Below are 107,880 nucleotides of genomic sequence, written 5' to 3' on the forward strand. Positions count from 1 at the left end.
CTCGTTGTCAGCGGTCATGGCGGCAGGCTAGCTCCAACCCCGCCCGCTTAGAACCCCGTGACATCGGACTGGACAAATTGCTCAACAGACGACGGGAACCAGTGGTCGACAGGCATCAAAATGGCCGGGCCTCCCATCCATTCGTCCAGCAAACAAGCTGAACCATGGGCAGGCGCCCGGCCATCGATCCGGCCGTACCGGACTGCCGTGACTAGCTCGGCAGGACGACCTCGCCACCGGGAACGGCGATGGCACTGAGGTCGAAGTCGAGGGGATTCGTCATGCAGCGGGCCGAGCCGCCGCCCTTGTGGAACTCGGACAGGTCGAGCACGACGACGCGCAGGCCGAGGCCGGTCATGATCTCGCGGAGCCGGGGCGAGCAGGCCGGCATGATGATCGTCTCGTTCACGACCAGGGAGTTGCCGCTGAACGCGAACGCCTCCTCGTCGGTGAGCACGATCGGGTCCGGCACGATGCCGAACAGCTCGGCTTGGCTGACGGCGTCGAGAGCCGGCGGGTAGACCATCGCGTGGGTGCTGTCGACCGGGCAGAACGGCAGGTCGAGGTGGTACATGCCCTCGTGCTGGATACGCAGGCCGCGGACCCGGATGCCCCACTCGGTCGCCAGCTGCTTGAGCGCCCCGGCCTCGGTGCGTGGGCCGTAGCCGACCACCAGGCTGTCGCCGAAGACGAACGCGTCACCGGATTCGAAGTGCGGGCCGATCCCGTCGCTGCCGGTCCGCTTCAGCTCGAAGTCGTGGCCCATGAACCATTCGGCCGCGGTCAGCGATTCCTTGCGGCGCGGCTCGAACCGCATGTGCGACAGCATCGCCTTGCCCTGGGCGGTGGCGAAGCCCAGGTTCATCGCGTAGACCATGTCCGGTGAGTCGTCGCGCTGGGCCAGCACCTCGACCTCACCGCCGGCGTCGACGATCGCCTGCCGCAGTGAGTCCCACTGCTTGAGCGCCAGTTCCGGGTCGGGCTGGTCCTGGGTCGACATGTACGGATTGATCACGTAGTCGATCCGGAAATGATCCGGCCGGACCATCAGATAGCGGCGACCCCACCCCAGCGGCTGACCCATGTATGCACCTCGTTGACTCCGGACCGTCCGATTGACCGATCCCCTGATTGTCCGACAATCAGTCAGTGTGCAGGGCTCTGCGGGATCGCGTCAACATGAGCTGCGCCTCGACCGGGGGCCAGGCGTTCGGCGTACCGGAGAGCTGGCTCAGCTGGTGGTGTAGATCAGGTCCAGCGAGGCGGGATCCCAGCCGTTGCCGGTGATCCACTCGAGCGCTTCCTTCTTGCCGGAGGGGCCGAAGACGAGGATTTTGACCGAGATCGCCTCGGGGTTGGTCGGGTCGGACTTCGACTTCTCGTACGTCGCCTTGAAATCGGGCCCGATGTAGGGCAGCTGGGCCAGGATCGGGTACTTGGCCTCCAGCCGGTCCTGGATCTCGTCGTACCTGCGCCCGGCCTCGGCCTCGGCCTCCAGCTCCTGCTCGGGGTTGTTCTTGCCCCACTCCCGGCCGATCGGGCCGTTGGCGTACAGGTAGACCTTCACCTCGAGCGGGTCCTTGCCGCGCACGGTGATCGTCTGGGTGTAGCTCTGGAAGCCCTTCCGCTCGCCCGTGAGAGTGTGCGTCCCTGGCCGGACGTCGACCTGGCCGTTGGCCGCGATCGGCGCGCCGTCCAGCGTCAGGGTCAGGTCGTTGGGGATCGACTTCACGGTCAGCTCGGCCTTGGGATCGTGCCGCCAGACCAGCACCCCGCCGATCACGATGACGATCACCAGCAGGGCGACCGCGCCCATCACCAGCGTCCGCCGGCCGTCCTCCTCCATCAACTGCTCCTACTCGTCGTCAGCGTCAGGACATCTTCTCGGGCGAGCATCAGGGCTTCTTCGCGGGCGCGGGCTGGTTCTTCAGCCGGGCGACGGCGAAGCCACCGGGCACTCCCACGTCGTAGGCGTAGCCCGCCTCGGGCACATGGTCTCCCAGCGAGCCGGCCGCGGAGTTGTACTTGCCGAACTTCCCGACGAACAGGTACGTGTGGCCGGGGCCGATGAAGATGTCTCCGGGCTGTAGCTGATCCATCGAGATGGTGTCGTAGACGTCGTACTTGCCCGAGGTACGCAGGTAGTGCTCCTGGGTCGGGGTGTAGACCATCGGGTAGTCGGGATCCGCGCCGCTCATCCGCATCACCGTCGCGACGAATCGCCCGCAGTCGCTCCACACCCGGTCGCCGCTGGTGCTGTTGTACTTCGGCAGCGCCGCCTGGTACGCCGGGGTCGCGTCGCCCTGCTCCCGCCCGTGGCCACCCTCGGGCCAGGCCAGCGACATCGCGACCGCGGCGATGTTGCCGCTACCGGCCGCACACGCGGTCGCAGGCCCGGTCCCGGGCTTGCCCGGCTCGGCGGCACCGCCCCCGAAGGTCTTGAGCACCTCCCGGGCAGTGGCCTGGCGCCGTCCGTACTCCGGATCGTTCGGGTTCGTCGTGAAGATCTCGAACTTGGCCGCGAAGGTGTAGGCCGCGTCGTCGACCGTCTTGGTCGCCTTCATCGCGGTCCCGACGGCCGGCAGCGGCACCTTGCCGGTGCCGTCGAGCTGGTGGATCACGAAGTTGAGCTGGAACTCCAGCGTCTCGATCTGGCTGTCGGTGGCGCCCATCGAGCGCCCCGCGTTGATCACCTTGCTGGCCGGATACCACTGGACGATCCCCCAGGCCTTGTTGCCCAGCCCGACGGCCGTCGCGGCCGGCGTTTTCGTGCCCGAGGTGGTGCCGTTGAGTCGTTGGGGCTCGACGCTCGACTCGTGGATCATGTTGCCGACGATGCCGGCCGCCTGCTCCTTGGTGTAGCCGTTCGCGACCAGGAAGTTGAACGCCTTCTCCTGGTTGGTGCCACCGACCAGCGGGCCGCCCGCGCCGCCGCAGCCACAGCCGCCACCCGCGCCGCCTGCGTCCGTCGTGCTGAAGAGGGTCGCCGGGTCGGTCTGCTTGAGGTCGCTGCCGTTCGACTCGGTCGCCGCCCAGACCTCGAAGTGCAGGTGGGCGCCGCTCTTGCCCGGTGCGGACTCACTGCCCTCGCCCACCGTGCCGATCACCTGGCCGCGGGTGACCGTATCGCCCTTCTCGACCGCCTTGGTGTCGAAGAACCGGTACCAGGTCTCCAGCCCCTCGCCGTGGCTGATCTTGATCCAGTCGCCGCCGGTCGAGATCACCTCGCCGGCCTCGACGGCGTACACGTTCTTGCCCTTGTCGACGACGAAGTCGACGCCCTTGTGGGTGTCCGGGCCCTCGTCGTCCCAGCCCTGGTCGGGGGTGTGGTTGTCGGTCGGCCAGGCCATCGAGGTCTCGCTCGTGCCGGCCGACGGAGTACAGGCGGCCGCGCTGTCCATGCTGCTCAGCACGCCGACGATCATCGCGATCACGATGATCAGCGGCAGGAAGAACACGAGCATGACGCCGCCGATGATCGGCAGTGCCTTGCTGTCACCCACGGCGCTCTCCTCGCTGTCCCATCGCTGACCTCACTGGGTCAAAGACTGCCCGAAAACCAGGTCATTATGTCGAGAGTTATCCACAGGTTGACCGCTGACCTGCTCGCGGCCGGGTGCCGAACGCGACAACGGCGGCTGACTGGACGACAATCGCTGCATGTACGAACGGCTGCGGGTGGACCGCTCGACCACGGTGGACCGGGTCGTCGACGCGCTCCGCGCCGCCCTCTTCTCCGGCGACCTCGAGCCCGGTACGCCGCTGCGCGAGCAGCCGCTGGCCGAGGCGCTCGGCGTCGCCCGCAGTACGGTTCGCGAAGCGATGACGATGCTGGTCACCGAGGGCCTCGCGGTCCGCGAGCCGAACAAGGGCGTCAGCGTCGCGATCCTGCACCCGGCCGCCGTGGCGGACATCTGCCGCGCCCGGTTCGTGCTGGAGTCGGCCGGGATCAGGGCCTGGTTCGACGCCGACGAGCCGGCCCGCGAACGGGTCCGCGCCGCGATGCGCACCTTCGCCGCCACCGCCAAGGAAGGCGCCGACCCCGAGGCGATGACCGAGACGCACCTGGCCATCCACCGCAGCCTGGTCGCGCTCACCGGCAGCGAGCGCCTGACGGCCACCGCCGACTCGATCACCGGCGAGGCCAGACTCGCGCTGGCCCGGGTCGACGCGCTGCGCCAGGACGCCAAGCAGCAGGTCGCCTCGCACCGCAAACTCGTCCGGCTGCTCGAGAAGGGCGCGCTCGACGAATGCGTCGAGGAGCTCCGCCGGCACCTGGCCGGCGCCGAGGAGTCCCTGCTCGAAGCCATCGCCACCCCACCCTCCTGAAAGACATCACCGGGTCGGACGCAGCAGTGTTGCGCCCGGATCCGAACACCCAGGTGGCAGGATCGGGATATGAAGAACCTGATCATCAAGTTGCTGGCCAACGCGGTCGCGCTGGCGGTTGCCAGCTGGGTCGTCAGCGGCATCACGCTGGAAGGGTCGACCACCGGGCGCCGGGTGCTGACGCTGCTGATCGTGGCGGCCATCTTCGGGATCGTGAACGCGGTGGTGAAGCCGATCGCCAAGCTGATCTCGCTGCCGTTCATCATCCTGACGCTGGGCCTGCTGATCTTCGTGATCAACGCCCTGATGCTGCTGCTCACCTCGTGGATCACCGGCAAGCTCGACGTCCAGTTCCACGTCACCGGCTTCGGCGCCGCCCTCCTGGGCTCCCTGGTCATCACCCTGGTCGGCATGCTCCTCAACGCCGTCCTCCCCGACGATGCCGAGATCCGCTGACGGCACGCCGACAGCGGTGAGGCACGTCGAGATCGTCTGCACGGGCAACATCTGCCGCTCTCCGATCGGCGAGGTCGTACTGCGCGCGAAGCTCGCGGATGCCGGCCTCGAGAACATCGTCGTGACGAGTTCGGGCACCAGCGGCTGGCACATCGGCGACCCGATGGACGCCCGGGCCCGCGCCGCGCTGGCCCGGCACGGGTACGACGGAAGCGCGCACCGGGCGCAGGAGTTCCGCGGCGCCTGGCTCGCGGATCGCGACCTCGTGCTCGCGATGGACTCCGGGCATCTGTCCGCGTTGCTCCGGCGGGGAGGCGACGACCTCGCCATACCGGTCGAGCTGTTCGCGGACACCGACGTACCGGATCCGTACTACGGCGACGACGCCGGCTTCGATGACGTGCTGGCCCAGATCGAGAAGGCCGCCGACCGCTGGGTCGACCGCCTGTCTCAGTAGGTGAAGAGAAACGGATACGCCCGCGATACGCCTCGGCTGATTTCGTGGCGGGATGAATCTCAGAAAGCTTCCACTGGCCGCGACAGCGGTCGCGATGATGATTTCGACGGTGGCGGTCGGGCCCGCCACCGCACAAGGGTCCGGCGAACGCCTCTACCCCAACCTCGGCAGCAACGACTACGACGTACGGTCGTACGACGTTGCCTACGGCTACAAACCCGGTACGACGCTGATGAACTCGTCGGTGGACATCAAGGCGCTGGCCACCCGGAGCCTGTCGAGTTTCAGCCTCGATGCGGTCGCCAAGCAGGTCAGCGCCGTCAGCGTCAACGGTCTGCCGGCCGAGTACAAGCTGGACAACGGCAAAGAGAAGCTGGACATCACCCCCAAGCTCCCGCTGCTCAGGGGGCTGCCGTTCCGGGTGCGGATCGCCTTCACCGCTGACCGGTCACTGCAGCCGAAGGCGCCGCAGTTCCCCGAGCAGGCGCATTTCGAGCACTGGATCCCCGCGAACGACGGCTTCGCGCTGCTCGGCCAGCCGGACCGCTCGCACCTGTTCTTCCCGATGAACGACATCCCCAGCGACAAGGCCGTCGTCACCTTCCGGGTGACCGTTCCCAGCGATCTGCAGGCGGTCGCCGGCGGCACTTTGCGCTCCAAGAAGACCGTCGGCGGCCGGACGACGTACGTCTACACGACCCGCGACCCGATCCCCACCGACGTCGCACAGCTCGCGGTCGGCCACTTCACCGAGATCAAGGCCCGCGGCCCGCACGGACTCCCGGTACGGAGCTACGTGGACACGCCTCAAGCGAAGGCCGCCAAGACGCGAGTGGACCTGATCCCGGGACAGCTGCGCTGGGTCGAGGAGCAACTCGGTACGCGGTACCCGTTCGAGACGTACGGGGTCCTCGGCATCCGCCCCGAGCTCAACGTCGCACTGGAGAGCGCGACCCTGTCCATGTTCACCGCGGGCTATCTGGCGATCCCCGAAACGACGGGCGTGGCCGTGATGGTGCACGAGCTCGTCCACCAGTACTTCGGCAACGCCGTTTCGGTCCGGAGCTGGGACGACATGTGGCTCAGCGAGGGCCACGCGAGCTACTACGGCGGCCTGTACGCCTCGACGAACGGCGGACCCTCGTTCGAGGACTTCGTCAAGCGGGCCTACGACTTCGACCTCGAGAACCGTCCGGTCTACGGCCCGCCCGGCCGCCCGGCCGACACGATCGACGTGCTCGGCGGTACCAACGCAGGTGGCGCCGTGATGCTCTACGGCCTGAGCAAGCAGGTCGGCCCGAAGACGTTCCGGCAGATCGAGCACACGTTCATCGAGCGCTACCGCAACAAGTCGGCGACCACCCAGGACTACATCGACGTCGCCAACCAGGTGTCCGGCAAGGACCTCACGGCGTACATCACCAGCTGGATCTACGCCAAAACAACCCCCGAACTCCCGTCCTGACAAGCCCACATCATGTGGGCTTGAACAGCAAACGGCGGGCTTGAACACGTTATTACTTGTTCAAGCGCACCGTTGGGTGTCCGAGCCCACATGATGTGGGCTCGGACACCGGTCAGCTGGTTTGGCCGATGTCGGTGAGGAGGGTGGCGAACCAGTCGACGGACGGGTCGAACTCCTTGCCGCCGGCGATCCGCGGGAACTCGATCGCGCGCAACTCGTCACCGCGCTCCTCGTCGTGCCCGACCACACCGCTCTCGCCGCGCAGCGCCGCGTCGACCGCGTAGTCCGTGCACTGCTTGATCAGCGCGAGATCGGCGTCGTTGGCAGCGGCGGACCGGCTGAAGTACCCGCTCTTCTGAACCATCGTCTTCTCCGCGCCGATCCGCTCGGCGAACTGCTTCGCGAACCACGCGCCCGGGTTGACCGCGTCCAGCTTCACGTGCCCGAACGGGTCCCGCGGCACGTCCTCGCCGCGCGCCTCCAGCTCGGCCACGATCGACGGCACGCCGGCGCCCTCGGACAGGAAGATGGTGACGCAGTCGTTCGCGTCCATCACCGCCTTCAGCCGCTCGGCCTCGGCATCCAGGTCGATCGTTGCCTCAGGCACATAAACGGCGTGTACGTCCCAGCCGCCGGCGTCCAGGCCGATGCCCGGGTTCCACTCCTGCGCCTTGACCCACTTGCGGTACTCCGCCGCGGTCGCGGCCGTCAGCCAGCCGCAGTTGCGCCCCATCACCTCGTGGACGACGAGCATCCGCGGGTTGGAACTGTGCTCCGCGATCACGTTCTTGGCGAAGATCGCGCCCTGCTCGGCGGCGGTCCAGGCGCCGAGGCTCTGCTTGATCGGGATGACGTCGTTGTCGATCGTCTTCGGCAGGCCGACCACGGTCAGGTCGTAGTCGTGCTCCTGCAGGTACGCCGCCAGGTCGGCCGCGGTGGTGTTGGTGTCGTCGCCGCCGATCGTGTGCAGCACGTCGACGCCGTCCGCGACCAACCGCTCGGCTGCCACCTGGAGGGCGTTCTGGCCGTCCTGGATCAGGCCACGCTTGACCAGGTCGGCGGTGTTGGTCAGCTTCACCCGGCTGTTGCCGATCGGGCTGCCACCGAACTTGTGCAGCAGACCGGCCTTGGCGCGGACCTCGGGCGTGACGTCGAGGTGCCGGCCGCTGAGCAGACCGTGGTACCCGTTCAGGTAGGCGATGATCTCCACGTCGGGCGCAACCTCGCTGTAGCGCTCGATCAGCCCGCCGACGGCGGACGACAGGCAGGGCGCGAGCCCGCCCGCGGTGAGAAGGGCAACTCTGCGGACAGACTTGTCGGCAGCCATGGTCAGGGTCCTTCCAGAGGTCACTGAAGTCGGCCTCAGCCTAGTGATGCAGACCACTCAGAACGCTGGTTGGGGTGAAAACAAGGAGGAAGGTGGGCGGGGAACGCTGGTTGGGGTGAAAACAAGGAGGAAGGTGGGCGGGGAACGCTGGTTGGGGTGAAAACAAGGAAGGAGGCCGCGGTGTGCGCTGGTTGGGCTCAGTCTTTGGACAGCCGCTTCGGCAGTGGCGCGGGTCTGGGCTCGATGGGGGTGGAGACTATGAAGGAGCTGGTGGTCTGGCCGTGGATCAGGAACTTGTCGAGGACCTCTTCGAGGCCGGCGATGGCGGCCACCTGGACGCGCATCAGGAAGCAGTCCTCGCCGGAGATGCGATGGCACTCGACGACCTCGGGCGTGCGCTGCGCGAGCTCGATGATGCGAGGGATCTGACCAGGCCCCGGGCGAAGGCGAACCCACGCGGCGACCGGTAGGCCGAGCGCGGCCGGGTCGATCTCGAGGCGGTAGCCGCGAATCACGCCGGACTCCTCCAGCCGCGTCACGCGCTCCCGGACCGTCGGCGCCGACACCCCCAGCCGCCGGGCCAACTCGGTCGTCCGCAACCGCGGATCGGCCGACAGCTCGATCAGCAGTCGAACGTTCAGCTCATCCAGAACCGGAAAGTCAACTGCCGACTCTGTGTTCATTTCAGCAACCATGACCGGCCTTCAGATTTCGTTTCTCCATGGGAAAGCACTGACGATCTTCCTAGGGTAGAACCGTGACAACAGTCGTGGAAGCCTCTCCTAAAACCCTGCTGGTAACCGGCGCGGCCACGGTGTCAGTGCTGTTGTGGGGCTCCTCCTTCGTGGCCATCCGCCGCGCCGGTACGGAATTCTCGGCCGGCTCGATGTCGCTGGGCCGTCTCCTGGTCGGCAGCATCCTGCTGGGCGTCTACTTGTACTTCCGTGAGTGTCCGACTCGGGCCAGCTGGCCTACTAGGCGCGACTGGCCGCCGCTGCTTGCCTGCGGGCTGCTCTGGTTCGGTGTCTACAACCTGACCCTCAATGCGGCCGAGCGCCGCCTGGACGCCGGTACCGCGGCCATGCTGGTCCACGTCGCTCCGCTGCTGATCGCCCTGCTGGCCGGGCTGACCCTGGGCGAAGGCTTCCCGCGCCAACTCGTCATCGGCAGCCTGATCGCCTTCGGTGGCGTAGTGCTGATCGGTACTGCGACCTCCACCGGCCGCGCCGAGACCTGGGGAGTAATCCTCTGCTTCATCGCCGCCATCTCGTACGCCGTCGGCGTGGTAGCCCAGAAGCCGCTACTGACTCGACTCCCGGCCGCACTGGTCACCTGGCTGGCCTGCCTGATCGGCACGGTCGCCTGCCTCCCCTACGCCCCCACCCTGGCCACCGAGGTCCGTACTGCGAGCGCAGCCACCATCTGGTGGGTCATCTACCTGGGCGCCTTCCCCACGGCCCTCGGCTTCACCACCTGGGCCTACGCCCTACGCCGCTCGACGGCAGGCCGCATGGGCGTGACGGTCTACGCCGTCCCGGTGGTCGCCATCGGGCTCGCCTGGCTCTTCCTGGGCGAGACCCCGGCCCTGCTAGCCCTCATCGGAGGAGCACTCTGCCTCGCCGGAGTCGCCGTCTCCCGAAGTACCGGAAGGAAGCCCGCATGAAGTTCGGAGTCTTCGTACCACAGGGCTGGCGGATGGACCTGGCCGAGCTCGCCGACCCGGTCGAGCAATGGGAAGCGATGACCGCCGTCGCGCGAGCCGCTGACGCCGGGCCGTGGGACTCGATCTGGCTGTTCGACCACTTCCACACCGTGCCCGAGCCGGTCCGCGAGACGGTCTTCGAGGTCTGGACGGCAACGGCCGCGCTCGCCCGCGACACGAAGCGGATCAAGATAGGCCAGCTGGTCGGCTGCAACGGTTATCGCAACCCGGCCCTCTACGCCAAGATGGCGGCCACCGTCGACGTCGCCAGCCACGGTCGGCTGTTCGCTGGGCTCGGCGCGGGCTGGTCGGAGCATGAGTGGACGGCGTACGGGTATCCGTGGACCAGCCTCAAGGACCGGATGGGGTCGTTCCGGGAGTCGGTCGAGTTGATTCACCGGCTGTGGACCGAGGAGGACGTGGTCTTCCACGGCAAGTACCACTCGGTGGACAAACCGTACGTCGAACCGCGTCGCCAGCCACCGCTGTGGATCGGTGGGGGTGGTGAGCAGGTCACGCTCAAGCTGGTCGCGCAGTATGCCGACGCCTGCAACTTCGGGACCGGCCGCGTCGACGTGATCAAACACAAGCTGTCGGTACTACGGAAGCACTGCGACGCCGTCGGCCGCGACTACGACGAGATCGTGAAGTCGACCAGCCTCAACCTGTTCCCGATCAGCCCGGGCGACGACCCGGTCACCGCCACCGCGAAGGCGCGGGGTCGCTACAGCCTGGACGAATTTCGCGCGCTCGGCTCGGCCGGCAGCGCGATCGCCATGGCCGACATCCTCACCACCAAAGAGATCCGGACCCAGTTGGAGCAGCTTGAAGAGGCCGGCATCCAGTACGTGATCACCTACATCCCGGGCGTCGCCTACGACCACTCCCCGTTGGAGCGGTTCGCGGCGGACGTAGTACCGGCCTTCTCCTAAAGGGTGGCGGCCAGCTCTCGCAGGTGGGTGTGAATGTTGCTGTAGGCATCGGCTTTGGGGAGCAGCTGCTTGGCGACCTTGGTGACGACGCTGTAGTTGGCGTCGACGACGTTGGCCAGCGGGACCTCGCTGATCTGGCTGAGGAGCTGGTAGGCGTCCAGCTTGTCGAGGCCGTAGAGGTCGCCGAGCCAGCCGACCATGTCGACCTGGCCGGCTCGCCAGGCGTCTTCGAGTGGGCGGCTGGAGCCGACGACGGCCAGATGTGTGTCGTTCTCGATCCGGGGCCAGGCCGGGCCGGGAGTCTTGAGGAGCTCGACGATGAGGACGACGTTCATCGAGCCCTCGACCGCCGTACCGCAGGATTCGCCCTCGCCCTGGCGGTAGTGGCCGTCGCCGACGGAGAACAAGGCGCCCTCGACGTTGACGCGCAGGAAGCAGGTCGCTCCGGCCCGCATCTCAGGGGTGTCCATGTTGCCGCCGAACACATCCGGTACCAGCGACGAGCGGACCTCGCCCGCGGCCGGGGCGACCCCGACCGTACCGAGCATGGTCTCGATCGGCAGCGCGAGCTCGAGGTCGCTGCCCTGCGCCTGGAAGCCGACCGTCTGCCGCTCAGTGTCGACCTCGTAGATCCAGGTCCGCTCGGGCAGCGGGTCCTGCAGGGTAGCCGTCCGGTCGGTGCTGGTCAGGCCGCCGAAGAACGGGATCGTGGCCGAGGCGCCCCAACTCCGCGCCGGGGTCAGCTCGACGAAGTGCAGGACGAGCGTGTCGCCCGGCTCCGCGCCCTCGACGTAGAACGGGCCGGTCTGCGGGTTCACGAACGGCATGTTGAGGCTGGCACTGGCCAGATCCGTCGTACTGCGCAGCCGGCCGCAGAACGCGTCCTCGGTCCACAGCCGCATCGCCGTACCGGGTTTGACCCGGCGCAGCGGCGCCGCGCCGCCGAAGGTCCAGGTGAGTTGCTCGTTCGACGGGGTGAATTCGACGATGTCCACGGTGGAAACCTACGTCCGGCCGGCGTCCTTCGCGACTGATCAGCGGGTTCTCAGCCGATTCTCAAACAGACGGCATAACCTCATCAGGCGGGGTTCGGCCGAGCTCTGCCTTCGAGGACAGTGGCGAGCGGGAGCGCGAGATGCGGGTACTGGTGGTGGACGACGACCGGGCGGTCCGGGATTCGCTGCGCCGTTCGCTGGAGTTCAACGACTTCGAGGTGGTGACCGCGTCGGACGGCGCCGAGGCGCTCGCGGTGATCGGCAACGTCGAGCCCGATGTGGTCGTGATGGACGTGATGATGCCGCGGCTGGACGGGCTGGAGACGACCAAGGCGTTGCGGGCCGCGGGCAACAACGTGCCGATCCTGGTACTGACCGCGCGGGACGCGGTGGCCGACCGGGTAGACGGACTGGACGCGGGTGGCGACGACTACCTGACCAAGCCGTTCGCGCTGGAGGAGCTGCTCGCCCGGCTGCGGGCGCTGCTGCGGCGCAGTACGACGCCTGGTGAGGGCGGCACCCGCGGCGAGGTGCTCCAGTACGCCGATCTGGTGGTGGACGTGGACGCGCATGAGGTGCACCGCGGCCAGACCCCGATCCCGCTGACCCGCACCGAGTTCTCGCTGCTGGAGCTACTGATCCGCAACCCGCGCCGGGTGCTCGAGCGCGCGGTGATCCTGGACGCCGTCTGGGGCTACGACTTCCCGACCACGGCGAACTCGCTCGAGGTCTACATCGGCTACCTCCGCCGCAAGACCGAGGTCGACGGCCTGCCCCGCCTGATCCACACGGTCCGCGGCATCGGCTACGTCCTGAGAGACACCCCACCGTGACCACCCAACCCCCACCCGACGACTTCCCGAAGTACGCCGGCAACCCCCCCGACGAGGAAACCCTCGAGTTCGGCCCCAACCACAACCGCCCGGACCGCCGCCCGGCCCCGCTCCAGAACGGCTACACCGCTGGCAACAACGGCACGGCCCCACAGGCGTCGCCACGCCCGGCCAGCCCCGGCCCGGCCCAGCCCGGCTCCGGCCCCGTCGTTCCCGGTGGAACCGGTCCAGGCAGCTCCGGCCCAGATGGGCCAGGCTCCGACGCCGATCCAGATGGGGTTGCCACTGCGGGCAACGCGAACCGGGTGGCCGAAACGGTGGCGCGGACCCAGGGTTGGTGGCAAGAGAAGCTGCACCAGCTGAGCCTGCACGCGCGGGTCACCCTGCTCGCTGCAGTAGCGGTGGGCCTCGCCGTCGCCTTCGTCAGCATCGGCGCCTACATGACGGTCCGGCAGCAGATGTACCGCAACCTGGACGACAGCCTGCAGGATCGCGCGGTCCAGGCGGCCAAGAACGGGGTGCTGACCAACTACCGCAACCTCCAGGTGGCCTCGAACGACGCTCTCGGGCTGAGTGACATCTTGTTCGGCATTTACCTGGACGACGGTGAGAAGGTCGCCCCGAGGCTGAGCAACCTGCCGCCGATGGGGCCCAAGGAACTGGCCGTCGCCAAAGGCACCGCACCCGATGACGGGATCAGCATCGAAACGGTCGGCGTGCCCAACCAGCCGCACTTCCGGGTGATCGCCGTTCCCGCCGAGTTCTGTCCGCGCCCAGACACCAGCCAGTGTCAGGAAGTTGAGAAGATTCCGGCGGCACTGGTCGTCGCTCAGTCACTCCGGCCGATCGACCGGACGCTGCACAACCTGGGGATCGTGCTGTGGGCCGTCGGCCTACTGGGCGTGATCGGTGCGGCGCTGGCCGGGAATGCGATCGCTCAGTCAGGTCTGCGGCCGCTCGCCCGGCTGACCGGCGCCGCGGAGAGCATCGCCCGGACCGAGGACCTACGGCCGATCCCGGTGACCGGTTCGGACGAGATCTCCCGGCTTGCGGTGGCGTTCAATGCGATGTTGGCTGCGCTTGCCCGGTCGCAGGATCGGCAGCGGCGGCTGGTCGGGGATGCCGGGCACGAGTTGCGGACGCCGTTGACGAGCATCCGTACCAACCTCGATCTGCTCGCGCAGGCGGACAAGCGCGGCGGGCTGCGAGCGGAGGACCGGCAGCAGCTCCTCGACGACGTGCGCGCACAGATGGACGAGCTGACCGCGCTGATCGGCGACCTGACCGAGCTGGCCCGCGACACTCCGCAGGTGCGGGACGCCGAGCTGATCGAGATGCAGAACGTCGTCGAGGACGCCCTGATCAAGGTCCGCCGGCGCGCGTCGGGGATCGAGTGGGACGTCAAGCTGTCGCCGTTCCCGGTCTGGGGTGACGAGCGGCTGCTCGGGCGAGCCGTGACCAACCTGCTCGACAACGCAGCGAAGTACAGCATCCCGGACGACTCCGCACCGCGGCCGCCCGACGGCGAGCCACTCGGGCGGGTCAGCGTTCGCCTGCTGGACGGCGTACTGACGATCACCGACAGCGGGCCCGGTATCGCCGAGGCGGACCTGCCGCACGTGTTCGAGCGCTTCTACCGCTCCAGCGAGGCGCGCAGCCGGCCCGGCTCCGGCCTGGGCCTGGCGATCGTCAAGCACGCCGCGGAGCAGCACGGCGGCATGATCTACGCCCGCAACGCGCCGGGCGCCGGAGCGCAGTTCACCCTCTGGCTCCCACACGCCGCCACCCAATCCCGCTGACCGCGGACAGGAGCCCCCGTACTCCGGTACGGGGGCTCCTGTCTGTACCTGGCCTGACCGGACCTTCAGGGGATCTTCATCGAGTTCTTCGGTAGCTCTGACGGGATCTTCAGCGGGTTCTCAGGTGCAGCAGCCAAGGTTGACCCATGACCGAGAACCAGCCGCCTCAGCCGCAGAACCAGCCCGGTGACGACACTCCGGCGCAGGGTTCGACGTTCGGCAACCAGCCTGCACAGCAAGCACAGCAGCCTGCGATGCCGACGTACGGCTCGGGCTCACCGGAGCGCACGCAGCAGCTGCCGATGGGCGGCTACGGCCAGCATCAGCAGCAGCAGCCGTATTTGTCTCAGGGCGGGCCGCAAGGTGGGCAACAGTGGCCAGGGCAGCACCCCGCGGGCGGCGGCGGTGCTGCTCACCAACAGGGCGGGCAGTTCGGGATGTCCGGGACGCATCAGGGGGCGTCACCGGGCCCGAACTGGCCGTTCGGCCCGCAACCGGCCCAGTCCGAGCCCCCGAAGCCGCTGAAGCGGCGCGGTCTGGCTCTGGTGGCAGCCACCGCGTTGCTGGTCGGTGGCGCCGGCGGTGTCGGCGCCGCGGCGGTCTACTCGGCCACCAACGACTCCAGTACTTCGGCCCCGTCGGTGACCGCTCCGCTCAACGGCAGCCAGGCCGCGCCGGTGTCGGCGCCGGACGGCTCCGTGCAGAACGCGGCCTCCAAGGTGCTGCCGAGCGTGGTGAAGATCGGCGTCGCGACCTCGCAGGGCGCGGCCACCGGGTCCGGCATCGTGATCAGCAAGGACGGCCTGATCGTCACCAACAACCACGTGGTGGCGGGCGCCGGCAACGGCGGCAAGATCCAGGTGATGCTGAACGACGGCCGCACGCTGGACGCGACGATCGTGGGCACCGACCCGCTGACCGACCTCGCGGTGATCCGGGCGGACGCCAACAACCTCACCCCGGCCGTGCTCGGCAAGAGCGGCACCCTCGGCGTCGGCCAGGGCGTCGTCGCGATCGGCTCGCCGTTCGGGCTGGAGGCGACCGTGACCAGCGGCATCGTCTCCGCGCTGAACCGGCCGGTCACCTCGGGCGACGAGCAGCAGGACAGTACGACCGTCTTCCCAGCAATCCAGACAGACGCCGCCATCAACCCGGGTAACTCGGGCGGCGCACTGATCGACCTCGCCGGCCAAGTGGTCGGAATCAACAGCGCGATCAAGACCGCCGGAGGATCGGGACAATCCGAAGGCGGCAACATCGGCCTGGGCTTCGCAATCCCGATCGACCAGGCCAAGCCGATCATCGACGAGCTGGTGGCCAAGGGCAAGGCCACACATGCACGGCTCGGAGTGGGTGTCGGCGACGCGCAGTCTTCCGCGGCGTTCCAGCAAGGGGCGACGATCGGCGAGGTGACGTCCGGCGGTGCGGCGGACAAGGCCGGCCTGAAGACCGGTGACGTAGTCACCGCGGTCGACGGCAAGGTGATCGCGTCAGGGGACGCGTTGGTCGCCGCGGTCCGTTCGCACCGCCCGGGCGATGAGGTGACCATCACCTTCACCCGGGCCGGCAAATCCCAGCAGGTCAAGGCCACCCTCGGCTCCGACAACGGAAACCCGACCGGCTGACCCCCGATCTCCGTCGCCCCTATCCCCCCCGGGGGCGACGGAGCACCTCCCTGATAGGGACTCCGACCGCCCACCGAGCGGCCGGAGTCCCGTTTTGTTGTGCCTCAGTACCGTTCCAGACCGCTGAATCCGGTCCGCTGTGCTCAGATGTACTGGTTGCGGAAGGAGGCCAGGTCGCAGTTGATGACGTCGTTGCGCTGGACGTCGCGCAGACACAACTGGACCTCCATCCGCAGGATGTTCCTGTCCGGGTTCGAGAACCCGGAGTCGAGGAAGCCCTCGGTGTGGTCCGCGCACCCGGACGAGTCCCCTTGCCACGGCGACCACTCCGAGTACGCGCCGTTCCCCCAGATCACCCTCGACCGGACGTACACGCCGTACCCGTCACCGGACCCGTCACCGGCACAGTGGTCCTGGGCATAGCCCTGTTGAAACGCCTTGTGTTTGCCGGTGAAAACGACTGACCCCTCGGCGCTACCCCAACCACTCGGGTACGGCGAGATCGTCGACACCAGGTAGTAGGTGCTGTTGGCAGCGGCCGGCGTAGCGCCGGCGACCAACCCAGCGGCCAGCAGGCCCAACGCGGCCAGAATCCTGACGGTCCTCACAGCCGATCACCCCTGCCTATTCTCGCCACCCCGACGGTGGCGTGGGCGGAACAAGTTGGCCGGACTGTAGCCGCCCGATCCACGAGCGGGAAGGCTCGGCGCGGTGCTTTCGATGTCTAATTGCGATGCGGTGGACGGATCGAGGCACTAGCGTCCCGCCTCATGACGATGTCTCGGGAGCGGCCGCCGTTCGTGGCGGATGAGCGGACTCTGCTGGTCGGCTGGCTGGATCAGCAGCGAGCGCTGGTTCGGTGGAAGTGTGAGGGACTGGCCGCGGCAGACGAGCAGCGGTCGGTACTGCCGACCTCGCCGCTGATGACGGTGGCCGGACTGGTCTCGCACATGCGCTGGACCGAGCACTGCTGGTTCAATGTGCTCTTCCTGGGTGAGTCGCATGCGGACAACCCGCAGTTCCAAGAGGAGCCCGACGACGCCGACATGCTCGTCGCCGGTATCTCGCTGGCCCAGCTCCTCGCCGACTACGAAACCCAGTGCGCCCAGTCGAACGAGATCGTCGCCACCCATTCCCTCGACGACACCGGCAAACACCCCGACTTCACCGCCTCCCAGGCAACCCTGCGCTGGATGCTCCTCCACATGCTCGAGGAAACCGCGCGCCACGTCGGCCACCTGGACACCATGCGAGAACTGCTCGACGGCAACAAGGGCTACTACTAGTCGCTCATCTCCCAGAGGAGCAACTCGGCGCCGTCTGAGCCGGCGGTCAGGCGTTGGCCGTCGGCGTCCTGGATTCGCGCCGCGTCGGCTGGGCCGAGCTCACTCTGCTCCAACATGATGTTGCCTGTAGCAACGAACAGGTGAGCCTGCGGCGACTGCGGCAGTTGGAGTGTGTCGCCTGGCGCGAGCCGCGCGACGGAGAGGCCGGCTCTCGGCTGGTTGATGGTGATGGCGGTGCTGCCTTGGTGCTTGGCCAGACCTGAGGCGATCGGCATGAACTCGGCGGTCGGGCTGACGTCGGCTTGCTGGTACGACGGGGGCAGGTCGTACTCGCCCGGGCGGACCCACATCTGAACGTAGTGGACCGGTTCCTCGGCGTCGTTGCGTTCGGAGTGCTGGATGCCGCTGCCTGCGCTCATCCGTTGGACCAGGCCGGGGTAGATGATGCCGCTGTGGCCCTCGGAGTCCTGGTGGAGCAGGGCTCCCCGTAGTACCCAGGTGACGATCTCCACGTCCTGATGCGGGTGCGTGTCGAAGCCGGTGCCGGAGGCAACCACTTCGTCGTTGTGCGCCATCAGCAGCCCGAAGCCGACGTTCGCCGGGTCGTAGTACGGGCCGAACGAGAACGAGTGCCAGGAGTCCAGCCACCCACTCTGCGTCCGGAACCGCTCGTCGGCCCGCCGGATGTCGACACTCATGCGCCCAGTCTCGCACTGCTCAGAACAGCGCCTCCTGGTCGTCTCGCCGTGGCGCTGGTTCGAGTTTCTCCAACGGGACGGTGAGTTCGGCGCCGGCGGGGGAACGGCCGAGCGTCCAACCGGCCAGCAGGTGCGTGTCGAGCAGGAGCAGTCCGGCGGGCGTTTCGACGTACAGGTCGCTCCCGATCGTGCAGACGATCCGTCCGGCGATCACACTGCCTGCCACCGGCTCGACCATCGCGACCTCAGCCCGCAGCCCGTTGTCGGGCAATCCGTAACGCGCTACGTGATCGCTGACCTGAGCCTCGCATCGAACCTGCCCCTCGGGCCAGTCCACTGCTGCTGCCCGCTCAACCACATCCAAGAGCCCGGTACTACGCTCCGCCACACTCCCCGGCCGCATCCGCGCAGCCCTCTTCCGGCCGATCCCGACCCGATCCGGCAGCCCGAGCGTCGCCCCCAGCGTCATCTCCACCCGCCGGGCACCCACCAAACTCCCCGCCGAAATCATCACGGACGCCAACGCCCCCTGCTCCAGCAACCGAGCCTCACCCCGCTCCACCGCCGTGATCCCGACCTTGATCACGCTCCCGTGGTGAGCCAGATACACGTGATACGGCCGCGGATCATCCAGCCGGGTATCCGCAGCCACCGAATTGGACCGCTCCATCCCCTGACAGTCAGCGCATTGCCCACTCCGCCCACCCGCCGCAAGCACCGTCCTGGTCGAGCACCCCAGCCACCGCCCGGCACGCCAGAACCCAACACACCGGCGCTCCCCCTCAAACACAAACGCCAACTCACTCCCGAGCAACAACGGGCTACGACGCCGGACATCACGCCCATTCACCACCCACTCGAGCTGAGCAACCCCATCCAGCCACCCAACCCCACCAACCCGCCAGCCACCCTCACCCATCCAACATTCCTACCACCGACCACGGACAACTCCCCGCCCGTCGACGGCTGGCCAAGGAACCATCGCCCGAGCCGGGCAGCGACGAAGGGGGCTGCGCCGGAGTCAACGCCGGACTGCCCGCCAGCCGGCGCGCGGCGAGCCGTTGCGTGGCAGCATCAATCGCCGCTCGCCAGCCAACTCGCCGGGCGGACGACGCAGGAGCCAGCGAATGTCAGCGTCGGAGTACACGCCAGGGGCGGGCGGGAGCGGCCGGAGCGGGGAGCGACGGAGGAGCGAGCAGCGGAGGTTGCGTGGGCGAGTACCTACGCGGCGTACTAGCTGGTTTGTTCGCTCATGGTCCAGACGTGGCGGAGGGACTGGCCGGCCAGGCCGTCCGGGTTCTGGGCGAAGCTTTCGACGAACTGGCTCATGTGGTCTTGCCAGCGGCGGTCGATCGGGTCGTTGGAGAGCTGGGCGACGGCGGCTTCGTAGTCGTCGCACTCGACCAGGTGGAACAGGTCGCGGCCGCTGCGCCAGATGCTCCAGTCGTGGATGCCGGCCTGGTTCATGACGGTGATCAGTTCGGGCCAGACACGGGCGTGCTCGAGCTCGTAGGCCTCTTCGGTACCGGGGATCAGCCGGCTGTGCAGTGCTAGGCGGGTCACAATCGTGCAGGATACGCCGGGGCTTGACCGAACCGTTATCCGAACACCCGGTGATCGCCTCGACGTGGCCGGTAGTCCCTGGCAGGTTAAGGGGCTGTTCTGGACACCGCATTCCGGCAGGAGGACCCATGGTCGAGCGGAGCGTTCCGTGGCCGCCCGGTACGCCGAACTGGGTGGACCTCGCCGCCGACGACGCATGCGCCGCCGCCCGCTTCTACGCCGCCCTGTTCGGCTGGTACTGCGAGCAGCAGAGCACCCGCGACTACCGGGTCTGCAAGCTGGACGGCTCGGACGTCGGCGGCATCGGCCCCAAGCAGCCCGGCACCGAGCACCTGCCGAGCCGCTGGACCACCTACCTGGCGACCGATCACCTCGACCGCACGCTCGACGCGGTGACGGCGCACGACGGCACCGAACTGCTCACCCGCGAGGTCGAGTCGCACGGCCGGATGGCGATCGCCGCCGACCCGAACGGCGCGATCTTCGGGCTGTGGCAGGCCGCCGAACACATCGGCACCAGGCGCAGTACCGATCCCGGCATGCTCGTGTGGAGCGAGGCGCTCAGCGAGGACTTCGAGACGGCCAGGGCGTTCTACACCGCCGTCTTCGGCTACCGCGCGGAGGAGATCGGCGGTTACAACCGGTACGCCGCCCTGTACGCGGCCGACAAGCCCGTCGCCGGCACCGGCGAGCTCCACCCCGACTTCCCGGCCGGTACGCCGCCGCACTGGCTCCCGTACTTCGCTGCCACCAACACCGACCAGGCGATCGACCAGGCCACCACGGCCGGCGGGGAAATCATCGGCGAGCCGCTGGAAACCGACTTCGGCCGGATGGCCGTCCTGGCCGACCCGGAAGGCGCCCGCTTCGCCGTCATCCAGCTCGGCTGACGGTTCGGCTGACCCCAGCAGCCAACTAGTAGCGGCAGCCGCGCGTCGTACGGACGTGTGACCGGTACCCGTGTGAGTATTTTCCCTCTCGTGGCAGGCTGGCCACACGCCGAAGACTGTTCCAGGTGTGTACCCGTCGCCGTGCGAGAGTTGAGAACGTGAAGCGAACTGCTGCCATCGTCTGTCTGAGTGCCGTCCTCGTCACCGCTGGTTGTACCGACAGCAAGTCGGGCAGCGGGGGCAAGCCAGACCCCAACAACGAGAAGCAGGCCTCCGCCGAGGTCGTCAAGAACTTCGCCGCCGCCTGGGTCAAGGCGTGGGCGCCGGACGGCAAGCCCGACGAGGCGGCCGCGCTGACCGACACGCCGGCCACGTTCGGCAAGCGGCTCGACGAGGTCGACTCCGCGCTGGTCGCGCAGTCCGTGACGGTCACCCCGCAAGGCGACCCGAAGTGCTCCGACGACAACAACTGCAGCCAGGATCTCGCCGTCGAGGCCGTCCTGCGCGGCATCGGCACGATGAAGTGGACGAGTACGGCGGCCGCCGTGAAGACCGGTGACAGCTGGAAGATCAAGGCCTCCGGCGACACCATCTATCCGGGGCTGGGCGCGTCGAACTACCTCAAGCGCGTCCGCGCACTGCCGGCCCGCGCGTCGATCCTCGACCGCAACGGCCAGCCGCTGACCGCGAACCGCCAGGTCGTCATCGTCGGAGTTGCCTCCGGCAACGTGGCGACCGCGGCGACGTACGCGGCCTTCAAGGCCAAGCTCGATGTCGACGGCGCCAAGCTGAAGGCCCGCGCGATCGCCGCCCCGGCCGGTCAGTTCGTGGACGCGATCACGATCCGGATGGAGCAGTGGCAGGCGCTCGCGCCGACCTTCGGCAAGCTGCCCGGGGTGCTCACGATGGGCGGCACCGCGTCGCTCGCGGAGAGCCCGACCTTCGCCCGGTCGTTGCTCGGCACGATGAAGACGGCGACCGCCGAGACGCTGAAGAACGCCGGGCCGACCGCGTCGGCCGTCGACCAGGTCGGTACGACCGGCCTGCAGTACTCGTACCAGCAGCAGCTCGCCGGTACGCCGGGCGGCACGGTCACGTTGCGCGACGGCAAGACCAAGCTGACCATCAAGACGGTCTTCTCCCAGCAGGGCAAGCCCGGTACGCCGGTGAAGACGACCATCGACCCGAAGCTGCAACGGTTCGCCGAGGCCGCGCTGGCGACGAGCAAGCTGCCCGCCTCGCTGGTCGCGATCCAGCCGTCGACCGGGCAGATCCTGGCCGCGGCGAACGGCCCGACGCCGACCAACTACAACCGCGCCTTCCTCGGCCGGTACGCGCCGGGCTCGACGTTCAAAATCGTCACCTCGGCCGCGCTGCTCGGCAGCGGGCTGACCGTCAACACGCCGCTGCCGTGCACCAACACGATCAACGTCTTCGGCAAGACCTTCAAGAACTACGACGGTCTCGCGGCCTACGGCAACGGCCCGATGCAGAAGGCCTTCAACGAGTCCTGCAACACCGCATTCATCTCCCAGCACGCCCGGCTCAAGTCGGACGGGATGACGAAGGCCGCGGCGATGTTCGGCATCGGCCAGGACCTGAAGCTCTCGGTACCGGCGTACGGCGGTGAGGTGCCGGCTCCCAAGGACGACGTCGCCGAGGCCGCCTCGATGATCGGCCAGGGCACCGTCACGGCCAGCCCGCTGGCGATGGCGCTGGTCGCCGGCGCGGTCCAGCACGGTACCGCGCTCAAGCCGGTGCTGGTCCCGGGCAAGGACCCGGCCGGCGCCGCCGCCAGCCCGTTGCCCGCAGCGACCGTCGCGGCTCTCCGTACCTTCATGCGCACCACCGTCACCGGCGGCACCGCCCACGCCCTGGCTCCCTACGGCAGCGCCGCCGCCAAGACCGGTACCGCCGAAGTGGTCTCCAACGGCAAGGTCATCACCAACGGCTGGATGGTCGGCTACCGCGGCGACGTGGCCTTCGCCGTCATCGTCGAAGGCGGCGTCTCCGGCGGCAAGGCAGCCGGCCCCATCCTGGCCAACTTCATCAGCAAGTTCAGCTGACCGAGAGGTTCCTAAGAAGTCCCTTAACGGGCGGGGTTTCGGGGTTTTCGTCACCTAGGGTATCCAGATGGAGACCCTGACCTGTCCTAAGTGTCGTGCGGCGATGCGGACGTATGAACGCAGCGGTGTGACCGTTGACCAGTGCACTGAGTGCCGCGGGATTTTTCTTGATCGGGGTGAGCTGGAGAAGCTTGTCGACGCGGAGGTTGCCTACAACGGGCCGCAACCCGTGCAGCAGCAGGTTCCTCGGTACGAAGAGAAGCGGTACGAGGACAAGCGGCATCAGCAGTATCCGCAGCGCAAGAAGAAGAAGTCGTTCTTCGACGAACTGTTCGACTAGGACCTAGTGGTGGCGGCCGTGGAAGGCGGGTTCGCGTTCTTCCTCGGTGATGCCGCCCCAGACGCCGTACATCTCGCCGACGACCGCCGCGTGGTCGGCGCATTCGCGCCGGACCGGGCAGGTGCCGCAGAGCGACTTGGCGACGAGTTCGCGGGCGCGTTTTCGCAGGCCCCGCTCGGACTCGGCGGCGAAGAACAGCTCGGGGTTCACGCCCTGACAGGCGGCGCGGTCCTGCCATTCCCAGTTCTCGATCATCGCGGAAGGCAGACCTTCCGGCGCCTTGGTGACCGCCCCGGCGGGCGGCTTGCGCCTCACGGGCGGGGCCCAGGGTTGCTCAGCCATCACAGACACCTCGTACCTGGTCGGGGTCCGGCGACTGTCTGCATAGTCGTCGGCACCCGACCAGGTACCCGCCCTCAAACCTGGGCTACTTCGAGACCACGATCCGCATCGACGTGCCCAACTGGCTCATCACCCGGATCTTCACCCCGGCATGCGGCACCTTCACGCCGTACGACGGGATCTTCGAGGTCCAGAAGCTCAACCGGTCATCGAAGGTCGGTACCGCGTCCTGGCCGCGCACGTAGTTCTTCTTCCCGGCCACCGTGAGGTTGAACGAGTCCGACTTCTGCAACCCGAAGGTCGAGTCGTAGCTCTGGACCGTGCTCCGCCAGTACGCCCCGTCGAGCCGCACCCGCGGTTCCGGGTTCGCATCGATCGGCAGCCACTGCCCCTCACCGGGGTGTACGGCCGTCTCGTTGTTGTTCTGCGAGGTATCCCAGTACGACACCAGCAGCCCGTCCTGGTACGGGTAGTGCTCGACCCAGTTCGGTCGCGGCGCCCCGACGAAGTTGTACGGGCCGTACTGCAGATACCGGTTGAACGAGTTGTACGTGTAGTTCGACGCCAGGTAGTAGTTGTCGTAGTCCCGCGTCACCGACGCACCGGACGGTTCGAAGCCGACGGCGGTCCACCCGTTGGCACCGTTCTCAGCGCCGTCGGAGAGCAGCGTCTTGCCACCCGCCGTCAGCTTGATGTCGTCGGCGAAGAAGCCCAGCTCGTGCGTCGCCGCGTCGGTCGCATACCGGAACCGCAGGTCGATCGTCTTCCCCGCAAAGGCCGACAGATCGAAGGACGCCGGCTGCCACCCCTTGCTGTCTCCATCGATGCCGTTCGCCTCGGCCGCCTTGGTGATGCTGCCCGGGATCGCCTTCCAGCCCGACCCGGCGTTCACCTCGACGTACGCGTAGTCGCAAGCGTCCGCGCCACAGTCCTCGATCTTCCAGTTGGCCTGGAAGTCGAGCGACGCCTTGCCCGCCGGCAGAGTCACCTTGCGCGTCAGTGTGTTCGACAGCTTGTCGCCGGTCCCGCTCCACCACGACTTGGTACCGGTGACAGGCTTGACCAGCTGCGTCGTCACCTTCTTCTTCGGCAGTACGACGACAACGCCCTGCGCCCGCTTCGAGTTGTACTCGTGCGGCCCGAGATCGATCGTCCTGGTCTGCCCGGCCTTCACCGTCTCGTAGTCGAGCCAGCCGAGCTGCAGCTTGTCCCAGGTACCGAGGTCCTGTGGCTTCAGCCCGATGCCGACGTCACCCTTGGAGCCCGAGCGGGACTGCGACATCACGCTCCACCAGTTCACCGGGTTCTGGCTCGGCTTGCCGGACGTGTCGTAGTGGTCCGGCAGTCCGAGATCATGACCGTACTCGTGCGCGAAGACGCTCAGACCGCCGTTCTCCGGCTGGATCGTGTAGTCGCCGATCCACAGGCCGGTGCTGCCGATCTGGGTGCCGCCGAGCTTGTTCGCCGACGGTCCGCTGGTGTGGTTGCTGAAGGCGTACCAGCGGTGTGACCAGATCGCGTCCTCACCCTGGTGCGGGTCGCCGTCGGCCTGGTCGCCACCGGCGTGGACGATCTGGAAGTGGTCGATGTACCCGTCGGGCTCGTTGAAGTTGCCGTCGCCGTCGTAGTCGTAGCGGTCCCACTGGTCGTACGAGGCCAGCGTGGACTTGATCTGCGCGTCGGTCTTGCCGGTCGCTTCCTGGCCTTTGACCCATTGCCCGACGGCATCGCTGATCAGGTTCCAGGTGTTGCCGCAGATGTTGTCGTCGCAGGGGACGCCGTTGCTCCGCCCGTACCGCGCCTCGTTGTAGGGCACCTTCACCCAGTCCGAGACGGTCCCGTCGACGCTGTACCGGCCCGAGGACTGCTTCTCGTAGTACGTCCTCACCGAGTCGCCCTTGCCGAAGTACAGCTGGCGATAGTGCTCGGGTGAGTAGTCGGCCTGCCAGACGGTGGAGTTGTCGGTACTCCGGTCCGGCGCGGGGATCGCGTTGTGCAGCGGCCCGTCATAGGTCAGCGGCCCGTCGGTGTTCGGGTCGGTGTCCTTGTCCGGGAAGTCCGGATGCCGCTTGTTGCCGAACTCGGCCAGGATCACGAAGATCTTGTCCGTCTTCTCGCGCGCCAGCTCGACGTACTGGTCCTTGCGCTTGGCCGCGAGCTTGTCCTGGCCACTGGTCGCCGGTACGTCGACCTGCCGGCCGACCCTGACCACCTTGCTGGCGCCGCGCTGCTCGACCTTCGCAGTGCCGTTCAGCACATTGGTCAGAGCACGTTCGCGCAGGTCGCGGCGCTTGTCCTCGAGAGCGTTGGGTAGTTCGTCCGGGCCGGCCTTTACCGCGGCGGGTCCGCTGGGGGCATCACCGTCGGCCGGAGCCGGTCCGGCGACGGACTGGGGCAGCTGGCCGAGGCCGGTCAGCACCGCGAGACTCAAGACCCCGATGGCCGTCGTCCGTGCGGGTTCGAAGCGCACACATCCTCCTGGGGCGATATCGGTAGATGGGGCCGGCGCCGGCGGGCGCAGCGGCGGCCCCGCGCCGGACAGGAGCCGGTGGCAACTATCTCGCGCGAGGTTATCGCACCCAGGGTCACCGCTCGGTGACCTTGAGCGATGTCAGCGGAGGATGTCCGCTCTCCGTGCGGCGACCCGGCACGGCCGGTATCTTCGCCAGATGAGCACACCGTCCATCTCTCTGCGGACGCCGACCGCCGACGAGTACGCCGGCTGGATGACTCGCGGCTGCGAGGGCTACGCGGCCGACATCGGGCCCGCCCGCGACCTCGATCCCGCGACCGCGCTGGAGGCCGCGTACCAGGAGTTCGGCGCGCTGCTCACCGATGGCCTGGAGACCGAGAACCAGCTGGTCTGGCTGGCCTGCCACGACGGCGAGCCGGTCGGCAGCCTGTGGATCGGCACCCAGAAGGCGACCCCGTTCATCTACCTGGTCGAGGTGCTCGCCGAGCAGCGCGGCAAGGGGTACGGCCGGGCGATCATGCTGGCCGGCGAGGAGGAGTGCCGCCGCCGCGGCTACACCCACCTCGCCCTCAACGTCTTCGGCAGCAACAGCATCGCCACCAGCCTGTACGACTCCCTCGGCTACGTCGTCATCACCCAGGAAATGCGCAAAGCGCTCTAGCGGCCCTTGGCGAGGTCGGCGACCGCGTCGAGGTGCTTCGGGGTCCAGCCGAGTTCGCGCTTGGCCCGGTCGCCGGTCATCCGCTGGTCGAGGGTGTAGGCCTCGGCGATCGGGCCCATCCGCTCGGCCGCCTCTTCTGCAGTCAACTGCTCGAAGCTTCCCGGCCGACCAGCCGCCTCGGCCAGCGCCGGAGCCAACTCCTTGAACGGCACGCTCTGCGCCACCCCCAGATACAGCGCCCCGGCCGGCGCATCCAGCGCCAGCACATACAACTCGGCAATGTCCTCGACGTGGACCAGCGTCGTGTGGTTCACCCCGTCATCAATCACCGGCACCGCGCCAGTGGCGCGCGCAGGCTCGACGAAGAACGCCTCGATCAACCCGGCCGACCGCCCGTAGACGAGCCCGGGCATCACCAGCACCGGCCGCGATCCGCTGGTCGCCGTCGCCAGCACGCGAGCCTCGTTGTCCAACCGCCAGGCCGTGATCGCCGGCGGGTTCATCTCCGCCGTCTCGTCGATCACCCCATCGGTGTCGCCGTACACCCAGACGCCACCCGTATGCACGTACGCTCCACGCCCGTCGAGCCCCTCGAGCATCGCCTCGGCGGCGGCCAGGTCGATGGCGGCTGCCTCAGGGCTGTTGACGGCGCCGAGGTGAATGACCCCATCCGCGGCCGCGGCGGCGGTACGGAGTACGTCGAGATCCGTCAGGTCGCCGACGACGGCCTTGGCGCCGAGGGCGGTAACCGTCTCGACGGCCCGGTCGCTGCGGGCCAGCGAGGTCACATCGTGGCCGTGCCGGAGCAGCGCCTCGATCGTCGCGCGGCCGATGTAGCCCGAACCGCCGGTCAGAAATACCTTCATGTCCGTTCCTTTCTTGTCCTCTCCAGCCTCCGTTCGTCGCGCTCCGTAGTCCAAGACCTGTTCCGCCGTCTGTGATACCTCTGGGGTATGAGCACCTCACCGGGCTGGTGGTTGCTGCACGTCGACATGGACCAGTTCATCGCCGCCGTCGAGATCCGGCGCCGCCCTGAGCTGCGCGGGCTGCCGGTCGTGGTCGGTGGATCGGGTGATCCGACTCAGGCACGCCAGGTGGTCGCCACCGCGTCGTACGAGGCGCGCGAGTTCGGTGTGCATTCGGGGATGCCGTTGCGGGCCGCTTTCAAGAAGTGTCCGGAGGCGGTGTTCCTGCCGACCGATCCGGCGACGTACGACGCCGCGTCGGCCGAGGTGATGGACACACTGCGGTCGTTCCCCGTGATCGTGGAGGTCTGGGGCTGGGACGAGTGCTTCGTCGGTGCGTCGACGGATGATCCTGAAGCGTTGGCGGCCGAGTTGCGCGCCGCTGTCCTGGAACGGACCGGGTTGTCGTGCTCGATCGGGATCGGCGACAACAAGGTGCGGGCCAAGCTGGCGACCGGTTTCGGCAAGCGGGACAGCGGAAGTGGTGCGGGCGTCTATCGGCTGACGGCGGCCAACTGGGTCGAGGTGATGGCTCATCGACCGGTCCGCGAACTGTGGGGTATCGGCAGCCGGATGTCGCAGAACCTCAACGAATTGGGGCTTTTCACCGTCGCCGACCTCGCGGCGGCCGACCTGGACGTGCTGACGAAGCGGTTCGGGCCGAAGATGGGCGCCTGGTATCTGGCGCTCGGGCGCGGGCTCGGGGACACCGAGGTCACCGACGTACCGCGCGAGCCGGTGTCGCGCAGTCATGAAGAGACGTTCGCGACTGATCTCGCGACGGCCGAGGAGGTCGCGCGGGAGTTGCGGCGGATCGCTGAGACGGTCACTCGCGAGGTGGTGGCCGAGGGGCGGAGCGTTCAGCGGGTCGCGGTGAAGGTGCGGTTCACGTCGTTCTTCACGCCGATCAAGAGCCGCAAGCTTCCGGAGATCACCCAGGATCCTGAGGTGGTCGCCGCGGCGGCTCTCGTCTTGCTGGAGAAGTTCGAACTGCGCCGGCCGGTACGGCTGCTCGGCGTCCGGGTGGAATTCCCACGGGCCTGAACTCCTGGCGCCTGAACTTCTGCCGGTGCATCGGCGTCCTATCGGCATGTTCACTCGCGCAACGGTGATCGGCACGGCTGTCGCCGTCATCGCCACCGGCGGTCTTGCTGCCGCCGCCGTGGCTCGCTCCCAGTCCTTGCCGGACGGCGGCTGGAGTCCGGTCGGTGGGGTCAAGAGTCAGCCGGTGGTGAAAAAGCCCGCGACTGCTCAGCCGAAGCCGGTCGACAAGGTGCCGGCGCTGCAGGCGGCACAGGTGCGCTACGAGCGTCAGAGCTGGGATGATCCGACGGTCAGGGCCTACATCTCCATCTTTGCTCCGGCTGGCTGGAAGATGGTGAAGCTGTCGCCGTTGGAGGCCAAGTTCACCAGCCCCAACGGTCTGTGGAACCTCCGGCTGAACGCCGTCGAACCGGATCAGCTGGTCAAAGCAGCCGCCGACAACCGGTACGCCGTGATCAACGCATCCGTCGAGGACTTCCACCTGATCTCTCGCACCGTCGGCAGCACCCGGGCCACCAACTCGAACTATCAGGGCACGGTCTTCCACCACCAGACCCTCACCTACACCTACACAGACCCGTCCCGGGGGCCCCGCTTGGTCATCGACCGCTTGGTGTCCCTGGGCACCAACCTCCACGTCCTCTTCGAGGCCACCGCCGGCGGCCGCCCTCAGGATGCGGCGGCCCTGGCAGCAGTAACCGCCAAGGCAACCGAGAACTTCGTCCGCCTGCCTTGACGCCGAACGCGGTCAGCTGAGGCGGTAGACGCGGCGGGCCGTGTTGCCGAACACGGCCTCTCGCTCTTCGGACGTGAGGGCAGCTGTGAGCTCTTCTGCTGCTTGGACGACCTCGGCATACGACGCGGCCAGGAGGCAGACGGGCCAGTCGGAGCCGAACATGACTCGGTCGGGGCCGAAGGCGTCCAGGACGACGTCGGCGTACGGCTGGAGGTCTGAGACCTTCCAGTCGGTCCAGGACGCCTCGGTGACCATGCCGGAGAGTTTGCAGGTGACGTTGGGTTGGGCCGCCAGGGCACGGATGCCGGCGGCCCAGGGCTCCAGGTCGCCGCCGATGACCGGCTTGGAGATGTGGTCGACGACGAACGAGAGGTGCGGAAGCGCCTGCACGGTCTCCACAGCGGCCGGCAGGTGTGGCGTTTTCGTCAGCAGGTCGTAGACCAGCTCGGCCTCGGCAACCGCCTCCAGGCCAGCTCGTACGTCGTCGCGGCACAGCCACCGATCGTCCGGTTCGTCGTGTACCTGGTGCCGGATGCCCTTCAGCCACTCCCCGTCCGGGCGTTGCCGCAGCTCTGCCAGCGCATCGGCGACATCAGGTGCGGTGAGATCCACCCAGCCGACCACGCCGGCCACCAAGTCGTTGCTAGCAGCAACTTCCAGGAACTCCGGCGTCTCCGCCGCGAGCCCAACCGTCTGTACCAGCACAGTCGCGGTCACCCCCGCAGCAGCCGCCTGCGGCTCGAGCTCGTCGATCGAGAAGCTCCGCCGAATCGGATCCAGCTCCGGCCCGACCATCCAGCTCTGCTCCCGAACACTCAGATCCCAGATGTGATGATGCGCATCAACCCGACCGGTCACAACTCACTCCCATCTCTCGTCGTACTTCCGCTCCGCACCACGCACCCTCCGCTGCTCGTCACGCGGGTGCCGGGGCTTCCGCGTGGATGAGGCGGATTACCTGCTGGCTCATCGTGTCGTAGTCGTGGTCGTTCGGTACCTCGCCGCGGACCTGGAAATCTCGCATCACGACCACCCGGTCGGCCAGCGTGATCATCTCCGGCAGGTCCGAGGTGATCAGCAGGATCGCCAGCCCGTTGGCCGCGAGGTCCCAGATCAGGGTGTGGAAGGCGTCCTTGGTCCGGACGTCGATGCCGACGGTCGGCTCGTCGATGATCAGGATCTCGGTCTTCGCCGCCAGCCATTTGGCCAGCGACACCTTCTGCTGGTTCCCGCCGGACAGCGTGCCGGCCAGTTGCTCCGCTGACGCGATCCGGATCCCGAGCTGCTCGACATAGTCGGCGACCAGCGCCGATTCGGCCTTCTTCGGGACGTACGACAACCCTGGAATCCGCCCGAGCCGCTTCAGCAGCCGGTCCCAGACGGTGACCGCGATGTTGCGGCTGACCGACTGCTCGAGGAAGACGCCCTCCTCCTTGCGGTTCTCGGTGACGTACCCGATCTTGTGGTTCTTCAGCGCGTCCCGCACGTTCCGGATCCGCACCACCTCACCACGCACCCGTACCTCGCCCGCCGTGATCCGGTCCAGCCCGAGCAACGCCTTGGCCAGCTCGCTGCGGCCCGCGCCGACCAGTCCGTACAGCCCGACGATCTCACCCGGCCGGACGGTCAGATCCACCTTCACGTGGCCGGTCGCAGTACCGACTCCGGAGAGCTCCAGCAAAGGTGATGCATCGGCGACAGTGCGCGGCGGCAGCGTAAGCGCCTCGTGCACGCGACCGACCATCAGGTCGACGACCTGGTCGCGGGTCAGGTCCGACAACGCCCCTGACTCGAGCACCGACGAGCCGTCCCGCAGCACGGTCACCGTGTCGCAGATCTGGAAGACCTCTTCGAGCTTGTGGCTGACGAACAGCACCGAGCGGCCGTCGTTCTTCAGCTTCTCGACCACCCGGAAGAGCCGCTCGGCCTCGTTCGGCGTGATCGAGGCGGTCGGCTCGTCGAGCAGCAGCACCCGGCTCTCCACCGACAGCGCCTTCGCGATCTCGACCAGCTGAGCCTGCGCGACGGACAACTCCGTCACCGGCAGGTCCGGGTCAAGGTCGAGGTCCAGCTCCGCCAGCCAACGCGAAGCCTCCGACCGGATCCGGCCGCGGTCCACCAGTCCGCGGGAGGTCGGCAGCTTCTGGAGCAGGATGTTCTCCCCGACCGTGAAGCCCGGGATCAGGTTGCGCTCCTGGTGCACCACGCCGATCCCGGCCGACGCCGACTCATGCGGCGAGCCGAAGGCCACCGGCTGGCCGTCGAGCAGCAGCCGTCCGCCGTCCGGCTTGTAGAGCCCGGTGATCACCTTGATCAGCGTCGACTTGCCCGCGCCGTTCTCGCCCAGCAAGGCATGCACCGAGCCCGCTTCGAGCTTCAGCGTCACGCCGTCGAGCGCCCGGACACCCGGGAACAGCTTGTCCACCTCGGAGGCTTCGAAGAGCGTCATGAGACGCCTCCGGCCACCGCTGCGTCGGGCGCCTTGACGACGGTTCTTCGCTCTTGCCGGCGGGTCCGCACCTGGCCGAGCACCACCGAGCCGAGCACGACCGTACCGACGACGAAGTTCACCCAGCTCGGTTCGAGCGAGAACTCGGCCCGGGCGGTGTCGACGAAGCGCACGATGAAGGCGGCGAGCACGGTGCCGAGTACGACTGCCGAGCCACCGGTCAGCAACGCGCCACCGATGATCGGCGCGGCGAAGCTCGGCAGCAGCCAGTCGCCGCCGATGCTCTTGTTGACGCCGGGCGACGACGCGATGGTCAGGATTGCCGCGACGCCGAGGATCGCGCCCGACAACGTGTGCGCGATGATCACCGACCGGTCGTTGGAGATCCCGGAAAGCCTTGCAGCGATAGGGTTCCCGCCCGAGGCGAGCAGCTGGCGCCCCGGCACCGTCCGGCGCAACATCACCGCGAGCAGCCCGGCCACCACCAACGCGACCAGGAAGATCAACGGGAGCACCCCGAACACGGCGTACGAGCCGAAGCTCTTCAGGCCTTGGGGATACGCGTCGACGGTGCGGGTGCCGACCAGCCGGTACTGGACGCCGAGCAGGACGGTCATCGTGGCCAGGGTGACGATGAAGCCGTTGATCCGGGTGAGCACGACGAGCAGACCGTTCGCCAGGCCGGCCAGCGAGGCGAGCAGGAAGCCGATCAGCAGCGCGAGCGGGACAGGTACACCGTGGTCGGCCATCAGCACGCCCATCGCGCACGCGGCGAACCCGCCGACGGCACCGACGGCGAGGTTGAGTTGACCCACGGCTAGAACCACCATCTGAGCCAATCCGATCAGCACCGGCACCGCAAGGAACTGAAGGAGCACTCGCAGTGAATTCGCCTCGAGCAGATCACCGTGCGAAGCGATCACCAGGAAGACGAAGAACACCACACCGATCACCAGCAAGGTCATCTCGGTCGTCCGCGCGAATCTCAGCAGGGACTTCATCGTTCCTTCACCCCCTGCCGGTCGGACAGCACTGTCCGGAACCGGTCGGTCGACAAGGCGACGAGCAGGATCAGCCCGAGGTAGATGTTCAGGCTCTCCAGCCCGACGCCCAGCAGATCAAGGCCTTTCCTGATCACCGTGGTCAGCGCGGTACCGAGCAACGTCCCCCAGATGGAGATGAACCCGCCGGCCAGCAACGTCCCGCCGAGGATCGGTCCGAGGAACGACGGCAGCATGAACTCCTCGCCGATGGTCGCCTTGATCGACCCGGTGCTGACCGCGAGCATGAAGCCGGCCAGCGCCGCCAGGCAGCCCGACATCGCGTGCGCGGTGATCACCCGGCGAGCGGTCGGGATGCCCGACAGTTCGGCCGCCTTCACCGACGTACCGGTCATCAACAGCTCACGGCCTAGCTTGGTGCGGCTGTAGATCCAGCCGACGACGATCATCGCGATCACGGCGAACATCGCCAGTTGCGGTACCGCGGGCGACCCGCAGACGTTGCCGACGCAGACGTCCGCCAGCGAGTAGTTGCGCAGCTCGCGCATCCCCGGCGGCTTGGTGACAAAGGCTGCGTTGTCGGTCAGCCCGGTGTAGACGAGCGGGATCAGGCCGAGCAGCAGGAAGTCGAGCGCGAGCGTGACGACGAAGGAGTTCACGCCGGTACGGGCGATCACCCAGCCCGCGAGCGCGCCGATCGCAGTACCGGCGACCAGGCCGACCAGCAGTCCGGCGTACAGGCTGAAGTGCCACAGGTCGTACGAGATGCCGGTGATCATCATCGAGAAGGCCGCCATCCGGCCGACCGCGAGGTTCATGTGGCCGATCGAGAGCACGCACATCTGCGCCAGACCGACCACGGTGAACATCGCGATGTCGCGGAGCAGCGGGAAGACCACGAGTTGCTGGTTGAATAACGCCGGCCGCAGGATCCCGAACAGCGCGGACAGTGCCACGACCAGGATCAGCAGGCCGATCCGCTGGTTCGCCCACCACGGAGTGCGACCGCCGCGCGGTGCCTCGACCGCCGCGTCCGGCTCCTGCAGGGCGGCGGTGGCCGTCTCCGAGACGGGCGCGCTCACGAGACCCGCCGGTCGTCGATCGCGTCGCGGTCCCAGTCGATCCCGAGTCCGGGCTCGTCCGGCGCGACGGCGTGCCCGTCGGCGATCGCCATCTCGGTCTTCGTGATCGCCCGCAACTGCGGGATGTGTTCGACGTACCGGCCGTTCGGTACCGCCGCCGTCAGGCTGACGTGCAGCTCCATCAGGAAGTGCGGGCAGACCTCGAGGTTGAAGGTCTCGGCCAGATGCGCCACCTTCAGCCACGGGGTGATGCCGCCGACCCGGGCGACGTCGACCTGGACGATGCCGGCCGCGCCGGCGGCGACGTACTCGCGGAACTGCGAGATCGAGTACATCGACTCGCCGACCGCGATCGGGATCGAGGTCGACTCGGCCAGCCGGACGTGCCCGGTCAGGTCGTCGGCGGGCAACGGCTCCTCGAACCAGCTCAGGTCGAGCGGCTCGAAGGCCCGGGCCCGGCGCTTGGCCTCGGCGTAGGTCATCGACTGGTTGGCGTCGACCATGATGTCGAGCGCCGGCCCGACGGCATCCCGTACGGCGGACAACCGCTCGAGGTCCTCGTGGACGCGCGGCTTGCCCACCTTGAGCTTCACCCCGGGCCAGCCGGCCTTCTGCGACTCGAGCGCCCCGGCGACGAGCTGGTCCGTTGTCAGGTGCAACCAGCCGCCCTCGGTGTCGTACAGCGGGACCCGCTGGCGGAACCCGCCCGCGAGGCGCCAGAGCGGCTCGTCAGCCCGGCGGCAGCGCAGATCCCACAGGGCGGTGTCGACGGAGGCCAGCGCGAGCGAGGTGATCGCGCCGACCGTGGTCGCCCGGGTGGAGGCGAACAGGTCGAACCAGATCGCCTCCACGTTGCGAGCGTCCGCGCCGATCAGCCGCGGCAGCAGGTGGTCGCGCAGCATCGCGAGGATCGACGTACCACCGTTGCCGATCGTGTACGAGTAGCCCAGGCCGACGTACCCGTCGGTGGTCTCCAGCTCGACGAAGACGGTCTCCTGCTTGACGAACGCCTGGACCGCGTCGGTCCGGACGGTCTCCACCTCGAGATCGACCAGGAACGCCTCGGCGCGACTGATGGTTGTCGTGGGCAAGGTGTGTACTCCGGTCACTTGCAGCTCAGCTGGGCTGCGAAGTCCTTCTGCAGCTCGGTCGTCTTGGCCTTGCGCTCGGCGTCGTAGGTGTCGACGTTGGCCTTGGTGACGACGAACGAGCCGGAGTCGACGATCACGCCGGGCGTCTTCATCGTGCACTGCTTGGAGCCGAGCAGGGCGAGCAGCCAGCCGCCGACGTACGCCTGGCCGACCGGGTTCTGGGTGACCGTCGCGGCGACGCCGCCGGACTTGATCCCGGACAGGATCTTGGCGTCGTCGTCGATCGCCACCACCTTGATCGGAAGCTTGCTGCTCGCCACTCCGTCGGCCGCGGCGACGGCCGGGTTGTAGGCGGTGGTGACGATGCCCTTGATCTCCTTGCCCTTCGAGGCGAGCAGGTCGGCGACCGCCTTCTGCGCGGTCTGCAGGTCCTTGTCGATGTCGGTGATGACCGGCAGCTCGGTCACCTTGCCGTTCGTCTCCGCGATCGCCTTCTTCACGCCGGCGATCCGGCGCTGGGTGTTCGAGTCGACGTTGTTGCCGGTCAGGTGCACGATCGTGCCCTGGCCGCCGATCGCCTCGATCGTCGCCTTGGTGGCCTTGTACGCCGCTGCCTCCACGTCCGTGGACAGGCAGAAGTCGGCCGAGTTGGTGTCACCGGCCGGGCAGGACGCCAGCGAGCCGACCGCGAAGCCCTTCGACTTCAGGTCCTCGAAGGTCGAGTTGATGTCGGTCGGCGAGACGCCGAAGATGCCGAACGCGTTGTAGCCCTGGGCAGCCAGCGAGTTGATCACGTTGTTCTGCTTGCCCTGGTCCCACTCGCCGGTCTCGTTGAAGGTCACGCCACCGAGCTTGAAGTCGGTCTTGTCCAGCTCGGCGGTGGTCTTCCAGGGCTGGAAATAGGGGTGCGCGCCGCCGGGGATGAGGGCAAGCTTGACGCTCGAACCGTCCTTGAGCTCGACCGGGCCGGTCGAAGTACCGGCCGAGGCGTCGTCTCCGGAGGTGCCGGTGGCGTCATTCGAGTTCTTGGTGCTGCAACCGGTTGCGGCCAGTGCAACGACGGCCAGCCCGACAGCGGTTTTCCGGTACATGGAGTGGACGGTCATGGGGCTGGCTCCTCAAAGATCCTATAGGATATTGCGTAGCTGATGCTGCCGCTTCACACTGGTGACGTCAAGACTTGTCGTCATAACGACTGTGCACACCGCCGGTCGGGCATGATGGGGCTTCGGGAGGAGCGACTGTGACAGATGCGCATGTGGGTCTGGCGGGGCAGCTCGCCCGGCTGCCTCAACGGCAGGTGCTGAGCGACGACGTCTACGAGACCGTCAAGGGCCTGATCATGGACAGCGTGGTCGAGCCGGGCACCCGGCTGAACATCGACGCGCTGACCCGGGAGCTCGGCATCTCCCAGACGCCGATCCGCGAGTCGCTGGCCCGGCTGGAGTCCGACGGCCTGGTCATCAAGGAGCCGCTGCGGGGGTACCGGGTGTCGTCCCGGTTGACCCGGGAGGAGTTCGAGGATCTCTTCGAGTACCGGCTGCACATCGAGCCGTGGGCGGCCGGGCGAGCCGCCGAGCGGACCGGGGCCGAGGACATGGCCCGGCTCAAGGACGAGATGTTGAGCTATACCGACGTACCGGATCGTCCTGACTACGACAGTTACAAGGCGATGGCCGCGCACGACCAACGGTTCCATGATCTGGTACTGGAGTTGTCCGGCAACGAGACGGCCCGGCAGTCCTTCGCCCGCACACACTGTCACCTGCACCTGTTCCGGCTGTACTACGGCGGCGGGATCGCGACGAAGGCGTTGCGTGAGCACAAGACCGTGGTGGCCGCCGTTCGCAAGGGCGACCCGGTTGAGGCGGCCGCCGCGATGAAGGCACATATCGAAGCGTCCCGGGCCCGGTTGCGGCCTGTGTTCGACCAACTCTGACCCCCTCTTAGGAGTGTTTGTGGAACTGCTGCGCCTCGGCGCGGTCGGCGAGGAGCGCCCGTACGTGCGCGCCACCGACGGCACCGTCTACGACCTGAGCTCCGTCACCGCCGACATCGACGGCGCCTTCCTCGCCTCGGACGGCATCGCCCGGACGCGTTCTGCTTTGGAGGCTGGCTCGCTGCCGGCAGCTTCGACCGAGGGGCTCCGCGTGGGCGCCCCGATCGCGAAGCCGGGCGCGGTCGTCTGCATCGGCCTGAACTACGCGGCCCACGCGGCCGAGTCGGGTGCCGAGCCGCCGAAGAACCCGGTCGTCTTCTACAAGCACCCGAACACCGTCGTCGGCCCGCATGACGACATCCTCGTCCCCCGCAGCTCGACCAAGACCGACTGGGAGGTCGAGCTCGCCGTCGTGATCGGCAAGACCGCCCGGTACCTGAACACGGACGAGGAGGCGCTCGCCTGCATCGCCGGCTACACGGTCTCCAACGACGTCTCCGAGCGCGCCCTGCAGCTTGAGGTGTCCGGCGGCCAGTGGTCCAAGGGCAAGTCCTGCGAAACCTTCAACCCCCTCGGCCCGGCGTTGGTCCCCGCCGACGAGATTCCGGACCCTCAGGCTCTGGCCCTGAAATCCTGGGTCAACGGCGAACCCCGCCAGGACTCCAACACCCGAGACATGATCTTCTCGGTCGCCGCCCTGATCCGCGACCTCTCCCAGTACATGACCCTCGACCCCGGCGACGTAGTCAACACCGGCACCCCCGAAGGCGTAGCCCTCTCCGGCCGCTTCCCCTACCTGACCCCCGGCGACACCGTCGAATGCGAAATCGAACACCTCGGCAAACAATCCCAAACCCTCACCAAGGCCTGACCCCCCGGAGCTGCGTGGGGCTCAACTCCCCCACGCAGGCCTTCGCCGAGTTGGCATCGAACGCCCACCACCGGAGGCGCTGCCTCTTATCCGAAGGCTTCGTGATCTGGCCCACTGGTTGTCGGAGGGGTCTGGCAGGGTGCTCTGCATGTTGATTCCGCGGGCGGTGGCGGTCGTTGCCGAGGGGCGTCGTGTGCTGGTGATCAAGCGCTATCTGCGGCACAAGGTGGTTGGCGATTGCGTGATGTGTGAGGCCGGCGGCTGGGCTGGTCCGGACTGCCCGGGGCACCACTACGCGGTCCTGCCTGGCGGCCACGTCGAGGAGGGCGAGAGCGCTGAAGCAGCTGCGCTGAGAGAGCTGACCGAGGAGACCACGCTCACCGCCCGGATCGACCGGCTGCTGTGGACCGGCAAACACAACGGTCGGCCGGCATCGTACTTCTTGGTAGCCGACGTGAATGGCACCCCTGTCCTGTCCGGCCCGGAAGCGGAAGAGCACAGCCCGGACAACAACTACGAGCTGAGGTGGGCGGAGTCGCACGAGTTCGACGAACTCGGCCTCTACCCTGCCGATGTCCGGGCACCGCTGAGTGAACTCCTGGCTTGAAGTTCACGGCGGCTGCAGCGAGGTTGAGCAGCTAGTCCGCCGACGCCTCGCCGAACCACTTCTGTAGGGCAGTTTGCAGGTCCTGCTGGTTTTCGCCGAGCCAGGCGACGTGGCCGTCGGGGCGGAGTAGGGCGGCGGGGAAGTCGGCTTCGTCGGTGGTGTCGATGACGTGGTCGACTCGGTTGGTCCAGCCTTCGGTGGAGAGTTTGCCGGTTTGGTCGAGGAGGAGGGCGCGGCCGGTGTGCATGAGGCCGTACAGGTGGCCTTGTTTCAGTTGGACGTCTTTCAGGCGGCGGCCGAGCAGGTGCGGGCCTTCGCCGAAGTCGTAGTGGATGTCCACCGACATGATCATCTGGGTCAGGTAGCGGTTCACCTCGTCGAAGTCCATCAGGTCGGAGACCAGGTTGCGTACGGCGCGGCCGGCCGGGTCGTTGGACATCAGGACGCCCTGTGCCACGGTGTTTTCCAAGACACTGGCCGCGACCGGATGGCGCTCGGTGTGATAGCTGTCGAGAAGGTCATCAGGCGCCCAGCCGTTGACTGTGGCGGCGAGCTTCCAGCCGAGGTTGAAGGCGTCCTGGATCCCAAGGTTGAGGCCCTGGCCGCCGATCGGCGGGTGGACATGCGCCGCGTCGCCGGCCAGCAACACGCGGCCGGTCCGGTACTGCTCCACCAGCCGGGTGGCATCGGTGAAGCGGGACGTCCAGCTCGGCGAATGCACCCCGAAGTCGGTACCAGCGGTGGCGATCATCTGCTTGCTGATCTCGTCGATGGTCGGCGGGATCCGCGGATTCTCCGACACCCCGGCGGCGGGTACCACGACGCGGTACATCCCGTCCCCGACCGGCCCCGCGCCGAACCACAGCTCGGTCTTGCGTACCTCGGTCATCACCTCGGTGACGGTCTCCGGCGACGCGGTCAGTTTCAGCTCGGCCAGCAGCGCCTCCCTGGTGGCCTCCTGGCCGGGGAAGGCGACGCCGAGCAGCTTCCGCACCGTACTGCGGCCGCCGTCACAGCCCACGAGGTAGCGCGAGCGGAGTTCGGTACCATCGGCCAGCTCGACCGTCACGCCGTCATCGTCCTGGCTCAGGCCGACCAGTTCCGCGCCGGTCCGGATGTCGGTACCGACCTCAGCGGCGTACTCGGTCAGTACCCGGTCAGTGACCGGCTGGAGGATGCCCAGCGTGTACGGGTGGTTGGTGTCGAGCCGCTCGGGCGCGGGCTTGCGGATGCCGGCGAAGAAGCCGCCGACCGGATACTTCGTGCCGAGCGCGAGGAACCGCTCGAGCAGACCGCGTTGGTCCATCACCTCCACGGTGCGCGCGTGCATACCGAGCGAACGGACGATCGGAGACGGCTCCAGGAGCCGCTCCAGGACGACCACCTCGACTCCGTGCAGTCGCAGCTCGGCGGCCAGCATCATGCCGGTCGGTCCACCACCGGCGATGATCACGTCAATCATGCAAGATCCCCCAAGGTCGCTTTTGCCCTGATTTTGTTCAGGTTTCTGGCTACGGCGAGTGATTCTCCAGCACACCCCGGGTCTTGCGGCAAGCCCACCCCTGCGCTATAAATTAGTTGTGGCAAGGAGATGCGCTTCTCCTTGCCTATTCTTTTGCCCATGACATCAGTTGTGCGCACCGTGACCTTCGACGCCCGTGACCCCTACGAGCTGGCCGGCTTCTGGCTCCAGGTACTGCGGGCCGAGCGCCCCGAGGACGACGCGCCGGGCGATCCGTACGCGGCGGTGAACACGCCCGAGGTGAAGCTCCTCTTCGAGCAGAACAACGACGAGAAAGCCGCCAAGAACCGCCTCCACCTCGACCTCGTCCCCGACGGCCCCCGCGACGCCGAGGTGGAATGGCTGCTCACCCTCGGCGCCACCATCGCCAACGACTTCCGCGAGCCAGACGGCAGCGGCTGGGTCGTCATGCAAGACCCAGAACTCAACGAATTCTGCGTCCTCCGAAGCACAGCCGAACGCGCCGCCACCAGCTGACCAGTTCGCCGAGCGCCCCGCGCGCCAACGTGCCTCGAGCCTCGAGCCTCGAGGGGACACCCGCGGCGCGCGCCTGCGCGCGGAGTACGGGCTGGCAGGAATATCAGTCGGCGGTGATGTCAGAGACCAGCTCGTGACGCCGGCACCACCACTCGGTCGACGCTGGGATCGAACTCAAGTACCGGGTCGCCGTGACTTCCTTCGGAGGTCATCTTCACAGGCTTGCCCAGCCGGCGGCCGATCGCACGCAGAAGCCGACAGAGGTCATCCACACCCTCCTGGCCCTGCAGTTCCCGAAGGTCGACGTCGAAGTCGATCTGCTCGGCATACATCAGCCAGAAGTTCGCCTGCACCCCTGGCACAGGCCAAACCTTGAGTACCGCTGTCTCAACGTCGTCGGGACGTGGGAATGCATCGGCTGCAGTCGGTAGCCGTCGGAGAGCGCCACCCAGCCAGTACTCCCACCTCCAACCCTTCGTCCGTACTAGGTCGAACACGGCCTGCCAGTCCTCGACGGAGGCGCCGGGCACAAAGATGTCCGGCAATGGCCCCATGAAATCAGGGTCGAAGAAGTCCCTGACGTCCTCCCACAACAGATCCGGCATCCCACCATCCTGGCGATCATCCCAGCAGCACGCAGCTCATTTCTTGTCGAATGGTGGGCCCGCCGACTGCCCATCACCTTGCGCACCAGCGTTGACGAGGGACCGGGCGCGCACGTGGGGATTTACACAGTCGGCGGGGTTTGGCCGGTGAAGGTTATCCGCCAGTCCGTGGTCCAGGCGTGGACTGTGATGTCGAAGCCGTTGTGGTGGGCGGACAGGCGGTGGTGGCCGTCTTCTGGTGGGGGGATTTCGGTTTGCCAGCCTCGGGCTTGGAGGGCGGCGGAGGCGGCGGCTACGGCGCGGGCTGGGTCGGTTGAGGTTGGGTTGCCGGTTTCTACCGTGACGCTGGAGACGGTGGCGGGGGCGCGGCCGTCGAAGAGGGCGCCGGGGTTTACCGGGCCGGGGTCGTGGGTGATGACCGGCTGCTGGGTCGGTACGACGGTTGCCGCTACCGCGAGTAGTTCTTCGCGGAGGAACTCTCGAGCGTCCATCATCGCTGTGGCCCCTCTGCTCGTCGTGAATTCGCTGATCCGGTCGGAACCCGGGCACCGTCCGCGGCATGCTGAGCTGCCGCAGAGCGGGATGGTCGCCCAACTGCTGCCATTCCGTCATACACCTTGGCGGCGGCTCCTGAGAGGCCTCGGAGGCCGGGGCCCCAGGCTAGGTGGGTCTCCTGCATGGGGGTGGTGTCGGTTCTTGAGATGTGGGCCAGGTCGCCTCGTACCACTCGGCCGACGTTGCGGAGGGATTCGCTGTTCGTGCGGTAGTACTCGTTGTGCCAGTGCACGGAGACTGCCTCATCAGAAGCGATCGGATCGGCCGTCGCCATCCGGATCGCATCCGCGAAGTCGGCGGGATCGGGGCCGTGCCATTGGGTGTAGGCGACGTAGTCGCCCGGTGCGCGTTCGACGTACAGGCGCGTCGGCGGTGCGACCAGATCCGTTGCCTGGTCGACGTGTTTGTCGATCCCGGGACTGCCTGTCATGACGACCCGGTCCGGGCGCGCGCCGTTCAGCAGGGCCTGCCCGACGACCTCCGTGCCGTAGCTGTGCCCGACCATCGTGATCTTTGCCGAAGGCAACTTCACCGCGTCCAGTCCGTCGACGAAGGCGGCCAGTCGGGGCGCGGCCTCCAAGGCGGGCGCCTTGCTCATCGCAGCCGGTATCCCCTGCGGCGAGTCGTAGTCAAGCCACACGATCACGGCAGTACCAGGACCGGCCTCATGCCGGATCGCCTCGCCACGATCGGCCTGACCACCGAACGTCTCCAGCGAGTTGCCCATCCCCGGTACCAGCAAGGCCACGTTACGCGCCGACTCGAGATCGCCCAGCACCTCGACCGCCCGGCCCTGTCCCGCCAGGTCGACCGACCAGAACCGCCGGTACCGCCGCACCGGCACGACGTTGCCCGAGGCATCGACCTCGGCGGTCAGTACCGGCCTGAGCAGGTCGTTGACCGTGTCCAGCCGGGTACGGTCCTGCTTGCTCGCGGTATCCGCGTCGACCGCCGCCTGCAACCGGTCACGCGCAGCGACCAACAACGAATGGTTCGCCTCGAACCGTGCGTCGAGCTCGTCCACCATCCAGCAACTCCCCGTCAGTCACCAAGGTCCCACGCAGTGTGACACTCGGAAACCCCTGACGGGAAGAGCTGATCTAACCGAAGGTAAGTGACCAGCTACCAGCGTGAGCCGACAACCGCACCACGGACAGCGGCCGCACGTCGACATGCCGCAGCGACTCAGCAGGCGCGTCAAGCACGTACAGCACCGCAGCCCGTACCACCGCCGGATGCACCACCGCAGCCACCGTACGCAGATCCGCCTGACCCCGGCCCCCGTTATCCACAGGCCCGTCATCCACAGCCCCGGAGCCGCCGAAAACCCCGGCGCTCGCGGAGTGGGTCAGGTCGCCGAGCCAATCCGCCACCCGCGTGATGACGTCGTTCTCAGTCTCGCCGCCAGGCGGCGCAGTGTGCGGGCGCTCGAGCCAGGTCGCCACCGCACCCGGCGACGCCTCGAGCAGCTCCTCCAGCTCACGCCCGGTCCAGTCGCCGTATTCCCGGTCTCGCAGCGCCGGTACCACCACGGGCGACAACCCGAGCGCCGACGCCGTGGCCAGCGCGGCCGTCTCCGGTCCGGCGTACACCTCGCCGGCAACGATTTTCAGCTCGCGCGCCGCCTCGACCCCAGCAGGATCCGGTGCCGTATCACCGCCGAGGACCAGGCCGCGGAGGGCGGGCGTCAGCGCGTGCGCGACCAGCGTGAGAGACGTCAAGCGGCAACCACCTCAGAGTCGACCTTCCCCGTACGCCGGTCGATCGCCGCCGCGTAGCCGAGCCCGAGGAGCAGCCAGAGTGTGGTCTGGGTGCCCAGCGAGGCCAGCCGGAACTTCCACAGCAGCGTAGCGGGGAACGTCTCCGGAACCTCGTTGATCGCCGGCAGAATCAGGTACGCGGCGACCACAGTCGCCAGGAACGCGGCTCCCCCGACCGCGAGCCGGATCCACGGTACCGACCCGAACCGGGCCGACCAGCGCGACGCGGCGACGCCGGCCCAGACGGCGAGCAGGCCGATCACCAGGGTCAGCAGGTAGGTGATCGTCCGTTTGGTGATCGTGTCGGGGTCGCCGACCGCGGGCGGTGTCGGCGGGTACTTGAGGAACGGGACCAGCACGATCCCGACATACCCGGCGGCGGCCAGCCCCAGGGCGGCGTACGAGTCGCTGGTCCGCAAGCGCCGGCGCAGGAGGGTGAAGCCGACGGCGAAGATGCCGCCCAGCGCCGCGCCGTACAGGGAGGTGGCCAGGAACAGCCCGGCTCGCTGGCCGTCCCGGCTGACGAGCGGCTTCTCCTCGGCCCCATGGCTGTGCCCGGCGGTAGAGCTGTCGTCGTGGGTGTGCTCGGCGGTGGAGGGGTCGTGCGAGTGCGCGGCAGCGTTGGCCTCTTCGATCGCGATCGCCGAGTCGATGTCAGGCTCGCCGACCACGTACGCGAAGGTTCCGGCCAGCAGGCCGGCGAAGAGTCCGACGATCAGTCCGCGCACCAGGAGGGATCCGAAGGTGCGCATGGCAGTCCTGTCGTTCAGTGAGGTGGTACTACGGCAGGACTCAGTGGCACGGGACGCCGAGCAGGTGCCGGCCGTCGTGCATCAGCTCGTGCAGGTACATGCCGGAGCGCGACAGCGCACCCTGGTCGAAGCCGACGAGGTAGGCGAGCATCAGCGCCAGTACGACGGTGACGAGGGCGATCGCGAGCAGCCGGGGCGAGATCGCCGGGACTGCGACTGAGCGGGCAGGCGTGGTTGCCGACATCGGAGACCTCCTAGGGAAGTGCGCGTCCCTAATCGAAAGGCTGCTGGTGCCTGAGCGTCCTGACTCACGAGCGAGCTCGTTCACAGTGGCGCGGCCGTACCGGTCTCTCACCGGTTTCCCTCATGGCACCGCAGGTTGTCCCCCGAAAGGTAGCCGCCCGGTTCCACCGGGGTCAACGCGGCGACCACGCCCAGGTGGGAAAGATCACCTGAGCGTGGTCGGCCGGGCTCACTCGTGGTACGTCACCTGCAGCCGGGCGGTGTCGCCGAGGAACTTCTTCCACTGGTACATGTTGGCTTCGTCCACAGCCCGGAGTCCCAGCGTCAAGAACCTCTCCTGCTTGTCCACAGCCTGCTGCACGACGCCGGCCAAGCCGGGAAAGATCAACTGCTGGTCCGGCTGCCCGGCACCGGCATAGGCCGCCCCTGTGGCCGTACCGGCGTAGCCGAGCCAGGAGCCGGCGAAGTTGTTCCAGGTCAGCGGCTGGTCAGCGTCGATGCCCCCGGTTGTCCACAGGGCGACGGGCGTCGGGTTGGGAGTCGGCGTGTGATCGAGCACGATCGAGAAGCCGGCCTCTTCGATCACGCCGCCGGCCAGCGCGGTGATATCGAACCGGAACACCGACCGCCACAGCGCGGACCCGCCGAACTCGAGACCGACCTTGGCCCGGTCGCGATCGAACCAGTACGACGTACTGGGCCTCGCCTTGTTGATCTGGGTCCAAGTGTCGGCGTACTGCGCGAACGTGAGCGTGCCGGCGGCGCTGGCCTGGCCGGCCGACAGCACGATGGGAGCGGCGACCGCTGCGGCGGCGAAGCCCAGGACGGAACGCCGGCTGTGTGTCTGCATGGATGAGTCCCTCGGGATCGGCGGATCGGGATCCTCACCGTGCCAGTTCGCCCTGGACCGGAAAACCGTTTCGAACCTGCTCGAAGGCCTGCTCCGAGGCGCTGGAAAACCCCAGGCGACACGGGGAGGGCGCACCTACTCTGAGGGCATGCCGTCCAGTCATCATCTGATCGCCTTCGCGATCACCGCGTTCGTCATCATCGTCGTGCCCGGGCCGAGTGTGCTGTTCATCGTCGGCCGCGCGCTCACCGTCGGCCGCCGTGAAGCGGTCCTGACCATGCTCGGCAACACCGTCGGCGCCGCGGTGATGCTGATCGCCGTCTCGCTCGGGCTCGGGGCGCTGATCGCCGCCAGCGCGATCGCGCTCACGATCGTGAAGCTGGCCGGCGCGGCGTACCTGGTCTATCTCGGCGTGCACGCCTTCCGCACGCGCAAGTCGCTGGCCGAGGCGCTGAGCCGCGGCGCCAAGCCGGGCAGCGCTCGCCGGGCCCTGCGTCAGGGCTTCCTGGTCGGTGTGACGAACGCGAAGACGGCGGTGTTCTTCGCGGCCGTCCTGCCGCAGTTCGTGGACAAAGACGCGGCTAGCCCGGCGTCGTTGCAGATCCTGCTGCTCGGGTCGGTCTTCCTGCTCATCGCGCTCTGTTCCGACGGCCTCTGGGCCCTCGCGGCCGGCACGGCGAGGAACTGGTTCGCCAGGTCGCCGCGCCGGCTCGAACTCGTCGGCGGCACCGGCGGCCTGATGATCATCGGCCTCGGCGCCAGCATCGCGGTCACGGGAGCGAAGGACTAGGGTCGGCGACCCGCGACGGGCCGCAGGAGGTTGGTGTGTGGTCGGGGTCCAGGGCTAGTGAGTGCGCGCGGTGCGCCGGCTGGCGGCGACTCCGACCAGGGCTAGGAGGGCGGGGAGGCCGAAGGCGGTGAGGTAGGCGGTGGTGGGTGAGTGGGGGTAGATGGCGGCGAACAGGGTGCCGCCGATGGCGAGGACCGTGGCTGTGGCGAGGGCGTCGCTGAGTTGGAGGGCTGAGCTGTTCGAGCCTTGTTCCTCGCGGGTGGAGTACTCGAGTACCAGCACCGAGACGGTCGGGAAGACGGTGCCCATGCCGAGGCCGGTCAGGCCCCAGCCGAGGATGCCGACGATGACCGGGACGTGCGGGTTGAGCGTGAGCGTCGCGGTCGCGATGCCGAGCACGATCGAGATCATCCCGGCCTGCAGGAACACTGAATGCGAGAACGGCTGGACCGGACGGCCGCGGTACCAGGACGCCGTCGTCCAGGAGAGCGCGCTGACCGTCAGCACCAGCCCTGCGAACGCCGGCGACAGCCCCCGCTCACGGGTCAGCATCAGCGGCAGGAACACCTCAGCGCCGAACCCCGCCGCCGCCACCAGACCACGCAACGCGATGACCGCCGGCAGCCCGGACGAGATCCGGAACGTCCCCTTGGGCAACAACTTCGGCGCGAAGACCGCGACCCCGGCGAGACCCAGCGCAACCAGAACCGGCTGCAGCACTCCACTCTGCTGACCGCCGTAACTCAGAACCCCGACGCCAACAGCGGCTGCAACCGCCCAGAGCGCCCGCCGATCCCACAACGATCCTGCCTTCACAACCGACCCCGAGTTGGCGCCGGCTAGGCCGGGGCGCATCACCAGTACTGCGGGGACGGCCAGTGCCGGTACTGCGAGGAACACGATCCGCCAGCTCGTGTGCTCGACGATCAGCCCGGCGATGGCCGGCCCGACCAGCGACGGAACGACCCAGCCGGTGGCGAAGGCAGCGAAGATCCGGGCCCGGAGCTCGGGCGGGTACAGGTGTCCGACGACGACGTACAGGGCGACCGTGACCAGACCGCCGCCGAACCCCTGGATGATGCGGCCGGCGACCAGCACCTCCATCGTCGGCGCGGCCCCGGCGATGATCAGCCCGAGCAGGAACCAGCCGGTGCCGTACCAGAGCGGCCGGATCGGCCCCTTCAGATCACTCCAGGTGCCCGAGACGACCATCGCGACCACGCTCGACGCGAGCGGACCGCCGAAGGCGAGCGCGTACAGCGCCAGCCCGTCGAGCGCCTGCGCCACGGTCGGCATCGCGGTGGTGACGGCGAGGTTCTCGAACGCGATCAGGGTGATCAGCGCGACCATACCGATCGTCAGCGCCCGGTACTGCGGCGCCAGCACGCTGGTGGCTCGGGGCTTGATCGCGGTGTCGGCCGGCTGGTCGGCGGTTGTCGTCATGCCGAGCAGCCTCCGATATCAAGTGTACTTGAAGTCAATGCGCTGACCTCAAGTGCACTTGATGGGAACTCAGAGAGCGGCGGCGAGGACGAGCGCGATGATCGGCGGTACGGCCTGCAGCGCGGCCGAACGGGCCATCCGGCGGTCCGAGGCGATCAGCACGATGCCGGCGCCGGCCATACAGGCGCAGGCGAACAGTGCGATCGCGTGCCCCTTGTCCCCGCCGGCGATGAGTCCACCGATCGCGCCGAGGGCGAGGAACAGGTTGTAGAAGCCCTGGTTGAAGGCCCACGGCTTGGAGATCGTTGCCTCGGCCTCGTTCGGGATTCCGAACCGCTTGTACGTGCTCGGCTTCATGAAGAGCAGGCTCTCCATCGCGAAGACGGCAAGGTGGAAGACACCGGCGAGGGCGACGAAGATCTGCGCGATCGTGTTCACGAGCGAACGGTACCGCGAGCGGATCCGCAAGCGGCGCAGCTCGACGCTCGGAGGCGGGGTCGCTCGACGCTCGGAGGCGGGTGGCTCGGCCTACGGCAGGGTTGCGAAGGCTCGGGCTGGGTTGTCGATGAAGAGCTGGGTCGCGATCTCCGGGCCGAAGGTGCGGATCAGCCGTGGGCGGAGGCCGGTCAGCAGGTAGGGATGCCGGGGCCTTCTCCGGTGGCCGCTCGGGCTCGGGCGGTGGTGGTGTCGCCGCCGAGTAGCAGCCGGTCGGCGTACCCGGCGTCGATCAGCGCGGCGAGGCAGTCGAAAAGCCGCGGATCGGTCGCGTTGTTGGCGCGCGACGGGCCGTCGAAGGCGAGGAACGGTCCGCGGGCGGCCAACTCGAGGTGGAACCGATGATCCGGGAAACGGTTCAAATGCCCGAGAATCACCCGCTCCGGTGCGACCCCAGACTCGTCGACCAGCAGATCCAGTACTGCGTCCGCCGCGCTCCCCAGCTCGTGATGGATCGCGATCGGCGCCCCAGTGGCGTGTTGCGCCTCGGCGGCGGCGATCATCACCACTCGCGCGTGCTCGTCGAGGACGTGGAATCCACCGGCGACCTTGATCAGCCCTGCCTTGACTCCGGTGTCACCAATCCCCTCGGTGAGCTCCCGCACGAAGATCTCCGCCAGCCGCGGCCGTACCTCGTCCACCACCCCTTGGGGATAGTGCTCGGCGCGATGCAGTCCGCTCGCCGCAACGAGATGAATCCCTGTGTCAGCAGAGATCCTGGCCAGGTCGGCCGCTCGACGACCGAGCCCGTACGGCGTCCACTGCACGATCGCCTGCCCACCCGCGGCCTTGAAGTCCCTTACCTCAGCAGCCGCCGCGTCGGCATCATCCAACTCCTGCCCCGCCAGCAACACACTCCGGAAGAACAGATGATCATGCGAGTCAGTAACCCCGAGCTCCCCAGCCGGCAGGTCCCCCAACACAGTCCTGACCTTCACACCCCATCCTTCCCCACAACAAAGCCGAGCCCGCCCAGGCTATGCCTGGACGGGCTCAACTCTTCAGCTAACTTCCCGGGTGGTCAGCGGCTGCGGCGTGTGCCGCCTGCGCGGGTGCCTGCGGAGAAGGCTGCTGCGCCGGCGGGGCGGCTGCTCGCGCCGGGCGTGGTGGTGCTGTACGTCTTCGGTGCTGCGGAGCCGCGGCCCTGGGAGCGGGTCTTGGTGGTCTGGCCTCCGCCAGAGCGTCCGCCCTGTCCACCGGAGCCGTTGGCCCGTCCGCCACCGCTCGCACCGCGGCCGGCACCAGCGCCAGCGCCGCCTGCGCCGCGACCGGCACCTGCGCCGTTCGCGGAGCCGGAGCGCTCGGAGCGGGTGCCTCCGCCGCCCTTCGCGGAGGTGGAGCCGGCGCCGCGTGCCGAGCCGGAGCCCGCCCCGCGGCCGGAGCCAGTGCCTCGCGACGAGCCGGATGCGCGGCCTCGGCCACGACCGCCGCCGCCTGCGCGGCGTACCTCGTCGTCGGCGACCACCTTGATCGTCGGAGTGACGAAGGTGCGCTCGCCGGGAGCCAGCTCGGCGAGCAGCGGGTCGCCGACGCGGAGCTTGGTGACCGTGGCGGCGATACCGGCCTTGCGGGTGAGGTCCCGGACGTCGCGGACCTGGTCGTCCGTCATCAGCGTGACGACCGTGCCCTCGGCACCGGCGCGCGCAGTACGGCCCGACCGGTGCAGGTAGGCCTTGTGCTCGATCGGCGGGTCCGCGTGGATGACGAGTGTGATGTCGTCGACGTGGATGCCGCGCGCGGCGATGTCGGTCGCGACCAGCGTCTTGGCGGAACCGTCGGAGAAGGCCTCCAGGTTTCGCGTGCGAGCGCCCTGCGACAGGTTGCCGTGCAACTCGACGGCCGGGACACCCTGCGCGATGAGCTTCTTGGTGAGCGACTTCGCGCCGTACTTCGTCCTGGTGAAGACGAGCGTCCGGCCGGGTGCCGCGGTCAGGTCGACGAGCACGGGCAACCGGCTGTCCGACTGGACGTGCAACACGTGGTGGGTCATCTTCGTCACCGGCGACTGCGCCGAGTCGACGCTGTGCGTCACCGGCGACTTCATGAACCGCTTGACCAGGACGTCGACACCGGCGTCCAGAGTGGCCGAGAACAGCAGCCGCTGGGCGTTCGCCGGAGTCGCCTCCAGGATCCGCCGGACGGCGGGCAGGAAGCCGAGGTCGGCCATGTGGTCGGCCTCGTCCAGCACGGTGATCTCGACCTGGTCGAGCTTGGCGTGACCGGTCTTGACGTGGTCCTCGAGCCGGCCCGGGCAGGCGATCACGATGTCGACGCCGCGCTTCAGCTGAGTGATCTGCGGGCCCGCGCCGACGCCACCGAAGATGGTCATCGTGCGCAGGTCGAGCGCATCGGTCAGCGGCGTGATGGAGGCCTGGATCTGGGTGGCGAGCTCGCGCGTCGGCGCCAGAATCAGCGCACGCGGGTGGTTCGCCCGGCGCTTGCTGCTGCTCGTGGTGAGCCGGGCCAGCACGGGCAGGACGAACGCGTAGGTCTTGCCGGAGCCGGTCCGGCCGCGGCCGAGCACGTCCTTGCCGGCCAGCGAGTCCGGCAGCGTCGCCGCCTGGATCGGGAACGGCTTGAGGATGCCGGCGGCCGCCAGCGCCTTGACCAGCCCGGCGGGTACGCCGAGGTCGTCGAAGGTCAGGTTCTCGTCGACGACGGTCGGCGCGACCTCGGCGTACGCGGCCTGATTGCTCTCGGCAACTCCCCGACCAGTGTCGGCGGAACCACGGTGAGCCTCGGAGGCGGTCACCGGCCGGCCGGACCCGGCCGCGGAGTTGTTGCCATCGGCACCGGCGCGGCGCCGGCGACGGGGGCGCGCCGGGGCCTCACCCTGGGCGCGCGGGGGTCGTGCGGAGGTAGAAGGGGTGGAATTGGGCGTGGTGTTGCTGGGGCGGCGTGCCGCCATGAAGTACTCCAAAAGATCGGGGGGTCGTCCTGCCCGGCGCAGCTTTTGAGCCGCGGCGCGTGGTGGTCGACTGCTAGCGCAGCGTATGCACTGGATCGGCCCGAGGCAGAACTGGGCGGGCCGTCACATTCAGTGTACGGCACTGGCCGACCACTGGCAGAGCGTTACCTGATCTGGGTATCTTTCCGCCGTGACCGCCGCTGAGGAGTACCGAGTAGACCCCCCGACCGCAGGCACCGAGCGCGAACTGCTGCAGGCCTACCTCGACTTCCACCGGGGCACGTTGCTGTGGAAGACCTCGGGGCTGACCGGGAAGCAGCTCACCGAGAAGGCGATCGAGCCGTCCACGATGAGCCTGATCGGGCTGGTCCGGCACGCGACCGAGGTCGAGCGGTACTGGATCCAGATCTGCCTGGACGGCCGTTCCTTCGACCTGCTCAAGACCTGGAGCCAGGAGTTCCCCGACGGCGACTTCGACCTGGTCGACCCCGCTCGCGTCGAGGACGACTTCGCCGACTTCCGCGAGACGACCAAGCTGAACGACGAGATCCTGGCCGGCTACGACCTCGACCACACGTTCGTCCGGCCGCGGGTCGGCACCGAGCACACCGTCCGCTCCCTCTACCTCCACCTGATCGAGGAAGCCGCCCGCCACAACGGCCACGCCGACCTCTTCCGCCAACGCCTCGACGGCCTCACCGGCGAGTAGTACCTCAGACGCCCTTGAGTTGGCGGATCACGCCGACCAGGTCGTTCACGACGCCCTTGACGCCAGGGATGCGGGTCAGGCGCAGCAGCCTGTCCACCAGCGGGACCGTGCTGGTGATCAGCAGTTGCGTGCGCCGCAAACCTTTACTGTCGTCGTGCACCCAGAACAGGACGATGCCCATCTGCATCAGCCAGAGCAGCTCGGGCAGCTCCGCTCGCAGGTCGGCGGGGAGCTTGAGGTCCGAGCCTTCCACCACCTGACGGAAGATCTCGATACTCGCCTCCCGGGCCGGCCGGGACTCTTCACTGAAAGGCGACAGCGGACTCTTCGGCTCGGCGGCGGTCTTGAAGAACGTACCGGCGAACTCGTGGTATGGCTCGGACACCTCCAGCCAGCTCCGCAGTACCCCGGTGAGCCGCTTGGTGAACGACTTGTCGCCGGCCAGGAGCTCCTGCGCTGCTTCGCGATGCAGCACCTGCAGGTGGTCGTAGTACGCCTGCATCAGGTGCTCTTTGGAGCTGTAGTAGTAGTACGCGTTGCCGACCGAAACACCTGCCTCGGCGGCGATCGCCCGCATGGTCGTCTTGCCGTACCCCTGCTCGCGGAACAACCGCAGAGCCGTCGACAGAATCAGCTCACGCGTCTGCTCACCCTTGGCGGTCGCACTGTCCGTCACATCCGTCAGCGTAGTCACCCCCGATCACCTCCGAACTCCTGCTCCGCAGCCCCGCCGCCACTTGCACCATCGCCCGGGCCACCGGCCGCATCGCCGGACTAGCCAGCCGTACTGCGGTAGCCCGGTGCTCCCAGGTCGCCCACAGACACACGATCCACGCCCGGTCGCCGACGTAGACAGCTCCGTCGTCGGCAACCACCGTCACCTCGCGCAGCGTCGCCAGGTGGTCCAGCTCCGGGTACCGCGCCCTGGCTTCCGTCGACCCCGCCGCGACGAATCCGAGCCGTACCACTCCACCCAGGCCGTTCGGCCCTGGCTTCTGCGCTGCCAGCCACTCCTTGAAGCGCCGGCAGAGGCCGCACTGCGCGTCGTACAGGACCACTAGCTCTTGCATGGGCCGTCAGTAGCCTGAGGGCATCGGCTGCTGGGTGCCGGTGAGTGGAGACTGGAAGGGGCCGGCGCCGACGAAGGTGTTCGGCGGGACCGGGGGTGTGGTCATCTCCTCCAGCCGGCTGCGGCGGCGGATCGCGTTGAAGGTCCACACGTTCAGCAGGTGCAGGACACCGAGCACGACCATCACGATGCCGACCTTCACGCTGAGCTGCTCGATCACCCCGCGAGCGTCGACCACAGTGCTCCCGGTCCGCAGGAACAGCGTCACGAAGCCCAGGTTGACCAGGTAGAAGCCGACCACCAGCAGCCGGTTCACCGCGTCGGCGAAGTCCTCGTTGCCGTGGAACACGTCGACCAGGAAGATCCGCCCGTTCCGGCTCAGCGTCCGCGCCACCCAGATCGTCAGCGGCACCGCGATCAGCAGGTAGATCAGGTAGGTGACCACCGTCATTCTCACCACGTCCTCAAGTTTTGAACACGTTCAACTCTCTGACACGACGACAGTAGGCCAGCTTCTTGAACATGTTCAAGAAGCTGCTGGGGTGAGCTGGGTCTCAGCGGATCCGATGCCCGCGGAGGACGACGGCCGCGGGAGTCGCCAGTACTTCGGGATGCTCGCGCGGATCTACTTCGTAGGTTACGAGGTCGCCCTCACTGTCGAGGCCGAGGAAGTCTCGGGCCGAAGTGCTCGCTGCCTCCAGGGCCTGGGTGACGGAGAGGCCGTGGCGGACGAGTTGGTTCACCTCGCCGGCGACGGTGCCGACGACGTCTGAGCCGGCCAGGATGCGTACGCCGTACTGGTGGGCCAGCCGCAGCATCGCCGTCGCCTTCTCCGACCTGGCCTGCCTGCGGGCGCTTCGCTCGGGGGTGTCGTTCTCGGCGCCGAACATGGCGGCCGAGAGGGTCGGAGTCCACGCTCCACCACGGGACCCCAGTACTTCGAGGTCCTCGGCGGTGATGTCGTCGCCGTGCTCGACGGAGTCGATCCCCACCCGGACCAGGTCGCTGACCAATGGGGTCTGGGTGTGCGCGGCCACCCGGGCGCCGCGAGCGTGGACCGCGGCAACCATCTCGGCGACGGCATCGAGCTCATAGTTCGGGGTGACCGCGCTGCCGCGGATCGGGCCGTCCGGGCCGACCGCGGGGAAGTCGCCGACGAGCTTGATCCAGGTGGCACCGGCGTCGATCTCGGCCTCGACCGCGGCGATCAGCCCTGAGGCAGGTACCGGTTCGTACATCCCTGGGAAGTAGCTGTCCGCCGGGGCGATGAAACGTCCGGCGGCGAGGACGACGGGGCGACCGTCCTCGGGGCTCGCGGCAAGCTTCAGGGTGACGGACCTGTCGCCACCGACATCCCGGAGCGCGCCGACGCCGGTCTGCGCGAGGTCGTCGAGCATCGTCCGGGCTTCGGTCTCGCCGAGTAGTACCGGTCCGTGGTCGCCGGCGCCGAAGGTCAGGTGACAGTGCGAGTCCACGAGCCCGGGCAGCGCGAACCGGCCGGGTAATGCCTCCCGGTCACCAGCACCCGCTTCGAGATGAACCTGCTCACCGGCCGGCAGGCCAAGTCCGTCGAACACCCAGGTCGTCATCCCTCGATCCTCCCCGGCTATGAGTCCACCGCACGGCAGAATGCTGGTCATGGCGCTCAAGGAGAAGCACCTGGATCGCTGGGTGCAGGCCTACCGGCGAGCCTGGGAGTCGAACGATCCCGAGCACATCGCCGCCCTGTGGACCGAGGACGCCGCCTTCTACCGCCGCCCCGACGAGGAGCCGGTCCTCGGCCGCGACGCGATCGTGAACGCCTGGCTGGAGGTCGCCGACGCGCCGGGCGAGACGCTGTTCGAGTACCAGGTGCTTGGGTTCGGCGACGGTGTCGGTTTCGTCCGCGGCTGGACGACGTACCAGACCGACCCGCCCGGCGAGTACAGCAACCTGTGGGTGATCCGCCTCGACAAGGACGGCCGGGCGCATGAATTCACCGAGTGGTGGATGGAAAAGGCTTAGTCGCCTAGGATCGGGAATAGGCGCTCAGGGTGCCACCGGTCCGCGGGAAGGGCTCAGCCCACCTGATCTCGAGTTTTGAGTTGGTGTTGCCCACCTCCTTTCTCGCCTGACGACGCGGACAGCAGGCATGTAGAGAGGAGGTCGCCATGCCGACCCGTAATCTCCCGAACTATCCGCGCCTGGAGCACCTGAAGAGCCAGGCCAAGACGCTGCTCAAGCAGGTCCGCGCGGAAGATCCTTCAGCCGTCGCGTTGGCCGCCGAGTTCCATCCGGTGAGCACGCTCGCGGACGCGCAGGTCGCGATCGCCCGCAGCTACGGCTTCGCCAGCTGGCCGCGGCTCGTCCACCATCTCGAGCTGGTCGACAAGTACACCCGCTCGCCGCACAAGGTGCCGGCCGGCGGACAGCCCGGTGACGAATTCCTCCGGCTGGCCACACTGCACTACGGGCAGGACGATCCGGCCCAGCAGGTCGCCGCCCGGCAACTGCTCGATGACGTTGCTCTGAGCAACATCTACACCCAGGTCGTCGCCGGAGAGGTGGAGGCTGTCCGGGCGACGCTGGCCGCGGATCCGTCGCTGGCCAAGCGAGAAGGCGGGCCGTTTCGTTGGGAACCCCTTCTTTACCTGGCTTATTCGCGGCTCGAAGCCCCTGCACAGCTGGAGATCGCACAACTGTTGCTCGCCAACGGCGCGGATCCCAACGCCGGCTATCTCTGGCAGGGTATGCCATCACCCTTCACCGCGCTGACCGGCGCCTTCGGACGCGGCGAAGGCGACCAGCCACCGCACCAGCACCGGCTGGAGCTGGCTCGCCTGCTACTCGAAGCCGGCGCCGATGCGAACGACAGCCAGACGATGTACAACTGTGGCCCCGGCTGCCCGCCCCCGTACGACGACGACCACCTGGAGCTACTGCTCGAATTCGGCCTGGGCAAGGGCGACGGCGGCCCCTGGCACGAGCGGATGACGACTGCCCATCCGACGCCGAGACAGCTGTTGGAGGACGAACTGGTCTTCGCTTCCTCGCGAGGACTGCTGCACCGGGTCGAGCTGGTACTTGCCGAAGGCATCGATCCTGACGCGCGCGGCACCGAACACCCCATCTTCGTCGGCCATCGCGCCTACGAGCTGGCCGCGACCCAGGGCTTCGACGAGGTGGCCGCTCTCCTGCGCGAGGCCGGCGCGGCGCCGCTGGACGACGTGCACGAGTTGTACGCCGCCGCCTTCCGGGGCGAACCGGTCGACGCGAGTCCGGAGTTGGCTGCACGGGCGGTACGGCGGAATCCGCACCTCCCGCTCAAGGCGGCCGAGCTGGGTCGTACCGAAGCCCTGGAGCCACTGCAGGCATTGGGTTTCGATCTCTTCATGGCCGGCCGGATCACGCCGTTGCACCAGGCCGCCTTCTCGGGACACCTCGATACCGTCAAGAAGCTGATCAAGCTCGGCGCCGACGCCGCACTCGTGGAACCTGCCTACCACAGCACGCCGCGCGGCTGGGCCGAGCACAACCACCAGCAAGAGGTCGTCGACTACCTGGACAGCCTCACGGGCTGACGGTCAGGAAGAGGAACGAACCGAAGATCATCAGGTGGACCGCGCCCTGCAACAGGGTGGCCCGGCCGGTCGCCAGGGTGAGCATGCTGATCACCACGGTCAGCGCGAACAGCACCATCTCCTTGCCACCGAGGCCGAGGACAAGCGGCCCGTCGAGCCAGATCGACGCGATGGCGATCGCCGGGATCGTCAGTCCGATGCTGGCCAGGGCCGAACCGAGCGCGAGGTTGAGGCTGGTCTGAAGACGGTTCCGCAGTGCGGCTCGTACTGCGGCAACCGTCTCCGGCAGCAGTACCAGCAGCGCGATCACGACGCCCACGACCGCGAGCGGCGCACCGGCCGACTCGACCGCGGACTCCAGCTTCGGCGAGACCGTCTTGGCCAGGCCGACGACGGCGATCAGACAACCGAACAACAACACAAGACTCAGGAGCGCAACTTTGCTACTGGGTGCTTCCGCATGGATTTCTTCAGCGTCCTCCTCCGTTGCCTCTGTCACCGGAAGAAAATAGTCGCGATGCCGGATGGTCTGGACGAAGACGAACACCCCGTACATCACCAGCGAAGCGACGCCCGCGAAGGCGAGTTGGGCCGCGCTGAACGTGGCGCCCGGAGTACTGGTCGTGAAGGTCGGCAGTACGAGGCTGAGCGTGACGAGTGCCGTCATCACGGCGAGCGCGCTGCCGGACGCGTGCACCCGGAACTCCTGCGTCTTGTGCCGCAACGAGCCCACCACGAGCGCCAGCCCGAGGATGCCGTTGCAGGTGATCATCACGGCGGCGAAGACCGTGTCCCGCGCGAGTGAAGCGGCCTTCTCGCCACCGGATGCCATCAGCGTCACGATCAGCGCGACCTCGATCACCGTCACCGCGAGCGCGAGGATCAGCGTGCCGAACGGTTCGCCGACCCGGTGCGCCACCACCTCGGCGTGATGAACGGCCGCGATCACCGCCGCGCCGAGGCCGGCGCAGATGAGGATGAGCAGGATCACCCCCGGCTTGCGGCCCCAGGACAGGGCAAGGACGATGAGCGCGAGTGGGGGCACGGCCAGACTCCAGCGCGGCAGCCCATAAAGGACATGAGTCTTTGTCATCCCCTGTGATTCTATCGGCTGATGGAGATCCGAGAGGCCGTTGCAGAGGATTGGGCCGCGATCTGGCCGTTCTTCCGCGAGATCGTCACCGCCCGCGAGACCTACACCTACGACCCCGAGCTGACCTTCGAGCAGGCGCAGACCATCTGGATGTCGCCGTCATCGTCACCGCTGGCCCGGACCACGGTCGCGATCGATGCCGAGGGCAAGGTTCTGGGCAGCGCCAACATGTACCCGAACCGCCCCGGCCCGGGTGCGCACGTCGCCAGCGCGAGCTTCATGGTCGACGCCGCCGCCCGTGGCCAGGGTGTGGGCCGAGCGCTCTGCCAGGACATGATCGACTGGGCCGGCCGGAGTGGGTTCCGGTCGATCCAGTTCAACGCCGTGGTCGAGTCCAACACCACCGCGGTCAAGCTCTGGCAGTCGCTCGGCTTCGACATCATCGGCACCGTGCCCGAGGCCTTCCTCAGCCCGTCACACGGCTACGTCGGCCTGCACGTCATGCACCGGCCGCTCTAAAGGGATGCCAGCTCCTCCGGCGTGAAGGCTCGCAGAATGCAGAACTCGTTGCCTTCCGGATCCGTCATCACGACCCAGGAGACCGACTCGTCCTGACCGATCGACGCGCGCTTGGCGCCGAGCTTCTCGACCCGGGCGATCTCCGCCTCCTGGTCATCGGGACGCAGGTCCATGTGCACCCGGTTCTTCAGCGACTTCGTCTCGTTCTCCGGTACCCGGACGAACAAGATGTCGGGCACGATGCCATCCTCCGGGCTGCCCTCCGGCGGCTCGAGCACGGACTCCTTCTCGACCTCGTGGGTGATCCGCCAGCCGAGCACCTCCGCCCAGAACCTCGCCTGCGCGGCCGGATCGATCGCGTCGTAGATCACACACTGCACCCGAATACTCATGGCCGACACCCTCTCATCGCCGGGGTGCCATCTGCTTTGATCGGGTACATGACCGAATCGCGCGCCCGCCGGCTGTGGAAAGTCCTGGAGCCGTACCACGCGATCACCTACTTCGCGCCGGATACTCGCAAGGCCACTGACGCGTTGGGACTGCGCGGCGGCTGGATGAGCTACTTCGCCTGCCGGGCCGCTCCACTGGGTGCGGTCAGCCCGGAGCTGGTGACCGCGATCTTCTACAACTTCCACCCCTCGATGGTCGCCCGAGCCATCCCCGACGCGTGGAACTTCGCGACGCCCGAACAACTCCTGACCACTCGCCTGCAGGCGGTCGACAGCGCAGTACGCGGCTTCCCCAACGCCGACACAGCCGGTACGCCGGTACGCCGCGCCGCCGAATTGGCCCGACAGGCCGCCGAGCTGGCCCCGATAGCAGGGCGCCCTCTTGCAGCGGCCAATGCAGCACTCGTCTGGCCCGACGAGCCACACCTCGTGTTGTGGCAGGCCACCACGATCCTGCGGGAGTCTCGCGGCGACGGGCACGTCTCCGCGCTGGTCGGGGCCGGGCTGTCTCCGTGCCAGGCGCTCGTGACGCTGTCCGCCGCGGGCGGCCCGTCCAAGGAGGTCTTCCAGCTCAACCGGCGCTGGAGCGACGACGAGTGGGCGGCGGCCGAGGAGGATCTCCAGGCACGCGGGTTGCTCGGCGCGGACGGCGTACTGACTGATGCCGGGCATGCGCTGCGGCAGTCTGTCGAGGACACGACCGATCGACTCGCCGAGCAGGGATGGGCAGCCTTCGGCGACGCCAACGCCGACGAGCTGGACCGGCTCGTCCGGCCGATCAGCCGCGCGATCATGGCGGCCGGCCTGGTACCGGACGACAACCCGATGGCGATGCGCTGGGATGCCGCTGAGGTTGCTAGCGCTTCTGCGGACCCCGGAAAGTGACGTAGAGCAGGGAGATCCCGAAGGCCGCCACCACCGGGCCGATGACCGCCCAGATCTGCTTGCCCGACATCGAACTGCCGCCGATGTAGCCGAGCCCCTGCAGCGCCCAGACCACACCGAGAACCGTCAACAGCAGGCCGAAGGCCGCCGGTAGCGCTTTCTTCATTTCACGACCCTAGCTGGGTTGAGATGAGTTGAATCGCCTTGGCCAGGTCTTCACCCTTGGGCGCCTTGGCGGGGTCGAAAAGCCAGAGGGCGATCACGCCGAGCATCAGCGCCTGGTAGAAGGTGCCGACCTGCTGGACCGTCTCCGGGTCGGTGTTCTCGTCGGCTGATCCGAACAGCGTCGCCAGGCCCTCGCGCGCCTCGCCCTGCATCTTCGACAACGCCTCGAGCAGCTCGGGCAGGTGGGCGCCCAGGCTCAGCACCTCGTACTGCGTGACCCACAGCGCGCGTGTCTCCGGCGACTCCAGCGTCTTCACGGCCTGACCCCAGGTCGCGGCGAACCGCTCCCTGACGTCGGCCTCCCCCGGCAGCTCGGCGCTCATCGCCTTGCCGACGTCGGCGCCCCACTCGTCCAGCGCCTGGCGCATCGCCTCGTTCATCAGCGCCTCCTTGGACCCGAAGTGGTAGCCGATCGCGGCCAGGCTCACCCCGGCCGCGGTCGCGATGTCGCGTGCGGTGGTCCGGCTGTAGCCCTTCTCCATCAGGCAGGTCTTCGCGCCCTCGATCAGCGCCTCGCGATTTCCCATGACCCGATGGTAGCCGACGTCTGACACAAACGTCTTGCACGTTTGTCTAAGACCATCGTACAGTCGCCTCATCGACCCCCACTTCCAGGAGCTGACGATGACGAACAAGACCGTGCTGATCTCGGGTGCGAGCATCGCCGGACCCGCGCTGGCCTTCTGGCTGGAGCGCTTCGGCTACACCCCGACCGTGGTCGAGCGGGCGCCGGAGCCCCGGCCCGGCGGCTACGCGGTGGACTTCCGCGGCGCCTCGCTCAAGGTGCTCGACCGGATGGGCCTGCTGGAGCAGGTCCGGGCGAAGGCGACCGAGCTCGGCGATATGACGTATGTGAACGAAGCCGGCAAGCCGGTGGCCGTGATGAAGTCGACGGTGCTCAGCGGCGAGCTCGAGGTGCTCCGCGGCGACCTGGTCGAGATCCTGTACGAGGCGACGCGAGCCAAGGTCGAGTACCTGTTCGACGACTCGATCACGACGCTTCGGCAGGACGAGAAGGGGGTCGACGTCACCTTCGAGCGCGCCGCGTCACGGCGGTTCGACCTGGTGATCGGCGCGGACGGGTTGCATTCGAACGTACGCCGGATCGCCTTCGGACCGGAGTCGCAGTACGTCCACGACCTCGGGTACTACAACTGCGTCTTCACCGTCCCGAACCACCTCGGCCTGGACCACACCGCCCGGTTCGTGAACGTGCCGGGCAAGACGGCCGGCACCTACAGCGCGCGGGGCAACACCGAGGCGAAGGCGCTGTTCTACTTCGCGTCGGCGCCGTTGAAGTACGACCGGCACGACGCGACGGCGCAGCGGCGGATCCTCACCGACGCGTTCTCGGGGGTCGGCTGGGAGGTACCGCGACTGCTGTCGGGAATCTCGGAGTCATTGGACTGGTACTTCGATTCCGTCAGCCAGATCAAGCTGCCGAGCTACTCGATCGGGCGGATCGCGTTGGCGGGCGACGCGGGGTACTGCGCTTCGCCGTTGTCGGGGATGGGGACGAGTCTCGCGATCGTGGGGGCGTACGTGCTGGCAGGCGAGTTGGCCACTGCCGATGGCGACCATGTGCGGGGCTTCTCGGAGTACGAGGAGCGGATGCGGGGTTTCGTCAAGGCTTGCCAGAAGCAGGGAAAGGATGGTGGCCGGTGGTTTGTTCCTGGTAGCAAGGCGTTCCTGAAGCTCCGCAACCTGAACTTCAAGCTGCTGCCGTACCTGCCGTGGCGCAAGCTGATCGACGAGCTGCCGCTGAAGGTCGGCAACTCGATCGACCTGCCGGACTATTCAGCTAGCGCAGACCAGCTTCAGCAGCCTCGAGCACCGCGGCGGTGAGGGCTTCCAGCACGGCAGAGTCGAGCTTCCAGTGCTGCCAGTACAGCGGCACGTCGACGTACTTGCCCTGGGCAACTTCAACCAGCCGGCCGTCGGCGAGCTCCTCCGCCACCATCTCCTGCTCGATCATCCCCCAGCCGAGGCCGAGCCGGATCGCCCGGACGAACGCTCCCGGCGCGGGGATCGAGTGGGTCGGCGGATCGAGCCGGCGCCGGGTGACCTTGCGGAGCAACCGGTGCTGGAGCATGTCCTTGGCGTTGAAGACGATCATCGGCGCCGTTTCGAGTGCCTCCGGCAACGGCTTGCCGGTCAGCCAGCGGTCCGCGAACTCGGGGGTGGCGACGGACAGGTACCGCATCTTGCCGAGCGGCTGGACGCGGCAGCCCTGGACCGGGCGGGGATCGCCGGTGACCGCGGCCAGTACGGTCCCGTTGCGCAGCAGCTCGGCTGAGTGGTCCTGGTCTTCCTGGTGCAGGTCGAATGCGGTCACCAGCTCGGGCGGGACGGCGAAGAGTACAGGCAGGAACCAGTTGTTGAGCGAGTCGGCGTTGACCGCGATCGGGAGGCGGAGGCCTTCGAGCCTGCCCTTGACGGCGGCGATCGTCTCGACCTCCAGCAACGAGACCTGGCGGGCGTGGCGTAGTACGGCCTCGCCTGCTTCGGTGGCGCGAGCGGGTTTGGTCCGCTGGACCAGGACGTGGCCGAGACGGCTCTCCATCGCCTTGATCCGCTGACTGACCGCCGACGGCGTGATCCGCAGCTTGCGCGCGGCCGCGTCGAAACTGCCCTCGTCGACGACCGCCGCGAAGGTGTCCAGCTGGGCTGAGTCGAGCTGCATTTTGACACCTTCAGTTCCGCTAATGAGGCTGTAGAAAGTTTAGCTGGTTTGTTGGCTGGCTGGCTTCTACGTTCGACGTATGCCCCTGCTTGCCGGCTTCGCCACCACGCTGTCGCTGATCGTCGCGATCGGCGCGCAGAACGCCTTCGTACTCCGCCAAGGCCTGCGCCGCGAACACGTACTGCCGGTGGTACTGATCTGCGCGCTCTCCGACGCCCTGCTCATCTCAAGCGGCATCGCCGGCCTCGGCGCGTTGATCACCAGCAGCCAGGCAGCCCTCCACATCGCGCGCTACGGAGGCGCTCTCTTCCTCCTCACGTACGCCGTGATCGCAGCTCGCCGGGCCCTGAACCCGTCGGCGCTCAGCCCCGCCGATCACGCTCCGACCGCCTTGCGCAGCGTGGTCCTGACCTGCCTCGGGTTCACGTATCTCAACCCGCACGTCTATCTGGACACCGTCGTCCTGCTCGGCTCGCTGGCCAACCAGCGCGGCGACGACGGCCGCTGGATCTACGGCCTCGGCTCGGTCTCCGCCAGCTTCGCCTGGTTCTTCACGCTCGGCTTCTTCGCCCGCAAACTCGGCCCGATCTTCGCCCGCCCCCGCGCCTGGCAGTACCTGGACGGCATCATCGCCCTGCTGATGGCCACCTTGGCGACCTGGATGCTGGTGGGCTAGCTGGTCGAAAATGGCAGGCGCTCGGGGCATCGAAGATGTCAGGATGCCAGGCATGGTTGAGCGTGCTTTGAGCTTCGGTTCGGTGGCGGAGGCGTACGACCGGTTCCGGCCGGGGTATCCGGTGGAGCTTCTCGAGCTGGTGACCGAGTACGCCGGTGAGCCGATCCGGACCGCTCTAGAGATCGGCGCCGGGACAGGCAAGGCGACGCGTCTGTTCGCGCAGGGCGGGATCGCGGTCACCGCGACCGAGCCTGACGCGGCGATGCTCGCGGAGTTGCGCAAACAGCTGCCGGCGAACGTCACTCCCGTGCAAGCCGCTTTCGAGGACTTGCCGCTGGATTCGTCGTACGGGCTGGTGTATTCGGCTGCCGCGCTCCATTGGACCAATCCTGTGGGCCGGTGGGAGCGGATGGCCGCGCTCGTCCAGCCGGGTGGCGTGTTCGCCTCGTTCGGGGTGCCGATCCAGTTGGCCGATCCGGCTCTCAAGGAGGCTGCGCGCGCGGCACGTTCGCCGTACCTGGACGATGACGGTGTGCCGTCGCCTGATGGGACGCCTGAGGATCGCCCGATGCAATGGCCCGGTACGGAGCTTCAGCACTCCGAGTGGTTCACCGATGTCCGGCAGGTGGTGCTCGAACGGCGGCTGATGCTGAGCGCCCAGGACTACATCGGACAGCTGTCGACGGTTTCGGCGTACGTGCTGCTCTCGCCGGCGGACCGTGACGAGGTCTTTCGCCGGACGCTCGAAGTCCTCCCCGAGACGGTGGAACTCGACGCGCAGGTCCATGTCCACCTCGCCCGCCGCTTGGGAGACTAGCTCTGGGGGTGCTGCCGCGTGGACGTGACGGTCTTGTGTGATGCGGTGGCGGTGTTTCCGGAGCGGGTGGAGACGGCGTTGCCAGGGTGGTCTGCTTCGGAGGCTGAGTGGACGGCGGCGGCTGCGCCGGGGAATGTGGCTGCTGGGGGTGGGTGGTGGCTGCATTTCCACAGCTATCTGGTGACGTCCGCGGCCGGTGTTTTGCTGGTTGATACGGGGATCGGGCCGGCTGGGGGTGAGGCGGCGGCTGAGTGGTTGGGGACGGCTGGGCGGTTGCCTGCTTTGCTGGAGGCGGCCGGGGTGGAGGCTGCGGAGGTCGACACGGTGGTGTTGACGCATATTCATCTGGATCACGCGGGATGGAATCTGGCTTCGACAGTGCCGCGGTTTGGGAATGCGACGTATGTGGTGCAGCAGGCCGAGGTGGAGCATGCGCGGGGGTCGGCGACGTACGAGAGGCTGGTCCGGCCTCTTGCTGATGCTGGGCAGTTGCGGACTGTGGATGGAGAGGTGTCGCTCGACGCCGGGGTGCGGTTGTTGCCGACGCCGGGGCATACGCCTGGGCATCAGTGCGTGGTGACATCGCGTGCTGTGCTCGGGGGCGACGTGCTGGTGCATCCGGCGCAGGGGCGGTGGCCTGAGTTGACTTATGTGTACGAGACGGACCCGGCGGTTGCGGTGACGTCGCGGCGGTCAGTACTCGCGTTGGCGGCGGCTACGGGAGTACCGATTGCTGCTGCGCATCCTCACACGGCGTTGGACTCGTCCGGGATTCCTTTGCCTGCTAGGGATTCCGGCAAGGGTCTGTGCCCGCCGTACAAGCTCTAGCGGTCAACGGTAGCCAGTGGTGTCGGCGGGCTTGCCCTGGGATTCCACCTCGACGATGTAGCGCCAGGCGTCTGGCTGGCTGCCGTCGAGGTCGGTGAAGCCGTAGACCTTGGCCAGTTCGCCGCTGGACAGTGACTTGCCATGGTACCGGGAGACGTCGGGGTCGGCGGCCAGTGCGGCCACTGCGCGTCCGACGTACGAGGGACTCTCCGAGATCGCGAAATGCGGGATGCGTTCGGTCGCGTCGCGCCAGTTCTCCTCGGTGACGCCGAAGCCATCGAGCATCGCCTCGGAACGGAGCCAGCCGGGGGTGAGCAGGACCGAGGTCGTGTCGTACTTCTCCAGGTCATGCGCCAGCGCGAACGCCATCCGGCTGACCGCGCCCTTGGCGACGTCGTAGAAGAACGAGGCACGGTAGTTGGTCGCGTTGTACTCGTCCGTTCCGTCGGTCATCTCGACCACCAGGCCGCCGGGCGACCTGATCAGCAACGGCAACGCGAAGTGGCTGGTGATCGCGTGCGTCTCGACCCCGAGCCGGAACAGCTTGAGCCCGTCGTCGAGCTGCGACTCCCAGACGGTCTTGTCCCAGTTCGGTTCGCCGGTCTGGCCCCAGATGTCGTTCACGAGGATGTGCAACGCGCCCTGCTCGGCCTCGATCTGCTCGACGAGTTTTTTCACCTGCTGCGGATCGGTGTGATCGACCTGTACCGCGATCCCGCGACCGCCCGCCGCGTCGACGAGCTCGGCGGTCTCCTCGATCGTCTCGGGACGATTCATCTCCGAGCGCTGCGCTCGGGTGGACCGGCCCGTCACGTAGACGGTCGCGCCGGCCGCGCCGAGCTGGACCGCGATCCCCCGCCCCGCCGCTCGCGTCCCGCCGGCCACCAACGCCACCTTGCCCGCCAAGCTCATCTGTTGCCTCCCGGTGCAGCCATACGATGTATGGTTTAGTACCATACGACGTATGGTTAATGCTGGCAAGCCACTTCCGGGCCGCTCGGGACGGCCACGGGCGGGGGAAGAGCGGCTCAGCCGGGAGGCCATCCTCGAAGCGGCGCTGCGCATCGTCGACACCGAGGGGCTGGACGCGATGACGATGCGCCGGCTCGCCTCGACGCTCGGCGTGAACCCGATGTCGATCTACCACCACCTGCCGAACAAGGCCGCCGTCTTCGCCGGGCTCGCTGAACTCGTCTTCGCCCAGTTGGAGTCCACCCCGCCGGACGACAGCGCGCCGTGGCAGGACGAGTTGAAAGCCGCGGCCGCCGCCTACCGCGATGCTCTGCGCGCCCATCCGAATCTCGCCCTGCAGATCCTCTCGGACACGTCAGCGGTCTCCGAGGTCGTCGTGGTCACGGTCGAACCGTTCTACCGAGCCCTCGACCGGGCAGGCGCCGAACCACGGCAGATCTTCGAGGCCGTCAACACGATCATCGACTTCATCCACGGCTTCAGCCTCGGCGAGACATCGGTCCGCGCCGAAACCTTCGACCTCGCACCCGACCTGCTCACCCGAGTCAACGCCCTTGCTCCCGGCAAGGCACCAACGCTGGCCCGGGTAGTCACCGAACTGGGCACGGAGGGTCTGGCGTACGACTTCAACACCGGCTTCACCACGGGAATCGCCGTCCTCGTCGACGGCATCACCACCCGCTTCGGGTTGTGAGCCGCTCAGCTCAACCGGTAGTGCACGCGGACGTCATGGCCTCCGCCTGACGTGTCGATCTCAAGAGTGCCGCTGATGCCGGCCAGTTGACCGGTGCCGGAGCCCGGTGCGAATTCGTAGTACAGGGTCGTTTCCCCATCCATCGTGCCGTACTGCTGAAGCACGACCGCCCCGGCCCGTCCGTCGAGGGTCCCCTGAAACAACTCAAGGGCGACATATCCCGCCTTACCCGCCGCCGGATCACCCGCCGACAACATGAACCCGGTACTGCTCCCGTCCATCCCGCCAGTCCACACCTTGCTGAAGTCGAACCGCGCAGTTGCCTCCAGCAACGATTCCCCCGGCTGCAGGTCAATACTGAACGCCGCCACCGTCTCCCGCACCCCAGCCACCGCCGCCAAGTCCTCAGCCATGCGAGGAACCCTAACTCCACCCACTCCCAGGCTGCTTGTAAGAACACGACACCTCCAACGACCTGCTGTCCCCCACCGGACCGGCTCAGCCCACCAACCAACGGACAAGACAACCCACACGTCAGCTCGCCTCGCCCATCGCCGGCAGAGCAACAAAGCGCCGACCCGGCGCGACTACCACGTCAGCACAGGGATCCTCCCCAACACATCACCACCTGGCCAGCCCGCCAACAACAACCGACGCGGCCAACGGGTCGACCCGACCAGTCCCACCGACGTGACGATGCCAGAAGGCCCGCCGGAGCGAACGCCTTCGCCAAGCCGGCGACGCAGGAGCCGGCGCATTGGGCGGGTGGGAGCACAGCGCGGGTGAGCGACGAAGGAGCGAGCAGAGCGCCGGCGTGGGGATCCTTCGCAAGACACCAACCCCTGGCCAACCCGCCAACAGCAGCCGTCGCAGCCGACGGGCCAGCCCCACCGATCCGACCCGACGAGACGACGACGCGAGACGGGCCGCCGCAGCCAACGCCTTTGCCAAGCCGGCGACGCAGGAGCCGGCGCGTTGGGCGGGTGGGAGCACAGCGCGGGTGAGCGAAGAAGGTGCGAGCAGAGCGCCGGCGTGGGGATTCTTTGGGTGGGGTGGTCCAAGGGGCGGGAAAGGTGGGATGGGTGGAGTTGAGGGCGCTGATACTCGGGGGACCCCACCGCTCGGAGGTTTTGATGCGTGCGAAGGTTTTGTATGTCAGCGATTTGACGTATCCGGCTCGTGGTCGGCGGTACGGGGATGAGGACGCCTATCTCACCCGGGAACTGCGGGAGCACTTCGATCTGGCGTTGTGTCATCCGTTGGATGCGGTCGGATTGATGGACCGGTTCGACGCGGTGATCGTGCGGAACAGCGGGCCGGTGCTGCACTTCCAGGCGGAGTACGACGAGTTCCGGGCGGCGGCGATCGCACGGGGAACGCGGGTGTTCAACCAGCTCAGCGGTAGGCCGACATGGTCGGCAAGCAGTATCTGGTGGAGTTGAGCGACGCCGGCTACCCGGTGATCCCGACGACCGACAGCGATCCGTCCACGTTGCCGGAGTCGGCCGGTTATCTGGTGAAGCCGAAGCTTGGTTCGGACTCGATCGGGCTGCGCAAGGTCTCCCGCGACGAGCTGAGCAACCTGTCTCTCGATGGGATGCTCGCGCAGCCGTTGGTCGATTTCCGGTACGAGGTGTCCTTCTACTTCGTCGATCGCGACTTCCAGTACGCGCTGTACACCCCGGATCCCCAGCACCGTTGGGAGCTCGAGCCCTACCACCCCACCGAGGACGACCTCGCCTTCGCCCAGCGCTTCGTCGACTGGAACACGATCGACCACGGCATCCAGCGCGTCGACGCCTGCCGGACCCGTACCACCGCCGCGACCGGTGCCGGCGAGCTGCTGCTGGTCGAGCTCGAGGACCTCAACCCCTTCCTCTCATTGGCTTCGACCACCGACGAGCACCGAACCGCCTTCGTGAACCGGGTCGCCTCGTCCCTCGACACCCTGCTGAGCCTGTGAGGCCACTGGGATTCTGATCAGGCAGAGGTGGACCAACCATCATTCTTCCTCTTGTTGTGAAGCCGGCGGCGGCAGAGCGGCCGGCGTGATCAGGGCAGTCAGGAACAACGGGATGGTCAGACCGGCCACCAGCACCGGCAGCGCGAACCAGACCGCTCCCAGCGCGAATCCCGCGTAGACCAAGACAGCGAAGACCTCGGCGAACAAGCCCGACACCGAGGTCACCGTCGCCCGTGCCGGACCTGTGATGGCGTCCTGCAAGCGCGCCTCGGCGACGATGATCACGAGCTGCATCGCGCCGTACCCGAGCGCGATCGGCACGAACCCGACAGCCGTCCCGCTCAACGCACCCCACGCCAGCAACCCGGCCGACAACGCCAGCCCGACGCCGAGCACCCATCCCCGCATCCGGTACGCCGGACCCGCGAGCGCACCGCCGATCGCCTGAGCGGCAACCGTGCCGGCGATCAGCAACGGCACGAGCGCAGTCGAAGCGCCGATTCCCCTTGCCAGCAACGGGAAGTACTCGTCGAAAGCCAGGAATCCACCGAGCAGCGCGACCAGCAGAACAGCTTGCCGAACGACCCGACTGGTCGTCACCTCGGACAGGCCAGCCCGCAACATCAACAGGTACCGCCCAAGCACACTCAAGCTTTCTGCTTGTGCCTCCTTTGTCTCGTCGGCTGTGGCGACAGGGGTCGCCTCAGGTAGGGACAGGGCTACGGCTGCCTGGACGAGGCAGCTGCAGACGCTGATGAGGCCCAGCAACGGGTAGCCGCCGAGCTTGAACAGCGGTGCGGCCAAGGCAGTCGCAGCGAGGTTCAGTACCAACGCGGCCGACTTCGACCGACCGATCAGCCCGGCGTACCGGTTGGCGGCCCCACGCGCAGCGAGTTCGTCGTACACGAGGGCTTCGAAGGTGCCCGAGATCAGCGCGGAGCTGATCCCCCACAACACGAAGCCGAGCGCGAACCCGGCGTACGAGGGGATGATGATCCAGCCTGCGAAGCCCAGACCGCGAACGAGCGTGCCGAACACCAGCAGTTTGCGTCGGGAGAAGACATCCGCCCAGGCGCCGGACGGCACCTCGAGCAGGAAAGCGGTCGTCGACCAGATGATGAACAGCGACGAGACCTCCGTCGCCGAGAGCCCGTGATCGGTGAACAGCAACTGATACACCGGATACAGCGGGATGAAGTCCTGCAGCGCCTCGAAGGCGACGATCCGCGCAGACAGACTGCGCGGGACAGCGTTGGGTTGGCGGCTGGATTGTCAAAGGTGCGGCGCTGAGTAGTTCATACCAAAGAAGATATCCGCCAACCCGCTACCCGAACAGCTCCTTTGTTCCAGGTGTGGATAAGTGCAGAACTGGTACCGCGTCCCCGGCACGATCCCCGGCTCGCCACTCCACAAGGTGAAGTGCACCACCTCCCACCGCTCAGGATCCACAGCGATCGCCGAGCTGTGGACACCGGGCAGCTCGACGGTCTGCTGCAACGCGGCCATCGCCTCGGCCACCGGCTCAGCCGGGTCGACCTCCGCCGGCAACTTCCACACGTTCTTCGTCGCGCCCACCGCCGGCTGGTCCACATCACCGCCGGCCTTAGCCACAGCACCGGTCCAGTGCCGCACACTCGGCCGCCCGAACGACTGGCAGATCCCGCTGAAGAACCCGCCACCCCACAGGAATCGGCCCATCCCCGCCACGTCGTTCCACAGGTAGAACGGCGCGTACAGGTTCACGATCGCCCCGTTGGCCTGGTCCTGCACCAGGTACGCCTTGATCCCCAGCCCCTCGAAGTCGTCCGTCCGGTCCCCCAGCGTCTCGACGCGGCGCCGGATGATCCCCATGTCGTAGTCCGTCGGCAGATTCAGCTCGTACTGCATCGCGTACATGTCGTACATACTAGTTGGTACAGAGCGAAATTGAGAAGCGTTTCGCACCCCGGTCCGGCAGGCTTTGGGGATGGCTGACGTAGGCGAGCGGGTCTGGCGGAAGGTCCCCGACGGAGCGCGGGAGGCGCTGACGCGCGGGCTCAGTCCGTCCGAGCTGCAGACCGCGTTGCTCGAGGTCAGTCGCGAACGGGCGGCCGCGGTGACGCCGGCGAGGTTGGTGCAGCGGTGGCGCGAGGACCGGTTCGTACGGCCGTCGGTCGTTGATCCCCGCGCACTCGTGAGGACGCAGGCGATGCTGTGGGAGCGGCTGCCGGAGCGGTTCACGGGTGTGGAGTTGTCGCCTCTGACGCCGCTCGGGACGTGCTCGGCGGTGGCGACCATTCACCAGAACATGGTCGTCAGCACGATGCGCAGCACCGAGGTCGCGAGCGATCCGACCAACCAGCTCGCGATCGAGGCTGCGGTACGCCGACGCGCCGGGCAGGACCGCGTCGACCTTGCCACTTGTCAGCGGGTGGTTCGCGCACAGCTGGTCGACGGGCCGGGGCTGTTCGCGCACTTCCAGTTGTTCGCGCTGGTGTCGAGCGCACGGGACACCGGGTCGGGGCGGATCGAGGCGGAGATGCTGGTCGACCACCTGCGCTTCTGGCACGACGTACTGGGTGATCAGGCGCAGTTGACGTTCACGACGTTCGAGCGGACCGCAGTACGGGAGCGGATCGATGACACCGTGCGGCCTGCGCTGAAGGTGGAGTTCGCCGAGGATCCTCAACGGGACAAGGGATCCGGCTACTACTCCGGTACTGCGCTCGGCATCGCCCTCCCTGGTGCCGACCTGGGCGACGGCGGCTTCACCCCATGGACCGCGCGACTGCTCGGAGACGCCAAGGAACGCTGCCTCATCTCCTGCGTGTCGACGGAGCGGCTGACGGCAGTACTCAACGAAGCCTGAGCAGAGCCGCCTCGGTGGGCGAGAACCCGCACGCCTTGACGTAGAAGTCCACGAGATGTGGCTCGTAGTCGACGTGCAGCCACTCGCAACCAGCTGCCTTCGACTCCTCCGCGGCCAGGCGAACCAGCTCCTTGCCGATGCCTTGCCGCCCGTATGACGGGTGGACGGCGGTGTCGAGTACGAAGGCATGCGCGCCGCCGTCCCAGCAGACCTGCACGAACCCGACGAGCTGATCATTGCTGAAGGCACCGACCCAGGTGAGCGCGTGCCGGTCCAGTCGCGCGGCCCATGGCTGTACCTCGACCGGGGACTCGAAGGCGAGCGCATGCAGGGTGGACAGCGCAGTGTCGTCGACTGCGAAGCGGACCTGGTAGTCGATCACAGTGCAGCCTCCGTACTGATCAACACGACCGTGCTGGACGCGGTCAACGGCAGCAGGTCGCGCGCAGCTCGCAGGCCGGCCAGGGTGGCGGCTCCGCTGGCACCCGACGAGATCCCCGCTCTGCCGAGGTCCTGGACGGCACGGGTCGCCTCGTGCTCCTCCACTGTGACCGCTGCGTCCAGCCCGGCCTGCAGTACCGGCCAGGCGAGGCTTGACGGCGTACCGCAGTTCAGGCCTGCCATCACCGTCTTGCCCGTGGGCACAGTGAGCAGCTCTCCGGCTCGCAAGCTTGTGGTGACACAGGCGGCGCTCGCCGGCTCGACACCGAGCAGTGCCGGAGTCACCGACCCACTGCGGTAGTGAGTGACGGCAGCCTGAGCAATAGAGCCCACACCCATCGGTACTACGACCAGGTCGGGCTCGATGTCGATCTCACGGAACAGCGTCGAGTACCCGTCGACGATGTGCTGCGGGATGACCTCGTACCCGGGCCAGGCCGAGTCCTGGATCAGCAGCCTCTCCCCTGTCGCGTCATTGGCTGCAGCGGCCAGGGCGGCGTCGTACGAGTCGTCAATGATGGTCACGATGCCGCCCTCGGAGCGGATGGCGTCGATGGCGCGCTCGCTGACCACGGCTGGGATGAACACGTGAGCCTTGAGGCCGAGTGTGCTGGCCATCCGGGCTACCGCTCGACCGTGGTTGCCGTCGGTCGCAGTGACGAGCTCTGTCGTCGACGGGTGGTCCTGCAGGGCACGGTGGATGGCCCACCAGGCTCCGAGCGCCTTGAACGCGGGCAGGCCGAGTCGCTGCGACTCGTCCTTGACCAGGACTTCAGCGAGACCCAGCTCAGCGGCCAGGGCTGGTACTGCGGTCAGCGGGGTCGGGCGGTAGCCGGCGAGGCTCCGGTGGAAAGTGAGTACGTCTGCGGGCGCAGCCGTAGTACGCCAGGTCCTTGCTGACGGGTTGCTGTGCCAGAGCACTGACTAGGCAACCAGGGCGAAGGCTTGGGCTGAGGTCGAGTAGGCGTTCGGGGAGGAGACCACGCGTTGGGGAGCCGACTCGGTCACGCGGATCGAGCTGGTCTGGAGGCGTACGGGCAAGGTGGCGCGGACGGCGGTGGCTAGGTCGAACTGCACCTCGGCCAGCAGGTCTGCGAGCTCCAGGTCCAAGGCCCGGCAGATCGCGGCGAGGATCTCCGAGGAGGGCTCCTTGCGGCCGCGCTCGATCTCGGACAGGTACGGCACCGAGACCTGGGCCTGCTCGGCGAGCTCGCGCAGGGTGATCCCCCGCTCGCGCCGCAGCCGGCGGAAGACGTTTCCGATCACCTGGCGTAGCAACACGTCTGGGTCCTCCCCTGCTCCGGTGTCCTTAGGTCGAGTGTGCCACCCCGGACAGGTCTGCGGTGGGCAGATCTGCCATGGGCAGATTCCTGGGACTCCGGCGCGCGGGGCGGCGACGCTGGATCACATGAGCGAGACCACTGCACCGAATGCCCTCGACAACCACATCTACCAGCGCCTGCTCTGGCAGCGCATCGTCGTACTCGGCGACGAGATCAAGGACGAGAACGCGAACGCGCTGTGCGCCCAGCTGATCCTGCTGAACGCCGAGGATCCGAAGGCGGACATCTCGCTCTACATCAACTCGCCCGGCGGATCCGTGTCGGCCGGGCTGGCGATCTACGACACGATGAACTTCATCAGCAACGACGTGGCGACGTACGCGATGGGGCTGGTCGCGTCGATGGGTCAGGTGTTGCTGGCTTGTGGGGCGGAAGGTAAGCGGTACTCACTGCCGCACGCCCGGATCATGATGCACCAGCCGACCGGCGGGATGGGCGGGACGGCGACGGACATCAAGATCCAGGCGGAGCAGTCGGTACTGGCGAAGAAGGACCTGGCCAGGTTGCTGAGTGTGCGGACCGGGCAGCCGGTGGAACGGATCGAGGAGGACTCCGACCGCGACCGCTGGTTCACGCCTGAGCAGGCCCTCGCCTACGGAATCATCGACAAGGTCCTCGAGCGCCCCGTCGCCGTACCGGCCTGATTCGTCCACTTTGAGCACCCGCCAGTCGCCGGATCGGCAAGACGGCGACTGCCCGGTGCTCAAGGTCGTGGGGTTCAGCTCAGGGCTTGGGTCAGGTCGGCGGTCAGGTCTTCGGGGGATTCGAGGCCGATGCTTAGGCGGAGGAGGTTGTTGTGGGGTTTGGCGGAGTCGTCTACCAGGCGGTGGGTCAGGCCTGCGGGGTGCTGGATGAGGGTGTCGACTCCGCCTAGGGAGACTGCGTGGGTGATGAGGTGGAGTGAGGTTGCTACTCGGGCGGCCGCCTCGTAGCCGCCGGTGGTGGTGAAGGCTAAGACGGCGCCGGGGCCGGATTGCTGACGGCCGATCAGGCCTAGAGGGTCGCACTCGGGCAGGCCGGGGTAGTAGACGTTATCCACAGCCGGGTGGGTGCTCAGCCAGTCAGCGACCTTCTCCGCCGAGGACTGCTGCGCCCGGACTCGTACCGGCAGGGTCTGCAGTCCCCTGTGCAGTTCGTACGCCGCAAGCGGGTGCAACAGGCCACCGGTCAGCGCCCGGACCTGGCGGAGCTTGGCGGTCCACTCGGTGTTGGCTGCGACTACTCCACCCATGACGTCACCGTGGCCGCCCAGGTACTTCGTTGCCGAGTGCAGCACCAGAGTCGCGCCGTGCTGGGCGGGTTGCTGGAGTACTGGCGTCGCGAAGGTGTTATCCACAAGCACCGGTACGCCGTTGGCCTGGCGGACGGCAGCGGCGATGTCCACCAGCTCCACCGTGGGGTTGGCGGGCGTCTCGACCAGGACGAGTCCGGTGTCGGGGCGGATGGCGTCGGCGATACCAGTGGGAGTCACCCAGCTCACCGTCGTACCGAGTAGGCCTGTGGACAACAGGTGGTCCGAGCCGCCGTAGAGCGGGCGGACGGCGACGACATGCGGGCGGCCCGCGACGACGGTAGCAAGCAGTGCGGCGGACAGGGCCGCCATGCCTGAGCCGAAGGCGACTGCGCCTTCGCAGTACTCGAGCTCTGCGAGGGCCTGCTCGAAGCGGGCGACATTCGGGTTCCACAGTCGCTGGTAGACGAGGCTGCCGCCGTCGGGGCCGTTGCCGAGCGCCAGGGCGTCGTACGAGGCTCCGCCGCTCGCGACGTCGGGCAGCGGGTAGGTGGTGGAGAGGTCGATCGGGGGGACGTGGACGCCGAGCGCGGTGAGGTCGTCGCGGCCGGCGTGTACGGAGCGGGTGTCCAGCTGAGTCATGGGGGCCTCCTCGGGGATGGTGAGGCTGAGGATGGAATCTTCTGCAGATCTGGGCAATAGTTCCGAATAAAATTCGTCCACAGGCTTGTCCACACGCTGTGGATTCTGTGGATGGGTCTTACAGTGGAGGCATGCCGAAGGATCGTCGGACGCCTGGACCGGCCCCCCGGCCGGTGCCCGCTGCGCTCGACGAGGTCGATCGGGAGCTGGTCCGGCTGCTGACGGCCGACGGCCGGATGCCGAACAACGCACTCGCCGAGGCGACCGGCATCGCGCCGTCGACCTGTCTGACCCGCGTGCGCTCCCTGCGCGAACGCGGCGTGATCCGCGGTTTCCACGCGGATGTCGACCTGGCGGCGCTCGGGCGACCGCTTCAGGCGCTGGTGGCGATCCGGATCGGCGCCCACTCCCGCGACGACATCGACCGCTTCCGCGCGGCGGCCCCGCGCCTCCCCGGCGTACTGGCGCTCTTCCACGTCAGCGGCGCCAACGACTACCTACTGCACGTGTCGGCCGAGAACCCCGACGCCCTCCGCGATTTCGTCCTCGACCACCTCACCGCAGATCCTGCGGTGATCCACGCCGAAACCAGCCTCATCTTCGAACACGTCCGCGGCACCCCAACCTGACCTGTGGATAACTCCGGCCGAGTCGGTGGTTCGGCGGATACGCTCAAGTTGGAAAGACACTGCGCGGCCACGGCGATGCGGCGCAGCAGTCAGCGCGGCTTCAGGCCCCAGGCTGTGGCTAGTAGGTCGTAGGAGTGGCGGCGTTCGGCGGGGCTGTGGATGTTTGTGGTGATGATGAGTTCGTCGGCGCCGGCTGAGGTGGCTCGGCTGGTGAGGTCTGCGGCTACCTGGTCGGGGGTGCCTACGGAGACCAGGCCGGCCCACTCCTCGACGGCTGCGCGTTCGCCGTCGGACCAGGGGTAGGCGGCGGCTTCTTCGGGTGACGGGAGCGGGCTGGGGCGGCCTGAGCGGAGACGGAGCATGGAGAGTTGGTTTGCCAGGCTCAGTTGCTGGGCGCGCTCTTCGGTTTCGGCGACGATCGCGGCTAGGGCCAGGATCGCGTGCGGCTTCGGCTGCTCGGGGCTGGGCTGGAAGAGCTCGCGGTACGAGCCGATGACGCCGGCTGGGTCGAGGGTGCCGAAGTGGCCGGCGTAGGCGAAGCCGGTGCCGAGGGCGGCGGCCGCCTGACCGCCGTACGCGCTGGAGCCGAGCACCCAGACAGGCGGCAGCGGGATGTCGTCCGGCTGCGCTGAGATGGGGGCGAAGGGGTGGCCGGCGGGGAAGCCTTCGGCGTACGCGCGCAGCTCGGTGTACTGGTCGAGGAAGTCGTCGGCGGCCAGGGCCTCGCGGCTGCGGCGGAGGGCCAGTGCGGTGCGCTGGTCGGTACCGGGGGCGCGGCCGATGCCGAGGTCGATGCGGCCGGGGTAGAGCCCGCCGAGTACGCGGAAGCTCTCGGCGACCTTCAGGGGTGAGTGGTTCGGCAGCATGATGCCGCCGGAGCCGACCCGGATCGAGGAGGTCGCGGCGGCGACGGCCGCGATCATCACCTCAGGGCTGGTGCTCACGACGCTGGGGATGTTGTGGTGCTCGGCCAGCCAGTACCGGTGGTAGCCGGCCGCCTCCGCACTTCTCGCGAGCTCGAGGGTCTCGTGCAGCGCCTCGGACGGGCGGGTGCCCGACGGTACCGGCGAGAGGTCGAGCACGGACAGGGGCATCGGCTCAGCAGTCACGTTCAACGGTAACCGCCACTCGCGGCGAGCTATTCCGCTGAGCAGCCAACTTGGTGCTCCGCCTCAGCGTTTCGGTGCGGGTGGATTCGCTCAGGTGGAGCACAAAGATGCCGGTACGACGGGTTGGGGCCGGTTCGGCGTACCGGGCGGGGCAGTTGGTACTGCGAGTTGGTGGCTCGCCGTCGTGCGGGATGGGTCAGGCGGGGTAGGGGGTGGTGGTGCGGGCTTCGCGGAGGGGGCGGGACCACCAGGCGAGTTGGGTGAGGAGGGTGGCGGCTGCTGCGGGGGTGAAGGGGTCGGTGGGCTGGTGGAAGCTGAGGGTTTCGCGGATGGTGACGGCGTGGAGTTCGCCGAAGACCTGGCGGAGTTGCTCGGCCGCGCGGAGTCCGCCGGAGCGGCCGCCGTACACGAGGAAGGCGACTGGTTTCGCGTACCAGGGGCGGCGTACGGCGTCGATCGCCGTCTTGAGGTCACCTGGGTAGCCGTGGTTGTACTCCGGGGAGACGATCACGATCGCGTCGGCGTCGTCGATCCGGGCGGGTAGGTCGGCTGTTGGTGTGCGACTGAGGTCGATCAGGTCGAGCTTGAAGTCGTCTCTGCTCTCTACCTCCCGCGCGAACCAGTCGGCCAGCACGGTGCCGAACTTGCCCGGCTCGGAATTCCGCACGAGCAGGGCGAGGCGGAGCGGATGCACAGTCACCCCGCCGACGGTAGAACTTCAAGTCAGCTTGAGGTCAAACAACGTCCGATGCGGAGGTCCGCTTCCGCGGCCGACCAGTCCGCGGAGGTCAAGTCGCCACCGGCCGAAATGCTGTTTCTTTGAGCGCGCTCAGGCGGGGTCCGGTGCGGGCGTGGGACCGGCGGGCGGGGGTGGTGCGGCGTCGGTCGGTGCGGCGTTGGTGGGTGCGGCGTTGGTGGGTGCGGCGTCGGTCGGTGCGGCGTCGGTCGGTGCGGCGTCGGTCGGTGCGGCGTCAGTCGGTGCGGCGTCAGTCGGTGCGGCGTCGGAGGGTGGGGGGTTGGTGGGTGGGGGTGGGGCGGCGGGTGGGGGGTTTAGGGGTAGGGAGGTGTTGGCGGCTCGGATTAGGTCGGTGGGTTCGGGTGGTGCGGGGTCTGGTTCTGATTCTGGTGGTGTGGGGGCTGCTTCGGGTTGAGGGGTGGTGGGGAGGACGCCTACGTTTTGCCAGGCGGTTTGTACGGCGGTGGCTTCTGGGGAGGTGGGGCCGTAGAGGGTGATGGCTGTGGTGTGGGTGGCGGTGGCGAAGGAAGCGAAGGTGGTGGTGGGGGTCAGGTTGCCGGAGGTGAGGGTGGTGTACCAGATCTGGCCGGCGTGGTCGTAGGCGTTGCCGGGCAGGGCAGTGGCTACCAGGTAGAAGGCGTGGTTGGGGATGCCGGAGTTCAGGTGGACGCCGCCGTTGTCTTCGGTGGTTTCGACATAACCCGACATGTGGGCGGGTTGGGGGTCGCGGCCCAGGCGGGGGTCGTCGTAGGCGGTGCCGGGGGCCTTCATCGAGCGGAGGGCGGTCGCGGAGACGCCGGGGCGGAAGAGGTCGGCACCGATCAGCCAGTCGGCTTCCGCGGCGGTTTGGCCGAGGTGGTGTTGTTTGGCGAGGGAGCCGAAGACGTCGGAGAGGCTCTCGTTGAGGGCGCCTGACTGGCCTTCGTAGACCAGGCCGGCCGTGTACTGCGTAACGCCATGCGTCAACTCATGTCCGACAACGTCGATCGAGCCGGTGAAGTCGCCGAAGATCTCCCCATCGCCATCACCGAACACCAGCTGCGCGCCGTCCCAGAACGCGTTCGCGTACCCGTGGTCGTAGTACACCGTCGAACTCAGCGGCAGCCCCGCCCCGTCGACCGAGTCCCGCCCGAAGCATTCCTTGAACATCGTCCAGGTCGCCCCGGTGCCGTCGTACGCCTGGTTGACCGTCGCATCGGCCACCGCAGGCTCGCCCTCGCGCCGGACCACCGGGCCGGGCAGCGTGGTGCCGTTCTCCGCATCGTGGACGACCCGTCGCGCGCCGGCGCCGTCACCCTCAAGCTGGGCAGTGCCTTCGGACTGAACAGTGCCTTCAGAGGGAACGATGCCGTCGAGCTGGACGGAGCCCTGCCCGAGTGCGGCCGGGCGACTCCGGAGTACGGCGTCGTGCTGCAGCGTCAGGCGGTAGCGGGCGCGCAGGTTCGGGTCGTCCGCGGTGCGCTCGAGGTGTTCGAGCAGGTACGGCGGGACGATGTGGTGGACCGTCATGCTGCTGATCGTGCCCGCTGGATCGGGTAGCGCAAAGGGTGAAATGCGATAAACTCAAGGATTTGTGGCTGCCACCAGAGAATTGCCGAAATCGGCACTGGGAACCAACGAGCTGCATTTTATCACGAGGGGTTGGAATTGCTGAATCCGGTCGAGGCTGAACAGGTTCACCTGACGGCTTTCTACGCGACGCTGGATCGTGAGCGCGAACGTACGGAGGGTCGCCGGCAGGACGAGCAGATCGCCGGTACCAGGAACGCGCAGGCCCTGCACCAGCGCGACGGCCGGGTCCGCGACCTGAACGCCAGGCTGTCCCGGCTGAACGCGGCCGAGGAGGGTCTCGCGTTCGGCCGGCTCGACGACGAGGACGGCGGGGTCCTGCACATCGGCCGGATCGGGTTGCACGACGACGACTACGAACCGCTGCTCGTCGACTGGCGCGCACCGGCGGCACGCCCGTTCTACATCGCCACAGCGGTGGTCAATGAGGGCATCGTCCGGCGCCGGCACATCCAGACCCGGCTGCGCCAGGTGGTCGACGTCCAGGACGAGCAGCTCGACCTCGACCGTACGGCGGACGGTGCGTCCCAGCCCGGTACCGGAGTGGTCGGCGAGGCGGTGCTGCTGAGCGCGCTGGAGGCGCGGCGTACCGGCACGATGGAGTCGATCGTGCGGACCATCCAGGCCGACCAGGACCGGATCATCCGTTCCGAGCTGGCCGGCGTGCTTGTCGTGCAGGGCGGTCCGGGCACCGGAAAGACCGCAATCGCGCTGCACCGGGCGGCTTTCCTTTTGTATACACACCGCAACCAACTGGAAAAGCGCGGAATTCTGGTGGTCGGCCCCAATTCCACCTTCCTGAAGTTCATCGGCCAGGTACTGCCGTCGCTCGGCGAGGACGGCGTCCGGCTCGTCACCGTCGCCGAGCTGTACCCCGGCGTGACCGCGACCCGTCCCGAACCCGCCGAGGTGGCCGAGGTCAAGGGCCGCGCGGTGATGGCCGAGGTGATCGAGACTGCCGTCGCCGACCGCCAGTGGGTGCCCGCCGAGCCGATCGAGCTGACCGTCGACCGGACGGTACTGCGGGTGGAGCCGGCCATCGTCGAGGAACTCCGCGCAGCCGCCCGCGCCCGGCAGCTGACCCACAACCAGGCGCAACCGTTCTTCAAGACGTCCGTCATCGAGCACCTGGTAAGCCAGTACGCCGGCATCATCGGCGAGGACCCGCTCGGCGGCGAGAACCTGCTCGACGACTACGACCTGGAGGAGTTGCGCAACGAGGTCGTCGCGGACCCCGGCGTACAGGCGTTGCTCCAACAGCTCTGGCCGGTGCTCAGCCCGCAACAACTCCTGATCGACCTGTACGCCGATGAGCGCCGGCTCGCATCAGCGGCGCCGCAGCTCAGCGCACTCGACCGCGAGCACCTGCTCAGGTACGGCGATGACTGGAGCCCGGCCGACGTCCCGCTGCTCGACGAAGCTGCCGAACTGCTCGGGGACGACGGCCGCGACCTGGCGCGCGAGCGGGCCGAGCGGGCTCGCGCGATCGCTTACGCACAAGGCTCTCTGGATGTGCTGTCGGGCTCGGGCTCGACCGACTTCGACGAGGACGACGAGGCGGAAGTCCTGTCGGCCAAGGACATCCTCGATGCCGAGATGCTCGCGGCCAGGTACGAGGCCGATGACGATCGCACGCTGGCCGAGCGGGCCTCGGTCGATCGGCGGTGGACCTACGGACACGTGATCGTGGATGAGGCACAGGAGTTGTCGCCGATGGCGTGGCGGGCGATCGCGCGGCGCTGTCCGTTGCGTTCGATGACGCTGGTCGGCGATGTCGCACAGACGGGTGCTGCCGGTGGCGGGACGAGTTGGCGGCAAGCGCTGGCGCCGTCGTTCGGGGATCGCTGGCGGCTGGCGGAGCTGACGATGAACTACCGGACGCCGGCTGAGGTGATGGAGTTGGCTGCTGACGTACTGCATGAGGTCGACCCGACTGCGATCGCCCCGCAGTCGGTGCGGGCGACTGGGGTCAGGCCTTGGCATGTCGGCGTACCGGCGGCTGAGCAGGCGGCGTACGTGAGCAAGGTGGCGCATGAGGAGACGCAGTACGGGCAGGTTGGCGTGATCACCTCGCGGCACCGGCTCGAGCTGGTGCAGGAGGCAGTGGGCGACATAGCCGGCATCACCGTGCTCACTGTGGCCGGCGCGAAGGGCCTCGAGTTCGACTCGGTCCTGGTCGTCGACCCCGACGGCATCATGATCGAGTCCCCCCGAGGCCTCCGCGACCTGTACGTGGCCCTCACCCGCTGCACCCAACGGCTGGGCGTCATCGGCCCACTACCCGAAGTACTGCAGAACTCACCCGCTTGGGGCGAGCGAAGCTGAGCTACCGTGAGCAGATGAAGTCGCTTCTGTGTCTTCTCGGCTCACACAGGTGGAGAACCGAGCGCAACGAAGACAACGGGCGGTACGAGATCTGCTCGCGATGCGGCACCACACGTGATCGGATCACGCTGATGGACCACCCAGGAGACTGAGCCGCTACTTCAGTGGTTGGCGCAGCACTTTATCTGGTGTTCGACCTCGAAGGGGATGAAGACTCCGCCGGCGGCTGGTTGGACCAGGAGGACTATCTGGCCGTTGCGGCGGATGGGGCGGATGAAGTCGCGGGTGTCTACCAGGGTGGAGTCCTCGACGGGTAGGCCGCCGATGGCTTCCACCTGGTCGATGCCGCAGGTCTCGACCAGTTCAGCGGCGGTCAGGGTGCCGCGGGCGTTCTCCTGGCCGGGGAAGGTGACCAGGCGCCCGGCAGTACCGAGTGCCGTTTCTACTGCGGCCACGTAGGCGCCGCGGATCAGTTGGCTCGGGCCTGCAACCTCGGGCTCGGCTGCGCCCGCGCGGATGACGGCTGAGCCGACGTCCTGGGTCAGGGCGGCCTGGTCGAAGCCGGACGTGCTGATGGAGACAGCCAGGTGGCCGCCTGACACCACATGGGTGCAGGCGACTACCGGGCCTGTCGCGGACCCCAGCATGCCGTGGAGGACGTGTTCGGCCTCCACGGTGTCTGCGGAGTCCGCATCGACGGCGATGATCACTTGGTCGGAAGCACCCAGATCGGGTTCGTGTAGAACCACAGGTCGGCCCACGGGTCAGCGTCGCCGACCACATCCAGCTGCGGACCGGCAGGGTCGATCGCTGCGCCGAGGTAGCCCGGCTGGCTGCGGTTGCCGTCGGTTCCGCGGACGCGGACGTAGTACGGGTTCTCCGTGTCGGCCTTGCCGAGCGGCAGGACGAGCTCGAAGGTGCCGCGCTTGCCGGAGGTGTCCCACTGCTTGACGACCTTGGTGTCCGGCGCCGTGAAGGTGTCCTTGTCGCTGACCGCGCCCTTCACCGCACCGACGATCGCGTCGACGCGGTTGAGCGACGGCGTGAAGTTGGCCCAGTTCGGGACGTTCTGCGCGGTGATCCGGATGACGAGCTCGACCGCGCGGCCCCGGCGTACGTGCAAGGCTCCACCGAGCGGCTCGCCGTGGGTCTTGCCGGCCTCGCGGACCTCGACCTCGACCGCCTTGACGAGCGCGCCGTGGTCGACCCAGACGCGGCCGTTGCGCAGACCTTCCATCACCGCGCGGTAGTCGCGGTTGTCGGCACCGACGTGCGTACGGCTGTAGTAGCCCGGGAAGAAGTCGGCCGCCGTGCGGTTGACCGTGCGGCTGTAGACCGGGTCCATGTAGCGGCCGTCCCGGTCGAACTGCACCTGGTCCGAGCCATCAGGGCGACGGGCGGTCTCGTTCCAGTTCACGTGCGAGTCCGAGTTGGCGCTGATCCACCACGGCTTGCCCTCGGCGAGCAGGCTGTCCCAGAGGCCGCCGACGGTGGCGGTCATCCAGTCGAAGCCACCCCAGGTCCGGTACGACTCCGCCGGGTACCCGGGGAAGGAGTTCGCGCCCGGCGCGTTGCCGTAGAGGCCGCGAGCGCCACCAGCGCCGATCCCAGCGGGCAGACCGCCGGCCTGGTGACCGGGCGCGCCTTCGAAGCCGACGGCGATCCGCGGGTCGGCGTCACGCCAGTTGCGGATCTCGTGCGGGCTGTCGATGCCGTTGCGGGCGGGGTGGTTCGCGAGGAACAGAGCGTCCGCGACCCGGCGCTGGTCGACCTGCTGGCCGAGCCATTGGATGCCGTCGAGGGCGAGCTGCTCGTTGGCCGGCGTGTTGGCGCCGGCGTTCTTCACGCTGCCGTCGTAGCCGTTCTCGAACTGCTTCAGCACCTCGACCTCGCGGCTGCCCGGGGCGACGAAGACGGTGCCGTGCTCGGCGGCCGGGATGTTCCACTCCAGGCCCTGGAAGATCAGCGTGTTCTTCAGCTCGGCCCTGGCCGCCTTGATCTGCGGGTTGACCAGGTCGACGCCGATCCGGGCGTGGGTGGTGCCACCGTGGTCGGTGATGACCAGCCAGTCGAGACCGTTCGCGGCCGCGTGGTGTGCCTGGTCGATGACCCGGTACATGCCGTCGGAGCTCAGCTGGGTGTGGATGTGGTGGTCGCCGGCCAGCCAGACGTTAGGCCGGCCACCGCTGGTGAACACGTGCCCGGTCGGCGACGTGGCAGCGGCGAACTCGGCGCCGGAGACGGCGAGTGCCGCCGCTCCCCCGAGGATCCCGGCCGAGCGGAGCAGGCCACGGCGCGACAACTCGGTCGGCGACAGGTCCTGGTCCGGAATCGACTCGTTCAGCGCCGCGGTGGTCGCGGCGTCCAGCTCGGTGTTCGGGTGGTGATGGTCGTGATCATGACCGTGACCGTGACCGTGCCCATGGCTGTGATCGTGACCATGCCCGTGGCCGGCGTGGTCGTGGGAGTGTCCCATTGCGTGCGTCCTCTCGGATGGCGGAATCCGGCGGGATCATCGCCTTTCTTCATGACATCCAGATGTTGTGCACATGAACCTCCGACCCCAGCCAGGCCATGGACAACGCAGAGCGACGGGTCTTCAATGGGCCGCGGGGGGAAACATGAATGGAGAATGGGATTCAGTCACAGAAAGTCGCGAGAACACTCACCCGGGCAAGGACAGCGGTAATGCGACGCTGGCTGCCCTGGCAGGGGTCGCGGTCGGGGTGGTCATCGTCTTGCTGGCCTGGCTGGTCTTCCTGCTGAGCCGGCAAGATTCGGCCAAGGAGACAGCGTCGACGCCGCAGTCGACCGGCGTACCGGTTACGGTGAAGACGATGACCGTGGCTCCGTCGGTCAAGGGCACGACGGCGCCTGCACCGGTACGAACCCTGCCGAAGGCGATCGGCGACGTCCGATCGCTCCCGGCAGGACTCTTCTGCCGGGACCTGAAGAGCAAGGGGTACAGCTACGTGGCGGCGATCGACTACTGGCGGCTGCACGGTCAGCCCAACCAGATGGATGCCGACCGCAACGGTATCCCGTGCGAGACCGTCTACCCGCGCAGTGATATCGGCTCGTACTGGAACGGTCGGGAGGTCAGCGGCGCGACGCCACTGGCGTCCGGACTGTTCTGCCGCGATCTCGCCGACCGGGGCGCGACGTACGCCGAGGCCGTCGCCTACTGGTGGTACTACGACCGGCCGCTGCGGATGGATGCCGACAAGAACGGCATCCCGTGCGAGACGGTCTACTCAGTTGCCGTGGTCAACGACTTTTGGTTCCAGTGAGGCGGTCCGTCTGGGTGGCCTTCCTGTCCGCGGCCCTGGTGGTCGCGGGCAGTGGGCTGATCGCGCTCACTGCGACCGGGGCGTTCGACCGGTCCGACTCCAAGAAGCAAGTGGCGACCGTACCGGCGCCGGCGACCAGCGTGCGTACCAAGACGGCGCCTGTACCGCCGGAGCCGACTGCTGCTCCGACGACCGTGCCGACTGCTGCCGCGACGCCTGCACGGCCTGCGACACCTGCGCAGCCCGTCACGCCGCAGCGGCCATCGAGGTCTGCGGGTCCGACGGCGGCCGCCCTCCGGGCCACCAAGTACGTCTTCCCGATCGGTGGTTGCCGGGCGGACGCGTCGCAGAGTCATCATGATTATCCGGCGTCGGACATCTTCGCGGACCGGGGTTGCCGGTTTGTCTCGCCGGTGGATGGGCGGGTTGACGAGGTTACTCGGGTGGACAGCTGGGACAAGAAGACCAACGTCGGGCGGGATCGGGGTGGGTTGTCGGTTTCCGTGGTTGGTGTGGATGGGGTGCGGTACTACGGGTCGCATCTGTCGGCGATTGGCGCTGGGGTCGAACCCGGGTTGGTGGTGAAGGCCGGGCAGGTGCTGGGGCTGACCGGGAATACCGGGAGTGCTCAGGTGACGCCGCCGCATCTGCATTTCGGGATCAGTTGGCCTACCGCGCCGGGGCACTGGTGGATTCGGCGAGGGGCTGTGGCGCCGCAGAGTTTTCTCAACGCGTGGCATGAAGGGCGGCAGCTGTCGCCGGTGGCGTTGGTGGGGAAGGTGCGGCGGGCGTACGGGGTGGACCGCGGGTGCCGGGCCTACTGCTGACGTAGGGGCCGGAAGAAGGCGCGGATGTCGTCGACCAGGAGGTCGGGGGCTTCCAGGGCGGCGAAGTGGCCGCCTCTCGAGTACTCGGTCCAGTGGGTGATGTTGTGCCGGCGTTCGAGGATGTGGCGCATCGCTGGGTCGGTGGGGAAGACGGCGACTCCGGTGGGCACGTCGCTCCGGGCGACGGGGGCGGCGGTTCGGCTTTCGTAGTACAGGTTGGCTGAGGTGGCGCTGGTGTTGGTGAACCAGTAGATGGAGGCGTTCGCCAGTAGGTGATCGAGGGCGACGGCGTCCTCGGGGAGGGCGCGGGCCGGGTCGGTCCAGTCGTGGAACTTCTCCAGGATCCAGGCGAGCTGGCCGACGGGTGAGTCGCTGAGGGCGAAGGAGACGGTCTGCGGTTTGGTCGACTGCAGTTCGGCGTAGCCGGTGCCGGTCGCGCGGATGTGTTCGGCCGTCGCGAGCTTGGCCTGATCCGTTGCGTTCAGATCGTCGAAGTCGCCGGGCTCGGCCGCTGGGAAGGCGAGTCCGCCATTGATGTGTACGCCGATGACGCGGTCGGGTGCGAGCGCACCGACGAGGGGTGAGACGACAGATCCGGTATCGCCGCCCTGAGCGCCGTACCGGTGGTAGCCGAGGCGATCCATCAACTCGATCCACGCGCGGGCGATCCGCTCATGATCCCACCCAGGTCCCCCGAGTGGCACCGAGAACCCATGCCCCGGCACCGATGGCGCGACCACGTGGAACGCGTCCGACGCGTCACCTCCATGCGCGGCCGGCGAGGTGAGCGGGCCGAGCACGTCGAGGAACTCAGCCACCGAGCCCGGCCAGCCATGCGTCAGGATCAACGGGATGGCCGTCGGCTCGGGCGAGCGCACATGGAGGAAGTGCACGGTCTGGCCGTCGATCCGGGTCGTGTACTGCGGTACCGCGTTGAGCCGCGCCTCCCACAACCGCCAGTCGAACTCCAGCCACCGCTCGACAATCCCCCGCAAGTACTCGACCGGTACGCCGCGCGCCCAGTCGCTGGACAGCGCCCGCGGCCAGCGAGTCGCCCGAAGACGGCGGTGGAGGTCGTCGATCTCCTCGTCGGGGACGTCGATGTGGAAGGGCGTGAGGTCAAAGGCCATGACGTCAGGCGTCTCGAGTCAGCCGATAGAGGACCTTGCTGTGGACGGTCCGGAAGCCGAGCTGCTCGTACAAGCGATGCGCACCCGTCGGGCTTGCGGCGTCGACATTGAGCCCAGCGCGCTCGAAGCCGGCCTCTTCACCAGCTCGCAGTACCTCCGCCATGACCGCACTCGCCAGCCCGCGGCCGCGGTACTCGCGCCGGGTGCCGACCTGCCCGATCCACAGCTCCCGTACGCCGGTCGCCTCGGTGTCGGCCGAGTACTCATAGGCGAGCGCGTACGCCGCGATGCGCTCGCCGTCGAGCACCAGCCGAGACAGCGCCGGCCGGAATCCGCGATGCCCGGTGAACCACCTCTGCCAGTCGTCCTCGGTCTTGGGCTCGACTCCCCAGTGATCGACGAAGATCTCGTTGTGGGCCAGCCGGAGTGGTCCGTCGTACTCGATGGCGAAGGGGATCAGCCGGAAGCCCTCGGCGAGGTGGGTGACGATCGGCGGTTCGGCGTACGGGCGCTGCATCGAGCTGTAGTACCGGGTGGGCTCGTAGCCGTTGGCGAGGGCGAGCACCCGACCACCATCGTCGATGCTCTGCAACTCGACGTCGACCGTCGCAAACGACTCCAAGGCCCGCCGGGTCGCCCACTCGAACAGCGGCCGGCCGATCCCCTGCCGTCGATGCTCCGGATGAATACCGCCTTTCACCGTTTCGTCGTCGATCAGGCTGTAGCCGACGAGGCGAGTGCCTTTCCAGACCGTGCGCCCGTCGGCCGCCGCCCCGACCACGCGCGCCAGCCCCACCGCATCGACGTACTCGCCACTGCGGTCGGCCGCGGCGATCGCGTTGACCACCTCAACGAGTTCTTCGAGGTTTGCAGCGTCGAATGGGCGAACTTCGACAGCGGCCGGCCAGCTCATGGCGATCAGCCTACGGAGGTCGCTGGGTCAGAGGTTGGTGTAGTACTCCGGCTTCATCTGGATGATCTGGACGTAGTTGCCGTCGGGGTCGATCAGGGTGGCGAAGTAGCCGGGGCCACGGTCCTCTGGTTCGACCAGCCAGTTGACGTCGAGGGCGCGCAGGTGGGCGGCGGTCCGCTCGATGTCCTCGACCGCGAAGTTGATGATGAAGCGGCCCGGTTCGGGCGCCAAGGCGGCGACGTCGTCGCGGTGCTCGATGATCAGGCCGAAGCCACCGAGGTCGAGCGTGCCGTAGTTGTTCGTCTCGGCGTGGAAGCCGTCGCGGTACCACGCCTTGAGACGGTCGGGGTCGGTGCTGCCGAGCAGCATGCTGTTCAGTACTGGGCGGTCCATGGCTGTCTCCTGTTCCGAGCCGGCGATCGGCTCACAGCGGGTACGTCGGAGGCACTGCGACGGGCTCGACATACCGGCGGCGACAAATTGGTGGAGACAGAAAACGTCCGCACCGGTGAGGTTCGGTGCGGACGATGAAGTGTTTTCGTTTTTACTTTTCCAGGCGCATTTTTTGGGACCGGGTCTAACGGGGGGCTACATCCCACATGCGCTCGCCGGGCAGGGGGTCGGGGAGCCGGTCCACGACGGGCATCGGGTCGTTGGTGACCCGGAGTCCGGCGAAGCGACGGCTCATGGCGTGTGCGTACCGCTCGGCCAACGCCGGCTCGGCGTTGTAGTCGGCGATCACGTGCTCACCGAACCAGACTCGTACGCGTCGGCGCTCAGACGTCTGGGTGGCGGTGGCGGTTGTCACTTGTCCTCCATGCAGTTCCAGGGTGGTCGGCCTTAGTCGCGGAGCGAGCGCGGTGCCGGTGCGCCGTGTGTTCACCGTCACGTCAGATCCAACGGACGAGCAGAACGGAAGGTCACGCGCGAAATCTGGGCAATTGTCCAGAAGTTCTTCACCGGCTTCGAAGTCTTGTTCGATTGTCTCGGGAGACGCAATTCATAGCGTTTCCTCAGGTACGACACGCCGAGCCGGCCTGGCGGCCTCCGTACGCTGGTGAAGTGACCATCGAAGACGCTGGGACCAAGGCCCTGGCGGTTCCCGACCAGATCGTTTCGCCGACCGGGATCGCCACCGTCCAGACCGAACACCTGATCGGCGACATCAGCGACGCGCTCCGGCTGCTGGACGCCGTGGAGCGGGTCCGCGGCCACGCCCACCCGCTGATCCTCGGCCTGCAAGACGCGGTCGGGATCAAGATGCCGGCCGCGCTCGTGCTGAGCGCGATCTCCAACGGGCGTGACTCCGCCGAGGCCGTGGCCGACCAGGTCGGCACCACCACGGGTGAGGCAGAGCTCGCCATCGCCGAGCTCGCCACCCTCGGACTCGTCCGTACTTCGCCGGTGCTGAGCGTGACCGGGATGGGCCAGGCCCGCCTGTCCCAGCTCGACGGCCTGACCGTCCGCGTCCTCGACGTGGTCACCGGCATCCTCGGCCCGGCCGACGCCGCCCAGCTGATCCGCCTCCTGCACACCGTTGCCGACGGCCTCGAGTCAGCCGCCATCACCGCCAACGTCGCCGACCAACTCCCCCCGACGATCCTGCACAACTAGTAGACCCTTCAGTTGTTGGGCGTTGGGTCGTCGTACTTGCCCAGCTGACCCTCGTAGCGCTGACCGTTGCGGTAGGGCCACGCGTACGCCGTACAGCCATGCAGACCCAACGTCTGCTGCTGCATCACGGGCGCCGGCTGTCCAGGACCAGGGCACAGCTCATGCGCGTTGCCGAGCCGATGCCCGGTCTCGTGGTTGATCATGTACTGCCGGTACGCCGTGAGGCTCGCGCCGTAGTTCGGTACTCCCCTGGCCCACCGCGCCACGTTGAGCACGACGCGCTCCCCGATCCGGCAACTCGTGTACTGGTCGAAGCCGCCGCCGCAGTAGGTGTCCCGAGTCGCGGGCGTCACGAGCATCAGCTGGAAGTCGGCCGCCTGGCCGGGACCCACCTGGCGGAACCGGTACTTCCCCGCGGAGGCCCAACCCTCCGGCGCGCCATAGGTCGCGCGCACGAAACTCGCGAAGGCCGCCGGATCGACGCCCTTGATACCACCCTCGATCGCGATCTGGAAGGTGTAGAGCTTGCCGGCCCGGCCGATCGTCGCCGGGTCACCCGGCAGGACGGTGAAGTCGACCGTCCCGCGAACGGGGTAGGTGATCCCCGGATCGCCCTGCCCAGGCGCCGCATTGGACTCCGGCGAAGCCGGTACTTCGGCAGTCCCGCCCTCCCCCGGCTTCCCGGGCTCCGCCGGCTTCCCGGACCCAGCAGGCTTTCCGGTCTCGGCAGGCTTGCCGGTGGGCGTGGACTTCGGGGCAGCCGTCTTCGAGTGCGTCGAGGTCTGGGCCACCGGTCGCTCTGGGTGATCCTGGCGGGAGAACGGACTGGCCGGCAACTGGAGCAACGCGACGACCGCGACCGCCCCAACGATCCCCAGGGCGGCGATCCTCGTCTTGCGCATCAACTGCTCCTCACTCCGCGCTCCGGTCGAACGCGTCTCACCCAGTACTTGCCTGATCAGCCAGAACCCCTTCTCGGCGGCAGTACCCAGCACAGCTCCACCCATGGGTGGAGCTGTGGAAATCCGCCTGCCGGATCTCACACGCTCGTGTTAATTTGACGGAAACCACACACATGTGCGACTACGAGGAGTGAAGATGAAGCGCTGGACCGCGAGCCTCGCCGTCATGACGGTGGCGCTGAGCTCGAGCCCCGTGATGCTCGCCTGGGGAACCGGCGGCTCCACCAAGGCGGAGCTGCGATCAGCCCTGGGTTGGCAAGCGGGACTGACGGCCGATGTGAACAGGGACGGACGGCTGACGGCGGCCGACGAAGCGGGTGAGGATCGGTGGACCGATGGCCGCGGGGCGATCTTTCTGCCGAATCTCGATGACGACGAGCGGCGGTGCACCGTCGAGCCGGCCGACCTGGACAAGGCGGGTGCCGAGGTCGATCGGAGGCTCGCCGCCTGCAACGACGCTGCCGACGACCGGATCAACGGCCCGCGCGACCTGGCGGACCTTGCGCCACTGAGGGTCGATGCCCAGGGCAACTTGAGCAACCAGGCCAGCGGGCGGCTGAGCGTAGTACCGGCTGGGAAGGCGCGGGTGTTCGTTGACGGGAAGGCGGTCGAGACGCTGACTGCCGAGCAGTTGCGGCACGGCGTGCGGGTTGGGCTGGAAGGGCGGGATGTGGTTCGGGATCCGGCCAAGTGGGATGGGCAGGTGTCGGTCACGTTGACAGTTGCCGATCGTGGGCGGACGAGTAGCGATGTGGTGAAGCTCCGGGTCGCGCCGTTGATGCTGCAGAACGATTTGCAGCGGGCGGAGACGGTACTGGCCGCCAAGCCGAATCGGGGACCGGGCTGGCCGGATGGGGAGGCGCCTTATCCAGAAGGGGTTCCGAGCGAGTGGGAGCCGTTCGCGAACACCCTCGGCAAGGCGGCTCGATCGACCGGGGCGAAGCTGAAGTTCGTCCAGGGGACCGCCGATGGCTGGAAGGATCTGTGGTTGCAGGACACCTTCGAGCCGGCCACGGCCAGCATGCCAGCGGTCGGCGGCAGTCAGACGATGCGGATCCTGATCCGTTCGGGGAACGTCTGGGAGTTCCCCGATACGGACGGCAAGCCGCTCGCGACGCCGCGGCCGGCGGGCCGGTTGATCTATCGCGACCTGCGCGGGCCTGACGTCGGGGTCGTGCAGGAGCTGAGTCCGGTCGCGTCGAGCGGGCTGAACGACCTGCTCAACATGGGCGGCAACCTCGAATCACTGCCCCCGTACGCCGGATACCCGAACGGCCGGATCGTCTACGGCTCGGGGGCGCGGCATCCCGATCGCGCGTTCATCACCATGGTGACGAGCCAGGGGTACCAGCTGCCGGTCGTGATCGACACGTCCTGGCTGATGGTCGGGCACGCGGACGAGACGACGCACGTCGTGCGGGCCGGCAACGCTCGCGGTTGGACGCTTGCTGTCGCCGACCCCCGGCTGGCGGTCGAGTTGCTGCGGCAGGCGCAGCGGGATGGTGCGGGTGGAGCGCGACTTTTCGCGGACACCAACGCGCGGTCGAAGCCGACGGTCGATCAGGTACTTGCCGACGACGGCTGGATCGCGGACAACGCGGCGGCCGCCGGCCACATCGACGACCAGTTGAAGATCTTGCTCAAGGCAACGGGCTTGCGGCCGGATGAGCTGGTTCGGTTGCCGGTGCTGTTCGAGCGGCAGAAGGACTTCGGGTTGCTGCGGGCCGCCACACCTGGGCTGGTGAACGGCTTGTCGCTGACCGGGCGGGACTTCGCAGTACCGGTTCCGCACGGTCCGAAGGTCGATGGGCGCGACATCTTCCAGCAGGCGACTGAGCGGGCTCTTGGGCGTAGCGGCGTACGGGTGCACTGGGTGGAGGACTTCTTCTGGGCCCACCTCGCGGGCGGCGAAGTCCACTGCGCCACCAACGCCCTCCGCGACACCCACTCCACCAACGCCTGGTGGAAATCAGCGGGCTAGCGGAGCCGGTCGATGAGGAAGGATTCCCAGGTGTGGGTGCCGGTGGCGTGGGCGGGGGCCAGGTTGATACCGGTGCGGAAGGCTCGGGAGGCCTTGCCAGGGAAGTGGATCGGGAGGAGGGGGCGGCGGCGGTTGGTGGCTTTGAGGTAGGAGGCGATGATCTCCTTGAGGGTGTAGATCTTGGGGCCGGCGATGTCGGAGACCAGGCCGGACGGTTCGCCCTGGGCCAGTTCGACCAGGCGGGCGGCGACATCGCGGGCGTCGATCGGCTGGACGCGGAAGCCGGTGGGGACCGGTACTACGGGAAGCTTGGTGAGCGTCTTGGCCAGGGTCAGGACGAGGTCGTTGAACTGGGTCGCGCGGACCGTCGTCCAGGGCAGCCCGGACTCCGCGATGACCTGCTCGGCACCGCGCTTGAACCCGAAGTACGCGAAGGACTCCTGGTCGGCGCCTACGACCGAGATGTAGACGATGTGCGGCTTGCCACCGCTTGCCTTCACTGCTTTGACCAGCGTGCGGGCCTTCTCGTCGTCACCCTTGGCGTCGCCGGCCAGGTGGACGATCGTGTCGACCCCGGCGACGGCCGCGTCGATGCCTTCGCCGGTGGTGAGGTCGCCGACGGCGTACTCGATCCCGTCGGCCGCCTCGTGGCTGCCGCGGCTGAGCACCCGCACCTTGAAGCCGGTGTCCCTCAGCAAGGGAGTGGTCAGCCGCCCGAGGGTTCCGGTGCCGCCGGTGACGAGGACGGTTGCGGTCATGGTTCTGGCTCCTGTCGGTCGGTGCGGCCGCGGTTCTCGCGGCTCTACTTGTCCGACTCGCGCCAGCCGAGGAATGTGACAGCGCGGCTTTGCTCAGGCGTAGCGGATGCCCAGACCTCCGTCGACGGACCAGTTGGCGCCGGTGACGAAGGCGGCTGCTTTCGAGGCGAGGAAGCAGACGACCTCGGCGACGTCCTCCGGTGTACCGATCCGGCCGAGCGGGTGGACGGTGAGGGCGGTCTCGCGAGCGCCGGGGATGGCGTCGAAGAACTCTTCGAGCAGGTCGGTGGCGATGAAACCGGGGCTGACGGCGTTGACGCGGATGCCGTGCGGGGCGACGTCGAGGGCGAGGCTGCGGGTCATGCCGACCAGGCCGGCCTTGGCCGCGGCGTACGGGAACATGCCGGCCGTGGTCAGCTGGGAGTGGATCGAGGCGATGTTGACGATCGCGCCGTGCTTGGCCTCGATCATCGCCGGCAGGACGGACCGCGCCACCAGCCAGGCGCCTTTGAGGTCGACGTCGAAGACGCTGTCCCAGTCGGCGACCGTCATCTCGGTGGCGTCGGCGTAGGAGTTCTTGCCGGCGTTGTTGACCAGGACGGTGATCGGGCGGCCGAGGGCCTTGGCGAGTTCGGCGACGGCCCGGCGTACCGAGTCTTCGTCGGTGATGTCGCCGACGGCTGCCGCGACGGTGGCGCCCGACTGCTCGAGCTCGGCCGTGGTGGTTGCGAGCTGGTCGGCCAGTACGTCGAGGAGCGCTACCGAGGCGCCTTCTTCGGCGGCCTTGGTGGCGATCGCGCGGCCGATTCCGCGGGCGGCTCCGGTGACGAGCACGACCTCATCCGACAGACGTCCGGGCACTTGGCTGCCTCCTTTCGGCTTTTCCGCATCCTTTCAGGAGGCGCATTGCTCAGCTTTCAGGAGGCGCGGAGGATGCCGGCGGTTGCTGCTTTGGCGGCGTCGCGGGCGTAGCGGTCGGCGTCGGCCTCGGACAGGTCCTGCCGCAGGAGTGTGAGTTGGTGGAAGAGGGGTGCAGTCGCGGTCAGCACGACGCGGTGGGGGTCGGTGTCGGCGGGGATGTCGCCGCGGTCGATGGCTCGGGTGACGACGACGCCGCTGCGCTCATACCGGTCCTTCCAGAAGTCGTGCAGCGCGTTGGCGGCCTCGGGTGTGCGGAAGGAGGCGGCGATGACGGCTGTTGTGAGGGAGGGTCGGACCGTGAGCGAGGCGTGAATCTCGCGGTTGAGCTCGACCAGGTCGCCCTCGAGGGTGCCGGTGTCGGTGGGCGCCCAGGTGTCGTCGGCGCCCATCGCGAGCAGGTCGACCAGCAGTCCGTCGACGGTGCGCCAGCGCCGGTACACAGTCGTGCGGTGTACGCCGGAGCGCGCGGCGACGGCGTCGATGGTGAGCCCGTCGTAGCCGTGCTCGGCCAGCTCGGCCTGTACTGCCGCCAGCACATCAGCACGAACTCGTGCAGTTCGGCCGCCGGGCCTCGCCCGATCGGCCGCGGTTGCGTCGTCGGGAGCCGGCATGGCATGATCTTAACGCAACATCAGTCGCATTAGCAGGAGGTAGTCGTGGAGTTCTGATTCGCCGTCGAACCGGCCCCACCCGTCTCGGGTGAGGTCCGCCCGTTCCAGCGAGTCAGGAGGACATCCATGTCTACCCAGTTGCCGTTGCAGGAGATCTCCAAGTCGTACGACCATCGCCCGGTGCTCGATCGGGTGAGCTGCGCCTTCCCGCCCGGCGAGGTCAGCGGGCTGATCGGCGAGAACGGCTCGGGCAAGTCGACGCTGCTGCGAATCCTGTCCGGCGCCGAGCGTCCGGACGACGGCGTGGTGACGGTTGCCGGGAGCGTCGGCTTCCTCGGCCAGGAGAACCCGTTGCCGCTGCATCTCGACGTGTCGGCCGTACTGGATCACGCGCTGGCCGAGCTGCGGGCGATCGAGAAGCGGATGCTCGAACTCGAAAGGTTGCTTGCTGAAGGCAACGTTTCGGTGCTGGACGAGTACGGTGAGCTGCAGACCGCTTTCCAGGTGCGTGAGGGGTATGACGCCGAGGCGCGGTTCCAGCGGGCGCTGGCCGGGTTGGGGTTGAGCACCTTGCCGGGCGATCGGGTGTTGTCCTCGCTGTCGGGTGGTGAGCTGGCACGGTTGCATCTGGCCGCAGTACTGGTTGCCGGTGCTGAGGTGTTGTTGCTCGACGAGCCGACGAACCATCTCGACCTGGCCGCGACCGTTTGGCTGGAGGATCACCTGCTGTCCCGCGCCGGTACGACGGTCGTTGTATCGCATGACCGGGCGTTTCTGGAGCGGGTCGCGTCGACGCTGTTCGAGGTCGATGGCGACACGCATCGGGTGACCCGGTATGGGAACGGCTACGCCGGATACCTTGCGGAGAAGGCGGCTGAGCGGGCCCGGATCGCGCAGGCGCGGCAGGTCTGGGAGGACGAGGTCGCAGTGATGCGGTCGACGGTGGGGACGGCTGCCGATCGAGTTGCCTACGGGCGGCCGATCCAGGACAACAACAAGATGGCGTACGGCATCGCGGGTGATCGCGTGAACCAGGCTGAGCGGAGCAAGATCCGCAATGCCAAGGAGCGGCTGCGGCGGCTGGAGGAGAGTCCACCACCGGTGCCGTCGAAGCCGTTGCGCTTCACGGCCGCGTTGCGGACGGCCGGCTCGAGCGGGGTACTGCTGGATGCGGTCGGGGTGTCGGTGGCTGGTCGGCTGCGGTCCACTTCCGTTGAGGTTTCGAAGGGTGATCGGTTGCTGGTCACCGGGCCCAACGGGGTTGGGAAGTCGACGCTGCTCGAAGTACTGACGGGTGCGCTGGCACCGGACTCGGGGTCGGTGGATCGGCGCGGACGGATCGGGTATCTGGCGCAGGATGCCGTCGAGGCGCGGCCGGACGCGACGTTGCGGGATGAGTTGATGCGTCATCGCGGGTCGGGACGGTTGGGGTTGTTCAAGCGGGAGCAGTTGCAGACGCGGGTGCGGGAGTTGTCGACCGGGCAGCGGCGGCGGCTGGCGCTCGCGGAGTTGCTGACCACGCAGTACGACGTACTGGTACTGGACGAGCCGACCAATCATCTGTCGCTGGTGCTGGTGGAGGAGTTGGAGGCTGCGCTGGAGGCGTATGACGGGGCGCTGGTCGTGGTGAGTCACGACCGGCGGTTCGTGTCGCGGTGGCGTGGTGAGGTGCTCGAGCTGGAGGAGAAGAGTCTTGCGAAGCACTGAGATCATTGTTGCCGAGGGCAATGAAGGGCCGTACGGCGTGGCGGTGGGCAGCGACGGCGAGGTGTGGACGACGTTGGTGCACGCGGGGGCGGTGGCTCGGGTCTCACGGGATGGAGTGGTGTCACGGTTCCCGATTGATGCGGACGGGAGCCGGCCGAGTGTGATCGTGGCGGGGCCGGATGGGGCGATGTGGTTCACCCGGAACGGGGACGACCGGATCGGGCGGGTGGGGGCTGATGGGGCGGTTTCCTCGTTCGAGGTTGGGGCGGGGTCGGCGCCGTACGGGTTGTGCGTGGGCGCGGACGGGGCGTTGTGGTTCACGCTGATGAACGTGGATCGGATCGGGCGGGTGACGGTCGATGGGGAGGTGTCGTCGTTCGAGCTCGGGAGCAGTGGTGGGTTTCCGGCGATGATCGCGGCGGATGAGGACGGACTGTGGTTCGCTTTGAACCAAGGGAATGCGGTCGGGCGGATGTCGCTCGATGGTGCGGTGGTCTTGCATCCGTTGCCGACCGAGGGCGCCGGACCGGTGGGGGTCAGCGCCGGCGGTGGCGTCGTGTGGTTCACCGAACTGCAGGCCGGCCAGGTCGGCCGCATCGACACTGACGGAAAGATCGTCGAGTATCCCCTGCCGGACCGTTCTTGCAAGCCGCACGCGGTCGCCGCAACCAACGACGGCGGCTGCTGGGTGACCCTGTGGGGTTCGGGATCCGCCGTGCGGTTGGACGCGCAGGGCGCGGTGGTCGAGGAGATTCTCCTCGGCGAAGGCTCCGAACCGCATGGCCTCGCGGTGGGGGCTGACGGGGAGGTCTGGGTAGCACTCGAGATCGGTGTTCTTGCGCACATCCACGCCTGAGAGTGAGCCGATTCACCCGCCGGAGGGACGCTGGGCGGCGGTTGTAGGAGCAGTGTGGTTTGTGTGACCACACTGGTGGGACCAAGGGTTGTTCGAGTACCACGGGTACAAGATGTACTGGCTGTGGGGCGGCCGGCGTTTTGGGTGGTTTCGGTGGTGCCGTACTACGTCGGGGTGCTGCTTGCTACGCATCGGCTGGTGCCTGCGGTTGGTGACTGGCCTCGGTTGTTGGTGGGGGCGGTGGTGCTGGGGCCGCTGCTTTGGTTGTCGGTGTTGGCTGTCAACGATGCGTACGACCTGGCTGGGGATCTGCTCAATCCGCGGAAGTCGAAGTCGCCGTTGCTGGATGGGCGGGTGACGTCGGCTGAGGCCAAGTGGCTTGCGGTGGGGGCTGGGGTGGCTTCGGTTGGGGTTGCCTTCTTCGTCGGATGGGTGTTTGCGCTCGGGGTGTTGCTGGCGGTGGTGTTGGGGTTCGCGTACAGCGTGCCGCCGGTGCGGTTGAAGACTCGGGCGGGGTTCGACGTGGCAGCGAACTCGCTGGCGTTGGGGACTTTCGGGCCGTTGGCGGGGTGGGCTGCCGTGCGGCCCGAGCTGGATGGGTTCCCTTGGGTGATGGCATTGCAGGGGACATTGGCGGCGATCGGCTTGTACCTGCCGACGACGCTGGCGGATCTCGACGCGGATCGATCGGCCGGGTACCGGACCATCGCGGTGCGGCTCGGTGCGCGAGCGACGTACCGGCTGGGGTTTGCGTTCTGGATCGCGGCGGCAGGGCTGTCCGTCGTACTGGCGGCTCTCGATGCGGTGATCCCGCGGAGCATGCTCGCGCTGGAGATCGTGATGGTGCCGGTGCTCGTCGCGGCGTACCGGCGGTTCATCGGGCCGGGGATGACGTTCAAGGGTGTGGTGATCCTGGCGTCGCTGTTCCTGCTGCCGTGTGGGACCTTCGCGCTCACCTACACCGGCGTCCTCTGACTCACACGGCAACGCCGCCGGGCGTTCCATCGGTATGAACTGGAGAGAAGAGCTCGACGAGCACGGCTGCGCGCTGACCGGACAACTGCTCACGCCGGAGCAGTGCGTGGAGATCGCCGGCCTGTACGACGAGGTGCGGCGGTTCCGCTCGACGATCGACATGGCCCGCTACCGCTTCGGCTCGGGACAGTACCGGTACTTCGATCACCCGCTGCCCGACGTCGTCGCCAAGCTCCGCGAGGAGTTCTACCCGCAACTGCTGCCGGTCGCGCGCGAATGGGCGGCCAAGCTCATCCGGCCGGCACCGTGGCCCGACACTCTCGAGGAGTGGCTCGACGACTGCCACCGCGCGGGGCAGACGAAGCCAACGCCGATCCTGCTCAAGTACCAGGCCGGTGACTGGAACGCCCTGCATCGCGACCTCTACGGCGAGCTCGTCTTCCCGCTGCAGATCGTGATCGGGCTGAACAGGCCAGGCGTCGACCACGAAGGTGGCGAGTTCCTGCTCGTCGAGCAGCGGCCGCGGGCTCAGTCACGCGGTACCGTCACCATGCTGCCTCAGGGGCAGGGGCTGATCTTCACCACGCGTGATCGTCCGGTGAAGTCGGCTCGCGGCTGGTCCGCCTCACCGGTGCGGCACGGCGTGAGTACTGTCCGGTCAGGGATCCGGCACACTCTCGGTCTCGTGTTTCACGATGCCGCTTGAGTCGATGCGCAGGCGGAACGACCGGCGCTCGACGGCGGCGACCACCTCGTCGAGGATCTGAGCGAGCGGCGCCGAGAGCTCCGCGTCCAGCTCGGCCAGCGCGGTGGTGGTCGCCTGCCACTCCGCTTCGATGGTCGGCAGCAGCGAGCGCGTCTTGTCGGTGAGGTGCACGATCCGCTGCCGCGCGTCCTCGCCTGGCTCGAGCGTGACGAACCCGGAACGGTTGAGCTGGGCAACCGTCTGGCTGGCGGCCGAATGCGTCACCCCGACCGCCGCGGCCAGCGCCCGGATCGACAACGGGCCCTCGGCCACCAACGTCCGGACAATCGGCGAGAAGCGAGGCCGGTACTCCGGCAGGCCGGCGTCCACGTAGACCTTGGCCACGTCACCGTCGAGCAGCTCCAGCACGTGCCGTAACCGGGTACCGATCGCGCCTTCCACGAACACCTCCGCCCCGCATTGACATGAACACCTCCGCCCCGCATTGACCAGCGGGAGTAATCTAACAGCACTGTTACAACCCAGCGACCGATGGAGGCAGCTCAATGGAGCCGTACGACCAGGGCATGCTCGACGTGGGCGACGGGCAGCTCGTCTACTGGGAGGTCTGCGGCAACCCCGAGGGCAAGCCGGCCGTCGTGCTGCATGGCGGGCCGGGGTCGGGAGCGGGCGCGTTCTGGTATCGATTCTTCGACCTGGCGAAGTACCGGGTGGTGTTGTTCGATCAGCGCGGCTGCGGTCGCAGTACGCCGGATGCCGCGGAGCCGGACGCTGACCTGAGCACCAACACGACCTGGCATCTGGTCGCGGACATCGAGCGGTTGCGCGAGCACCTCGGGATCTCGACCTGGCTGGTGCTGGGTGCGTCGTGGGGCGCGACACTGGCCCTCGCGTACGCCGAGCAGCATCCGTCGGCGGTCTCGGAGATCGTGTTGTTCAGCGTCACGAGCACGACTCCGCGCGAGGTCGAGTGGGTCACCCGGGAGATGGGCCGGGTCTTTCCCGAGGAGTGGCGGCGCTTTCGGGACGTCGTACCGGCCGAGGAGCGGGACGGGAATCTCGCGCTCGCTTACAGCCGGCTGCTGCACGATCCCGATCCGGCGGTACGGGACCGGGCGGCGAGGGCTTGGTGCGAGTGGGAGGACACGCATGTGTCGACGTACCAGGGCTACAAGCCGGATCCGCGTTACGAGGACCCCGTCTTCCGCCTGAGGTTCGCGCGACTCGTGTCGCACTACTGGGGTCACGCAGCCTGGATCGAGGACGGCGCGCTGCTTCGCGACGCCGGCAAGCTGGCCGGGATTCCCGGGGTGCTGATCACCGGACGGCTCGACATCAGCAGTCCGCCGGACACCGCCTGGGAGCTGGCCCAGGCCTGGCCGGACGCCGAACTGCACATCGTCGGCGACGCCGGCCACGGCGCTGGAAAAGCAAGCGTCTCGGAGCTGGTGACGGCCGCGATCGACAAGTTCGCGCCGAGCTGACCTCTGCAGCTGTCCTAACGCCTGCTGCGCATCTCCGCGTCGAACGACTCCTGCAGCACCTTCATCGCAGCGATCTCGGCAGGGTCCGCGAACAACTCGGGCAACGTCGCCGGATCCACGTCGTACAGGTGCGTCTGCAACCACCAGATGTTCCCCTGCGGATCCTTGATCCGGCACCCCCGATCCCCCACGATCCGCGACGTCGTCACGTCGGTCACCACCGCCGCCCCAGCCTCCAACGCCCGCGCCAGCACAGCGTCGACGTCATCCACGAACACACTCAACAGGCTCGGAGTATCCGGCCAGTCCGGCTTGGCATCGAACGCCATCAACACCGAGTCCCCCACCGTGATCTCGGCATGCCCAACAGTCCCGTCCTCGTTCAGCACCACGAACGCCTTCTCCGTCTGGAAGGTCCGCTCGACGAACTCCAACCACTCCACCGCCCCACGCACCGCGACGTACGGAGTAACAGTTCCTTTGCCACCCGGGTTCTCAGTCATACTTCAAGTCTCACCACAGTAGAGGCCAGCTTCTGGCCGCTACTCAAGAAGCTGCTGTGGTGTAGCGGGTGGCTAGTTGGTGGGCGGCTTGTTTCAGTTCGGTGGGGCCTTCGAAATCTAGGTCGGATTCGAACATGCCGAAGGTGGCGGCCAGGCCGGTCCAGGACCAGGCGCTGAGGGTCAGGCGGCAGGTGGTGGGGGTCAGTTCTTCCACCAGGGCGTCGCGGCCGGCCCAGCGGGCTATGTCGGAGGCTTTGGCTTGGAGGATGGCGCTGCCTCGGCAGGGCCATTGGTTCTGGGGCTGGAAGCGGTCTGAGATGTAGGTGGAGATGTCGGGGGCTGGGAGTTCGCGTGGGGTGAAGCGCGGGCCGGTGGGGGTTTTGGGGAGCATCCGGTCCACCCGGAAGGTGCGCCAGTCGTTGCGGTCGAGGTCCCAGCCGACCAGGTACCAGCGGCCGCCCCAGGTGACGAGGTGGTGGGGCTCGACCTTGCGGGGTGGGACGAACTCGTCCTCCGTGGCGCCGGGTGAGGCGTAGTCGAAGCGGAGTACTTCGTGAGCGCGCAGGGCCGTGCCGATGGCGATCAGGTGATCCGAGTCGACCTTGATCCGGCGCGAATCGGCGTACTTGTCGACCGTGGTGACCTGGAGCGCGTCGACGCGTTGGCGCAGGCGCGCGGGCATGACCTGGCGGACCGTGGCAAGCGCGCGCAGAGCGCCCTCCTCGATGCCGGTCACCGTCGTCGTCGCAGTCTGCAGGGCGACGGCGACCGCGATCGCCTGGTCGTCGTCGAACAGCAGCGGGGGCAGGTCGGCGCCCGCGTCGAGGCGGTAGCCGCCGTCCGGCCCTTTGCTCGCGCGGACCGGGTAGCCCAGGTCGCGCAGGCGGTCCACGTCGCGGCGGACCGTGCGCGGGCTCACCTCCAGCCGTTCGGCCAGCAGCGCGCCCGGCCAGTCGCGGCGCGCCTGGAGCAGGGACAGCAGCGAGAGGAGTCGAGCCGAGGTTTCGGACATGAGTTCAGATTGCCACGGGTAACGGCCAGAACCTGTCCTCTACTGGTGGAAATGTCGTCTCCAAGAGGCCCCCGACCAAGGAGACATCGTGATCAGCACCCGAGAACTCACCAAGGACTTCGTGGTGAGCCGTACCGAGACCGTGCACGCGGTTCGCGGCATCAGCCTGGACGTCGAGCCGGGCGAGCTCGTCGCCGTGCTCGGCCCGAACGGCGCAGGCAAGACCACCACCCTGCGGATGCTCACCACCCTGATCGCCCCGACCTCCGGTACGGCGAAGGTCGCCGGGTACGACGTGACGACCCACCCGAGCCTGGTCCGCCGGCAGATCGGGTACGTCGGCCAGGGCAACGGCGCGGGCCACTCGCAACGGGTCCGCGACGAGCTCTACGGCCAGGGCATCATCTACGGGCTCGACCAGCGGGCGGCGAAGCGGCGTACCGGCGAACTGCTGGAGTCGCTGGAACTCGGCGAGCTGGCCAGGCGCAAGGTGTCCGAACTGTCCGGCGGGCAGCGTCGCCGGCTGGATGTCGCGATGGGACTCGTGCACGCGCCCGGACTGCTGTTCCTGGACGAGCCGTCGACCGGGCTGGACCCGCAGAACCGGGCCAACCTGTGGGACCACATCCTGCGGATGCGCGCCGAGCATGCGATGACGATCGTGCTCACCACGCACTACCTGGACGAGGCGGACTCGATGGCCGAGCGGGTCGTCGTGGTCGACCACGGCGAGGTGATCGCCGACGACACCGCCGACGCACTGAAGGCCGACCTGGCCGGCGACCAACTGGTCGTCACGGTCGCGCCGGGCAACCTCGCCAAGCTCACCGAGTTGGCGCACAAGATGCCTGGGGCAAGGGAAGTAGTTGCCGAGGACGACCGGTTGACCGTGCGCGTCCCGGACGGGCCGAGGGCGTTGCCCGAACTCATCGCGGAGGCGCAGCACTACGCAGTACCGGTCGGCACTGCTCAGGTGCATCGGCCGACGCTCGACGACGTGTTCCTCAATCTCACCGGCCGCAGCCTGCGCGAGGCCGACTCCACCGGAAAGGCCGCAGCATGACCACCTTGACCATTCCCGCCACCACCTCCACGACCGTCGAGCCGGTCAGCCGGAATCCCATCGGAAGGCTCGGTCGCGACACGTCCTTCGTGATGCGGCGGGAGCTGAAGCCGGTACTGCGCGACCCGTTCTCGCTGATCTTCGGGATGATCCAGCCGCTGGTCTTCCTGGCCCTGTTCGGCCCGCTGCTCGCGGGATCGCTCGGCGGTTCGCTCGACGGCGGGGTCTGGCAGTGGTTCGTGCCGTCCATCCTGGTGATGACGACGTTGTTCGGCACCTCGACAACCGGGTCGAATCTGTTGACGGAGTTCGTCACCGGCGCGCACGAACGGATGCTGGTCACGCCGCTGTCCCGGTCGTCGCTGCTGATCGGGCGGGCACTGAAGGAGATGGTGCCGCTGTTCGGGCAGGCGGTGATCGTGATCGCGGTGATGACGCCGTTCGGATTCGACCTGCACCCGCTGGGCGCGCTGGTGGGGCTCGCGCTGCTGGCGGTGTTCGGGGTCGGGCTGGGGTCGTTCAGTTATGCGCTGGCGATCGCGGTACGCAAGCAGGAGTGGATGTTCTGGGTGGTGCAGCAGACGTTCCTGTTCCCGTTGATGATCCTGTCGGGGATGCTGTTGCCGCTGGAGACCGGGCCGGAGTGGATGCGGGTGGCGTCGAAGTTCAACCCGCTGTCCTACCTGGTCGACGCCGAGCGCACTCTCTTCTCCGGCCACGTCACCTCGACCGCGGTCCTGTGGGGCTGGCTCGCCGCCCTCGTCACCGTCACCCTCGGCCTGACCGTCGGCATCCGCTCGATGCTCCGCTCAGCAGACTGACGGACTCTGCACGGTTGAAGGACCCGAGGCACCCGCCTCGGGTCCTTCTTTACGGAAGGTCAGAAGCGCAGATGCGCAGCGGTGACCTGGTTGAGATGGATGAGCAGGTCGTAGCTCTGCCCGAGCCGGATCGGCGAGTCGGGGGTCGGGTAGCCGGTGCCGATGTCGCGGGTCGGACGGCGTACGTCGAGCCAGGCGCGAGTACTGGCCGGCAGACGCCGCAGGTCGACCAGGTAGTCGCGGTACGGGACCTTGTCGAGCGTGTACTCGTTGTTGCCCGGCGCCGCCGGTGGCAGCGTGAAGACCTTCAGCTCACCGTTGGAGATGTCCTGCGAGTTGAAGGAACCGTGGTCGAAGGACGTCCCGATGGTCAGGTAGTCGCGTCCGAGCTGCTCGCGCAGGAACGTGCCCTGGGACTTCGGGTAGTCGGCCGGCGATCCCGTCTCGAGGGCGATGTGCCCGTTGTGCGCGGACAGCATCACCTTGGCGCCGGTCGTCCGCGCCCACCACGCGGTGTTGGCCGCCATCGACTCGTCCCGGAAGTACATCGCCTTCGGCAACACCTTCGGGTCGGTGACGTCGAAGGAGAAGAACTTCGCGACCTGCCAGATCGCCCGGGCATGCTGCGCCGCCCAGGTCCGCTCGGGGCTCGGCGGCAACGACTCGACCAGTACTACGGCCCGCCGCGCCGCCGCCTCGAGCTTGACCCGGTCAGCAAGCGGCTTGGCGAGGTAGGCCGCAGCCCAGGCTTCGTACTCGGCGTCGGAGCGGATACCGGAGTACAGGCTCTTGATCTCGGGGAGCCGTGCAGGGCTGGTCTTGCCGGCGTAGTCGATGACGCGGTCGAGCAGAGCGGGGCTCGCGTAGCCGAGGTCATCGCCGACGAAGTGCAGCTTGCGCGAGTGGGTGCGGTTGTAGGAGCGCATCCACTCGATCAGATCGAGGTACTCCTGCACGTTCCAGAACTTGTACGACGCCTGGAAGTCGCGCCGCATGATCTCGCGCGGATCGCCGACCCCGCTGACGATGTACCGGTCGAGGTCGAGACCCGTGCTCCACGCGGTCTCGAGCGCGAAGGTGGTGAAGCCCTTCTGCTCCACCAGCTCGCGGAAGATCTTGTGCTTGAGCGTGAGGAACTCACTCGAGCTGTGGGTCGCCTCGCCGACACCGACGACGCGCGCGCTGCCGACCATCGAGGCCAGCGGTCTCAGATCACGCAGACTGCTGCTCGCATCGGTACTGCGAATCGGATGCGCCGCGCGGCTCAGCGCGGGCACCGGGTCAGGTGGCGCCGCGGTCGCCGCGGACAAGGGCAGCGCTGCCGCAACAAGCAAGGCGGGGAGCGCCAGGAGCCGCTTCATCAAAGTCCTCCGGAGAGTCGGAATCAAGTACTTCCAACCCTGTCCGGGCGGACCTGCGCACCCCATCCCGCAGCCACCCCAGCCTGAGGTGGCCCCAGCTCTACCCTTCGAGCTTCTCCAGTGCGGTCCGCATACCTGCTTCGGCCTCGTCGCCGAGCTTCTTGAACTGAGTTTTGAAGAGCGGCTCGATCAGCCGGGTGACGCCCTTGAACTCGAACTCGGCGCGATAAGTGACCTCGGTGCCGCCGGAGTCGGTGGCGCGGAACGTCATCGTGTCGAGGGCGTTGACGGTCTTGTTCTCGCCACGGAGCTGGAAGACACGGCCCGGCTCGAGTTGCTGTACGACGTACTCGAGCTCGGTCTCGCGGCCGGCGAACGACGACTTGTTCCGGTACTTCGTACCCGGCCCGCCGTCGCCTTCCGCCTTCACCGTCGACACTGTCCCGGGGTCCCACTCGGTGGTCGTCTCGAAGTCGGACAGATAGGCGAAAACCCGCTCGACGGGCTTCTCCACGGTGACAACGCGCTCGATGGTGATCACCTCCGCCACGCTACCGGTCCGCTCAACCCGAACTTATGCACCGACCCGGCGGTCGGCCTGACGAGCCAACTCAGTGAAGAAGGCGCGGTACAGCGGCTCGTCGCCGCTCTGGATCTCGACGGTCGCAAGCAGGTGGCTGTGCTTGGTGGTGCTCGCGTACAGCGGCTCGTCCAACTCGTCGACGTTGCCGAAGTGCAGCCGGGTCAGCCCACCCTTCCGCGCCTCGGCCCGGACCTTCGCCCACTTCACCGGCGTCCGGTACGACCCGATGATCCGGTTCCGCCGGAACAACTCGAGAATCCCGTTCTCCACGTGCAGGTAGACGTCATCGTGCTCGAAGAGCATCGTCAGACCACCCGGCGGTTGGCGAGTGTGGCGACCTTGGTGAAGTAGTCGCGGAAGAGTAGCTCGTCGGCGGTCGAGATCTGGAGTGCGGACGTGGCGGCGGAGCGGATGGCCAGCCGGTCGGTGCCGTAGAGCGGGGCGGTCGCGTCCTTGACCGAACCGATGAACAGCTGTCCGGGCTTGCCGGGCTTCTTGAAGAAGACCAGGACAGCGAGCCACTCCAGCGGGATGCGATAGGTCTGCTGGTTGCCGATCAGGTTGAACGCCTCGAACACTCCCCGATCGACGCGGAAGTGCAGGTCTTCGTAGTCAAAGGTGAGCGGGTCCATGGGCGGAAACCTAGCTGGCTTCGGTGATGGCGAGGATTTCGGGGATGGCGGTGTCCCAGGTGGGTCTGGGGATTTCGTGGCCGGCGCCTTCGAGCAGGACCAGGCGGGCGCCGGGGATCTCGCGGGCGAGGGCTTCGCCGTGGGCCGGTGGGAAGAGTGGGTCCTCGGTGCCGTGCAGGACCAGGGCCGGTACTGCGATCTCGCCGAGGCGGTGGCGGATGCTGCCGCCGGGAGTGACCGCCCAGTGGTTCGCGGCCGAGGCCGGGTTGATGCTGCGGGCGAAGGCGTGCGCGTAGAGGGCGCGGCGGGCGGGTTCGTCGTACGGGAGCGAACCGGCGTACAGGCGGTCGTCCGCGATCAGCTTGTCGAGGGCTGCTTCGGTGTCGGACCAGTCGATCGGGGTGTCGTCGGAGAAGCTGGCGCTGAGCTTCTCGCTCGGCGGCGGCAGATCGGGATCCGACGGGCCGCTGGGACTGGTCGAGGAGACGGTGATGGAGGCGACCCGGTCAGGGTGCTCGACGGCGAGCTGCAGCACGATGGCACCGCCCATCGACAGGCCGACGAGGTGCGCCCTGTCGATCTTCAGCGCGTCGAGGATGCCGATCGGGTCCGCGACCAGGTCCGCTCCCGTGTACTTCGGGTCGCCCGGCTCGTACGTGGTCGACTGACCGGTGTCGCGGTGGTCGTACCGGATCACGTAGCGCGGACCGGCCGCGAGGCGTTCGCAGAACTCGGGCTCCCAGTGGTCCATCGACGCGGATCCCCCGTGGATCAGCAGGATCGCTGGGTCCGCGGGGGATCCGAAGGTGTCGACACACAACTCGACGCCGTTCACAGGAAGGAGGCTCGTCATGCTCCGACGGTAGTTGCGGAGGGGGCCGACGAATGGTGCGTTTCCACGTTCTTCGAATTGCCGGCGTGCAGGGCCAGGGCGAAGGCGATGACGGCAAGGCTGCTGGTGATGGCGCGGATGTTGTTGCTCGGGTTCCACTTGGCCAGATAGTTCAGCCATTCCGCGGTACCGGCCGCGGAGTGCGGGTCGACCGCGGCGAGCTGGTCGTTCAAGGGAATGTTGACGGCGAAGCTGAGCACGATCACGCCGAGTAGGTAGAGAGCGGCGCCGGCCAGCACCCATGACTTGCCCGGGGTGTTCTTGACGAGGGCGGTGATCGAGAGCGCCACGCAGATCACCGCGGTGCCGCAGAAGACCAGCAGGAAGAGCGGGTTCTGGATCCTGACGTTGATCAGGTTCATCGCGGTCGCGCCCTGGCCGGCCGGCATCCGCTCCAGCGCACTCATCACCGCGGTACCGAAGGCGAAGAACAGCCCGGTCATCAGCGCGCTGCCGACAAGGGCGCTCAGGGTGAGGAGCTTGGTGAGGTTCATACCGACCACACCCCGGTCTTCGCGGTCTCGCGCGCCCAGTCCGCGAAGTCACGGGGAGCCCGGCCGAGTACCTGCTGAACGCCGTCCGACAGATACTCCGAACGGTGGTTGCGGATCACCGCGAACAGATCGCGGACTGCTTCACAGTCCTCCAGCGGCTGCCCGAAGCCGGCGAGTTCGGCGACGAACTCCCCGGGTTCGAGATCCACGTACTTCACCTGCCGGCCGGTGACCGTCGACAACTCGGCGGCGACCTCGGCCAGGGTCAGAATGCGCGGCCCGGACAGCGAGTAGGTCTGGCCAGTGTGCCGCTCGTCGAGCAGGGCTGCCGCCATCACGTCACCGACGTCGTTGGTGTCGATCCAGGCCTCGCCGCCGTCACCGGCCGCCAGCCGGATCTCGCCGCCGAGCACGTAGTCGAGCAGGAAGTCCTCGCTGAAGTTCTGCGCGAACCAGGCGGGCCGGACGATGGTCCAGTCGGCGCCGCTCGCACGGACCGAGTTCTCCAGGTCGACGCTGCTCTCATAGACCGCGAAGTCGCGGCCGGGGCTGCCGACGCCGCGACCGGACAGCAGTACCACCCGGCGCAGCCCTTCGGCCGCCGCCTGCTGGATGAATCGCCCGGCCTGGGCCAGCCCGGTCGGGCCGACCGGCGGGGCCAGGTACGCCGTGTCGACACCGGCCACCGTCGGCGACCAGGTGCTCTCGTCGTACCAGTCGAAGCGCTGCTCGCTCGACCGCGAGGCCAGCCGGTAGGGGACGCCACCAGCGTCGAGTTGTTCTGCGACGCGACGGCCGGTCTTGCCTTTGCCGCCGATGATCAGGAACGGGTTCGTTGTTGTCATGGCTTAAGTTCATCGCGGCAGGGTGAGACAAACCATGGTTGTCTGGCGCAATCCGATGTCTGAGAGTCTCATCCGGGGGTAGGGTGGCTGACATGGACGTCCTTGATGATCTGCTCGCCGGTACCCGGGCGCGCGGCGGCGTTTTCAACCTGACGATCCTGGATCCGCCCTGGGGTCTGGACATCGTCGACGAGGCGCCGCTCGCGCTCGCGACCTTGGTCCGCGGCTCCGCCTGGATCGTCCGCGGCGATCAGCCGCCGGTCCGGATGGAGGAAGGCGACGTCGCCGTGATGTCCGGCACCGAGCCGTATGTCGTGGCCGACCGGCCGGACACCGTGCCGAACCTGCGGATCCATCCCGGCGGCATCTGCGAACCGTTGCCTGGGGCCCCTATCGACTACAGTGCGCGGCTCGGCGTCCGGACGTACGGCGGTCGGCCGGACGGCGAGGCGATGGTGGTCAGCGGCACTTATGAGTTCGAGGGCGATGTCGGCCGG

The 107,880-nt window shown here is 67.8% G+C and carries 122 protein-coding genes and 1 riboswitch (2 of these 123 running past the window's edge); of the genes, 50 read left to right on the top strand and 72 right to left on the bottom strand.

The features are described 5' to 3' along the window. From hisC to ACIA12_RS19480, 4 genes are all read right to left on the bottom strand, one after another. Positions 1-18 carry the 5' end (the start) of a histidinol-phosphate transaminase gene (gene hisC, locus ACIA12_RS19465; protein WP_396368408.1) on the bottom strand. It extends 1,062 nt beyond the left edge of the window, so 18 of the gene's 1,080 nt are visible here — the first part of the coding sequence; the start codon lies at positions 16-18; its stop codon lies beyond the left edge, outside the window. Positions 19-211: 193 nt separating this feature from the next. Next, positions 212-1,084 (bottom strand): dimethylarginine dimethylaminohydrolase family protein, encoded by an 873-nt coding sequence (locus tag ACIA12_RS19470; RefSeq protein WP_396368409.1) that lies wholly within the window; start codon positions 1,082-1,084, stop codon positions 212-214. 147 nt (positions 1,085-1,231) lie between these two features. Continuing rightward, on the bottom strand, positions 1,232-1,846 hold the full coding sequence (locus tag ACIA12_RS19475; RefSeq protein ID WP_396368410.1) for a PEGA domain-containing protein: 615 nt from the start codon (positions 1,844-1,846) through the stop codon (positions 1,232-1,234). 49 nt (positions 1,847-1,895) lie between these two features. Continuing rightward, positions 1,896-3,503, bottom strand: coding sequence for a phage tail tip lysozyme (locus ACIA12_RS19480; protein ID WP_396368411.1), 1,608 nt, complete (start codon positions 3,501-3,503; stop codon positions 1,896-1,898). Positions 3,504-3,660: 157 nt separating this feature from the next. On the opposite strand from ACIA12_RS19480, the gene ACIA12_RS19485 reads away from it, so the two are divergent. The 4 genes from ACIA12_RS19485 (at position 3,661) to ACIA12_RS19500 (ending at position 6,707) form a co-directional block, all read left to right on the top strand. Beyond that, positions 3,661-4,329: a GntR family transcriptional regulator gene (locus ACIA12_RS19485; protein ID WP_396368412.1), complete on the top strand. Its 669-nt coding sequence runs from the start codon at positions 3,661-3,663 to the stop codon at positions 4,327-4,329. Positions 4,330-4,398: 69 nt separating this feature from the next. Further along, positions 4,399-4,785 carry a phage holin family protein gene (locus ACIA12_RS19490; protein ID WP_396368413.1) on the top strand — a complete coding sequence of 129 codons (387 nt, stop codon included), beginning with the start codon at positions 4,399-4,401 and terminating at the stop codon, positions 4,783-4,785. Next, positions 4,769-5,242 (top strand): low molecular weight protein-tyrosine-phosphatase, encoded by a 474-nt coding sequence (locus ACIA12_RS19495; RefSeq protein WP_396368414.1) that lies wholly within the window; start codon positions 4,769-4,771, stop codon positions 5,240-5,242. Before ACIA12_RS19490 ends, ACIA12_RS19495 begins: the two co-directional genes overlap by 17 nt. Positions 5,243-5,294: 52 nt before the next feature. Continuing rightward, positions 5,295-6,707, top strand: coding sequence for a M1 family metallopeptidase (locus ACIA12_RS19500; protein ID WP_396368415.1), 1,413 nt, complete (start codon positions 5,295-5,297; stop codon positions 6,705-6,707). A 112-nt stretch (positions 6,708-6,819) separates the two neighbouring features. Here the strand turns inward: ACIA12_RS19500 and ACIA12_RS19505 are convergent, their stop codons facing one another. Continuing rightward, positions 6,820-8,034, bottom strand: a complete 1,215-nt coding sequence (locus ACIA12_RS19505; protein WP_396368416.1) for a pyrophosphate--fructose-6-phosphate 1-phosphotransferase — start codon at positions 8,032-8,034, stop codon at positions 6,820-6,822. Between the two features lie 197 nt (positions 8,035-8,231). Further along, positions 8,232-8,717, bottom strand: coding sequence for an Lrp/AsnC family transcriptional regulator (locus tag ACIA12_RS19510; protein WP_396368417.1), 486 nt, complete (start codon positions 8,715-8,717; stop codon positions 8,232-8,234). Between the two features lie 74 nt (positions 8,718-8,791). Between ACIA12_RS19510 and ACIA12_RS19515 the strand changes: the two genes are divergently transcribed. Both ACIA12_RS19515 and ACIA12_RS19520 read left to right on the top strand, forming a co-directional pair. Beyond that, entirely contained in the window at positions 8,792-9,697 is a 906-nt protein-coding gene (locus ACIA12_RS19515; protein ID WP_396368418.1) for a DMT family transporter, read from the top strand. Next, positions 9,694-10,668, top strand: coding sequence for an LLM class F420-dependent oxidoreductase (locus tag ACIA12_RS19520; protein ID WP_396368419.1), 975 nt, complete (start codon positions 9,694-9,696; stop codon positions 10,666-10,668). The genes ACIA12_RS19515 and ACIA12_RS19520 overlap by 4 nt, the downstream gene beginning before the upstream one ends. Here the strand turns inward: ACIA12_RS19520 and ACIA12_RS19525 are convergent. Next, a complete protein-coding gene (locus ACIA12_RS19525) occupies positions 10,665-11,663 on the bottom strand; it encodes an acetamidase/formamidase family protein (RefSeq protein ID WP_396368420.1) in 999 nt (332 codons plus the stop codon). The genes ACIA12_RS19520 and ACIA12_RS19525 overlap by 4 nt on opposite strands. Before the next feature lie 140 nt (positions 11,664-11,803). Here ACIA12_RS19525 and ACIA12_RS19530 point away from each other — a divergent pair, with 140 nt between their 5' ends. From ACIA12_RS19530 to ACIA12_RS19540, 3 genes are all read left to right on the top strand, one after another. After that, on the top strand, positions 11,804-12,496 hold the full coding sequence (locus ACIA12_RS19530) for a response regulator transcription factor (RefSeq protein ID WP_396368421.1): 693 nt from the start codon (positions 11,804-11,806) through the stop codon (positions 12,494-12,496). Continuing rightward, positions 12,493-14,295 carry a sensor histidine kinase gene (locus tag ACIA12_RS19535; RefSeq protein ID WP_396368422.1) on the top strand — a complete coding sequence of 601 codons (1,803 nt, stop codon included), beginning with the start codon at positions 12,493-12,495 and terminating at the stop codon, positions 14,293-14,295. The genes ACIA12_RS19530 and ACIA12_RS19535 overlap by 4 nt, the downstream gene beginning before the upstream one ends. A gap of 146 nt (positions 14,296-14,441) precedes the next feature. Next, positions 14,442-15,920 (top strand): S1C family serine protease, encoded by a 1,479-nt coding sequence (locus ACIA12_RS19540; protein ID WP_396368423.1) that lies wholly within the window; start codon positions 14,442-14,444, stop codon positions 15,918-15,920. A gap of 143 nt (positions 15,921-16,063) precedes the next feature. On the opposite strand, the gene ACIA12_RS19545 is transcribed toward ACIA12_RS19540, so the two are convergent. Continuing rightward, on the bottom strand, positions 16,064-16,528 hold the full coding sequence (locus tag ACIA12_RS19545; protein ID WP_396368424.1) for a hypothetical protein: 465 nt from the start codon (positions 16,526-16,528) through the stop codon (positions 16,064-16,066). Between the two features lie 162 nt (positions 16,529-16,690). Between ACIA12_RS19545 and ACIA12_RS19550 the strand changes: the two genes are divergently transcribed. Then, entirely contained in the window at positions 16,691-17,206 is a 516-nt protein-coding gene (locus tag ACIA12_RS19550) for a DinB family protein (protein ID WP_396368425.1), read from the top strand. On the opposite strand, the gene ACIA12_RS19555 is transcribed toward ACIA12_RS19550, so the two are convergent. The 3 genes from ACIA12_RS19555 to ACIA12_RS19565 all read right to left on the bottom strand — a co-directional run bounded on the left by ACIA12_RS19555 (position 17,203) and on the right by ACIA12_RS19565 (position 19,467). Next, positions 17,203-17,904 carry a pirin family protein gene (locus tag ACIA12_RS19555; RefSeq protein ID WP_396368426.1) on the bottom strand — a complete coding sequence of 234 codons (702 nt, stop codon included), beginning with the start codon at positions 17,902-17,904 and terminating at the stop codon, positions 17,203-17,205. The two genes, ACIA12_RS19550 and ACIA12_RS19555, sit on opposite strands and share 4 nt — an antisense overlap. Positions 17,905-17,923: 19 nt before the next feature. Next, positions 17,924-18,823 carry a DUF2797 domain-containing protein gene (locus tag ACIA12_RS19560; protein ID WP_396368427.1) on the bottom strand — a complete coding sequence of 300 codons (900 nt, stop codon included), beginning with the start codon at positions 18,821-18,823 and terminating at the stop codon, positions 17,924-17,926. A gap of 314 nt (positions 18,824-19,137) precedes the next feature. After that, positions 19,138-19,467: an L-rhamnose mutarotase gene (locus tag ACIA12_RS19565; RefSeq protein ID WP_363826550.1), complete on the bottom strand. Its 330-nt coding sequence runs from the start codon at positions 19,465-19,467 to the stop codon at positions 19,138-19,140. Positions 19,468-19,595: 128 nt separating this feature from the next. Here ACIA12_RS19565 and ACIA12_RS19570 point away from each other — a divergent pair, with 128 nt between their 5' ends. From ACIA12_RS19570 to ACIA12_RS19580, 3 genes are all read left to right on the top strand, one after another. Next, a complete protein-coding gene (locus ACIA12_RS19570; protein ID WP_396368428.1) occupies positions 19,596-20,357 on the top strand; it encodes a VOC family protein in 762 nt (253 codons plus the stop codon). 158 nt (positions 20,358-20,515) lie between these two features. Next, entirely contained in the window at positions 20,516-22,423 is a 1,908-nt protein-coding gene (locus tag ACIA12_RS19575) for a penicillin-binding transpeptidase domain-containing protein (RefSeq protein WP_396368429.1), read from the top strand. Between the two features lie 103 nt (positions 22,424-22,526). Continuing rightward, positions 22,527-22,763 (top strand): zf-TFIIB domain-containing protein, encoded by a 237-nt coding sequence (locus ACIA12_RS19580; protein WP_396368430.1) that lies wholly within the window; start codon positions 22,527-22,529, stop codon positions 22,761-22,763. Positions 22,764-22,766: 3 nt separating this feature from the next. Here the strand turns inward: ACIA12_RS19580 and ACIA12_RS19585 are convergent, their stop codons facing one another. Together ACIA12_RS19585 and ACIA12_RS19590 are read right to left on the bottom strand one after the other, a co-directional pair. Beyond that, complete coding sequence (locus tag ACIA12_RS19585; protein WP_396368431.1) at positions 22,767-23,105, bottom strand: WhiB family transcriptional regulator; 339 nt, start codon at positions 23,103-23,105, stop codon at positions 22,767-22,769. A gap of 85 nt (positions 23,106-23,190) precedes the next feature. Then, positions 23,191-25,575 carry an immune inhibitor A domain-containing protein gene (locus tag ACIA12_RS19590; protein ID WP_396368432.1) on the bottom strand — a complete coding sequence of 795 codons (2,385 nt, stop codon included), beginning with the start codon at positions 25,573-25,575 and terminating at the stop codon, positions 23,191-23,193. Positions 25,576-25,774: 199 nt separating this feature from the next. Here ACIA12_RS19590 and ACIA12_RS19595 point away from each other — a divergent pair, with 199 nt between their 5' ends. Further along, entirely contained in the window at positions 25,775-26,239 is a 465-nt protein-coding gene (locus tag ACIA12_RS19595; RefSeq protein ID WP_396368433.1) for a GNAT family N-acetyltransferase, read from the top strand. On the opposite strand, the gene ACIA12_RS19600 is transcribed toward ACIA12_RS19595, so the two are convergent. Next, on the bottom strand, positions 26,236-27,105 hold the full coding sequence (locus tag ACIA12_RS19600; protein WP_396368434.1) for an NAD-dependent epimerase/dehydratase family protein: 870 nt from the start codon (positions 27,103-27,105) through the stop codon (positions 26,236-26,238). The two genes, ACIA12_RS19595 and ACIA12_RS19600, sit on opposite strands and share 4 nt — an antisense overlap. Positions 27,106-27,192: 87 nt before the next feature. Between ACIA12_RS19600 and ACIA12_RS19605 the strand changes: the two genes are divergently transcribed. Both ACIA12_RS19605 and ACIA12_RS19610 read left to right on the top strand, forming a co-directional pair. Next, entirely contained in the window at positions 27,193-28,248 is a 1,056-nt protein-coding gene (locus ACIA12_RS19605) for a DNA polymerase IV (RefSeq protein ID WP_396368435.1), read from the top strand. 46 nt (positions 28,249-28,294) lie between these two features. Next, a complete protein-coding gene (locus tag ACIA12_RS19610; protein WP_396368436.1) occupies positions 28,295-28,984 on the top strand; it encodes a hypothetical protein in 690 nt (229 codons plus the stop codon). A gap of 12 nt (positions 28,985-28,996) precedes the next feature. Here the strand turns inward: ACIA12_RS19610 and ACIA12_RS19615 are convergent, their stop codons facing one another. From ACIA12_RS19615 to ACIA12_RS19640, 6 genes are read right to left on the bottom strand one after another with little or no spacing between them, the layout of a single operon-like run. Beyond that, complete coding sequence (locus ACIA12_RS19615) at positions 28,997-29,842, bottom strand: amidohydrolase family protein (RefSeq protein ID WP_396368437.1); 846 nt, start codon at positions 29,840-29,842, stop codon at positions 28,997-28,999. Between the two features lie 58 nt (positions 29,843-29,900). Further along, positions 29,901-31,433 carry a sugar ABC transporter ATP-binding protein gene (locus ACIA12_RS19620; protein ID WP_396368438.1) on the bottom strand — a complete coding sequence of 511 codons (1,533 nt, stop codon included), beginning with the start codon at positions 31,431-31,433 and terminating at the stop codon, positions 29,901-29,903. Further along, positions 31,430-32,434: an ABC transporter permease gene (locus ACIA12_RS19625; RefSeq protein WP_396368439.1), complete on the bottom strand. Its 1,005-nt coding sequence runs from the start codon at positions 32,432-32,434 to the stop codon at positions 31,430-31,432. The genes ACIA12_RS19620 and ACIA12_RS19625 overlap by 4 nt, the downstream gene beginning before the upstream one ends. Next, positions 32,431-33,516: an ABC transporter permease gene (locus ACIA12_RS19630; protein ID WP_396368440.1), complete on the bottom strand. Its 1,086-nt coding sequence runs from the start codon at positions 33,514-33,516 to the stop codon at positions 32,431-32,433. The genes ACIA12_RS19625 and ACIA12_RS19630 overlap by 4 nt, the downstream gene beginning before the upstream one ends. Continuing rightward, a complete protein-coding gene (locus ACIA12_RS19635; protein WP_396368441.1) occupies positions 33,513-34,607 on the bottom strand; it encodes a mandelate racemase/muconate lactonizing enzyme family protein in 1,095 nt (364 codons plus the stop codon). Before ACIA12_RS19635 ends, ACIA12_RS19630 begins: the two co-directional genes overlap by 4 nt. 14 nt (positions 34,608-34,621) lie before the next feature. Next, the gene (locus ACIA12_RS19640) at positions 34,622-35,713 is read right to left on the bottom strand and encodes a sugar ABC transporter substrate-binding protein (RefSeq protein WP_396368442.1); all 1,092 of its coding nucleotides are present in this window, start codon (positions 35,711-35,713) and stop codon (positions 34,622-34,624) included. A gap of 137 nt (positions 35,714-35,850) precedes the next feature. On the opposite strand from ACIA12_RS19640, the gene ACIA12_RS19645 reads away from it, so the two are divergent. From ACIA12_RS19645 to ACIA12_RS19655, 3 genes are all read left to right on the top strand, one after another. Beyond that, complete coding sequence (locus tag ACIA12_RS19645) at positions 35,851-36,546, top strand: GntR family transcriptional regulator (protein WP_343981977.1); 696 nt, start codon at positions 35,851-35,853, stop codon at positions 36,544-36,546. Between the two features lie 19 nt (positions 36,547-36,565). Continuing rightward, positions 36,566-37,417 carry a fumarylacetoacetate hydrolase family protein gene (locus ACIA12_RS19650; RefSeq protein WP_396368443.1) on the top strand — a complete coding sequence of 284 codons (852 nt, stop codon included), beginning with the start codon at positions 36,566-36,568 and terminating at the stop codon, positions 37,415-37,417. Between the two features lie 148 nt (positions 37,418-37,565). Next, the gene (locus ACIA12_RS19655) at positions 37,566-38,024 is read left to right on the top strand and encodes an NUDIX domain-containing protein (protein WP_396368444.1); all 459 of its coding nucleotides are present in this window, start codon (positions 37,566-37,568) and stop codon (positions 38,022-38,024) included. 31 nt (positions 38,025-38,055) lie between these two features. On the opposite strand, the gene rox is transcribed toward ACIA12_RS19655, so the two are convergent. Continuing rightward, positions 38,056-39,486 carry a rifampin monooxygenase gene (gene rox / locus ACIA12_RS19660; RefSeq protein ID WP_396368445.1) on the bottom strand — a complete coding sequence of 477 codons (1,431 nt, stop codon included), beginning with the start codon at positions 39,484-39,486 and terminating at the stop codon, positions 38,056-38,058. 159 nt (positions 39,487-39,645) lie between these two features. Here rox and ACIA12_RS19665 point away from each other — a divergent pair, with 159 nt between their 5' ends. Further along, complete coding sequence (locus tag ACIA12_RS19665; RefSeq protein WP_396368446.1) at positions 39,646-40,023, top strand: VOC family protein; 378 nt, start codon at positions 39,646-39,648, stop codon at positions 40,021-40,023. Positions 40,024-40,142: 119 nt separating this feature from the next. On the opposite strand, the gene ACIA12_RS19670 is transcribed toward ACIA12_RS19665, so the two are convergent. The 7 genes from ACIA12_RS19670 to ACIA12_RS19700 all read right to left on the bottom strand — a co-directional run bounded on the left by ACIA12_RS19670 (position 40,143) and on the right by ACIA12_RS19700 (position 44,788). Then, entirely contained in the window at positions 40,143-40,628 is a 486-nt protein-coding gene (locus ACIA12_RS19670) for a hypothetical protein (protein ID WP_396368447.1), read from the bottom strand. Positions 40,629-40,750: 122 nt separating this feature from the next. Then, on the bottom strand, positions 40,751-41,122 hold the full coding sequence (locus ACIA12_RS19675; RefSeq protein WP_396368448.1) for a hypothetical protein: 372 nt from the start codon (positions 41,120-41,122) through the stop codon (positions 40,751-40,753). Continuing rightward, entirely contained in the window at positions 41,119-42,210 is a 1,092-nt protein-coding gene (locus ACIA12_RS19680) for an alpha/beta hydrolase (protein WP_396368449.1), read from the bottom strand. Before ACIA12_RS19680 ends, ACIA12_RS19675 begins: the two co-directional genes overlap by 4 nt. Positions 42,211-42,283: 73 nt before the next feature. Next, a complete protein-coding gene (locus ACIA12_RS19685; RefSeq protein ID WP_396368451.1) occupies positions 42,284-42,904 on the bottom strand; it encodes a histidine phosphatase family protein in 621 nt (206 codons plus the stop codon). After that, a complete protein-coding gene (locus tag ACIA12_RS19690; RefSeq protein ID WP_396368452.1) occupies positions 42,901-43,695 on the bottom strand; it encodes a CbtA family protein in 795 nt (264 codons plus the stop codon). The genes ACIA12_RS19685 and ACIA12_RS19690 overlap by 4 nt, the downstream gene beginning before the upstream one ends. Before the next feature lie 40 nt (positions 43,696-43,735). Next, the gene (locus ACIA12_RS19695) at positions 43,736-43,939 is read right to left on the bottom strand and encodes a CbtB domain-containing protein (RefSeq protein ID WP_328331054.1); all 204 of its coding nucleotides are present in this window, start codon (positions 43,937-43,939) and stop codon (positions 43,736-43,738) included. A 54-nt stretch (positions 43,940-43,993) separates the two neighbouring features. Next, positions 43,994-44,058: riboswitch (cobalamin riboswitch) on the bottom strand. 109 nt (positions 44,059-44,167) lie between these two features. Next, positions 44,168-44,788 (bottom strand): hypothetical protein, encoded by a 621-nt coding sequence (locus ACIA12_RS19700; RefSeq protein WP_396368453.1) that lies wholly within the window; start codon positions 44,786-44,788, stop codon positions 44,168-44,170. 148 nt (positions 44,789-44,936) lie between these two features. Between ACIA12_RS19700 and ACIA12_RS19705 the strand changes: the two genes are divergently transcribed. Next, the gene (locus ACIA12_RS19705; protein ID WP_396368454.1) at positions 44,937-45,578 is read left to right on the top strand and encodes a LysE family translocator; all 642 of its coding nucleotides are present in this window, start codon (positions 44,937-44,939) and stop codon (positions 45,576-45,578) included. Positions 45,579-45,632: 54 nt separating this feature from the next. Here ACIA12_RS19705 and ACIA12_RS19710 read toward each other — a convergent pair whose 3' ends face one another. Continuing rightward, positions 45,633-47,021: an MFS transporter gene (locus tag ACIA12_RS19710; RefSeq protein ID WP_396368455.1), complete on the bottom strand. Its 1,389-nt coding sequence runs from the start codon at positions 47,019-47,021 to the stop codon at positions 45,633-45,635. A gap of 69 nt (positions 47,022-47,090) precedes the next feature. Continuing rightward, on the bottom strand, positions 47,091-47,459 hold the full coding sequence (locus tag ACIA12_RS19715) for a DUF1304 domain-containing protein (protein ID WP_396368456.1): 369 nt from the start codon (positions 47,457-47,459) through the stop codon (positions 47,091-47,093). Between ACIA12_RS19715 and ACIA12_RS19720 the strand changes: the two genes are divergently transcribed. Further along, entirely contained in the window at positions 47,452-47,658 is a 207-nt protein-coding gene (locus ACIA12_RS19720; RefSeq protein WP_396368458.1) for a hypothetical protein, read from the top strand. The genes ACIA12_RS19715 and ACIA12_RS19720 overlap by 8 nt on opposite strands. On the opposite strand, the gene ACIA12_RS19725 is transcribed toward ACIA12_RS19720, so the two are convergent. Further along, positions 47,648-48,454: a phosphotriesterase gene (locus ACIA12_RS19725; RefSeq protein ID WP_396368459.1), complete on the bottom strand. Its 807-nt coding sequence runs from the start codon at positions 48,452-48,454 to the stop codon at positions 47,648-47,650. The two genes, ACIA12_RS19720 and ACIA12_RS19725, sit on opposite strands and share 11 nt — an antisense overlap. Before the next feature lie 83 nt (positions 48,455-48,537). Beyond that, positions 48,538-50,424, bottom strand: a complete 1,887-nt coding sequence (locus ACIA12_RS19730; RefSeq protein WP_396368460.1) for a DEAD/DEAH box helicase — start codon at positions 50,422-50,424, stop codon at positions 48,538-48,540. A 190-nt stretch (positions 50,425-50,614) separates the two neighbouring features. Here ACIA12_RS19730 and ACIA12_RS19735 point away from each other — a divergent pair, with 190 nt between their 5' ends. Next, positions 50,615-51,133 carry a DinB family protein gene (locus tag ACIA12_RS19735; protein WP_396368461.1) on the top strand — a complete coding sequence of 173 codons (519 nt, stop codon included), beginning with the start codon at positions 50,615-50,617 and terminating at the stop codon, positions 51,131-51,133. Positions 51,134-51,137: 4 nt separating this feature from the next. Here ACIA12_RS19735 and ACIA12_RS19740 read toward each other — a convergent pair whose 3' ends face one another. The 4 genes from ACIA12_RS19740 to ACIA12_RS19755 all read right to left on the bottom strand — a co-directional run bounded on the left by ACIA12_RS19740 (position 51,138) and on the right by ACIA12_RS19755 (position 53,791). Beyond that, positions 51,138-51,827: a TetR family transcriptional regulator gene (locus ACIA12_RS19740; protein WP_396368462.1), complete on the bottom strand. Its 690-nt coding sequence runs from the start codon at positions 51,825-51,827 to the stop codon at positions 51,138-51,140. Next, on the bottom strand, positions 51,781-52,203 hold the full coding sequence (locus ACIA12_RS19745; RefSeq protein WP_396368463.1) for a thiol-disulfide oxidoreductase DCC family protein: 423 nt from the start codon (positions 52,201-52,203) through the stop codon (positions 51,781-51,783). Before ACIA12_RS19745 ends, ACIA12_RS19740 begins: the two co-directional genes overlap by 47 nt. 6 nt (positions 52,204-52,209) lie before the next feature. Continuing rightward, positions 52,210-52,653 (bottom strand): hypothetical protein, encoded by a 444-nt coding sequence (locus ACIA12_RS19750; protein ID WP_396369376.1) that lies wholly within the window; start codon positions 52,651-52,653, stop codon positions 52,210-52,212. A gap of 103 nt (positions 52,654-52,756) precedes the next feature. Then, on the bottom strand, positions 52,757-53,791 hold the full coding sequence (locus ACIA12_RS19755; protein WP_396368464.1) for an amidohydrolase family protein: 1,035 nt from the start codon (positions 53,789-53,791) through the stop codon (positions 52,757-52,759). Positions 53,792-53,840: 49 nt separating this feature from the next. On the opposite strand from ACIA12_RS19755, the gene ACIA12_RS19760 reads away from it, so the two are divergent. Both ACIA12_RS19760 and ACIA12_RS19765 read left to right on the top strand, forming a co-directional pair. Beyond that, positions 53,841-54,206 carry a nuclear transport factor 2 family protein gene (locus tag ACIA12_RS19760; RefSeq protein WP_396368465.1) on the top strand — a complete coding sequence of 122 codons (366 nt, stop codon included), beginning with the start codon at positions 53,841-53,843 and terminating at the stop codon, positions 54,204-54,206. A gap of 146 nt (positions 54,207-54,352) precedes the next feature. Then, positions 54,353-55,762 carry an ankyrin repeat domain-containing protein gene (locus ACIA12_RS19765; RefSeq protein WP_396368466.1) on the top strand — a complete coding sequence of 470 codons (1,410 nt, stop codon included), beginning with the start codon at positions 54,353-54,355 and terminating at the stop codon, positions 55,760-55,762. On the opposite strand, the gene ACIA12_RS19770 is transcribed toward ACIA12_RS19765, so the two are convergent. Then, on the bottom strand, positions 55,752-56,855 hold the full coding sequence (locus ACIA12_RS19770) for a calcium:proton antiporter (RefSeq protein WP_396368467.1): 1,104 nt from the start codon (positions 56,853-56,855) through the stop codon (positions 55,752-55,754). The genes ACIA12_RS19765 and ACIA12_RS19770 overlap by 11 nt on opposite strands. Before the next feature lie 21 nt (positions 56,856-56,876). Between ACIA12_RS19770 and ACIA12_RS19775 the strand changes: the two genes are divergently transcribed. Beyond that, positions 56,877-57,374, top strand: coding sequence for a GNAT family N-acetyltransferase (locus tag ACIA12_RS19775; protein ID WP_396368468.1), 498 nt, complete (start codon positions 56,877-56,879; stop codon positions 57,372-57,374). On the opposite strand, the gene ACIA12_RS19780 is transcribed toward ACIA12_RS19775, so the two are convergent. After that, on the bottom strand, positions 57,371-57,766 hold the full coding sequence (locus ACIA12_RS19780) for a VOC family protein (RefSeq protein WP_396368469.1): 396 nt from the start codon (positions 57,764-57,766) through the stop codon (positions 57,371-57,373). The genes ACIA12_RS19775 and ACIA12_RS19780 overlap by 4 nt on opposite strands. A gap of 48 nt (positions 57,767-57,814) precedes the next feature. On the opposite strand from ACIA12_RS19780, the gene ACIA12_RS19785 reads away from it, so the two are divergent. Continuing rightward, on the top strand, positions 57,815-58,711 hold the full coding sequence (locus ACIA12_RS19785; RefSeq protein ID WP_396368470.1) for a hypothetical protein: 897 nt from the start codon (positions 57,815-57,817) through the stop codon (positions 58,709-58,711). On the opposite strand, the gene ACIA12_RS19790 is transcribed toward ACIA12_RS19785, so the two are convergent. Both ACIA12_RS19790 and ACIA12_RS19795 read right to left on the bottom strand, forming a co-directional pair. After that, positions 58,683-58,877, bottom strand: a complete 195-nt coding sequence (locus ACIA12_RS19790) for a hypothetical protein (RefSeq protein WP_343982070.1) — start codon at positions 58,875-58,877, stop codon at positions 58,683-58,685. The genes ACIA12_RS19785 and ACIA12_RS19790 overlap by 29 nt on opposite strands. Position 58,878: 1 nt before the next feature. Beyond that, entirely contained in the window at positions 58,879-59,463 is a 585-nt protein-coding gene (locus ACIA12_RS19795) for a TetR/AcrR family transcriptional regulator (RefSeq protein ID WP_396368471.1), read from the bottom strand. Positions 59,464-59,560: 97 nt separating this feature from the next. Between ACIA12_RS19795 and ACIA12_RS19800 the strand changes: the two genes are divergently transcribed. Beyond that, a complete protein-coding gene (locus ACIA12_RS19800) occupies positions 59,561-60,781 on the top strand; it encodes an FAD-dependent monooxygenase (protein WP_396368472.1) in 1,221 nt (406 codons plus the stop codon). Here ACIA12_RS19800 and ACIA12_RS19805 read toward each other — a convergent pair. Continuing rightward, positions 60,738-61,619, bottom strand: coding sequence for a LysR family transcriptional regulator ArgP (locus tag ACIA12_RS19805; RefSeq protein ID WP_396368473.1), 882 nt, complete (start codon positions 61,617-61,619; stop codon positions 60,738-60,740). The genes ACIA12_RS19800 and ACIA12_RS19805 overlap by 44 nt on opposite strands. Positions 61,620-61,698: 79 nt before the next feature. On the opposite strand from ACIA12_RS19805, the gene ACIA12_RS19810 reads away from it, so the two are divergent. The 3 genes from ACIA12_RS19810 to ACIA12_RS19820 are packed head-to-tail and all read left to right on the top strand — an operon-like array spanning position 61,699 to position 63,940. Continuing rightward, positions 61,699-62,295, top strand: a complete 597-nt coding sequence (locus ACIA12_RS19810; protein ID WP_396368474.1) for a LysE/ArgO family amino acid transporter — start codon at positions 61,699-61,701, stop codon at positions 62,293-62,295. A gap of 52 nt (positions 62,296-62,347) precedes the next feature. Continuing rightward, the gene (locus ACIA12_RS19815) at positions 62,348-63,112 is read left to right on the top strand and encodes a class I SAM-dependent methyltransferase (RefSeq protein ID WP_396368476.1); all 765 of its coding nucleotides are present in this window, start codon (positions 62,348-62,350) and stop codon (positions 63,110-63,112) included. An 18-nt stretch (positions 63,113-63,130) separates the two neighbouring features. After that, entirely contained in the window at positions 63,131-63,940 is an 810-nt protein-coding gene (locus ACIA12_RS19820; protein WP_396368477.1) for an MBL fold metallo-hydrolase, read from the top strand. Between the two features lie 3 nt (positions 63,941-63,943). Here the strand turns inward: ACIA12_RS19820 and ACIA12_RS19825 are convergent, their stop codons facing one another. Then, the gene (locus ACIA12_RS19825; RefSeq protein WP_396368478.1) at positions 63,944-64,852 is read right to left on the bottom strand and encodes an SDR family oxidoreductase; all 909 of its coding nucleotides are present in this window, start codon (positions 64,850-64,852) and stop codon (positions 63,944-63,946) included. Positions 64,853-64,904: 52 nt separating this feature from the next. On the opposite strand from ACIA12_RS19825, the gene ACIA12_RS19830 reads away from it, so the two are divergent. Continuing rightward, a complete protein-coding gene (locus tag ACIA12_RS19830) occupies positions 64,905-65,606 on the top strand; it encodes a TetR/AcrR family transcriptional regulator (RefSeq protein WP_396368479.1) in 702 nt (233 codons plus the stop codon). A gap of 5 nt (positions 65,607-65,611) precedes the next feature. Here the strand turns inward: ACIA12_RS19830 and ACIA12_RS19835 are convergent, their stop codons facing one another. Next, on the bottom strand, positions 65,612-66,019 hold the full coding sequence (locus ACIA12_RS19835; protein WP_396368480.1) for a DUF3224 domain-containing protein: 408 nt from the start codon (positions 66,017-66,019) through the stop codon (positions 65,612-65,614). Positions 66,020-66,739: 720 nt separating this feature from the next. On the opposite strand from ACIA12_RS19835, the gene ACIA12_RS19840 reads away from it, so the two are divergent. Then, positions 66,740-67,048 (top strand): hypothetical protein, encoded by a 309-nt coding sequence (locus tag ACIA12_RS19840; protein ID WP_396368481.1) that lies wholly within the window; start codon positions 66,740-66,742, stop codon positions 67,046-67,048. Continuing rightward, positions 67,018-67,569 carry a hypothetical protein gene (locus tag ACIA12_RS19845; RefSeq protein WP_396368482.1) on the top strand — a complete coding sequence of 184 codons (552 nt, stop codon included), beginning with the start codon at positions 67,018-67,020 and terminating at the stop codon, positions 67,567-67,569. Before ACIA12_RS19840 ends, ACIA12_RS19845 begins: the two co-directional genes overlap by 31 nt. 39 nt (positions 67,570-67,608) lie before the next feature. On the opposite strand, the gene ACIA12_RS19850 is transcribed toward ACIA12_RS19845, so the two are convergent. Beyond that, positions 67,609-68,748 carry an MFS transporter gene (locus tag ACIA12_RS19850; RefSeq protein ID WP_396368483.1) on the bottom strand — a complete coding sequence of 380 codons (1,140 nt, stop codon included), beginning with the start codon at positions 68,746-68,748 and terminating at the stop codon, positions 67,609-67,611. Between the two features lie 93 nt (positions 68,749-68,841). Further along, complete coding sequence (locus ACIA12_RS19855) at positions 68,842-69,465, bottom strand: DUF4865 family protein (protein WP_396368484.1); 624 nt, start codon at positions 69,463-69,465, stop codon at positions 68,842-68,844. A gap of 70 nt (positions 69,466-69,535) precedes the next feature. Here ACIA12_RS19855 and ACIA12_RS19860 point away from each other — a divergent pair, with 70 nt between their 5' ends. Further along, a complete protein-coding gene (locus tag ACIA12_RS19860) occupies positions 69,536-70,417 on the top strand; it encodes a hypothetical protein (RefSeq protein ID WP_396368485.1) in 882 nt (293 codons plus the stop codon). On the opposite strand, the gene ACIA12_RS19865 is transcribed toward ACIA12_RS19860, so the two are convergent. Genes ACIA12_RS19865 through ACIA12_RS19875 form a run of 3 tightly spaced genes read right to left on the bottom strand, consistent with a single transcriptional unit; the run spans position 70,404 to position 72,139 of the window. Continuing rightward, complete coding sequence (locus ACIA12_RS19865; RefSeq protein ID WP_396368486.1) at positions 70,404-70,799, bottom strand: GNAT family N-acetyltransferase; 396 nt, start codon at positions 70,797-70,799, stop codon at positions 70,404-70,406. The two genes, ACIA12_RS19860 and ACIA12_RS19865, sit on opposite strands and share 14 nt — an antisense overlap. Further along, entirely contained in the window at positions 70,796-71,779 is a 984-nt protein-coding gene (locus ACIA12_RS19870; RefSeq protein ID WP_396368487.1) for a pyridoxal-phosphate dependent enzyme, read from the bottom strand. The genes ACIA12_RS19865 and ACIA12_RS19870 overlap by 4 nt, the downstream gene beginning before the upstream one ends. A gap of 3 nt (positions 71,780-71,782) precedes the next feature. Continuing rightward, a complete protein-coding gene (locus ACIA12_RS19875) occupies positions 71,783-72,139 on the bottom strand; it encodes a helix-turn-helix transcriptional regulator (RefSeq protein ID WP_343982119.1) in 357 nt (118 codons plus the stop codon). Positions 72,140-72,266: 127 nt separating this feature from the next. Between ACIA12_RS19875 and ACIA12_RS19880 the strand changes: the two genes are divergently transcribed. Beyond that, the gene (locus ACIA12_RS19880) at positions 72,267-72,845 is read left to right on the top strand and encodes a ClpP family protease (RefSeq protein WP_396368488.1); all 579 of its coding nucleotides are present in this window, start codon (positions 72,267-72,269) and stop codon (positions 72,843-72,845) included. A 74-nt stretch (positions 72,846-72,919) separates the two neighbouring features. Here ACIA12_RS19880 and ACIA12_RS19885 read toward each other — a convergent pair whose 3' ends face one another. Continuing rightward, positions 72,920-74,074 (bottom strand): trans-sulfuration enzyme family protein, encoded by a 1,155-nt coding sequence (locus ACIA12_RS19885; protein WP_396368489.1) that lies wholly within the window; start codon positions 74,072-74,074, stop codon positions 72,920-72,922. 131 nt (positions 74,075-74,205) lie between these two features. On the opposite strand from ACIA12_RS19885, the gene ACIA12_RS19890 reads away from it, so the two are divergent. Beyond that, positions 74,206-74,703 (top strand): Lrp/AsnC family transcriptional regulator, encoded by a 498-nt coding sequence (locus ACIA12_RS19890; RefSeq protein ID WP_396368490.1) that lies wholly within the window; start codon positions 74,206-74,208, stop codon positions 74,701-74,703. Positions 74,704-74,792: 89 nt separating this feature from the next. On the opposite strand, the gene ACIA12_RS19895 is transcribed toward ACIA12_RS19890, so the two are convergent. The 3 genes from ACIA12_RS19895 to ACIA12_RS19905 form a co-directional block, all read right to left on the bottom strand. Next, a complete protein-coding gene (locus tag ACIA12_RS19895) occupies positions 74,793-75,812 on the bottom strand; it encodes an LLM class flavin-dependent oxidoreductase (protein ID WP_396368491.1) in 1,020 nt (339 codons plus the stop codon). 196 nt (positions 75,813-76,008) lie between these two features. Next, entirely contained in the window at positions 76,009-76,512 is a 504-nt protein-coding gene (locus ACIA12_RS19900) for an NAD(P)H-dependent oxidoreductase (protein WP_396368492.1), read from the bottom strand. A 129-nt stretch (positions 76,513-76,641) separates the two neighbouring features. Beyond that, entirely contained in the window at positions 76,642-78,057 is a 1,416-nt protein-coding gene (locus ACIA12_RS19905) for a M4 family metallopeptidase (protein WP_396368493.1), read from the bottom strand. A gap of 132 nt (positions 78,058-78,189) precedes the next feature. On the opposite strand from ACIA12_RS19905, the gene ACIA12_RS19910 reads away from it, so the two are divergent. After that, positions 78,190-80,442 (top strand): HelD family protein, encoded by a 2,253-nt coding sequence (locus tag ACIA12_RS19910; protein WP_396368494.1) that lies wholly within the window; start codon positions 78,190-78,192, stop codon positions 80,440-80,442. Positions 80,443-80,603: 161 nt separating this feature from the next. Here ACIA12_RS19910 and ACIA12_RS19915 read toward each other — a convergent pair whose 3' ends face one another. Then, positions 80,604-81,152, bottom strand: a complete 549-nt coding sequence (locus tag ACIA12_RS19915; RefSeq protein WP_396368495.1) for a hypothetical protein — start codon at positions 81,150-81,152, stop codon at positions 80,604-80,606. After that, positions 81,149-82,918, bottom strand: a complete 1,770-nt coding sequence (locus ACIA12_RS19920) for a PHP domain-containing protein (protein ID WP_396368496.1) — start codon at positions 82,916-82,918, stop codon at positions 81,149-81,151. Before ACIA12_RS19920 ends, ACIA12_RS19915 begins: the two co-directional genes overlap by 4 nt. 145 nt (positions 82,919-83,063) lie before the next feature. On the opposite strand from ACIA12_RS19920, the gene ACIA12_RS19925 reads away from it, so the two are divergent. Beyond that, a complete protein-coding gene (locus ACIA12_RS19925; RefSeq protein ID WP_396368497.1) occupies positions 83,064-83,732 on the top strand; it encodes a hypothetical protein in 669 nt (222 codons plus the stop codon). Beyond that, positions 83,729-84,559 (top strand): peptidoglycan DD-metalloendopeptidase family protein, encoded by an 831-nt coding sequence (locus tag ACIA12_RS19930; RefSeq protein ID WP_396368498.1) that lies wholly within the window; start codon positions 83,729-83,731, stop codon positions 84,557-84,559. Before ACIA12_RS19925 ends, ACIA12_RS19930 begins: the two co-directional genes overlap by 4 nt. On the opposite strand, the gene ACIA12_RS19935 is transcribed toward ACIA12_RS19930, so the two are convergent. The 4 genes from ACIA12_RS19935 to ACIA12_RS19950 form a co-directional block, all read right to left on the bottom strand. After that, complete coding sequence (locus ACIA12_RS19935; RefSeq protein WP_396368499.1) at positions 84,550-85,689, bottom strand: epoxide hydrolase family protein; 1,140 nt, start codon at positions 85,687-85,689, stop codon at positions 84,550-84,552. The genes ACIA12_RS19930 and ACIA12_RS19935 overlap by 10 nt on opposite strands. Positions 85,690-85,693: 4 nt before the next feature. Continuing rightward, a complete protein-coding gene (locus ACIA12_RS19940) occupies positions 85,694-86,602 on the bottom strand; it encodes a GNAT family N-acetyltransferase (RefSeq protein ID WP_396368500.1) in 909 nt (302 codons plus the stop codon). Positions 86,603-86,629: 27 nt separating this feature from the next. Continuing rightward, complete coding sequence (locus tag ACIA12_RS19945) at positions 86,630-86,995, bottom strand: VOC family protein (protein ID WP_396368501.1); 366 nt, start codon at positions 86,993-86,995, stop codon at positions 86,630-86,632. A 184-nt stretch (positions 86,996-87,179) separates the two neighbouring features. Beyond that, on the bottom strand, positions 87,180-87,410 hold the full coding sequence (locus tag ACIA12_RS19950; protein WP_164602023.1) for a hypothetical protein: 231 nt from the start codon (positions 87,408-87,410) through the stop codon (positions 87,180-87,182). 254 nt (positions 87,411-87,664) lie between these two features. Between ACIA12_RS19950 and ACIA12_RS19955 the strand changes: the two genes are divergently transcribed. Beyond that, positions 87,665-88,216: a MarR family transcriptional regulator gene (locus ACIA12_RS19955; protein ID WP_396368502.1), complete on the top strand. Its 552-nt coding sequence runs from the start codon at positions 87,665-87,667 to the stop codon at positions 88,214-88,216. 8 nt (positions 88,217-88,224) lie between these two features. Here the strand turns inward: ACIA12_RS19955 and ACIA12_RS19960 are convergent, their stop codons facing one another. Continuing rightward, positions 88,225-89,223 (bottom strand): DUF3152 domain-containing protein, encoded by a 999-nt coding sequence (locus tag ACIA12_RS19960; protein WP_396368503.1) that lies wholly within the window; start codon positions 89,221-89,223, stop codon positions 88,225-88,227. Between the two features lie 91 nt (positions 89,224-89,314). On the opposite strand from ACIA12_RS19960, the gene ACIA12_RS19965 reads away from it, so the two are divergent. Then, entirely contained in the window at positions 89,315-91,159 is a 1,845-nt protein-coding gene (locus ACIA12_RS19965) for a protein-arginine deiminase family protein (protein WP_396368504.1), read from the top strand. On the opposite strand, the gene ACIA12_RS19970 is transcribed toward ACIA12_RS19965, so the two are convergent. The 3 genes from ACIA12_RS19970 to ACIA12_RS19980 all read right to left on the bottom strand — a co-directional run bounded on the left by ACIA12_RS19970 (position 91,156) and on the right by ACIA12_RS19980 (position 93,449). After that, positions 91,156-91,917: an SDR family oxidoreductase gene (locus ACIA12_RS19970; RefSeq protein WP_396368505.1), complete on the bottom strand. Its 762-nt coding sequence runs from the start codon at positions 91,915-91,917 to the stop codon at positions 91,156-91,158. The two genes, ACIA12_RS19965 and ACIA12_RS19970, sit on opposite strands and share 4 nt — an antisense overlap. Before the next feature lie 93 nt (positions 91,918-92,010). Beyond that, a complete protein-coding gene (locus ACIA12_RS19975; protein WP_396368506.1) occupies positions 92,011-92,778 on the bottom strand; it encodes an SDR family NAD(P)-dependent oxidoreductase in 768 nt (255 codons plus the stop codon). Positions 92,779-92,834: 56 nt separating this feature from the next. Continuing rightward, complete coding sequence (locus tag ACIA12_RS19980) at positions 92,835-93,449, bottom strand: TetR/AcrR family transcriptional regulator (protein WP_396368507.1); 615 nt, start codon at positions 93,447-93,449, stop codon at positions 92,835-92,837. A gap of 126 nt (positions 93,450-93,575) precedes the next feature. Here ACIA12_RS19980 and ACIA12_RS19985 point away from each other — a divergent pair, with 126 nt between their 5' ends. From ACIA12_RS19985 to ACIA12_RS20000, 4 genes are all read left to right on the top strand, one after another. After that, positions 93,576-95,156 (top strand): ABC-F family ATP-binding cassette domain-containing protein, encoded by a 1,581-nt coding sequence (locus ACIA12_RS19985; protein ID WP_396368508.1) that lies wholly within the window; start codon positions 93,576-93,578, stop codon positions 95,154-95,156. Further along, on the top strand, positions 95,143-96,012 hold the full coding sequence (locus tag ACIA12_RS19990) for a virginiamycin B lyase (protein ID WP_396368509.1): 870 nt from the start codon (positions 95,143-95,145) through the stop codon (positions 96,010-96,012). Before ACIA12_RS19985 ends, ACIA12_RS19990 begins: the two co-directional genes overlap by 14 nt. 153 nt (positions 96,013-96,165) lie before the next feature. Next, positions 96,166-96,987: a UbiA prenyltransferase family protein gene (locus tag ACIA12_RS19995; RefSeq protein ID WP_396368510.1), complete on the top strand. Its 822-nt coding sequence runs from the start codon at positions 96,166-96,168 to the stop codon at positions 96,985-96,987. Between the two features lie 34 nt (positions 96,988-97,021). Next, positions 97,022-97,693, top strand: a complete 672-nt coding sequence (locus tag ACIA12_RS20000; RefSeq protein ID WP_396368511.1) for a 2OG-Fe(II) oxygenase — start codon at positions 97,022-97,024, stop codon at positions 97,691-97,693. Here the strand turns inward: ACIA12_RS20000 and ACIA12_RS20005 are convergent. Beyond that, entirely contained in the window at positions 97,646-98,134 is a 489-nt protein-coding gene (locus tag ACIA12_RS20005) for a MarR family winged helix-turn-helix transcriptional regulator (RefSeq protein ID WP_396368512.1), read from the bottom strand. The two genes, ACIA12_RS20000 and ACIA12_RS20005, sit on opposite strands and share 48 nt — an antisense overlap. Before the next feature lie 104 nt (positions 98,135-98,238). Here ACIA12_RS20005 and pip point away from each other — a divergent pair, with 104 nt between their 5' ends. Continuing rightward, entirely contained in the window at positions 98,239-99,177 is a 939-nt protein-coding gene (gene pip, locus ACIA12_RS20010) for a prolyl aminopeptidase (RefSeq protein ID WP_396368513.1), read from the top strand. 14 nt (positions 99,178-99,191) lie between these two features. On the opposite strand, the gene ACIA12_RS20015 is transcribed toward pip, so the two are convergent. Together ACIA12_RS20015 and ACIA12_RS20020 are read right to left on the bottom strand one after the other, a co-directional pair. After that, positions 99,192-99,680 (bottom strand): VOC family protein, encoded by a 489-nt coding sequence (locus ACIA12_RS20015; RefSeq protein WP_396368514.1) that lies wholly within the window; start codon positions 99,678-99,680, stop codon positions 99,192-99,194. A gap of 43 nt (positions 99,681-99,723) precedes the next feature. Next, positions 99,724-100,692: a helix-turn-helix transcriptional regulator gene (locus tag ACIA12_RS20020; RefSeq protein ID WP_396368515.1), complete on the bottom strand. Its 969-nt coding sequence runs from the start codon at positions 100,690-100,692 to the stop codon at positions 99,724-99,726. A gap of 88 nt (positions 100,693-100,780) precedes the next feature. Between ACIA12_RS20020 and ACIA12_RS20025 the strand changes: the two genes are divergently transcribed. Then, positions 100,781-101,755 (top strand): ATP-binding cassette domain-containing protein, encoded by a 975-nt coding sequence (locus ACIA12_RS20025; RefSeq protein ID WP_396368516.1) that lies wholly within the window; start codon positions 100,781-100,783, stop codon positions 101,753-101,755. Next, positions 101,752-102,576: an ABC transporter permease gene (locus tag ACIA12_RS20030; protein ID WP_396368517.1), complete on the top strand. Its 825-nt coding sequence runs from the start codon at positions 101,752-101,754 to the stop codon at positions 102,574-102,576. The genes ACIA12_RS20025 and ACIA12_RS20030 overlap by 4 nt, the downstream gene beginning before the upstream one ends. 59 nt (positions 102,577-102,635) lie before the next feature. Here ACIA12_RS20030 and ACIA12_RS20035 read toward each other — a convergent pair whose 3' ends face one another. The 7 genes from ACIA12_RS20035 to ACIA12_RS20065 all read right to left on the bottom strand — a co-directional run bounded on the left by ACIA12_RS20035 (position 102,636) and on the right by ACIA12_RS20065 (position 107,383). Beyond that, a complete protein-coding gene (locus ACIA12_RS20035; protein WP_396368518.1) occupies positions 102,636-103,937 on the bottom strand; it encodes an erythromycin esterase family protein in 1,302 nt (433 codons plus the stop codon). Between the two features lie 100 nt (positions 103,938-104,037). Beyond that, positions 104,038-104,478, bottom strand: coding sequence for an SRPBCC family protein (locus ACIA12_RS20040; protein ID WP_396368519.1), 441 nt, complete (start codon positions 104,476-104,478; stop codon positions 104,038-104,040). A gap of 33 nt (positions 104,479-104,511) precedes the next feature. Beyond that, positions 104,512-104,823 (bottom strand): hypothetical protein, encoded by a 312-nt coding sequence (locus ACIA12_RS20045; protein ID WP_396368520.1) that lies wholly within the window; start codon positions 104,821-104,823, stop codon positions 104,512-104,514. 2 nt (positions 104,824-104,825) lie between these two features. Beyond that, entirely contained in the window at positions 104,826-105,152 is a 327-nt protein-coding gene (locus ACIA12_RS20050) for a hypothetical protein (RefSeq protein WP_396368521.1), read from the bottom strand. 10 nt (positions 105,153-105,162) lie between these two features. Next, a complete protein-coding gene (locus tag ACIA12_RS20055) occupies positions 105,163-106,005 on the bottom strand; it encodes an alpha/beta fold hydrolase (protein WP_396368522.1) in 843 nt (280 codons plus the stop codon). After that, positions 106,002-106,538: a DUF1772 domain-containing protein gene (locus ACIA12_RS20060; protein ID WP_396368523.1), complete on the bottom strand. Its 537-nt coding sequence runs from the start codon at positions 106,536-106,538 to the stop codon at positions 106,002-106,004. Before ACIA12_RS20060 ends, ACIA12_RS20055 begins: the two co-directional genes overlap by 4 nt. Then, entirely contained in the window at positions 106,535-107,383 is an 849-nt protein-coding gene (locus ACIA12_RS20065; RefSeq protein WP_396368524.1) for an NAD(P)H-binding protein, read from the bottom strand. Before ACIA12_RS20065 ends, ACIA12_RS20060 begins: the two co-directional genes overlap by 4 nt. A 92-nt stretch (positions 107,384-107,475) precedes the next feature. Between ACIA12_RS20065 and ACIA12_RS20070 the strand changes: the two genes are divergently transcribed. Continuing rightward, on the top strand, positions 107,476-107,880 hold the start of the coding sequence (locus ACIA12_RS20070; RefSeq protein ID WP_396368525.1) for a cupin domain-containing protein. 537 nt of this gene lie beyond the right edge of the window; 405 of the gene's 942 nt are visible here — the first part of the coding sequence; the start codon lies at positions 107,476-107,478; the stop codon falls past the right edge of the window.

It is taken from the genome of Kribbella sp. NPDC051620, from assembly GCF_044453825.1.
Lineage (GTDB): Bacteria > Actinomycetota > Actinomycetes > Propionibacteriales > Kribbellaceae > Kribbella.

Bases quoted from the DNA above. Each gene is read 5' to 3' on its own strand.
- ACIA12_RS19860 (WP_396368485.1), top strand. From the start codon at position 69,536: ATGGCTGACGTAGGCGAGCGGGTCTGGCGGAAGGTCCCCGACGGAGCG.
- ACIA12_RS19980 (WP_396368507.1), bottom strand. From the start codon at position 93,449: ATGCCGGCTCCCGACGACGCAACCGCGGCCGATCGGGCGAGGCCCGGC.
- ACIA12_RS19935 (WP_396368499.1), bottom strand. From the start codon at position 85,689: ATGGCCTTTGACCTCACGCCCTTCCACATCGACGTCCCCGACGAGGAG.
- ACIA12_RS19600 (WP_396368434.1), bottom strand. From the start codon at position 27,105: ATGAAGGTATTTCTGACCGGCGGTTCGGGCTACATCGGCCGCGCGACG.
- ACIA12_RS19620 (WP_396368438.1), bottom strand. From the start codon at position 31,433: ATGACGCTCTTCGAAGCCTCCGAGGTGGACAAGCTGTTCCCGGGTGTC.
- ACIA12_RS20030 (WP_396368517.1), top strand. From the start codon at position 101,752: ATGACCACCTTGACCATTCCCGCCACCACCTCCACGACCGTCGAGCCG.
- ACIA12_RS20045 (WP_396368520.1), bottom strand. From the start codon at position 104,823: ATGCTCTTCGAGCACGATGACGTCTACCTGCACGTGGAGAACGGGATT.
- ACIA12_RS19605 (WP_396368435.1), top strand. From the start codon at position 27,193: ATGAGCACCTCACCGGGCTGGTGGTTGCTGCACGTCGACATGGACCAG.
- ACIA12_RS19790 (WP_343982070.1), bottom strand. From the start codon at position 58,877: ATGAAGAAAGCGCTACCGGCGGCCTTCGGCCTGCTGTTGACGGTTCTC.
- ACIA12_RS19960 (WP_396368503.1), bottom strand. From the start codon at position 89,223: ATGGGTGGAGCTGTGCTGGGTACTGCCGCCGAGAAGGGGTTCTGGCTG.
- ACIA12_RS19570 (WP_396368428.1), top strand. From the start codon at position 19,596: ATGGTCGAGCGGAGCGTTCCGTGGCCGCCCGGTACGCCGAACTGGGTG.
- ACIA12_RS19885 (WP_396368489.1), bottom strand. From the start codon at position 74,074: ATGACTCAGCTGGACACCCGCTCCGTACACGCCGGCCGCGACGACCTC.
- ACIA12_RS19795 (WP_396368471.1), bottom strand. From the start codon at position 59,463: ATGGGAAATCGCGAGGCGCTGATCGAGGGCGCGAAGACCTGCCTGATG.
- ACIA12_RS19700 (WP_396368453.1), bottom strand. From the start codon at position 44,788: ATGCAGACACACAGCCGGCGTTCCGTCCTGGGCTTCGCCGCCGCAGCG.
- ACIA12_RS19890 (WP_396368490.1), top strand. From the start codon at position 74,206: ATGCCGAAGGATCGTCGGACGCCTGGACCGGCCCCCCGGCCGGTGCCC.
- ACIA12_RS19495 (WP_396368414.1), top strand. From the start codon at position 4,769: ATGCCGAGATCCGCTGACGGCACGCCGACAGCGGTGAGGCACGTCGAG.
- ACIA12_RS19510 (WP_396368417.1), bottom strand. From the start codon at position 8,717: ATGAACACAGAGTCGGCAGTTGACTTTCCGGTTCTGGATGAGCTGAAC.
- ACIA12_RS19905 (WP_396368493.1), bottom strand. From the start codon at position 78,057: ATGACGGTCCACCACATCGTCCCGCCGTACCTGCTCGAACACCTCGAG.
- ACIA12_RS19705 (WP_396368454.1), top strand. From the start codon at position 44,937: ATGCCGTCCAGTCATCATCTGATCGCCTTCGCGATCACCGCGTTCGTC.
- ACIA12_RS19710 (WP_396368455.1), bottom strand. From the start codon at position 47,021: ATGACGACAACCGCCGACCAGCCGGCCGACACCGCGATCAAGCCCCGA.
- ACIA12_RS19550 (WP_396368425.1), top strand. From the start codon at position 16,691: ATGACGATGTCTCGGGAGCGGCCGCCGTTCGTGGCGGATGAGCGGACT.
- ACIA12_RS19655 (WP_396368444.1), top strand. From the start codon at position 37,566: ATGTTGATTCCGCGGGCGGTGGCGGTCGTTGCCGAGGGGCGTCGTGTG.
- ACIA12_RS19640 (WP_396368442.1), bottom strand. From the start codon at position 35,713: ATGACCGTCCACTCCATGTACCGGAAAACCGCTGTCGGGCTGGCCGTC.
- ACIA12_RS19925 (WP_396368497.1), top strand. From the start codon at position 83,064: ATGAATGGAGAATGGGATTCAGTCACAGAAAGTCGCGAGAACACTCAC.
- ACIA12_RS20060 (WP_396368523.1), bottom strand. From the start codon at position 106,538: ATGAACCTCACCAAGCTCCTCACCCTGAGCGCCCTTGTCGGCAGCGCG.
- ACIA12_RS19665 (WP_396368446.1), top strand. From the start codon at position 39,646: ATGACATCAGTTGTGCGCACCGTGACCTTCGACGCCCGTGACCCCTAC.
- ACIA12_RS20055 (WP_396368522.1), bottom strand. From the start codon at position 106,005: ATGACGAGCCTCCTTCCTGTGAACGGCGTCGAGTTGTGTGTCGACACC.
- ACIA12_RS19695 (WP_328331054.1), bottom strand. From the start codon at position 43,939: ATGTCGGCAACCACGCCTGCCCGCTCAGTCGCAGTCCCGGCGATCTCG.
- ACIA12_RS19940 (WP_396368500.1), bottom strand. From the start codon at position 86,602: ATGAGCTGGCCGGCCGCTGTCGAAGTTCGCCCATTCGACGCTGCAAAC.
- ACIA12_RS19775 (WP_396368468.1), top strand. From the start codon at position 56,877: ATGGAGATCCGAGAGGCCGTTGCAGAGGATTGGGCCGCGATCTGGCCG.
- rox (WP_396368445.1), bottom strand. From the start codon at position 39,486: ATGATTGACGTGATCATCGCCGGTGGTGGACCGACCGGCATGATGCTG.
- ACIA12_RS19610 (WP_396368436.1), top strand. From the start codon at position 28,295: ATGTTCACTCGCGCAACGGTGATCGGCACGGCTGTCGCCGTCATCGCC.
- ACIA12_RS19805 (WP_396368473.1), bottom strand. From the start codon at position 61,619: ATGCAGCTCGACTCAGCCCAGCTGGACACCTTCGCGGCGGTCGTCGAC.
- ACIA12_RS19965 (WP_396368504.1), top strand. From the start codon at position 89,315: ATGAAGCGCTGGACCGCGAGCCTCGCCGTCATGACGGTGGCGCTGAGC.
- ACIA12_RS19680 (WP_396368449.1), bottom strand. From the start codon at position 42,210: ATGGTGGACGAGCTCGACGCACGGTTCGAGGCGAACCATTCGTTGTTG.
- ACIA12_RS19920 (WP_396368496.1), bottom strand. From the start codon at position 82,918: ATGGGACACTCCCACGACCACGCCGGCCACGGGCATGGTCACGATCAC.
- ACIA12_RS19780 (WP_396368469.1), bottom strand. From the start codon at position 57,766: ATGAGTATTCGGGTGCAGTGTGTGATCTACGACGCGATCGATCCGGCC.
- ACIA12_RS19945 (WP_396368501.1), bottom strand. From the start codon at position 86,995: ATGGACCGCCCAGTACTGAACAGCATGCTGCTCGGCAGCACCGACCCC.
- ACIA12_RS19830 (WP_396368479.1), top strand. From the start codon at position 64,905: ATGGTTAATGCTGGCAAGCCACTTCCGGGCCGCTCGGGACGGCCACGG.
- ACIA12_RS19855 (WP_396368484.1), bottom strand. From the start codon at position 69,465: ATGTACGCGATGCAGTACGAGCTGAATCTGCCGACGGACTACGACATG.
- ACIA12_RS19840 (WP_396368481.1), top strand. From the start codon at position 66,740: ATGCGTGCGAAGGTTTTGTATGTCAGCGATTTGACGTATCCGGCTCGT.
- ACIA12_RS19585 (WP_396368431.1), bottom strand. From the start codon at position 23,105: ATGGCTGAGCAACCCTGGGCCCCGCCCGTGAGGCGCAAGCCGCCCGCC.
- ACIA12_RS20065 (WP_396368524.1), bottom strand. From the start codon at position 107,383: ATGACAACAACGAACCCGTTCCTGATCATCGGCGGCAAAGGCAAGACC.
- ACIA12_RS19485 (WP_396368412.1), top strand. From the start codon at position 3,661: ATGTACGAACGGCTGCGGGTGGACCGCTCGACCACGGTGGACCGGGTC.
- ACIA12_RS19770 (WP_396368467.1), bottom strand. From the start codon at position 56,855: ATGACAAAGACTCATGTCCTTTATGGGCTGCCGCGCTGGAGTCTGGCC.
- ACIA12_RS19815 (WP_396368476.1), top strand. From the start codon at position 62,348: ATGGTTGAGCGTGCTTTGAGCTTCGGTTCGGTGGCGGAGGCGTACGAC.
- ACIA12_RS19755 (WP_396368464.1), bottom strand. From the start codon at position 53,791: ATGACGACCTGGGTGTTCGACGGACTTGGCCTGCCGGCCGGTGAGCAG.
- ACIA12_RS20020 (WP_396368515.1), bottom strand. From the start codon at position 100,692: ATGTCCGAAACCTCGGCTCGACTCCTCTCGCTGCTGTCCCTGCTCCAG.
- ACIA12_RS19880 (WP_396368488.1), top strand. From the start codon at position 72,267: ATGAGCGAGACCACTGCACCGAATGCCCTCGACAACCACATCTACCAG.
- ACIA12_RS19470 (WP_396368409.1), bottom strand. From the start codon at position 1,084: ATGGGTCAGCCGCTGGGGTGGGGTCGCCGCTATCTGATGGTCCGGCCG.
- ACIA12_RS19625 (WP_396368439.1), bottom strand. From the start codon at position 32,434: ATGAAGTCCCTGCTGAGATTCGCGCGGACGACCGAGATGACCTTGCTG.
- ACIA12_RS19810 (WP_396368474.1), top strand. From the start codon at position 61,699: ATGCCCCTGCTTGCCGGCTTCGCCACCACGCTGTCGCTGATCGTCGCG.
- ACIA12_RS19505 (WP_396368416.1), bottom strand. From the start codon at position 8,034: ATGGCTGCCGACAAGTCTGTCCGCAGAGTTGCCCTTCTCACCGCGGGC.
- ACIA12_RS19745 (WP_396368463.1), bottom strand. From the start codon at position 52,203: ATGCAAGAGCTAGTGGTCCTGTACGACGCGCAGTGCGGCCTCTGCCGG.
- ACIA12_RS19490 (WP_396368413.1), top strand. From the start codon at position 4,399: ATGAAGAACCTGATCATCAAGTTGCTGGCCAACGCGGTCGCGCTGGCG.
- ACIA12_RS19595 (WP_396368433.1), top strand. From the start codon at position 25,775: ATGAGCACACCGTCCATCTCTCTGCGGACGCCGACCGCCGACGAGTAC.
- ACIA12_RS19475 (WP_396368410.1), bottom strand. From the start codon at position 1,846: ATGGAGGAGGACGGCCGGCGGACGCTGGTGATGGGCGCGGTCGCCCTG.
- ACIA12_RS19845 (WP_396368482.1), top strand. From the start codon at position 67,018: ATGGTCGGCAAGCAGTATCTGGTGGAGTTGAGCGACGCCGGCTACCCG.
- ACIA12_RS19530 (WP_396368421.1), top strand. From the start codon at position 11,804: ATGCGGGTACTGGTGGTGGACGACGACCGGGCGGTCCGGGATTCGCTG.
- ACIA12_RS19765 (WP_396368466.1), top strand. From the start codon at position 54,353: ATGCCGACCCGTAATCTCCCGAACTATCCGCGCCTGGAGCACCTGAAG.
- ACIA12_RS20050 (WP_396368521.1), bottom strand. From the start codon at position 105,152: ATGGACCCGCTCACCTTTGACTACGAAGACCTGCACTTCCGCGTCGAT.
- ACIA12_RS19800 (WP_396368472.1), top strand. From the start codon at position 59,561: ATGACGAACAAGACCGTGCTGATCTCGGGTGCGAGCATCGCCGGACCC.
- ACIA12_RS20015 (WP_396368514.1), bottom strand. From the start codon at position 99,680: ATGACTGAGAACCCGGGTGGCAAAGGAACTGTTACTCCGTACGTCGCG.
- ACIA12_RS19540 (WP_396368423.1), top strand. From the start codon at position 14,442: ATGACCGAGAACCAGCCGCCTCAGCCGCAGAACCAGCCCGGTGACGAC.
- ACIA12_RS19825 (WP_396368478.1), bottom strand. From the start codon at position 64,852: ATGAGCTTGGCGGGCAAGGTGGCGTTGGTGGCCGGCGGGACGCGAGCG.
- ACIA12_RS19760 (WP_396368465.1), top strand. From the start codon at position 53,841: ATGGCGCTCAAGGAGAAGCACCTGGATCGCTGGGTGCAGGCCTACCGG.
- ACIA12_RS20035 (WP_396368518.1), bottom strand. From the start codon at position 103,937: ATGAAGCGGCTCCTGGCGCTCCCCGCCTTGCTTGTTGCGGCAGCGCTG.
- ACIA12_RS19985 (WP_396368508.1), top strand. From the start codon at position 93,576: ATGTCTACCCAGTTGCCGTTGCAGGAGATCTCCAAGTCGTACGACCAT.
- ACIA12_RS19970 (WP_396368505.1), bottom strand. From the start codon at position 91,917: ATGACCGCAACCGTCCTCGTCACCGGCGGCACCGGAACCCTCGGGCGG.
- ACIA12_RS19785 (WP_396368470.1), top strand. From the start codon at position 57,815: ATGACCGAATCGCGCGCCCGCCGGCTGTGGAAAGTCCTGGAGCCGTAC.
- ACIA12_RS19555 (WP_396368426.1), bottom strand. From the start codon at position 17,904: ATGAGTGTCGACATCCGGCGGGCCGACGAGCGGTTCCGGACGCAGAGT.
- ACIA12_RS19675 (WP_396368448.1), bottom strand. From the start codon at position 41,122: ATGATGGACGCTCGAGAGTTCCTCCGCGAAGAACTACTCGCGGTAGCG.
- ACIA12_RS19730 (WP_396368460.1), bottom strand. From the start codon at position 50,424: ATGGCGGCACGCCGCCCCAGCAACACCACGCCCAATTCCACCCCTTCT.
- ACIA12_RS19690 (WP_396368452.1), bottom strand. From the start codon at position 43,695: ATGCGCACCTTCGGATCCCTCCTGGTGCGCGGACTGATCGTCGGACTC.
- ACIA12_RS19580 (WP_396368430.1), top strand. From the start codon at position 22,527: ATGCGGACGTATGAACGCAGCGGTGTGACCGTTGACCAGTGCACTGAG.
- pip (WP_396368513.1), top strand. From the start codon at position 98,239: ATGGAGCCGTACGACCAGGGCATGCTCGACGTGGGCGACGGGCAGCTC.
- ACIA12_RS20000 (WP_396368511.1), top strand. From the start codon at position 97,022: ATGAACTGGAGAGAAGAGCTCGACGAGCACGGCTGCGCGCTGACCGGA.
- ACIA12_RS19520 (WP_396368419.1), top strand. From the start codon at position 9,694: ATGAAGTTCGGAGTCTTCGTACCACAGGGCTGGCGGATGGACCTGGCC.
- ACIA12_RS19500 (WP_396368415.1), top strand. From the start codon at position 5,295: ATGAATCTCAGAAAGCTTCCACTGGCCGCGACAGCGGTCGCGATGATG.
- ACIA12_RS19670 (WP_396368447.1), bottom strand. From the start codon at position 40,628: ATGCCGGATCTGTTGTGGGAGGACGTCAGGGACTTCTTCGACCCTGAT.
- ACIA12_RS19835 (WP_396368480.1), bottom strand. From the start codon at position 66,019: ATGGCTGAGGACTTGGCGGCGGTGGCTGGGGTGCGGGAGACGGTGGCG.
- ACIA12_RS19750 (WP_396369376.1), bottom strand. From the start codon at position 52,653: ATGACGGTGGTCACCTACCTGATCTACCTGCTGATCGCGGTGCCGCTG.
- ACIA12_RS19560 (WP_396368427.1), bottom strand. From the start codon at position 18,823: ATGGGTGAGGGTGGCTGGCGGGTTGGTGGGGTTGGGTGGCTGGATGGG.